This window comes from Aminobacter aminovorans (genome assembly GCF_900445235.1).
GTDB classification, from domain to species: Bacteria; Pseudomonadota; Alphaproteobacteria; order Rhizobiales; family Rhizobiaceae; genus Aminobacter; species Aminobacter aminovorans.
Genome location: NZ_UFSM01000001.1, coordinates 4,276,182 through 4,387,328, shown reverse-complemented (window position 1 = coordinate 4,387,328; position 111,147 = coordinate 4,276,182). Strand labels below are relative to the sequence as shown.

107 protein-coding genes and 1 tRNA gene (2 of these 108 running past the window's edge) are annotated in these 111,147 nt (G+C 63.3%); 64 read left to right on the top strand and 44 right to left on the bottom strand.

Features of this window, described 5'->3' with window-relative positions:
• A protein-coding gene (locus DY201_RS21695; RefSeq protein WP_115733010.1) for a L,D-transpeptidase crosses the window boundary here: on the bottom strand, positions 1-494 show its 5' portion. The gene continues 247 nt to the left of window position 1, outside the view; 494 of the gene's 741 nt are visible here — the first part of the coding sequence; it begins with the start codon at positions 492-494; its stop codon lies off the left edge, out of view.
• A 179-nt stretch (positions 495-673) separates the two neighbouring features.
• The gene (locus DY201_RS21690; RefSeq protein WP_115733009.1) at positions 674-1,336 is read right to left on the bottom strand and encodes a haloacid dehalogenase type II; all 663 of its coding nucleotides are present in this window, start codon (positions 1,334-1,336) and stop codon (positions 674-676) included.
• A gap of 141 nt (positions 1,337-1,477) precedes the next feature.
• Here DY201_RS21690 and DY201_RS21685 point away from each other — a divergent pair, with 141 nt between their 5' ends.
• The 4 genes from DY201_RS21685 (at position 1,478) to DY201_RS21670 (ending at position 4,641) form a co-directional block, all read left to right on the top strand.
• Positions 1,478-2,356 carry a branched-chain amino acid aminotransferase gene (locus DY201_RS21685; RefSeq protein ID WP_115733919.1) on the top strand — a complete coding sequence of 293 codons (879 nt, stop codon included), beginning with the start codon at positions 1,478-1,480 and terminating at the stop codon, positions 2,354-2,356.
• 107 nt (positions 2,357-2,463) lie between these two features.
• Complete coding sequence (locus tag DY201_RS21680; protein WP_067964376.1) at positions 2,464-3,060, top strand: superoxide dismutase; 597 nt, start codon at positions 2,464-2,466, stop codon at positions 3,058-3,060.
• 179 nt (positions 3,061-3,239) lie between these two features.
• Positions 3,240-3,677: a c-type cytochrome gene (locus DY201_RS21675; protein WP_115733008.1), complete on the top strand. Its 438-nt coding sequence runs from the start codon at positions 3,240-3,242 to the stop codon at positions 3,675-3,677.
• Between the two features lie 10 nt (positions 3,678-3,687).
• Entirely contained in the window at positions 3,688-4,641 is a 954-nt protein-coding gene (locus DY201_RS21670) for a cytochrome c (RefSeq protein ID WP_115733007.1), read from the top strand.
• 38 nt (positions 4,642-4,679) lie between these two features.
• On the opposite strand, the gene DY201_RS21665 is transcribed toward DY201_RS21670, so the two are convergent.
• Positions 4,680-6,779: a S9 family peptidase gene (locus DY201_RS21665; protein WP_115733006.1), complete on the bottom strand. Its 2,100-nt coding sequence runs from the start codon at positions 6,777-6,779 to the stop codon at positions 4,680-4,682.
• 117 nt (positions 6,780-6,896) lie between these two features.
• On the opposite strand from DY201_RS21665, the gene DY201_RS21660 reads away from it, so the two are divergent.
• The 9 genes from DY201_RS21660 to DY201_RS21620 all read left to right on the top strand — a co-directional run bounded on the left by DY201_RS21660 (position 6,897) and on the right by DY201_RS21620 (position 13,947).
• Positions 6,897-7,265, top strand: a complete 369-nt coding sequence (locus DY201_RS21660; protein WP_115733005.1) for an SH3 domain-containing protein — start codon at positions 6,897-6,899, stop codon at positions 7,263-7,265.
• Between the two features lie 156 nt (positions 7,266-7,421).
• Positions 7,422-9,740 carry a putative monovalent cation/H+ antiporter subunit A gene (locus DY201_RS21655; protein ID WP_280959944.1) on the top strand — a complete coding sequence of 773 codons (2,319 nt, stop codon included), beginning with the start codon at positions 7,422-7,424 and terminating at the stop codon, positions 9,738-9,740.
• Position 9,741: 1 nt separating this feature from the next.
• Entirely contained in the window at positions 9,742-10,161 is a 420-nt protein-coding gene (locus DY201_RS21650; protein ID WP_115733003.1) for a Na+/H+ antiporter subunit B, read from the top strand.
• Complete coding sequence (locus DY201_RS21645) at positions 10,161-10,538, top strand: Na+/H+ antiporter subunit C (protein WP_115733002.1); 378 nt, start codon at positions 10,161-10,163, stop codon at positions 10,536-10,538. The genes DY201_RS21650 and DY201_RS21645 overlap by 1 nt, the downstream gene beginning before the upstream one ends.
• 3 nt (positions 10,539-10,541) lie before the next feature.
• Positions 10,542-12,101, top strand: a complete 1,560-nt coding sequence (locus tag DY201_RS21640; RefSeq protein ID WP_115733001.1) for a Na+/H+ antiporter subunit D — start codon at positions 10,542-10,544, stop codon at positions 12,099-12,101.
• Positions 12,098-12,571, top strand: coding sequence for a Na+/H+ antiporter subunit E (locus DY201_RS21635; RefSeq protein ID WP_115733000.1), 474 nt, complete (start codon positions 12,098-12,100; stop codon positions 12,569-12,571). The genes DY201_RS21640 and DY201_RS21635 overlap by 4 nt, the downstream gene beginning before the upstream one ends.
• Entirely contained in the window at positions 12,568-12,885 is a 318-nt protein-coding gene (locus DY201_RS21630; RefSeq protein WP_115732999.1) for a cation:proton antiporter, read from the top strand. The genes DY201_RS21635 and DY201_RS21630 overlap by 4 nt, the downstream gene beginning before the upstream one ends.
• A complete protein-coding gene (mnhG, locus tag DY201_RS21625) occupies positions 12,882-13,256 on the top strand; it encodes a monovalent cation/H(+) antiporter subunit G (protein ID WP_115732998.1) in 375 nt (124 codons plus the stop codon). The genes DY201_RS21630 and mnhG overlap by 4 nt, the downstream gene beginning before the upstream one ends.
• A 265-nt stretch (positions 13,257-13,521) precedes the next feature.
• Positions 13,522-13,947, top strand: coding sequence for a Ros/MucR family transcriptional regulator (locus DY201_RS21620; protein ID WP_115732997.1), 426 nt, complete (start codon positions 13,522-13,524; stop codon positions 13,945-13,947).
• Between the two features lie 365 nt (positions 13,948-14,312).
• Here DY201_RS21620 and DY201_RS21615 read toward each other — a convergent pair whose 3' ends face one another.
• Both DY201_RS21615 and DY201_RS21610 read right to left on the bottom strand, forming a co-directional pair.
• On the bottom strand, positions 14,313-14,741 hold the full coding sequence (locus DY201_RS21615; RefSeq protein ID WP_115733918.1) for a SufE family protein: 429 nt from the start codon (positions 14,739-14,741) through the stop codon (positions 14,313-14,315).
• Positions 14,742-14,947: 206 nt separating this feature from the next.
• A complete protein-coding gene (locus DY201_RS21610; protein WP_115732996.1) occupies positions 14,948-15,322 on the bottom strand; it encodes a DUF5330 domain-containing protein in 375 nt (124 codons plus the stop codon).
• 452 nt (positions 15,323-15,774) lie between these two features.
• Between DY201_RS21610 and DY201_RS21605 the strand changes: the two genes are divergently transcribed.
• The 3 genes from DY201_RS21605 (at position 15,775) to DY201_RS21595 (ending at position 18,756) form a co-directional block, all read left to right on the top strand.
• Positions 15,775-17,550: a sensor histidine kinase gene (locus DY201_RS21605; RefSeq protein ID WP_245432064.1), complete on the top strand. Its 1,776-nt coding sequence runs from the start codon at positions 15,775-15,777 to the stop codon at positions 17,548-17,550.
• The gene (locus tag DY201_RS21600; RefSeq protein WP_115732994.1) at positions 17,525-18,325 is read left to right on the top strand and encodes a peptidoglycan-binding domain-containing protein; all 801 of its coding nucleotides are present in this window, start codon (positions 17,525-17,527) and stop codon (positions 18,323-18,325) included. Before DY201_RS21605 ends, DY201_RS21600 begins: the two co-directional genes overlap by 26 nt.
• An 83-nt stretch (positions 18,326-18,408) precedes the next feature.
• Complete coding sequence (locus DY201_RS21595) at positions 18,409-18,756, top strand: DUF1491 family protein (RefSeq protein ID WP_115732993.1); 348 nt, start codon at positions 18,409-18,411, stop codon at positions 18,754-18,756.
• On the opposite strand, the gene DY201_RS21590 is transcribed toward DY201_RS21595, so the two are convergent.
• From DY201_RS21590 to DY201_RS21565, 5 genes are all read right to left on the bottom strand, one after another.
• Positions 18,743-19,750: a DUF2336 domain-containing protein gene (locus DY201_RS21590; protein ID WP_115732992.1), complete on the bottom strand. Its 1,008-nt coding sequence runs from the start codon at positions 19,748-19,750 to the stop codon at positions 18,743-18,745. The two genes, DY201_RS21595 and DY201_RS21590, sit on opposite strands and share 14 nt — an antisense overlap.
• Before the next feature lie 642 nt (positions 19,751-20,392).
• Positions 20,393-20,935 (bottom strand): DUF1254 domain-containing protein, encoded by a 543-nt coding sequence (locus DY201_RS21580; protein ID WP_115732990.1) that lies wholly within the window; start codon positions 20,933-20,935, stop codon positions 20,393-20,395.
• The gene (locus DY201_RS21575) at positions 20,928-21,512 is read right to left on the bottom strand and encodes a DUF1214 domain-containing protein (RefSeq protein ID WP_115732989.1); all 585 of its coding nucleotides are present in this window, start codon (positions 21,510-21,512) and stop codon (positions 20,928-20,930) included. The genes DY201_RS21580 and DY201_RS21575 overlap by 8 nt, the downstream gene beginning before the upstream one ends.
• Positions 21,513-21,648: 136 nt before the next feature.
• Positions 21,649-23,802, bottom strand: coding sequence for a transglycosylase domain-containing protein (locus DY201_RS21570; RefSeq protein ID WP_115732988.1), 2,154 nt, complete (start codon positions 23,800-23,802; stop codon positions 21,649-21,651).
• 142 nt (positions 23,803-23,944) lie between these two features.
• Positions 23,945-24,235, bottom strand: a complete 291-nt coding sequence (locus DY201_RS21565) for a hypothetical protein (RefSeq protein WP_115732987.1) — start codon at positions 24,233-24,235, stop codon at positions 23,945-23,947.
• A gap of 35 nt (positions 24,236-24,270) precedes the next feature.
• Here DY201_RS21565 and DY201_RS21560 point away from each other — a divergent pair, with 35 nt between their 5' ends.
• From DY201_RS21560 to DY201_RS21495, 14 genes are all read left to right on the top strand, one after another.
• Positions 24,271-24,564 (top strand): hypothetical protein, encoded by a 294-nt coding sequence (locus DY201_RS21560; protein WP_115732986.1) that lies wholly within the window; start codon positions 24,271-24,273, stop codon positions 24,562-24,564.
• Positions 24,565-24,644: 80 nt separating this feature from the next.
• A complete protein-coding gene (locus tag DY201_RS21555) occupies positions 24,645-25,310 on the top strand; it encodes a response regulator transcription factor (RefSeq protein ID WP_067964332.1) in 666 nt (221 codons plus the stop codon).
• A gap of 22 nt (positions 25,311-25,332) precedes the next feature.
• Positions 25,333-26,733 carry an ATP-binding protein gene (locus DY201_RS21550; RefSeq protein WP_165915812.1) on the top strand — a complete coding sequence of 467 codons (1,401 nt, stop codon included), beginning with the start codon at positions 25,333-25,335 and terminating at the stop codon, positions 26,731-26,733.
• 116 nt (positions 26,734-26,849) lie between these two features.
• Complete coding sequence (locus DY201_RS21545; protein WP_342635203.1) at positions 26,850-27,293, top strand: hypothetical protein; 444 nt, start codon at positions 26,850-26,852, stop codon at positions 27,291-27,293.
• 99 nt (positions 27,294-27,392) lie between these two features.
• Complete coding sequence (ccmI, locus tag DY201_RS21540) at positions 27,393-28,556, top strand: c-type cytochrome biogenesis protein CcmI (RefSeq protein WP_115732984.1); 1,164 nt, start codon at positions 27,393-27,395, stop codon at positions 28,554-28,556.
• A gap of 3 nt (positions 28,557-28,559) precedes the next feature.
• A complete protein-coding gene (gene ccmE / locus DY201_RS21535; RefSeq protein WP_115732983.1) occupies positions 28,560-29,000 on the top strand; it encodes a cytochrome c maturation protein CcmE in 441 nt (146 codons plus the stop codon).
• 16 nt (positions 29,001-29,016) lie between these two features.
• On the top strand, positions 29,017-30,999 hold the full coding sequence (locus DY201_RS21530) for a heme lyase CcmF/NrfE family subunit (RefSeq protein ID WP_115732982.1): 1,983 nt from the start codon (positions 29,017-29,019) through the stop codon (positions 30,997-30,999).
• Entirely contained in the window at positions 30,996-31,463 is a 468-nt protein-coding gene (locus DY201_RS21525) for a cytochrome c-type biogenesis protein (RefSeq protein WP_115732981.1), read from the top strand. Before DY201_RS21530 ends, DY201_RS21525 begins: the two co-directional genes overlap by 4 nt.
• 118 nt (positions 31,464-31,581) lie before the next feature.
• Positions 31,582-33,123, top strand: coding sequence for a Do family serine endopeptidase (locus DY201_RS21520; RefSeq protein ID WP_115732980.1), 1,542 nt, complete (start codon positions 31,582-31,584; stop codon positions 33,121-33,123).
• Between the two features lie 188 nt (positions 33,124-33,311).
• The gene (locus DY201_RS21515) at positions 33,312-33,986 is read left to right on the top strand and encodes a response regulator transcription factor (protein ID WP_115732979.1); all 675 of its coding nucleotides are present in this window, start codon (positions 33,312-33,314) and stop codon (positions 33,984-33,986) included.
• Entirely contained in the window at positions 33,986-35,440 is a 1,455-nt protein-coding gene (locus DY201_RS21510; protein WP_115732978.1) for a sensor histidine kinase, read from the top strand. Before DY201_RS21515 ends, DY201_RS21510 begins: the two co-directional genes overlap by 1 nt.
• A complete protein-coding gene (locus tag DY201_RS21505) occupies positions 35,441-38,404 on the top strand; it encodes a bifunctional [glutamine synthetase] adenylyltransferase/[glutamine synthetase]-adenylyl-L-tyrosine phosphorylase (protein ID WP_115732977.1) in 2,964 nt (987 codons plus the stop codon). It abuts the gene before it with no gap.
• Positions 38,405-38,470: 66 nt separating this feature from the next.
• The gene (locus DY201_RS21500) at positions 38,471-38,923 is read left to right on the top strand and encodes an EF-hand domain-containing protein (protein WP_115732976.1); all 453 of its coding nucleotides are present in this window, start codon (positions 38,471-38,473) and stop codon (positions 38,921-38,923) included.
• 502 nt (positions 38,924-39,425) lie between these two features.
• A complete protein-coding gene (locus tag DY201_RS21495) occupies positions 39,426-40,418 on the top strand; it encodes a serine hydrolase domain-containing protein (RefSeq protein ID WP_165915788.1) in 993 nt (330 codons plus the stop codon).
• Between the two features lie 3 nt (positions 40,419-40,421).
• Here the strand turns inward: DY201_RS21495 and DY201_RS21490 are convergent, their stop codons facing one another.
• Positions 40,422-42,752 (bottom strand): PAS domain-containing sensor histidine kinase, encoded by a 2,331-nt coding sequence (locus DY201_RS21490; RefSeq protein ID WP_115732974.1) that lies wholly within the window; start codon positions 42,750-42,752, stop codon positions 40,422-40,424.
• 245 nt (positions 42,753-42,997) lie between these two features.
• Entirely contained in the window at positions 42,998-45,643 is a 2,646-nt protein-coding gene (pepN, locus tag DY201_RS21485; RefSeq protein ID WP_115732973.1) for an aminopeptidase N, read from the bottom strand.
• A 149-nt stretch (positions 45,644-45,792) separates the two neighbouring features.
• Here pepN and DY201_RS21480 point away from each other — a divergent pair, with 149 nt between their 5' ends.
• From DY201_RS21480 to DY201_RS21470, 3 genes are all read left to right on the top strand, one after another.
• Positions 45,793-48,102, top strand: a complete 2,310-nt coding sequence (locus DY201_RS21480) for a xanthine dehydrogenase family protein molybdopterin-binding subunit (protein ID WP_115732972.1) — start codon at positions 45,793-45,795, stop codon at positions 48,100-48,102.
• On the top strand, positions 48,099-49,046 hold the full coding sequence (locus DY201_RS21475) for a DMT family transporter (protein WP_115732971.1): 948 nt from the start codon (positions 48,099-48,101) through the stop codon (positions 49,044-49,046). Before DY201_RS21480 ends, DY201_RS21475 begins: the two co-directional genes overlap by 4 nt.
• 80 nt (positions 49,047-49,126) lie before the next feature.
• A complete protein-coding gene (locus tag DY201_RS21470; protein ID WP_115732970.1) occupies positions 49,127-50,134 on the top strand; it encodes a Stealth CR1 domain-containing protein in 1,008 nt (335 codons plus the stop codon).
• On the opposite strand, the gene DY201_RS21465 is transcribed toward DY201_RS21470, so the two are convergent.
• Positions 50,112-50,906: a helix-turn-helix domain-containing protein gene (locus DY201_RS21465; protein WP_115732969.1), complete on the bottom strand. Its 795-nt coding sequence runs from the start codon at positions 50,904-50,906 to the stop codon at positions 50,112-50,114. The genes DY201_RS21470 and DY201_RS21465 overlap by 23 nt on opposite strands.
• A gap of 135 nt (positions 50,907-51,041) precedes the next feature.
• Here DY201_RS21465 and DY201_RS21460 point away from each other — a divergent pair, with 135 nt between their 5' ends.
• The gene (locus DY201_RS21460) at positions 51,042-51,446 is read left to right on the top strand and encodes a hypothetical protein (RefSeq protein ID WP_115732968.1); all 405 of its coding nucleotides are present in this window, start codon (positions 51,042-51,044) and stop codon (positions 51,444-51,446) included.
• A 45-nt stretch (positions 51,447-51,491) separates the two neighbouring features.
• Here DY201_RS21460 and DY201_RS21455 read toward each other — a convergent pair whose 3' ends face one another.
• Entirely contained in the window at positions 51,492-52,358 is an 867-nt protein-coding gene (locus tag DY201_RS21455; RefSeq protein WP_115732967.1) for a uracil-DNA glycosylase, read from the bottom strand.
• A 36-nt stretch (positions 52,359-52,394) separates the two neighbouring features.
• The gene (locus DY201_RS21450) at positions 52,395-53,048 is read right to left on the bottom strand and encodes a hypothetical protein (protein WP_115732966.1); all 654 of its coding nucleotides are present in this window, start codon (positions 53,046-53,048) and stop codon (positions 52,395-52,397) included.
• Positions 53,049-53,301: 253 nt separating this feature from the next.
• Here DY201_RS21450 and DY201_RS21445 point away from each other — a divergent pair, with 253 nt between their 5' ends.
• Positions 53,302-54,984: an electron transfer flavoprotein-ubiquinone oxidoreductase gene (locus DY201_RS21445; protein WP_115732965.1), complete on the top strand. Its 1,683-nt coding sequence runs from the start codon at positions 53,302-53,304 to the stop codon at positions 54,982-54,984.
• Positions 54,985-55,054: 70 nt separating this feature from the next.
• Here the strand turns inward: DY201_RS21445 and DY201_RS21440 are convergent, their stop codons facing one another.
• On the bottom strand, positions 55,055-56,089 hold the full coding sequence (locus DY201_RS21440) for an endonuclease/exonuclease/phosphatase family protein (RefSeq protein ID WP_245432063.1): 1,035 nt from the start codon (positions 56,087-56,089) through the stop codon (positions 55,055-55,057).
• A gap of 218 nt (positions 56,090-56,307) precedes the next feature.
• On the opposite strand from DY201_RS21440, the gene DY201_RS21435 reads away from it, so the two are divergent.
• Both DY201_RS21435 and DY201_RS21430 read left to right on the top strand, forming a co-directional pair.
• Positions 56,308-56,910 (top strand): DUF922 domain-containing Zn-dependent protease, encoded by a 603-nt coding sequence (locus DY201_RS21435; RefSeq protein WP_115732964.1) that lies wholly within the window; start codon positions 56,308-56,310, stop codon positions 56,908-56,910.
• Between the two features lie 129 nt (positions 56,911-57,039).
• Positions 57,040-58,200 (top strand): hypothetical protein, encoded by a 1,161-nt coding sequence (locus DY201_RS21430; RefSeq protein ID WP_115732963.1) that lies wholly within the window; start codon positions 57,040-57,042, stop codon positions 58,198-58,200.
• Positions 58,201-58,223: 23 nt separating this feature from the next.
• Here DY201_RS21430 and DY201_RS21425 read toward each other — a convergent pair whose 3' ends face one another.
• Both DY201_RS21425 and DY201_RS21420 read right to left on the bottom strand, forming a co-directional pair.
• Positions 58,224-59,726, bottom strand: coding sequence for an AMP nucleosidase (locus DY201_RS21425; RefSeq protein ID WP_115732962.1), 1,503 nt, complete (start codon positions 59,724-59,726; stop codon positions 58,224-58,226).
• Positions 59,727-59,790: 64 nt separating this feature from the next.
• Positions 59,791-59,985 (bottom strand): hypothetical protein, encoded by a 195-nt coding sequence (locus DY201_RS21420; RefSeq protein ID WP_115732961.1) that lies wholly within the window; start codon positions 59,983-59,985, stop codon positions 59,791-59,793.
• Between the two features lie 370 nt (positions 59,986-60,355).
• Between DY201_RS21420 and DY201_RS21415 the strand changes: the two genes are divergently transcribed.
• The gene (locus DY201_RS21415; protein ID WP_115732960.1) at positions 60,356-61,078 is read left to right on the top strand and encodes a glutathione S-transferase family protein; all 723 of its coding nucleotides are present in this window, start codon (positions 60,356-60,358) and stop codon (positions 61,076-61,078) included.
• Positions 61,079-61,169: 91 nt separating this feature from the next.
• Here DY201_RS21415 and DY201_RS21410 read toward each other — a convergent pair whose 3' ends face one another.
• On the bottom strand, positions 61,170-61,511 hold the full coding sequence (locus DY201_RS21410) for a DUF2147 domain-containing protein (RefSeq protein ID WP_067964273.1): 342 nt from the start codon (positions 61,509-61,511) through the stop codon (positions 61,170-61,172).
• 438 nt (positions 61,512-61,949) lie between these two features.
• Between DY201_RS21410 and DY201_RS21405 the strand changes: the two genes are divergently transcribed.
• From DY201_RS21405 to DY201_RS21390, 4 genes are all read left to right on the top strand, one after another.
• Positions 61,950-62,216: an SEL1-like repeat protein gene (locus DY201_RS21405; RefSeq protein WP_067964272.1), complete on the top strand. Its 267-nt coding sequence runs from the start codon at positions 61,950-61,952 to the stop codon at positions 62,214-62,216.
• Between the two features lie 401 nt (positions 62,217-62,617).
• Positions 62,618-63,700: a DUF1353 domain-containing protein gene (locus DY201_RS21400; RefSeq protein ID WP_172582942.1), complete on the top strand. Its 1,083-nt coding sequence runs from the start codon at positions 62,618-62,620 to the stop codon at positions 63,698-63,700.
• A gap of 178 nt (positions 63,701-63,878) precedes the next feature.
• Positions 63,879-65,000, top strand: a complete 1,122-nt coding sequence (locus DY201_RS21395; protein ID WP_115732958.1) for an ABC transporter substrate-binding protein — start codon at positions 63,879-63,881, stop codon at positions 64,998-65,000.
• A 202-nt stretch (positions 65,001-65,202) separates the two neighbouring features.
• Positions 65,203-65,865, top strand: a complete 663-nt coding sequence (locus DY201_RS21390; RefSeq protein ID WP_115732957.1) for a peroxiredoxin — start codon at positions 65,203-65,205, stop codon at positions 65,863-65,865.
• A 56-nt stretch (positions 65,866-65,921) separates the two neighbouring features.
• Here DY201_RS21390 and DY201_RS21385 read toward each other — a convergent pair whose 3' ends face one another.
• From DY201_RS21385 to DY201_RS21375, 3 genes are all read right to left on the bottom strand, one after another.
• Positions 65,922-66,542, bottom strand: coding sequence for a YitT family protein (locus DY201_RS21385; protein WP_115732956.1), 621 nt, complete (start codon positions 66,540-66,542; stop codon positions 65,922-65,924).
• Positions 66,543-66,748: 206 nt separating this feature from the next.
• Positions 66,749-68,704, bottom strand: coding sequence for an acetyl-CoA carboxylase biotin carboxylase subunit (locus tag DY201_RS21380; RefSeq protein ID WP_115732955.1), 1,956 nt, complete (start codon positions 68,702-68,704; stop codon positions 66,749-66,751).
• Positions 68,705-68,718: 14 nt separating this feature from the next.
• Positions 68,719-70,326: a carboxyl transferase domain-containing protein gene (locus tag DY201_RS21375; protein WP_115732954.1), complete on the bottom strand. Its 1,608-nt coding sequence runs from the start codon at positions 70,324-70,326 to the stop codon at positions 68,719-68,721.
• A 446-nt stretch (positions 70,327-70,772) separates the two neighbouring features.
• Between DY201_RS21375 and DY201_RS21365 the strand changes: the two genes are divergently transcribed.
• Entirely contained in the window at positions 70,773-71,921 is a 1,149-nt protein-coding gene (locus DY201_RS21365; protein ID WP_115732952.1) for a PcfJ domain-containing protein, read from the top strand.
• 32 nt (positions 71,922-71,953) lie between these two features.
• On the opposite strand, the gene DY201_RS21360 is transcribed toward DY201_RS21365, so the two are convergent.
• From DY201_RS21360 to DY201_RS21315, 9 genes are all read right to left on the bottom strand, one after another.
• Positions 71,954-73,111 (bottom strand): isovaleryl-CoA dehydrogenase, encoded by a 1,158-nt coding sequence (locus DY201_RS21360; RefSeq protein ID WP_115732951.1) that lies wholly within the window; start codon positions 73,109-73,111, stop codon positions 71,954-71,956.
• Positions 73,077-73,721 (bottom strand): TetR/AcrR family transcriptional regulator, encoded by a 645-nt coding sequence (locus DY201_RS21355; RefSeq protein ID WP_115732950.1) that lies wholly within the window; start codon positions 73,719-73,721, stop codon positions 73,077-73,079. Before DY201_RS21355 ends, DY201_RS21360 begins: the two co-directional genes overlap by 35 nt.
• 89 nt (positions 73,722-73,810) lie before the next feature.
• The gene (locus DY201_RS21350; protein WP_115732949.1) at positions 73,811-75,238 is read right to left on the bottom strand and encodes an HlyD family type I secretion periplasmic adaptor subunit; all 1,428 of its coding nucleotides are present in this window, start codon (positions 75,236-75,238) and stop codon (positions 73,811-73,813) included.
• Positions 75,239-75,240: 2 nt separating this feature from the next.
• Complete coding sequence (locus tag DY201_RS21345) at positions 75,241-76,983, bottom strand: type I secretion system permease/ATPase (protein WP_115733915.1); 1,743 nt, start codon at positions 76,981-76,983, stop codon at positions 75,241-75,243.
• Positions 76,984-77,065: 82 nt separating this feature from the next.
• Positions 77,066-78,328 (bottom strand): CAP domain-containing protein, encoded by a 1,263-nt coding sequence (locus DY201_RS21340; protein WP_115732948.1) that lies wholly within the window; start codon positions 78,326-78,328, stop codon positions 77,066-77,068.
• 194 nt (positions 78,329-78,522) lie between these two features.
• Entirely contained in the window at positions 78,523-79,635 is a 1,113-nt protein-coding gene (locus DY201_RS21335) for a pyridoxal phosphate-dependent aminotransferase (protein WP_115732947.1), read from the bottom strand.
• A gap of 310 nt (positions 79,636-79,945) precedes the next feature.
• On the bottom strand, positions 79,946-80,821 hold the full coding sequence (locus DY201_RS21325; protein WP_245432143.1) for a tyrosine-type recombinase/integrase: 876 nt from the start codon (positions 80,819-80,821) through the stop codon (positions 79,946-79,948).
• Positions 80,822-81,123: 302 nt separating this feature from the next.
• Positions 81,124-82,179, bottom strand: a complete 1,056-nt coding sequence (locus DY201_RS21320; protein ID WP_115732944.1) for a porin — start codon at positions 82,177-82,179, stop codon at positions 81,124-81,126.
• 147 nt (positions 82,180-82,326) lie between these two features.
• Positions 82,327-82,417, bottom strand: a tRNA-Ser gene (locus DY201_RS21315).
• A gap of 451 nt (positions 82,418-82,868) precedes the next feature.
• On the opposite strand from DY201_RS21315, the gene DY201_RS21310 reads away from it, so the two are divergent.
• Complete coding sequence (locus DY201_RS21310; RefSeq protein WP_115732943.1) at positions 82,869-83,840, top strand: porin; 972 nt, start codon at positions 82,869-82,871, stop codon at positions 83,838-83,840.
• A 229-nt stretch (positions 83,841-84,069) separates the two neighbouring features.
• Here the strand turns inward: DY201_RS21310 and DY201_RS21305 are convergent, their stop codons facing one another.
• Positions 84,070-84,981 carry an alpha/beta fold hydrolase gene (locus DY201_RS21305; protein ID WP_115732942.1) on the bottom strand — a complete coding sequence of 304 codons (912 nt, stop codon included), beginning with the start codon at positions 84,979-84,981 and terminating at the stop codon, positions 84,070-84,072.
• A 93-nt stretch (positions 84,982-85,074) separates the two neighbouring features.
• Complete coding sequence (locus DY201_RS21300) at positions 85,075-87,117, bottom strand: lytic transglycosylase domain-containing protein (RefSeq protein ID WP_115732941.1); 2,043 nt, start codon at positions 87,115-87,117, stop codon at positions 85,075-85,077.
• A gap of 231 nt (positions 87,118-87,348) precedes the next feature.
• On the opposite strand from DY201_RS21300, the gene dapA reads away from it, so the two are divergent.
• The 5 genes from dapA to DY201_RS21275 all read left to right on the top strand — a co-directional run bounded on the left by dapA (position 87,349) and on the right by DY201_RS21275 (position 90,567).
• A complete protein-coding gene (gene dapA / locus DY201_RS21295) occupies positions 87,349-88,230 on the top strand; it encodes a 4-hydroxy-tetrahydrodipicolinate synthase (protein ID WP_115733914.1) in 882 nt (293 codons plus the stop codon).
• 228 nt (positions 88,231-88,458) lie between these two features.
• Positions 88,459-88,938, top strand: coding sequence for an SsrA-binding protein SmpB (smpB, locus tag DY201_RS21290; protein WP_115732940.1), 480 nt, complete (start codon positions 88,459-88,461; stop codon positions 88,936-88,938).
• A gap of 87 nt (positions 88,939-89,025) precedes the next feature.
• The gene (locus DY201_RS21285; RefSeq protein WP_115732939.1) at positions 89,026-89,379 is read left to right on the top strand and encodes a hypothetical protein; all 354 of its coding nucleotides are present in this window, start codon (positions 89,026-89,028) and stop codon (positions 89,377-89,379) included.
• Positions 89,380-89,710: 331 nt separating this feature from the next.
• Positions 89,711-89,926, top strand: a complete 216-nt coding sequence (locus DY201_RS21280) for a hypothetical protein (protein ID WP_115732938.1) — start codon at positions 89,711-89,713, stop codon at positions 89,924-89,926.
• Positions 89,927-90,345: 419 nt separating this feature from the next.
• Positions 90,346-90,567 carry a hypothetical protein gene (locus DY201_RS21275; protein ID WP_115732937.1) on the top strand — a complete coding sequence of 74 codons (222 nt, stop codon included), beginning with the start codon at positions 90,346-90,348 and terminating at the stop codon, positions 90,565-90,567.
• A gap of 234 nt (positions 90,568-90,801) precedes the next feature.
• Here DY201_RS21275 and DY201_RS21270 read toward each other — a convergent pair whose 3' ends face one another.
• Together DY201_RS21270 and DY201_RS21265 are read right to left on the bottom strand one after the other, a co-directional pair.
• Entirely contained in the window at positions 90,802-91,467 is a 666-nt protein-coding gene (locus tag DY201_RS21270) for a uracil-DNA glycosylase (RefSeq protein ID WP_115732936.1), read from the bottom strand.
• Positions 91,467-92,048: a LabA-like NYN domain-containing protein gene (locus DY201_RS21265; RefSeq protein WP_115732935.1), complete on the bottom strand. Its 582-nt coding sequence runs from the start codon at positions 92,046-92,048 to the stop codon at positions 91,467-91,469. The genes DY201_RS21270 and DY201_RS21265 overlap by 1 nt, the downstream gene beginning before the upstream one ends.
• Before the next feature lie 276 nt (positions 92,049-92,324).
• Between DY201_RS21265 and rpoZ the strand changes: the two genes are divergently transcribed.
• The 7 genes from rpoZ to era all read left to right on the top strand — a co-directional run bounded on the left by rpoZ (position 92,325) and on the right by era (position 98,948).
• Positions 92,325-92,720 carry a DNA-directed RNA polymerase subunit omega gene (rpoZ, locus tag DY201_RS21260; RefSeq protein WP_115732934.1) on the top strand — a complete coding sequence of 132 codons (396 nt, stop codon included), beginning with the start codon at positions 92,325-92,327 and terminating at the stop codon, positions 92,718-92,720.
• Between the two features lie 286 nt (positions 92,721-93,006).
• The gene (locus DY201_RS21255) at positions 93,007-95,241 is read left to right on the top strand and encodes a RelA/SpoT family protein (RefSeq protein WP_115732933.1); all 2,235 of its coding nucleotides are present in this window, start codon (positions 93,007-93,009) and stop codon (positions 95,239-95,241) included.
• Positions 95,242-95,373: 132 nt separating this feature from the next.
• Positions 95,374-95,952 (top strand): orotate phosphoribosyltransferase, encoded by a 579-nt coding sequence (gene pyrE / locus DY201_RS21250; RefSeq protein WP_115732932.1) that lies wholly within the window; start codon positions 95,374-95,376, stop codon positions 95,950-95,952.
• Between the two features lie 104 nt (positions 95,953-96,056).
• Positions 96,057-96,473: a holo-ACP synthase gene (gene acpS, locus DY201_RS21245; RefSeq protein WP_115732931.1), complete on the top strand. Its 417-nt coding sequence runs from the start codon at positions 96,057-96,059 to the stop codon at positions 96,471-96,473.
• A gap of 77 nt (positions 96,474-96,550) precedes the next feature.
• On the top strand, positions 96,551-97,297 hold the full coding sequence (lepB, locus tag DY201_RS21240; RefSeq protein ID WP_115732930.1) for a signal peptidase I: 747 nt from the start codon (positions 96,551-96,553) through the stop codon (positions 97,295-97,297).
• A 2-nt stretch (positions 97,298-97,299) separates the two neighbouring features.
• Positions 97,300-98,022: a ribonuclease III gene (gene rnc, locus DY201_RS21235; RefSeq protein ID WP_115732929.1), complete on the top strand. Its 723-nt coding sequence runs from the start codon at positions 97,300-97,302 to the stop codon at positions 98,020-98,022.
• 20 nt (positions 98,023-98,042) lie between these two features.
• Entirely contained in the window at positions 98,043-98,948 is a 906-nt protein-coding gene (gene era, locus DY201_RS21230) for a GTPase Era (RefSeq protein ID WP_115732928.1), read from the top strand.
• Positions 98,949-99,000: 52 nt separating this feature from the next.
• Here era and DY201_RS21225 read toward each other — a convergent pair whose 3' ends face one another.
• Together DY201_RS21225 and DY201_RS21220 are read right to left on the bottom strand one after the other, a co-directional pair.
• The gene (locus DY201_RS21225) at positions 99,001-99,306 is read right to left on the bottom strand and encodes a hypothetical protein (RefSeq protein WP_115732927.1); all 306 of its coding nucleotides are present in this window, start codon (positions 99,304-99,306) and stop codon (positions 99,001-99,003) included.
• A gap of 300 nt (positions 99,307-99,606) precedes the next feature.
• On the bottom strand, positions 99,607-100,509 hold the full coding sequence (locus tag DY201_RS21220; protein ID WP_115732926.1) for an AraC family transcriptional regulator: 903 nt from the start codon (positions 100,507-100,509) through the stop codon (positions 99,607-99,609).
• A gap of 97 nt (positions 100,510-100,606) precedes the next feature.
• Between DY201_RS21220 and DY201_RS21215 the strand changes: the two genes are divergently transcribed.
• On the top strand, positions 100,607-101,350 hold the full coding sequence (locus DY201_RS21215; RefSeq protein WP_115733913.1) for an SDR family oxidoreductase: 744 nt from the start codon (positions 100,607-100,609) through the stop codon (positions 101,348-101,350).
• 100 nt (positions 101,351-101,450) lie between these two features.
• On the opposite strand, the gene DY201_RS21210 is transcribed toward DY201_RS21215, so the two are convergent.
• The gene (locus tag DY201_RS21210) at positions 101,451-101,981 is read right to left on the bottom strand and encodes a GNAT family N-acetyltransferase (protein ID WP_115732925.1); all 531 of its coding nucleotides are present in this window, start codon (positions 101,979-101,981) and stop codon (positions 101,451-101,453) included.
• Positions 101,982-102,557: 576 nt separating this feature from the next.
• On the opposite strand from DY201_RS21210, the gene DY201_RS29575 reads away from it, so the two are divergent.
• From DY201_RS29575 to DY201_RS21195, 3 genes are read left to right on the top strand one after another with little or no spacing between them, the layout of a single operon-like run.
• Positions 102,558-102,698, top strand: a complete 141-nt coding sequence (locus tag DY201_RS29575) for a hypothetical protein (protein WP_245432062.1) — start codon at positions 102,558-102,560, stop codon at positions 102,696-102,698.
• Positions 102,699-102,705: 7 nt separating this feature from the next.
• Complete coding sequence (locus DY201_RS21200) at positions 102,706-103,281, top strand: sensor histidine kinase (RefSeq protein ID WP_245432061.1); 576 nt, start codon at positions 102,706-102,708, stop codon at positions 103,279-103,281.
• 11 nt (positions 103,282-103,292) lie between these two features.
• Positions 103,293-103,607, top strand: coding sequence for a response regulator (locus DY201_RS21195; RefSeq protein WP_115732923.1), 315 nt, complete (start codon positions 103,293-103,295; stop codon positions 103,605-103,607).
• A 112-nt stretch (positions 103,608-103,719) separates the two neighbouring features.
• On the opposite strand, the gene DY201_RS21190 is transcribed toward DY201_RS21195, so the two are convergent.
• On the bottom strand, positions 103,720-104,169 hold the full coding sequence (locus tag DY201_RS21190; RefSeq protein ID WP_115732922.1) for a helix-turn-helix domain-containing protein: 450 nt from the start codon (positions 104,167-104,169) through the stop codon (positions 103,720-103,722).
• A 69-nt stretch (positions 104,170-104,238) separates the two neighbouring features.
• Here DY201_RS21190 and DY201_RS21185 point away from each other — a divergent pair, with 69 nt between their 5' ends.
• Positions 104,239-105,459 (top strand): MFS transporter, encoded by a 1,221-nt coding sequence (locus DY201_RS21185; protein WP_115732921.1) that lies wholly within the window; start codon positions 104,239-104,241, stop codon positions 105,457-105,459.
• Between the two features lie 55 nt (positions 105,460-105,514).
• Here DY201_RS21185 and DY201_RS21180 read toward each other — a convergent pair whose 3' ends face one another.
• Positions 105,515-106,108 (bottom strand): TetR/AcrR family transcriptional regulator, encoded by a 594-nt coding sequence (locus DY201_RS21180; protein ID WP_425358741.1) that lies wholly within the window; start codon positions 106,106-106,108, stop codon positions 105,515-105,517.
• Positions 106,109-106,214: 106 nt separating this feature from the next.
• Here DY201_RS21180 and DY201_RS21175 point away from each other — a divergent pair, with 106 nt between their 5' ends.
• Positions 106,215-106,826: an NAD(P)H-dependent oxidoreductase gene (locus DY201_RS21175; RefSeq protein ID WP_115732919.1), complete on the top strand. Its 612-nt coding sequence runs from the start codon at positions 106,215-106,217 to the stop codon at positions 106,824-106,826.
• A gap of 10 nt (positions 106,827-106,836) precedes the next feature.
• Here DY201_RS21175 and DY201_RS21170 read toward each other — a convergent pair whose 3' ends face one another.
• Complete coding sequence (locus DY201_RS21170; protein ID WP_115732918.1) at positions 106,837-107,496, bottom strand: pentapeptide repeat-containing protein; 660 nt, start codon at positions 107,494-107,496, stop codon at positions 106,837-106,839.
• Positions 107,497-107,543: 47 nt separating this feature from the next.
• The gene (locus DY201_RS21165) at positions 107,544-108,176 is read right to left on the bottom strand and encodes a LysE family translocator (RefSeq protein WP_115732917.1); all 633 of its coding nucleotides are present in this window, start codon (positions 108,174-108,176) and stop codon (positions 107,544-107,546) included.
• Between the two features lie 242 nt (positions 108,177-108,418).
• Here DY201_RS21165 and DY201_RS21160 point away from each other — a divergent pair, with 242 nt between their 5' ends.
• Positions 108,419-109,147, top strand: coding sequence for a GNAT family N-acetyltransferase (locus tag DY201_RS21160; protein ID WP_115732916.1), 729 nt, complete (start codon positions 108,419-108,421; stop codon positions 109,145-109,147).
• Between the two features lie 94 nt (positions 109,148-109,241).
• On the opposite strand, the gene DY201_RS21155 is transcribed toward DY201_RS21160, so the two are convergent.
• Both DY201_RS21155 and DY201_RS21150 read right to left on the bottom strand, forming a co-directional pair.
• Positions 109,242-110,264, bottom strand: a complete 1,023-nt coding sequence (locus DY201_RS21155) for a serine hydrolase domain-containing protein (protein WP_207904321.1) — start codon at positions 110,262-110,264, stop codon at positions 109,242-109,244.
• A gap of 45 nt (positions 110,265-110,309) precedes the next feature.
• On the bottom strand, positions 110,310-110,861 hold the full coding sequence (locus tag DY201_RS21150) for a MarR family transcriptional regulator (RefSeq protein WP_115732915.1): 552 nt from the start codon (positions 110,859-110,861) through the stop codon (positions 110,310-110,312).
• Between the two features lie 50 nt (positions 110,862-110,911).
• Between DY201_RS21150 and DY201_RS21145 the strand changes: the two genes are divergently transcribed.
• Positions 110,912-111,147, top strand: the 5' end (the start) of a protein-coding gene (locus tag DY201_RS21145) for a DMT family transporter (RefSeq protein ID WP_115732914.1). Its footprint extends 679 nt past the window's final position; 236 of the gene's 915 nt are visible here — the first part of the coding sequence; it begins with the start codon at positions 110,912-110,914; its stop codon lies beyond the right edge, outside the window.

Below are 111,147 nucleotides of genomic sequence, written 5' to 3'. Positions count from 1 at the left end.
TTCTCGAGCTTCGGGTCGCGGCCGATCATGTCGTCCGGCGGCGTCCACTTCGGCCACTTGCGCTTCCACTGGATGACGGCACGTCCCGACCAGGCAAAACCGGCTCGGCCCAGGCCGACGCCATAGCGGATCGCTTCGCCATTCTCGCGGACCAGATAGAGGAAGTGCGTCGAGGTGTCGACGACGAGCGTGCCGGGACGTTCGCCGGTCGGATCGGCGACGACCTGGCGAAGGAATTGTGGCTTCACCTTCTTGATCGGAATGCCGGGAACCTCGTAGCCTTCGTCGCTGACAGGGCCATACATGTTGACGTAGTCGCCAAAGGCCGGGTCGATTGTTGGCGTCGGGGGGACGATTTGCGGCGCTTCTACGAACTGGCCGCCTCCGCTGACGGTCGAGCAGGCCGAAAGCGCTGCCGTGGCCGCACCTGCGGCCGCCAGGTTGAGAAAGCCGCGCCTCGAGAGGGGGCGGGATGAATCATGTGATATGGGCATGGCTGCGATCTAGGAGTCCAGTTCGAAAGAAATGGTGAATTCAAGGGAAACGGTCGGCGTCCCCTAACGCTCACGGAGATAGGCGGTTCAAAATCCGACCTTAGGGTGGACAAAGCATGGCAACGATGTGACGCGCCAATCACTGTTGCGTTATGGCAACATGCCTGACCTATGGTTAGCTAACCAATTGTAACTAAACCTTCCAGCGACGGCAGGATCAGGGATGGCGGGAAGTCCCGGTACTCGTCCGGCTGGTCGGCGCGGTTGATCCAGACGGTGCGGCAGCCGAACTTGGCGGCCCCCGCTATGTCCCACCGATTGGACGATTGGAACGATATCGCTTCGGGATAGAGACGCCAGCTGCTGGCCACCAGGTCATACACCGACTGGTCCGTCTTGAAGCGGCGGACGCTGTCTACGGAGAACACCTCGTCCAGGATGAGGTCGAGGCCGGCCGAACGCACGGCAGCTTCCAGCATCGCTGGCGAACCATTGGACAGGATGGCCAGCCGCGCGCCATTGTCTTTCAGGTTGCGCAGGACGGCAGGAACCTCCGGATAGCAGTCGAGCTTCCAATAGGCGTCGAGCAACCTGCTGCGAAGTGCCGGATCGACGGAGGGCACCTTGCGGAAGGCGAAGTCGAGCGCCTGTTCGGTGAGCTGCCAGAAGTCGAGATAGGCGCCCATCAGGGTGCGGACCCAGGAATATTCGAGCTGCTTGGCCCGCCAGATCTCCGAAAGCAGCTGGCCATCCGGGCCGATGTCGGCGGCGTGGCGGCGAACGGCCGCATGCACGTCGAACAGTGTGCCATAGGCGTCGAATATGTAGGCGGCGTGGCGCATGCCTGTGGTTTTCCAACGGCTTGGCGGCGAGCGCAAGCACAACTATCCGCTGGCTCCAACATTTAGGCCTGCTGCCGGTTGACGAGGCCTGCCAAAGCCTTTTCGATGCCCGCCACCAACAAGATGCGACGGGAAAAGACCATGACGCTCGCTGCGGCTGCACAATCCACGACCTGGACCTATGTCGATGGCGATTGGCATGAGGGCAATGTCGCCCTCATCGGTCCGCGCAGCCACGCCATGTGGCTTGGGTCCAGCGTGTTCGACGGTGGCCGCTGGTTCGAGGGCGTGGCGCCCGATCTTGAAGCCCATTCGCGGCGGGTCAACTCCTCGGCGATTGCGCTCGGCCTGAAGCCGTCGATGAGCCCCGAGCAGATCGTCGGGCTTACCTGGGACGGGCTCAAGAAGTTCGACGGCAAGACGGCGGTCTATATCAGGCCGATGTACTGGGCCGAGCATGGCGGCTATATGGGCGTTCCGGCCGACCCGGCCTCGACACGGTTCTGCCTCTGCCTCTACGAATCACCGATGCTGCCACCGACCGGATTTTCGATCGGCCTGTCACCGTTCCGCCGGCCGAGCATGGAAACAATGCCGACCAACGCCAAGGCCGGCTGTCTCTACCCCAACAACGGCCGCGCGATCCTCGACGCCAAGATGCGTGGTTTCGACAATGCGCTGGTGCTCGACATGCTGGGCAATGTCGCCGAGACCGGATCGTCCAACATCTTCCTGGTCAAGAACGGCCAGGTTCTCACGCCGGCGCCAAATGGAACTTTCCTTTCCGGAATTACCCGTAGCCGGACAATGTCGTTGCTTGCCGAGCACGGCTACACCGTCGTCGAGAAGACGCTTTCGGTGCGCGAATTCCTCGAAGCCGACGAGATTTTCTCGACAGGAAACCACTCCAAGGTCGTTCCGGTGACGCGCATCGAAGATCGAAATCTCCAACCGGGACCGGTAGCAAAAAAGTCTCGCGAGCTATATTGGGAGTGGGCTCACTCTACCGGCAAGGCCTGAGTGCAGCGAAGAAAAAACAGTGCCTCTCATCTGTTTCCAAGATGATGACGACCTATCTGTAGACGGCATAGTCATGCCGCGAAATTGCCAGCAAGGGAGTATGATCCATGGCTTTTGAATTGCCCGAATTGCCCTACGACTACGAGGCGCTGCAGCCCTTCATGTCGAAGGAGACGCTCGAGTACCATCACGACAAGCATCACAAGGCCTATGTCGACAACGGCAACAAGCTGGCTGCCGAAGCGGGCATGGACAAGCTGTCGCTGGAAGAGGTGGTGAAGCAGTCGTTCGGCAAGAATGCCGGCCTGTTCAACAACGCAGCCCAGCACTACAACCACGTCCACTTCTGGAAGTGGATGAAGAAAGGCGGCGGCGGCAACAAGCTGCCAGGCGCACTGCAGAAGGCCGTCGATGCCGACCTCGGTGGCTACGACAAGTTCAAGGCTGACTTCATCGCTGCCGGCACCACGCAGTTCGGTTCGGGCTGGGCCTGGCTGTCGGTCAAGGATGGCAAGCTCGCCATCTCCAAGACCCCGAACGGCGAGAACCCGCTGGTTCACGGCGCGACCCCGATCCTCGGCGTCGACGTCTGGGAGCACTCCTACTACATCGACTATCGCAATGCCCGTCCGAAGTACCTCGAGGCATTTGTCGACAGCCTGATCAACTGGGACTACGTGCTCGAGCTCTACGAAAAGGCCTGAGCTCAAGCCCGGTTCATAGATGCGATACGAAAAACCCCGGCAGGTCCGGGGTTTTTTGCATTTGGGTGGCAATGTTTGAAAAACACTAACAGTCACGCAAGCGTGATGAGAATTCCCGGACGAATTCCGCCAGTTTCGCCGTTGGCCCTAGGCAGCAGTTGCAACCGAGAGAGGACCTTATGAAAAAGATTGTGTTTGCCGTCGCAGCGCTCGCGCTCGCTACCACCGCAGCATTCGCCGATGTGATTGCTGATCGTCAGGCGGTGATGAAGGAGAATGCGAAGCAAGTCGGCACACTTGCGAAGATGGTGAAGGGCGAAGCGCCGTTCGATGCGGCAGCTGTCGTCGCGGCCCTGACCGCGCTCAACGACAGCGTCCAGAAGATCGATGTGGCGGCGTCGTTCCCTGCGGGGAGCGACCAGGGCGACACGACCGCTTCGCCCAAGATCTGGGAGGACCTGGCTGGATTCCAGGCTCAAGTCGACAAGTTCAAGGCCGTGACCGCTGCTGCAGTCGCAAGCCCGGCTGCCGATGTCGATGCATTGAAGGCGCAGGTCGGCACGATTGGCCAGACCTGCGGCACCTGCCATGAGGCCTTCCGTGTGAAGAAGGGCTGACCCCCTCGGGATGGCTGTCTTCAGGAAACTCGCAGTCGCGGCTCTGGCGCTTGGTGGCGCCGGGGCCGCAATCTTCTGGTGGCTGACGGTGCCGGACAAGCTGGCGCCTGACACACTGGCGGCCTTGGGAAACGGTGACGCCAGCCGTGGCCAGCGGATATTTGACGCTGGCGGTTGTGCCTCATGCCACGCAAGGCCGAAATCCGACGGCGACGCGCGGCTGCAGCTTGCAGGCGGCGTCGAGCTCAAGACCCAGTTCGGCACCTTTGTTGCGCCGAACATTTCTTCCGACCCCACTGATGGCATCGGTGCATGGTCGCTCGAAGACTTCGCCAATGCGATGCTGAAGGGGCTCTCGCGCGACGGGCAGCACCTGTACCCGGCCTTTCCCTATGCGTCCTATGCCCGCATGAAGCCGTCTGATGTCGCCGATCTCTACGCCTTCATGAAGACGCTTCCGGCCGTGGAGGGCAGGGCGCCCGACCATGACCTTGGCTTCCCCTTCAACATTCGGCGCGGGCTGGGTCTTTGGAAGCAGCTCTATCTCAGCAATGAACCCGTGGTCGCCTTTGCCGAGGGCACGCCCGAGAAGGTGTTGCACGGGCGGGACCTTGTCGAAGGTGCCGGCCATTGCGGCGAATGCCACACACCGCGCAGCCTTGCCGGCGGCACCGAGAAGGGCCAGTGGCTGGCCGGCGCCAGGGCCGCGGAAGGCGATGGCGTCGTGCCCAACATCACGCCCGAAGGCAAAGACATCAGCGGCTGGTCCGAAGGAGATATCGCCGGCTATCTCGAAACCGGTTTCACGCCGGAGTTCGATTCGGTGGGCGGCACCATGGTCGAGGTTCAGAAGAACATGGCGAGGCTGACTGCCGCGGACCGGGAGGCGATCGCCGCTTACCTCAAGGCGATCCCGCCACATCCCAACGGTTATCCGGCGCAACAGCCAAAGCCGGCGGGCTGAGCACACCGGCGGCCATGGGCCGCCGGCCGCTCCCGGTGCTAGGCGCGCCCGGCCACTTTCAACGCGAAAGCATAGTTGAAGGCGACTTCCTCGAGCCGCGAGAAGCGGCCGGAGGCGCCGGCATGGCCCGAATCCATGTTGATCTTGAACAGCACCGGGCTGTTGCCCGACTTGCGCTCGCGCAACCGGGCCGCCCATTTGGCCGGCTCCCAATAGGTGACGCGTGGATCGGTCAGGCCGGCCACCGCCAGGATCGGCGGATAGTCGACATCAGCCACATTGTCATAGGGAGAGTAGGCGGCGATGGTCTTGTAGTCCGCTTCCGAGGCGATCGGATTGCCCCATTCGGGCCATTCCGGCGGCGTCAGCGGCAAGGTGTCGTCGAGCATGGTGGTCAGCACGTCGACGAAGGGCACCTCGGCGATGATGCCGGCAAAGGCCTCGGGCGCCATGTTGGCGACCGCTCCCATCAGCATGCCGCCGGCCGAGCCGCCTTGCGCGACGATGCGGTCATGTGAGGTGTAGCGCTCGGCGACGAGGTGGTGGGCGCAGGCGATAAAGTCGGTGAAGGTGTTGACCTTGGTCGCGCGCTTGCCGTCGTCATACCAGGCATAGCCCTTGTCCTTGCCGCCGCGGATATGGGCGATGGCGTAGACGAAGCCGCGGTCGACCAGCGACAGGCAGTTGGTGTTGAACGAGGCCGGAATGGTCATGCCATAGGAGCCGTAGCCATAGAGCAGGCAGGGTGCCGTTCCGTCGAGCGGGGTGTCGCGGTGATAAATCAGCGAGATCGGCACCAGTTCGCCGTCAGGTGCCGGAGCCATCAGGCGGCGCGTGACATAGTCCTCGATATTGTGGCCTGATGGCACTTCCTGCGTCTTGAGCAGGGTCCGTTCGCGCGTCCGCATGTTGTAATCGAACAGCTGCGACGGGGTGGTCATCGACGAATAGGAAAAGCGCATGGTGTCGGTGTCGTATTCGTAGGAACCCGACAGCCCGAGCGAGAACGCTTCTTCGGGGAAGGAGATGAGGTGCTCGGCACCGGTCGCGCGCTCATGGACGACGATGCGGGGCAAGCCTTCCTTGCGCTCGAGGCGGACCATGAAGTCCTTGAAGCCGATCACCGAGAGGATCAGGCGGCCGGGTTCGTGGGCGACCAGTTCCTTCCAGTTGGCGCGTACCGGATCGCTGACGGGGGCCGTCATGATCTTGAAGTCCTTGGCGCCATCGGCGTTGGTCAGCACGAAGAAGATGTCGCCGCCTTCTTCAAGGTCGTATTGCAGGCCAATCTCGCGCGCTGCCACGAGTTTTGGCGCGGCGAGCGGATCGGTTGCCGGGAACAGGCGGTATTCCGACGTCTCATGATCGCTGATCGAGATCATGATCCATTCGTTGGAGCGCGTGCCTCCGACATTCATGAAGAAGCCGGGGTAGGTTTCCTCATAGACCAGCCGGTCCGCTACGGCGTCTGTGCCGAGCCCATGGTAGAACACCTTTGACGGCCGGTGGTTTGGGTCGAGGCGGGTGTAGAAGAAGCCGGTATTGGCTGCGTCCCATGTGCCCGAACCGCCGGTGTCGCCGACGACGTCGCCGAGTTCCTCGCCGCTGGCGATGTCGCGAACGCGCAGCGTGTAGAACTCCGATCCCTTGTCGTCGAAGCCCCAGATCAGGCGCTTGTGATCCGACGAGTGGTCGATGCCGCCGAGGCGGAAATAGGCGTGGCCGTCGGCCTCCTTGTCGCCGTCGAGAATGATCTCCTCTGCACCACCTTCACTGGGGATGCGGAAGTAGCGCGGCTGCTCGCCGCCCTTCTTGAATGACGAGCCATAGGCGAAGGGGCCGTCTTTCATCGGCACCGAGGAATCGTCTTCCTTGATGCGGCCTTTCATTTCCGCAAACAGCGCCTTCCTGAGCGCGGCGGTGTCGGTCATCAACTCGGCCTGATAGGCGTTTTCGGCTTCGAGATGACTGCGGATATCAGGATCGAGCACGCTTGGATCGCGGAATACCTCCTGCCAATTGTCGGCGCGCAGCCAGGCGTATTCGTCGACGCGCGTAATGCCGTGACGCGTGTCGGAGACGGGGCGGCGCTCTGTCGAAGGCGCGGCAATGTCGGCGAAAATGGCAGGTCGGGTCATCAGGTCTCGCATGGGATGAATCTTGAATGGCGAATGAACACGCCGATCAGGGCGGGTTCAAGGGCTGAGTTGCATTGTTTCGTCCAACCTTCCAATTGACCGGACCGACCGGAGGAGATGAACATGCTATCGAAAATGACCGCGGCCCTTGTCGTCGCTTCGACTGTCGGGCTGCTGGCCGGCCAAGCGCATGCGGCGGCTTTTGCCGCCTGGCAAGTGACTGACGTTCCGTTCGGCGACACGCTGAACATCCGCAAATATCCTTCCAACGGCTCGCAGAAGCAGGCGGCCTATCCCAATGGCATGGTGCTGCAGATGACCGGCACGTGCACCGGCGGCGTCGATCTGTTGAACATTTCGCATCTGCCTGAATGGAAACAGGAACAACGGGTTCGCTACCGCTGGTGCCAGGTCTGGCATGACCCTGCCCAGAACGGACATTTCGTGACGGGCTGGGTCTACGGCAAGTACATCACGCCATATTGACCGCCTGTTGAGCCCCGCCTTGGCCGTTGCGAGATGGCGCGGCGGCACTATTCGTTGACAAGGTCGGTTCAGGCTTGCCCACATCTGGCCGGCAGTCTATGCCCCTTACGACAAACATCGTGAGACGCAGAGAGGGCCGTAGCGCTGACCTTCCTTATCCTCATGCTGCCATTTGTCGGAGCGTTGCTCGCTCCGCTTCTGACCCGCGTGATGAAACACAATGCCGGCTGGCTGCTTGCTGCGGTTCCATTGCTTGTGCTCATGCATTTCGCCGGAATGATCGAGACGGTGAGCTCCGGTGTTGCTGTTTCAGGCGGATTTGACTGGGCGCCGAGTCTGGGGCTGCGTTTTTCCTGGTATCTCGACGGCCTGTCCCTGACCTTCGCGCTGCTGATCTCGGGCATCGGCACGCTGATCGTCATCTATTCCGGCGGCTATCTCAAAGGGCATCCCCATCAGGGACGGTTTTTCTCCTTCATCCTGCTTTTCATGGGCGCGATGCTGGGACTGGTGGTCTCGGATTCGTTCCTGATGCTGTTCGTCTACTGGGAGCTGACGTCGATCACGTCGTTCCTGCTGATCGGCTTCGACCATGGCCGCGCAGCCGCGCGCCGCGCGGCGCTGCAGGCGCTGCTGGTGACCGGCATTGGCGGGCTCTCGCTGCTGGCGGGCCTGCTGGTGATCGGACAGGCGACGGGCGTGAGCGAGCTGTCGCTGCTGCTTGGCTCCGGCGATGCCTTGCGCAGCAGCCCGCTTTACCTCGCGGCCCTCGTTCTTGTCCTGGGTGGCGCCTTCACCAAATCGGCGCAGTTTCCGTTTCATTTCTGGCTGCCCAACGCCATGGAAGCGCCGACGCCTGTGTCGGCCTACCTGCATTCGGCGACCATGGTGAAGGCGGGCGTCTATCTCGTGATGCGCCTCAACCCGGTCATGGGCGGCACGTCGGCCTGGGAAACGATCCTGCCCTTGTTCGGTGGCGTAACCCTTGCGGTAGGCACGCTGCTCGCTGTCAGGCAGACCGACCTCAAGCTGATGCTCGCCTACACCACCGTCGCCTCGCTCGGGCTGCTGGTGATGCTGACCGGCCTTGGCTCCGACAAGGCGATCGAGGCGGCGGCGCTCTATCTGATCGCGCATTCGATGTTCAAGGGCGCGCTGTTCATGGTCGCCGGCCTGATCGATCATGAAGCCGGCACGCGCGACATCACCGGCTTGCGCGGCCTGCGCAAAGCCATGCCGATCACTTTCGTTGCCGCGATGCTTGCAGCATTGTCGATGGGCGGGCTGCCGCTATTCTTCGGCTTCCTGGCCAAGGAAGAGATCTACCTGGCGCTTGGCTCGCCCGAGGGTTGGCAAGCCGTACTGCTGGTGGTCGCCGTCTGCGGCAACGCACTGATGTTCGCCATCGGCTTTGCGGTAGCACTTCGACCTTTCATCGGCGCTGCCGCCAAGACGCCAAAGGCGGCGCATGAAGGGCCGCTGTCCCTGTGGCTGGGGCCGGTCGTTCTCGGGGCTGCGGGACTTGCCGCGGCACTTGTCTCGCCGATCACGCACCGGTTCTTCTCCTCGCCGACGGCCAGCGCCGTCGCCGGCAACCCGGTCGATGTCACCATCTCGACAATTCCGCACCTTGGCGTGCCGCTCTTGCTTTCCGCTCTGACGGTTGCGTTGGGGATCGCTGCCTATCTCTGCCTGGACAGGCTGCGCGGCGCGATGGCCGGGATCCTCAAGGCAATCGGCTGGGGCCCGGACCAGGGCTTCGACCAGCTGCTGCGTGGCCTGCTTCGGTTCGCCGCCGGCCTGACGCGAATTGTCCATAATGGCCGCCTCGACATCTACATGACGGTGACCTTCATGGCCGTGGCCGCAGCGCTACTGCTGCCGATGGTGCTGTTCGATGAGCTGCCGTCGAAGCCTGATGTGCCGGCCCTGCGCTTCTACGAATGGGGCGTAGTGGCCATTGCCGTGATCGGCATCGCTGCCGTGGTGCAGGCGCGCAGCCGCCTGACGGCCATCGTTTCGCTTGGCATTCAGGGCTTTGCCGTCGCCTTGCTCTATATGCTGTTTGGCGCGCCGGACCTGTCCTTCACCCAGTTCATGGTCGAAACGCTGTCGGTCGTGATCCTGGCTCTTGTCATGACACGGCTCAGGCTGGTGCCGACCGACCGCCGTCCGCTTGCACAGAAGCTGGTGGACATGACGATTGCGGGCGCCTGCGGCGCGGCTTTCGCGCTGCTTCTGCTCAAGGTGACGCAACTGCCTTTCGACGACCGGCTGTCGCAGTTCTTCAACGCCTATGCCAAGACGATCGCCCATGGCCGCAATGTGGTGAACGTCATCATCGTCGACTTCCGTGGTCTCGATACACTCGGCGAGATTGCCGTGGTTATGGTGACCGGTCTCGCCATCCTGGCCCTGGTGCGCATCCGCTCGAAGAAGGCGGACGTGCCCGATGTTGTGGCGGAGGAGGTGTAGCATGCAGACGCTGATCTTCCGCACCGCCGCACCTTACCTTACCGGCCTGATGCTGATGTTCTCGGTGTTCGTCTTGTTGCGCGGCCATAACGAGCCGGGTGGAGGTTTCACCGGCGGGTTGATCGCAGCATCCGCCTTCGCCATCCACGGCATCGCCTTTGGCGTTCCTGCCGTGCGCCGGGCGCTCTACTTCCATCCCATGGCGATAGCCGGCTCCGGGCTGTTTTCAGCCGCCGTTGCCGGCTTGCCGTCGCTGTGGTTCGGCGTTCCGTTCCTGACCGGCCTGTGGACCTCGCCGGAGGTCTTCGGGATCGTCGTCGACCTGTCGACGGTCATCATCTTCGACATCGGCGTCTATCTCGTCGTGGTCGGCTCGTTCACCTCGATCGCGCTGGCGCTCGAGGACAGGGAACACGATTGATGGAAGCCGTGTTCGCAATCCTTGTTGGCCTGTTCTTTGCCGCCGGCATCTATCTGATGCTGTCGCGGCACATTATCCGCATCCTGCTCGGCGTGGTGCTGTTCGGCAATGCGGTCAATCTTCTGATCTTCACCAATGGCCGCATCATCCGAGAGGTGCCGCCGATCATCGCTGAAGGTCTCGACGTGCCGGCAGGGACTGTGGCCAATCCATTGCCGCAGGCGCTGATCCTGACGGCAATCGTCATCTCGTTCTGCTTTTTCTGCTTCCTGCTGGTGCTGGCCTATCGCGCCTACCAGGAGATCGGCACCGACGACACCGACAGCATGCGTGTCGCCGAGCCGGTCGACGACGGCTTGCCGCCGATGGGGTACTGAACCATGGCCGTGCAAGGTGAGATCGTCGACAAGGCCGCAGCGATGGTTGCCGGGCCGATTGCCGCCGCCGACTGGCTGGTCATTGCTCCGGTCGTGCTGCCGATCATTGCGGGCGCCGTGCTTTTGATGATCCGGCACAGCATTCGCTGGCATGCGGCGCTGGCACTGGCGGTGCTGCTCGCCATGGTCGGCGCCAGCGGCCTGTTGCTGCAGCGCGTGCTGGCCACAGGGCCGGTGTCGATGACGATGGGAAGCTGGCTGCCGCCATTCGGCATCTCGTTTACCGCTGACGTGCTGGGCGCCGCCTTTGCGCTGGCGGCTTCGGTCGTAGCACTGGTCTGCTGCGCTTACTCACTTCGCGACATCGACGCCAAAGGCAGGCGCTACGGCTTCTATCCGTTCCTGATGCTGATGATGGCCGGTGTCAGCGGCGCCTTCCTGACCGGCGACATGTTCAACCTCTATGTCTGGTTCGAGGTCTTCCTGATCTCGTCCTTCGGGCTGCTGATCCTCGGATCAGACAAGGCGCAGATCGATGGCGCCACCAAATATGCGATCCTCAATCTCGTCGGCACGACGCTGTTCCTGATCGCCACGGGCTATCTCTATGGCACGTTCGGCACGCTGAACATGGCGGACCTTGCCAGACGTGCCGGGCAGGTCGGCGCGGCCGCGCCGCTGATGACGCTGGCCACGCTCTATCTGCTCGCCTTCGGCATGAAGGCGGCGGCGTTTCCGCTCAATTTCTGGCTGCCGGCCTCGTATCACACGCCGCCCGTCATCACCGGCGCGCTGTTTGGCGGATTGCTGACCAAGGTCGGCATCTATGCATTGCTGCGCACGCTGGTGATGATCTTCGCCGCCGAACGGCTGGTGCTGGCTGGTCTCATCGGCTGGGTGGCGGTGGCGACCATGCTGATCGGTGCGCTCGGCGCGCTGGCGCAATCCGACATCCGCAGGATCGCCGGCTTCCTCGTCATTTCAGGCGTCGGCATCATGCTCGCCGGCATCGCCCTCGGCAGCAAGGGCGGGCTGACGGGAGCCATTTTCTATGCGCTGCATTCGATGCTGGCCCTGTCGGCGCTCTATCTGCTCGGCGGACTGATGCGTCAGCGCGGCGGCAGCTTTTCGCTGCACAGTCTGTCAGGGCTCTATGGTGCAAGTCCCTTGCTTGCCGCGCTCGCCTTCATCGTCTCGCTGGCCGTCGCCGGCCTGCCGCCAGGTTCAGGGTTGTGGCCGAAGGTGACGCTGGTGCGGGCAGCACTCGACATCGGCGCCTGGCAGGTGGCGGCTGCCATCCTGCTGAGTGGCTTCCTGGCGACGATCGCGCTCGGCCGCGTCTTCATCCTCGCTTTCTGGCGCGTCGAGGCAACTGATCAGACCGCAACCGCCGGCGCGATGTCGGTGTCGGGTTGCTGTGCTCTTGCGGCTCTTGTGCTGGCGATGCTTGCGATGGGGATCTTGCCAGAACCCTTCATTCGAATCTCGACGGCAGCGGCCAGCGGATTGCTCGACACGTCGGCCTATGTAAATGCAGTCTTTCCGGCGGGGAGTGGATCATGATCCCGTTCCGCAACGAACTGATACTGGCTCTCGTCTGGGTTGCTGTCTCGGGCAGCTATTCGATCCCCAATCTGGTCTTTGGATTTGCAGTCGGCTGGGTCGTCCTGTTTCTGGTGCGCGATCAGCTCCAGACCACCAAGGCTGTCATCCGCCCGGTTGCTTTGCTGTTGCTCATAGCTCTGTTCATCAAGGAGCTTTTCCTGTCGGCCTTCAGGGTTGCAAGGCTCGTTCTGTCGCCACGCATGGACATCAAGCCTGGTATCTTTGCCTATCCTTTGAAGGTCGACCGGGATTTCGAGATCACCTTGCTCGCTAATCTCATTACGCTGACCCCTGGCACCCTGTCGGTCGACGTCTCCGATGACCGACGTACTTTGTTCGTGCATGGCATGGACTGTTCGGACCCCGATCAGGCGCGGCGCGACATCAGCCAGGGGTTCGAGCGCAGAATACTGGAGGCATTCAGATGATGTCTGGAACTGCTTTCCTGAATGCAGCTGCGATCTTTGCGCTCGGCGTTCTCACCATCTCGTTTCTGCTTGTCGTGGTCCGCGTGGTGAAGGGGCCGTCCTTGCCGGACCGGATCCTGGCGCTCGACATGCTTGTTGCCGTTGCTATCGGTTTTATTGCCGTGCTCGGAGTACGTTCTGGCTTCACATTGTATGTCGATATCGCCATTGCGCTTGGTCTAGTCGGCTTCCTGGCGACAGTTGCCTTCGCACGCTTCGTGATCAGCGGCGGCATTGATGCCAAGAACGAAGAAGCCGAAGAGGATAGGCGATGATCGACGGGGCAGCCGATTATCTGGCCGGAGTTCTCATCATTGTAGGCGCGTTGTTTGCGCTGGTCGCATCTGTCGGGTTGTTGCGACTTCCCGATGTCTATACGCGCATGCATGCAGCATCGAAGGCCGGCACGGTAGGATCTTGCATGATGCTGATTGCGCTTGCTGTGCATATCGGTGAACCCGCAACGGCACTGCGGGCGCTGGCTGGTGTGGTGTTCTTCCTGTTGACTGCGCCTATCTCGGCCCATCTGCTTGCCAAGGCGGCTTATTCGGCCGGTTATCGCATGTGGCAGGGCGCAGTGACCGACGATTTGGCTGAAACGGCTGCCGTGGCAAAGAAGAACCGATCGATTGGCACTGAAGGTTGATAATGAGCTTGTGGGACAACTTTCAGCGTTGTCAAAAATGATCTCACTTCAAGGCGTCAGCGTATCAAAAAGGTTCATTTGTTAGAGGAGTGATGAAATCATTGTTGTTGTAGTTCACAAAGAATAGTGAATTGACTTGTTCTGGCGACGGGCTCATTAAAGTGATGGAGTGCGAGTCGCAGAGGCAATTTGCGATACAAGAACGCACCGCATCCCGACGGAATATCGGGCAAAAAAACATCCAGTCACATTGGGGCCTAAGCATATGGATACTTCCGAAACGCCTGCAACCAACAATGACACGCTGATTGAGTTGACCGCCGATGTGGTGGCTGCCTATGTCAGCAACAATCCAGTTCCGGTGGGAGAACTTCCGGGCCTGATCGCAGATGTCCACGCAGCTCTCGGCCGCGTTGGCAATGTCACCGAGACGCCGCCAGCCGACAAGCAGAAGCCGGCCGTCAATCCTAAGCGCTCGGTACATGACGACTACATCATCTGCCTTGAAGACGGTAAGAAGTTCAAATCGTTGAAGCGTCACTTGATGACGCACTACAACATGACCCCCGACCAGTATCGCGAGAAGTGGGGCCTTGACGCCAGCTATCCGATGGTGGCGCCCAACTACGCAGCTGCGCGCTCGCAGCTCGCCAAGAAGATGGGCCTCGGCCGCAAGCGCAAGGCCAAGTAACGCCCTTCGAAAGAGTTTCAGCTTGCGGCGCCTAAGGGCGCCGCATTGCGTTTTGACCTGATACTGCGCCGCCCGCAGCGACCGCCTTGCGGCTGCCCGGAGAGACACACTACAGCCGGTCGTGCACCTCCTTGCGTGCGATGTGGCGATCGAGGCCATGGCTCCAGCGGCGATCGCCGCCGCTCGCATGCCATTGCCCGCTCGAGCCGCTTGAGCAGGGCCAATGCCGATTCCAGCTCTGCCCAAATACGCGCGAAAGCGCGATCCCGGATCGCGTGCCGGCACGCCATTACAATCCAGGCGGTGGCTGGCCGCAATGAGCTTGCATCGGGGGCTGTCCCCCAAGATTGAGCTGACTGGAAGGCTCAGGCGACCTGGTGGAGTGCTGCCTCGGCATCACGCTTGATGCGCTTGACCATCGAACGCAGGCCATTGGCGCGCTGGGGCGACAGATGCTCGTTGAGGCCGAGCTCCTTCAGCGTCGCCTCGGCGTCGATGGTCTTGATCTCGCTGGCGCGATGTCCCGAAAACAGCGCAAGCATGATGGCAACCAGACCGCGCACGATATGTGCGTCGGAATAGCCCTCGAAGCGGATGACCGGATCGCTGCCTTCGCCGAGATGGGTCACCAGCCATACCTGGCTGACGCAGCCTTGCACCTTGTTGGTGTCGGTCTGGGCGCTTTCCGGAAAGGATGGAAGCGCTTCGCCCAGCTCGATGACATAGCGATAGCGGTCCTCCCATTCCTCGAGGAACGAGAAGTCGTCGCGGATGGTGTCGATCGAGGCCGTCATGATGAGTGGATATAGTCGCAGCACAGCTGCCCGTCACGAAAAAAGCCCGTCACGAACAAAGAAAGGCACCGCAGGCGCCAGAGGCGGGCGACCTGCGGTGGGGCCTGGCGCATCGGGTCCGTCGTGCGGCTGGCCCGATGCGCTGAACCAAAAGGGATTGGTGTCCGCGACGCCTGGAGGCAGTTGCGAGACGTCTGGATTGGAAATCAGTTGGCCGGAGCCACAGGCTTTGGAGTCGGCACAACGGCAGCCTCAGGCTTCGCGGTCGGCACGACAGCAGCCTCGGGCACGCTGCCGGTCTGCGTTGCCGTATCGGGCTGACCAAACTGCTGGTCGAGCGCTTGGTAGGCGATGCGGGCGCTTTCGCGGGCCCTGACACCGATGGTCTGCATCGCGGCCTTGCCCGTTTCGCAAACATCCGGCTTGCGCTCGCAGATGCCGGCAAGGTCGCCGACGGCTTCGCGCGCGGCGAAGATCGCCTGCAACGGGCTCACGCTGTTCTCGCCATTTGGCCCGGTGCCGAGCGGCAAAAGCAGAAGGACGAGCGAGAACCAGAATGCGGTCCTGATGAGAAAGCCCATGGGGTGCCTCTTGTGGTCTGGCGGGCCTGTTTTGTTTTTGTCGGCCCACATCTTGTTGAGCCGACAATGACATGAAGGAACAAAGGAGCGATTGCTGCAAACGGTGGCATTTTGCGCAGGCTTTTCACCAAAGTTTAACGGACTGGCTCGGCTTGCGGACGTGGTCGTGCAAACAATGTCTCACAGGTTTCGTAAGCAATTGATTTAAATTGCAAAATCCCAAAAGGGCTGGCGTGCTGCAGATTCGCCAGCGCCAAGTCGGCAAATAACCCCCTGTTTACCATGGCGATAACTGTTCTCGAATGTCGGCGCTGTGATCCCGATATTTGCCGCGTAGGCGGGTTTCGGTCGGCCAGCTTTATTCCTTCATTAAAGGCTCGGTGCGAGTTTGGGACAACTACAGAAGAGCCGCAAAGCGGGCCACGGAAGAGTGCGTAGCGTTGAGTTTTGTCATGACCAGATACGGTGAGTTTTCCGGCGCGATGGCCGGCGGCTGTGACCGGCTGGTCCATCCGTCGGCCGATGGCACCGAGCGTGGGCGGCAAAGGCGCCTTGTCGGCCTGCTGCTGGCCGCGCCCTTTCTGGTCGCCGGTGCGGGTGTGTTCCTGGTTTCGGCCAATCTCGGCGCGGCCTCGACCTTTGCCGTCATTTTCGCGGCCTTCAGCCTGAGCTGGCTCGCTGCCTTGCTGATTGCCGCCACGGGCAAGACCGGACAGATCGGCGGGACGTCGCTTGTCGTGGCAACGGTTGCCATTGCCGCGATCGTTGCCGCCGCGGGCGGACTGACGTCGCCGGCGACTTTGCTGGTCGCAGCACTTCCATTGGAGGCGCTGTGGGTCTGGCGCACGCGCAAAGCGGCCAAGTTCGGGGCAATCGCTGCTGTCATCGCTTTGCTGTCGCAAGGTTTTCTCGGCTCGATGCCTTTCGCCGAGGGTGCCGCGGTGTCCGCCTGGCATTGGCTTCTGCCAGCCGCCTGGCTTGCCACTTTCGCTGCTCGCGCCAGTGCCTTCCTCGATCGCCGCGTCGAACGGCAAGACGCACCCGCCGACATGCTGGAAAAGCTGCTCAAGGCAGTCGTGCTGCGCGTTGCCCACAATGGCGACGTGACCGACGTCTCCGAGCAGGCACGAACCATGCTCAGGCTGCAGCCGGAACTTTTGCTGGGAACGGCGCTTTTCGATCGCATCCACGTTGCGGATCGTGTCGGCTATCTCTGCGCGCTGGCAGACATGCGCGACGGCGCGCAGCTGCGTGAGGTCGAACTGCGCCTGCGCCTGCCCAAGCAGAACGAAAATGACGCCGGCGACAATTTCCAGCCTTTCGTGCTCGAACTGATGAAGGCCGAAGGCCAGTCGTTCGTCGCGGTCGTTCGCAACAACGACACGGTTTCCGATCTGCGTGACCAGCTGGCGACGGCTGCCGATGCGGTCAAGAGCGCCGAACTTGCCAAGAGCAACTTCCTGGCTGCCGTGAGCCATGAACTGCGGACGCCGCTGAATGCGATCATCGGTTTTTCCGACATGCTGCTGCACGAGATGTTCGGTGGCTTCAAGGAGCCGCGCCAGCAGGAATATGTCGGCATCGTCCGTGATTCCGGCCAGCACCTGCTCGACGTGGTGAATTCGATCCTCGACGTCACCAAGATCGAATCTGGCTGCTATGCGATCACCCCGGAGCCGTTCAGGTTCCGCGATGCGGTCGACATGTGCGCCTCGATGCTGGCGCTGCAGGCGCAGGCCAAGTCTCTTGACCTTGTGGTCGAGGTGGCCGCCGGCACCGGCGAGGTCAAGGCCGACCGGCGCGCCGTGCAGCAGATGCTGATCAACCTGGTCTCCAATGCGGTCAAGTTCACGCCCGATGGCGGCAGGGTCGAGATCGGCGCCAAGCGTCTCGGTTCGCGCCTGCATTTCTGGGTGTCCGATACGGGCATCGGCATTGCCCGGGACGACCTGTCGCGGCTGGGCACGCCCTTCACGCAGATCCAGAACGACTATACCCGCCGCTTCGAAGGCACCGGCCTCGGGCTGTCGCTGGTCAAGGGTCTGGTTGCCCTGCACGATGGCACGATGTCGATCGAGAGCGCACCGGGCGAAGGAACGACTGTCACCATCAGCCTGCCCATCGAGGGCCCTGCCTACCGGCCCGAGCCTGCGCGGGGCGAGTTGATGAAGCTTCCTGCTGGCAGGAACAAGGAGATGCGCAGTGGCCCGCTCCGCAAAGCAAGCTAAACGGCAGGTCATTGAGGAACGTAGCCCGCTGCAGGACGGCGTTCTGGCGCTCGGCGGGCTGATTGCCCGCAACCCGGTGCTGGTCGGCGGATCGACGGCGTTCATGGTGGCGCTGTTTTATGTCTCGGCGAATGCGCTGTGGTATCAGCCCTATGCCCACAAGGGCGCATTCTTCTCGACCCGCGATGCCGTCGAGTTTCCAGACATGAACCAAAACGCGCCCGAGACGACGATCAAGATCGAACGTCCTGAGGAGGCTGCGGAGGTCGTGCGCCCGCTGGGCGATCCGCGCATCGAACGGGTGCAAGGCATATTGAAGGACCTTGCGTTCTATGACGGCACTGTCGACGGGCTTAACGGGCCGGCAACGCGCGGCGCCATCCAGGCCTACCAGAAGAAGGTCGGCATGGCGGCGACTGGCGAAATCGACGCGCAGTTGCTCGAGCAACTGGGTGCTGCCGACACCACTGCCGGCATAGCGCCACGGCCGACGCCACGCCAACAGGCGGTGCCTGCAGCGGCGCCGAGGGCGACACCAGCCCCGACGCCCGCACGTGCCGAACCTGCATCCGACGCCAACATCAGCGCGCGCATCATGAAGATCCAGGCCGGGCTGAAAGCCTTCGGCAATGATGGCATCGAGGTCGACGGCGTTCCTGGTGCCAGGACTAAGTCGGCAATTCGCGAGTTCCAGGCTCTGTTCGGCCTGCCGGAAACCGGCGAACCCGACCCTGCCGTCTATGTCAAGATGCGCGAGATCGGCCTGACCAACTGATACCGGGCGCCTTCGGTCCGCATTGTGCCCATGCACCGCAAACCGCTATAGAGGCCTCGTCGAAACTGTGATCGGGCCGTCCTATGCGTCTAACCACTGATTTTTGGGTGTCGGCCCTGCTGCGTCGCGTCTTCGGCGAGGGTGGTTTTGGCGCGATCCTCAATCGTGGGGCGCTGGAAGCAGGTGCCGTCTTCATCCTCACCCGCGATCGTTTCGGCCGGTCGAACCTTTACGGGCCGGCACCGCAGACCAGCTATGACATGGCACGGCCGGGCGAACGCCAGTTCAGCCTGCTTGAAAGCGATGATGACGGCGCGGCGATCGAGAAGCGGCTCGAGCGCGAGCGGCGTTTCGATCCCGACATCTGGGTGGTCGAGATCGAGCCTGGCAAGACCGAGATCGTCGACCTCGTTTCGCTTACGACGCCTTGAGCTGTCCGCCTTTCGGCGTCGAGGAGCTGTTCCTCGGCTGCAGGCGCTCGGCATTGCTGCGGATGCGGGCACCGACCGACGCAGCCTTCCAGTCGCGAACGCGATCAAGCGCTACGTCGCGGTGCAGGGCGCGGTAGCGCTGCAGGAACAGCCTGACAGATTCCGCATGGGCGAATTGACCGGGCAGGATGGAGGCGGCGAGCAAGAAGGCCTGCTCTTCCGCCAGGTCGAGGGCCTTGAGCGCGTCGATGAGCGAGGAGTAGCCTGACTTCTCGGTGATCGAGCGGGCGGCAAGAAGATCGATTTCCAACGCGTCGGCGAGTGCGGTCTGGAAGAAGGTGTCGTTGCCTGTCAGCGCCGTTGCCTTGAGCTTGTCGTAGGCCGGTACGCGCTCCTCGTCCGTCACTGCCTGGTGCTGTGCGGCAGGCGTCATCATCGCGCGCAGCTTGCGGCGGACATTTTCGGCGAGCTCGCCGGGGTGTGGGGCATTGGACATGTCGGTTGCAGCGATCGCTCCGGTCGCTGGCGCTGCTTTGGCGGCCGGCTCCTGCTGCTTGGCGCCTTCCGGATAAACCAGGCGCGGGCGCTCGAGCACCCGGATCAGATCGGCGATCGTCTGGTGGAGGTTCGGACGACGGGCAATCGCACGCGCATGCGGCAGGCCGTGGCGGCCGATCAACGAGATAAGGGTGACATCGGAAAGGATCGGCGAGCGGACAAGCAGCGGTGCTGCGATGTCGACAGGTTCGTCGCAGAGTTTGCGGACCAGACCGAACGGCGCGTATTCGCTTTCCGAAAGTGCCGCAGCGACGTACCGGCGTGCCTCGACCGAGACCTTGTCGAACAGCGGGAGCGTCAGGTCTTCGAGCTGGGCGATTTCGCGGCGCGACGGCCGGGGCAGGGCACAGAAGGCTGAGACCGCTGCCCGGAACAGCCGTTCTGGCTTACCGGTTTCGCGTCCGATGGCAATTTGCCTGAAGTCCGATGCTGACACGAACGGGTACGCCTGACAAAAACTCTACACTGCCCTGGATCGTCCGACGCCGACGCGTCGTGGCTTCCTAAGGTGAACATAAACTTAGCGAGGATTTGTTAGCGCACTGTTAACTCTCGCGTTAAGGAATCCATTTGTTACCAATCAGTTACGAGGATTTTTTATCAGATCTAGGCAGATCTGGCTCGTCGTGGGTCGCGGCATTGGCAATGCTGCTGCTTTCACGCGCCTCTAACGGCGGTCGGATATCAGGAGGGTGCCAAAGACGCAGTTGGGAAGCCAAGAGTTGAATCAAATCTTCGGCAGTAACGGACTGTTAACCTCTCTGCTGGCCTTATCGAGGCGGAGGCGTTGCGTGCTTACTCCGGTCGAACCGAGAGGGAAATCGCGAACCATGGGCAGCGTTGTGTCTTTCATGCCGCGTCGTGCGGCCATCCGCCGGTCCCCCCGGACAGCGGAAACTTCGGCATCCATCATCATCTTTCCTGGCGTGCGCTACGAGCGAACCAAGGGCCCGGCTTCGAGTGCCGGCGAGTTGCGCAACGATGCACCCCGCCGCAACGATCCGCTGCCGCGTCACTGATAGCGACGGATCGAATTGATTGCCGGGCTGGGCATGCACGGCCGACTTGATGCGGGCTCTTACTGGATGTCGCAGTTGATGCCGTCGAGGAAGCGCGAGACCGTCGGCTTCCAGCTGTCGTCGGGCACAAAGACGCGGACCACGACGATGCCTTCGTCGATGGGCGTTTCGACGAAAATCGATTTCTCGAATTCGGTCGGCAGTTCCTTGCGCAGGTCGATCATCTGCGCCGGCGTGAGCACGACGAAATCGAGATTGCCGTCGGTCGCGGTGCGGTCGTTGAAGCTGTAGATGTTCTGCCCGCTGCGGTCATAGACCGAGGCCGACCAGTAGGGGACCTTGCCGGCATTGTCGATGCGGACGACGCCTTCCGTCAGGTCGAAGCGGCAGGCGGCTTCAAAGAAGGATGGATCGAGCGCCTTCACCACCGGCGTGCCGCCAATCTCCTTGTCGAGACGGACGACCTTGTTGGGGCCGGCGACCATGGCCAGACGTGACCATGCATCGCGCTCGGAGAAACTCGGCACCAGAAGCAGGATGACGATGTGGGCGATGCCGGCACCGATAAGACCGATCGCCAGGGCATGAAAAAGCCTACGCATTGCACTGAACCCTGACGATGCGCGGCATTTCGATGCCGGACAGGCCGGTGCTGCTGGCGATGGGCGTGTCGTAGAAGGTCAGCACCAGGTTCATGGCGCCGACGCCTGCAACGGCGAGCCAGTTGCCCGGCCCCGGCCGCGTCCCGACCGACACGCTGATGGAGTTGTCAGGCTGCCGCAGCACTTCGAGCGAATGCAGTGATGCGTCGCGGCGGATGCCTGACTTGAGCGCTATATGCGCCGTGTCGGTCGCATAAAGCGTCCAGAACCTCGCGACCGGCAGCGAACCCTCGATACGGTAGCTGCATTCGCTCTTCAAGCTGACGCCGGTGGAGTCGCGATCGGCGACAAAGCTGAGGCCCTCGGCGCGGCCAAGTGCCAGCACGCCGTCGCGCGCGACACGCGCCTTGGAATAGGGATCGGCTTCAGGCGTGCCGATATCGGGAAAGGCGGTCCATGGTCCGACCGACACGGCGCCGATGCCCTCCTGCGAGTTCAGCACCATGCCGACGCTGGCAGCACCGCCGCCGACGGCGACAGCGAGGGCGAGAACGATCAGGAGCGATTGTTTCAGCATGAGCCGCCGCAGGATGGAGTTGGCGGAGGAATATCCTGCCCTTTGACTGGAAGGCAAGCCGGCAGAGGCCGCAACCGGTGGGTGAACCTTTGCTGGCCTGAACTTTGCCCCGAACTTTGCCCCAAACTGTGCGATGTCACAGCGCCGACAGCGTCTCGGGTTCGGGCGGTGCTGCGATTGCCGGCGCCTTGTGGAAAACGTCGGCGATATCGCGCAGGGCGCGCGTCGTGGTGCTGGAAAGGACCGGGGGACGATCGGAGGTGTCCACGGCCTGCTGCGGCCCGTTCTTGGCAGCTTCCTCGGCCTTGGCGATGGCGGCAGGATCGACATAGGGATCCTTGATGCCGGGGATCGGCTTGAGGTCGATGTTCTGGTGGGCGTAGGCCATGAAGCGCTGCCAGACCATGGCCGGCAGCGAGCCGCCGGTCATGTTGTTGGTGGTCGAGAAGTCGTCGTTGCCGAGCCAGACGGCGGCCGTGTAGTTGCCGGTGTAGCCGATATACCAGGCGTCGCGGTAGGACTGGGTGGTGCCCGTCTTGCCGGCGGAGCGGATGTTGGGCAGCGCTGCCTTGCGCGCCGTGCCGACTTCGGGGATCTGCACCATGATCGAGTTCATCGAGGCGACCGCCTGCTCGGACAGCACGCGGTGTGGCGGCGGCGCATCCTTGCTGTAGTCGTAGACGAGCTGGCCGGAATGGGTGACGAGCTGGGTGATGCCATGGCGGGTGCCGACGATACCGTCCTGCGCCAGCACGCTGTAGCCCGTCGCCTGGTCCATCACCGTCAGGCCCGACGTGCCGAGCACCATCGTCTTGTGCGAGCTGACAGGAGATTCGACGCCCATCGCCTCGGCCATCGCCTTGATCGGCGGGATCGACAAATGGTCCTTGGCAAGGCGCACGGGCACGGTGTTGATCGACTTGATCAGCGCCGTCGAAAGCGTCATCCGTCCGGAATAGCCGCGGGTATAGTTCTTGGGTGACCAGGCCCCCCAACTGATCGGCCCGTCCGAGATGACCGATTCCGGCTTGAAGCCGTTTTCCATGGCGGTGGCATAGACATAGGGCTTGAACGACGAGCCGGTCTGGCGCTGCGCCCTGGTGGCGCGGTTGAACTGGCTGGCACCATAGTCACGTCCGCCGACGATGGCGCGGACCGCGCCATTGGACTCGATGACGACGACCGCACCTTCGGTGACGTGGTATTCCTTGCCGAACTGGCGCAGATGGAACTCGACCGACTCTTCGGCCGCCTTCTGGATGTTCATGTCGATGGTGGTGCGGGCAACCAGCGAGTGGATGCCCGACTTCGCCGCGATCTTCTTGACCTCGTCGAAAGCCCAGTCGAGGAAGTAGTCAGGGCTCTTGCGGTCACCGCGGTCGACGATGTCGGCGGGATGCAGCCGCGCCGACAGCACCTGGCCCTCGGTCATGAAACCCGCCTGCACGAGATTGCTGAGCACGACGTTGGCGCGGGCGCGGGCAGCGGGAAGGTTGATGTGGGGGGCGTATTTGGTCGGCGCCTTGAACAGGCCTGCCAGCATCGCCGCTTCGGCGAGGTTGAGGTCCTTGACCTGCTTGCCGAAGTAGAAGTCGGCCGCCGCCGCAATGCCGAACGTGCCGCCGCCCATATAGGCGCGGTCGAGATAGAGCTGCAGGATCTCTTTTTTCGACAGGTTCGATTCGAGCCAGATCGACAGGAAGGCTTCCTTGACCTTGCGCTCGACGGTGCGCTCGTTGGTGAGGAACAGGTTCTTGGCCAGCTGCTGCGTCAGGCTCGAGCCGCCCTGGACGACGGAGTTGGCCCGGACGTTTTCCGACATGGCGCGGATAAGGCCGAGGAAATCGATGCCGTAATGTTCGAAGAAGCGCCGGTCTTCTGTCGCCAGCACCGCCTTGATGACGTGGTCCGGCATCTCGTCGACCGGCACCGAGTCGCGCTGGATGATGCCGCGCTGGCCGATCTCGTTGCCGTAGCGATCGAGGAAGGTGACGGCGAAGTCGTCCTGGTTGCGCCAATTGCCGGTGGTTTCCTGGAATGCCGGCATGGCCAGCGCCAGCATCACCACAGAGCCGCCGGCGGCCATGGTGAAGGATTCGCTCAGCACCTCGATGACGCCGCGACGCCAGCCTTTGACGCGGAAGCGGCGGAAGAAGATCGTCGCATTTTCCCAGAACTGCTGCGCCCGGAAGCGGAGTTCATACAGCGAAGAGTCGAGCCAGGCATCGAGTGCCAGCAGACCGGCCGAGATGCGGCCTCTTTTCTTGCGCGGTGGGATGGGATTTTCCATTCGAGACGAGCCCGGCACGTGACTGCAGCTTACACCAAAACGCTTTTGCTGGCGAATTCAGGGCACGCGTCCCTCGGCCCTGGTTCGACTTGTCCCCGATTTTTGTTGCCGCGACAAGAGCAAGTTGAACACACTCCAGCGATTAGCAGGCAAGCTGTTTTACCCCGGAGATCATGAACATATTGAACCCGAAACACCTGATACACGCGCGCACGATCAGGATCCCGGTCGCAACCATGCCGATTGGGGGCGGGCTTGCCGGCATGCCCATCGACGGCTTCGACAATTCGGCGTTGACCGATACCTTGCTGCAGGCGATCACCGGGCTTGCGCGGCTGGTCGCGATCTTCGTTCGAGCGTCGGCAAAAAGAAGCGGATCGGCAAGAATTAGCAGACTTGCAAATGCGGGTGTTTGCATGAATTCATTGTTCATTCCACGTTCAGCACTGGCGTATTAGAAATCCTGTCATGAAAACGCTTCGCTCCATGTTCCGGCCTGCCATGACTGCGGTCTGCGCGCTTGGCCTGTTTGCCACTTCGGTGGCAGCGGCGCCTGTGCGCTCAGCGGAAGGCGAGATCCTTGTGGCCGCTGCGGATTGCTACTCGGTTGGCCAGCAGGTGGCAGACCAGCACGGTGGCACCCTGGCGCGGGCGTCCGAATCCAATCAGGGCGGGCAGTCGGTCTGCGTGATCGTGGTTTTGGTGCCGGCCAAGGACGGCCAGCGGCCGCGTCGCGTCGAGGTCGTCGTGCCGGCCAACTAGCCTGGACTTCCAGCCCCGGATTTCCCGCAGGTCCGGAATCGCCTATATCTCCGTCATCTTTTCACTGGTCGCAAAACCGCATGCGCATACTCGTCGTCGAAGATGACAAGGACCTGAACCGCCAGATATCGGAGGCGCTGACCGACGCCGGCTACGTCGTCGACAAGGCCTTTGATGGTGAGGAAGGGCATTTCCTCGGCGATACCGAGCCTTACGACGCCATCGTGCTCGATATCGGCCTGCCGCAGATGGACGGTATCAGCGTCGTCGAGCGCTGGCGCCGCGAAGGCCGCAAGATGCCGGTGCTGATGCTGACGGCGCGCGACCGCTGGAGCGACAAGGTTGCCGGCATCGATGCCGGCGCCGACGACTACGTCACCAAGCCGTTTCATATCGAGGAAGTGCTGGCGCGGGTGAGGGCGCTGATCCGCCGCGCCGCCGGCCATGCTTCGTCCGAACTGTCCTGTGGACCGCTCAGGCTCGACACCAAGGCCTCCAAGGCCGACGTCAACGGCGTGCCGCTCAAGCTGACCTCGCACGAGTTCCGTCTGCTCGCCTATCTGATGCATCACATGGGCGAGGTCGTGTCGCGCACCGAACTTGTCGAGCATCTTTACGACCAGGATTTCGACAGGGATTCCAATACCATCGAGGTGTTCGTCGGGCGTCTTCGCAAGAAGATGGGCATCGACATGATCGAAACCGTCCGCGGTATGGGGTACCGCATGCGCGAGCCGGAGGCGTAAGGCGGAAAAGCTGGCCAAACGACTGGGGCGCTGGAAGCGTTACGCGCTTGGGCTCGGACCGCGTTCCCTCGCGTTTCGCGTCATCGCGTTTTCGACCGTCTGGGCGATCCTCGCCTTCGCCCTGATCTTCACGGTCATCAGTTCGCTCTATCGCCAGACCAGCGAACGCGGCTTCGACAGCCTGTTGTCGGCGCATCTGTTCAATCTCATCGGCTCGGTCGGTCTCTCGGACAGCGGCACGCTGACCGGCGGCCCCGATCTCGGCGATCTTCGATTCTCCGAGCCTGAGTCTGGCTGGTACTGGTCTGTCGAGCCGGTGTCCAAGGGGCTTGTCGGGCAACTCAGGTCGTCGTCGATGACCGAGCCGGTGGCGTCGCCCAGCGTCGAAGACGTGCCGTTCAACGCCGAGTTTCAGCGCCATTATCGCGTCGCCGGCATCGTCGGCGAGGAACTCGAGGTCTTCGAGACCGAGTTCGTGCTCGATTCGCAGAACCGCATCGCGCGGTTTCGCGTCATGGGCAACCGCTCAGAACTCGAAGCCGAGATCCGCGGCTTCGAATGGCGCCTGTTCACCTATCTCTCCTTGTTCGGCCTCGGCATGATCGCGATCAACGCCATCGCCATCCTGCTCGGCCTGCAGCCGCTGGCACGCGTGCGCAATGCGCTTGCCATGGTGCGCGAAGGCACGGCGCAGCGCCTGACCGGACGCTTCCCCGCCGAAATCCAGCCGCTCGCCAACGAAACCAATGCGCTGATCGAAAACAACCGCCGCATCGTAGAGCGGTCACGGACCCAGGTCGGCAACCTGGCGCATTCGCTGAAGACGCCGCTGGCCGTGATGCTGAATGAGGGCCGGGCGCTGGGCGGCCCCAAGGGGCAGCTTTTCGCCGACCATGCCACCGCCATGCAGAAGCAGATCGACCACTATCTCCAGCGTGCCCGGGTCGCGGCGCAGCGCGAAAGCGTGGTCTACCGTACGCCGGTGGGCCCGTTGCTTCAGCGTATGGTGCGGGTGATGGAGAAGCTCTCGCGTGGCACGTCTTTCTCGCTCGATCTGCCTGCGGCAGATGTGGTTTTTGCCGGTGAGCGCGAGGATCTCGAGGAAGTTGTCGGCAATCTGCTCGAAAACGCGATGAAATGGGCGCACAGTGCCGTCCGCATATCAGTTGAAGTGGCGGAGCCGGTGAATGAGGAGCCGCCGCGGTTTTCGATCCTGATCGAGGATGACGGTCCAGGGATTCCGGAAGACAAGGCGCGCGAGGCATTGCAGCGGGGCAGGCGCCTCGACGAGACCAAGCCGGGTACGGGCCTCGGGCTGGCGATCGTCGCCGATCTGGTCAAGGAGTATGGCGGCACGCTTCGGCTTGAGCGCTCGACGATGGGGGGATTGAAGGCCGTCGTGGAACTGCGCGGCGTGCAATAGAAATGGGCGGAGAAATGGTTGGAGAAATGGCTGGCCGAATCGGCCCCATTTCGGCCAAAGATGCAATCTAACGCGGCGCCAAGCCCTTGTAAGCGGACGCAAATTCGGGACCGGTGATGAGCATGAGATTTCGGGTGGCACTGGTTGCAGCATTGCTTGCCGGCTCAGGCTGCACGACGACGAGCCTGAGCAGTGGCGGCGGCGTGGTTCCAGCGCTTGGCGGCGGCGACGATGGCTCGAGCGGCAAGGTTGCCACACGTATCATCAATGCGATGGATGGCGGCCTCATCGGCGGCACGATCGGCAATGGCTTGAACAGTGACGATCGGCGCAAGGCCCTGGAGGCCGAGTACCGCGCGCTGGAATACGGCCAGGGCGGACAAGCGGTCGCCTGGAAGGGCGACGGACGTTCGGGCGAGGTCGTGGCCGCCCAGCCCTATCGCGTCGGCTCGCAGGACTGCCGCCAGTATTCGCAGACCGTCTTCACCACGGGAACACCGCTGGTCGCGCGCGGCACGGCCTGCCGGAATGCCGATGGCAGCTGGACGCCGCTGACCTAAGTCTTCACGTGTTGTTGCTTTGGCAGGGGCGTTAGAACCGTCAATAAGCCGCAGCACGGAGATGTTGGCAGCTTGGAGGCTGCTGGCTATTTAGGTGACATGCTGTTCTGGATCATAGCCGCTGTTCTGACGCTTGGTGCGAGCCTTGCGGTCTTGTTGCCGCTGACGCGACAGACCAGGGCCAAGGACGATGCGAGCCATGACCTCGAAGTCTATCGCGATCAACTCGGCGAAGTCGACAGGGATGCGGCGCGTGGGCTGATCGCGCCTTCCGATGCCGAGCAGGCGCGCGCCGAGATCGCCCGCCGGATCATTAGGCTCGATGCCGAAAATGCGCGCGAGCCGAAGAAGGCATCGCAGCTTGGGCCTCGTCTCGTCGGCATGATCGCCGTGCTTGCCGTCCCGCTGTTGAGCTGGGGCGTCTATACCGCGATCGGCTCGCCCACCGTTCCCTCGCAGCCATTGAGCGCGCGCCTGTCGCAGAAGCCGGCGGACAGCTCGGTCGACGAACTGATCGCCCGCGCCGAGGCACATCTGGTGGCAAATCCGTCCGACGGCCGCGGCTGGGACGTGCTTGCGCCTGTCTATCTCAGGATCGGGCGCGCCAACGACGCCGTCACCGCCTATCGCAACGCCATCCGCATCCTGGGCTCGACGACTGCACGTCAGGCCGGCCTCGGCGAGGCCATCGCCGGATCGGCGGGCGGCATCGTCACCTCCGACGCCCGCCTGGCTTTCGAGGCAGCACTGAAGCTTGAGCCCGCCGATGCCAAGGCCCGCTACTTCCTGGCACTGGCGCTGGCGCAGGAAGGCAACATTGCCGATGCCGCTGCTGCCTGGCGGCTGTTGGCCGCAAGCCTGCCTGCCGACTCGCCGTGGCGTGCGGCGACCGACCAGGCGATTGCCCAGGCCGAGCTGCGAACGGCACAAACTCAGCCCGAGCTGCGTACCGCGCCGGCCAAGCCGGCCGCCGGCGCGCCTGGACCGAACCAGGAGGACATCGCCGCCGCCGCTTCCATGTCGTCGGGCGACCGTACGGCGATGATCGAGGGCATGGTGGCGACGCTGGATGAAAAGCTGCGCCAGAACCCGCGCGATCCGGAAGGCTGGCTCAGGCTGGTGCGTTCATATCAGGTGCTCGGCAAGACCGACCTGGCGCAGGATGCGCTTGGCCGCGCTTACACGGCACTGGGCCGTGACAGCGAGGACGGTCGCAAGCTTACGGAACTCGCGGGTTCGCTCGGCCTTGATGTCACGGAGTAGACGATGACGCGCAAGCAAAAACGGCTTTCGGTGATCGCAGGCGCGCTGGCCTTCCTGGGGGCGGCAACCGCGCTGACCTTCTACGCGCTCGGCCAGAAGGCGTCCTATTTCTACATGCCCGCGGATCTGCAGGCTGCGACCCTGCAGCCCGGCCAGCGCATTCGCCTCGGCGGTCTTGTCGAGAACGGCAGCATCCTGCGCGGGCAGGGCACCCAGGTCGAGTTCGGCGTAACCGATTCCGAAAAGACGGTGAAAGTGCGCTATACCGGTATCCTGCCCGATCTGTTCCGGGAGGGGCAGGGTGTGATCACCGAAGGCAGTTTCGGGCCGGATGGCGAGTTCATCGCCGACAGCGTGCTGGCCAAGCACGACGAGAACTACATGCCGAAGGAAGTCGCCGACAGCCTGAAGGCGAAGGGCGTATGGCAGGAGACCACGCAATGAATGGCGGGCAGCGCTGATGGTCGAGACGGGTCACTTCGCGCTTATCCTGGCGTTCGCCCTGTCGCTGGTGCAGTCGCTCGTTCCGCTCTACGGAGCCTACAAGGGCGACACCAGGCTGATGGCGGTCGGCGGTCCTGTCACCGTCACCGGCTTTGCCCTGATCGCCTTGTCTTTCGCCGCCTTGACGATGGCCTATGTCCAGTCCGACTTCTCGGTCACCAATGTCTGGGAGAATTCTCACTCGCTGCAGCCGCTGATCTACAAGTTCACCGGCACCTGGGGTAACCACGAAGGCTCGATGCTGCTGTGGGTGCTGATCCTCAGCTTCTTCGGCGCCCTGGTCGCGGCCTTCGGCAGCAATCTTCCGGCCACGCTGCGCGCCAATGTGCTCGCCGTCCAGGGCTGGATCGGCACGGCCTTCCTGCTCTTCATCCTGATCACGTCCAACCCGTTCGCCCGGCTTGTGCCGGCGCCGATCGAGGGCAAGGATCTCAACCCGATCCTCCAGGACGTCGGCCTCGCGGTTCATCCGCCGCTGCTTTATCTCGGTTATGTCGGCTTCTCCATCTGCTTCTCCTTTGCGGTGGCAGCCCTGATCGAGGGCCGCATCGACGCCGCCTGGGCACGCTGGGTGCGGCCGTGGACGCTCGCTGCCTGGGTGTTCCTGACCGGCGGCATCGCCATGGGCTCCTACTGGGCCTATTACGAACTCGGCTGGGGCGGCTTCTGGTTCTGGGATCCGGTCGAGAACGCATCCTTCATGCCGTGGCTGGCCGGCACGGCGCTGCTGCACTCGGCCATCGTCATGGAAAAGCGCTCGGCGCTGAAGATCTGGACGCTGCTGCTCGCCATCCTGACCTTCTCGCTGTCCTTGCTCGGTACATTCCTGGTGCGTTCGGGCGTGTTGACCTCGGTTCACTCCTTTGCCAGCGACCCGAGCCGCGGCGTGTTCATCCTTTGCATACTGACGCTGTTCATCGGCGGTTCGCTGGCGCTGTTTGCCTTTCGGGCGTCGTCGCTGACGGCCGGCGGCATCTTCCATCCGATCTCGCGCGAAGGCTCGCTGGTGCTGAACAATCTGTTCCTGACCACCGCGACCGCGACCGTGCTGATCGGCACGCTCTATCCGCTGGTCGTCGAAGCTTTGTTCGGCGACAAGATTTCCGTCGGCGAGCCGTTCTTCAACCTCACCTTCGGCCCGCTGATGATCCCGCTTCTGGTCGTCGTGCCGTTCGGCCCGCTGCTGGCCTGGAAGCGCGGCGATGTCTTTGCGGTGGCGCAGCGGCTGATGTTTGCCTTTGGCGCGGCCCTGCTGGCAGTCCTTGTGACATATCTGTTCATCGATGGCGCCTCGGTGTTCGCGGCTCTCGGTGCTGGTCTTTCGGCCTGGCTGGTGCTCGGCGCGCTCACCGATCTCGCCTTGAAGGCCGGCATCGGCAATGTCGCGCCGAGGATGGCGCTGCGCCGTTTCGTCGGCCTGCCGCGCTCGGTGTTCGGCACGGCGATCGCCCATCTCGGTCTTGGCTTGACGCTGCTCGGCATCGTCGGCGTGCTGTCCTTCGAGAAGGAAGCGATCCTGGTCATGAAGCCGGGGCAGGTGGTGGAAATCTCCGGCTACAGTCTGCGCTTCGACGGGCTGACGCCGGTCCGTGGGCCGAACTTCACCGAGGATCGGGGCCATTTCTCTCTGCTCGGCGCCAATGGGCAGCCGAGCGATGTCATCATGTCGTCCAAGCGTTTCTATCCGGTGCGCCAGATGCCGACGACGGAAGCGGGCATCAAGACGATGTGGCTCAGCCAGCTTTATGTCTCGCTCGGCGATGAATCGGGCGACGGCTCCGTGGTCGTGCGTGTCTGGTGGAAGCCGCTGGTCACGCTGATCTGGGGCGGATCGCTGGTGATGATGCTGGGCGGCTTCGTCTCGCTGCTCGACCGCCGCCTGCGGGTGGGCGCGCCGGCGCGGCGCAAATCCGCCAAGCCGGTTGCGGTGCCATCATGAACGGCCGGCTGCCGGCGATCGCGGGATTTGTCGCAGCGCTGCTGTTTGCAGGAACGGCGCTTGCGGTGAAGCCCAGCGAAATGCTTGCCGATCCGAAGCTCGAGGCACGTGCGCGGCTGCTTTCGGAAGAGCTGCGCTGCATGGTCTGCCAGAACCAGTCGATCGACGAATCCGATGCCGAACTGGCCGGCGATCTCCGGGTGCTGTTGCGCGAGCGGCTGCTGGCCGGCGACAGCGACGAGCAGGTGATGGCCTACATCGTCTCGCGTTATGGCGAATTCGTGCTGCTCAAGCCGCAGTTCAACCTGCGCAACGCCTTGCTGTGGGGCACGCCGGTGCTGCTCCTGCTCGGCGGTGGCGCCTTCGTCTTGCTGTCGGCCCGATCGCGCCGCAGGCAGGAGCCTGCAGGGCTGACCAAGGACGAGCAGGCAGCGCTCGAAGCGATCCTGAACAAGGACGTGTGAGCCAAGCCAACATTACGAAAGTTTCATGCTTCGGAAATGGTGGCGTAATGTGAGCTTCTCTATCTCTTGAACCAACGGATGCGACTCCACTGCATCCTGTTCAAGAGGATCAGAGACAATGAGCACCACCCCCCTTTCGCGTTCTCGCAAGCGTCTCATGGCTGCCGCTGCATCCGTCGCCCTGGCGGGCGCGATCGGCTTCGGCGCCGTCACCGGCGGAACGGCCCCCGTCTACGCCGAGGCTGTGCGCGTCGAAGCGCCCCAGGCACCCGGCTTTGCCGACGTCGTCCAGCAGGTCTCGCCGGCTGTCGTCAGCGTGCAGGTCAAGGCCCGGATCGACCCGGCTGCCGACACCGGTTCGTCGCCTTTCTCCGACCAGCAGGGTTTCGACAATCTGCCCGACAATCACCCGCTGAAGCGCTTCTTCCGCCAGTTCGGCCAGGACGGCAACGGCAACGGCAACGGCAACCAGGATCGTCCGCGCTTCAACCGTCGTGACGGCAGCCAGAAGCCGCGTCCAGTGGCGCAGGGTTCGGGCTTCTTCATCTCCGAGGACGGCTATCTCGTCACCAACAACCACGTCGTTTCGGATGGCACCGCCTATACGGTGGTCACCGATGACGGCAAGGAATACGACGCCAAGCTGATCGGCACCGATCCGCGCACCGATCTGGCCGTGCTCAAGGTCGATGCCAGCACCAAGTTCACCTATGTCGGCTTTGCCGATGACGCCAAGGTTCGCGTCGGCGACTGGGTCGTTGCCGTCGGCAATCCGTTCGGCCTCGGCGGCACTGTCACTGCCGGCATCGTCTCGGCCCGTGGCCGCGATATCGGCGCCGGTCCTTATGACGACTTCCTGCAGATCGACGCAGCGGTCAACCGCGGCAATTCGGGCGGCCCCGCCTTCAACCTGAATGGCGAAGTCGTCGGCATCAACACCGCCATCTTCTCGCCCTCGGGCGGCAATGTCGGCATCGCCTTCGCCATCCCGGCCTCGACCGCCAAGCAGGTGGTCCAGGACCTGATGAAGAGTGGCAGCGTGCAGCGTGGCTGGCTCGGCGTGGAAATTCAGCCTGTGACCGCTGATGTCGCGGAATCGCTCGGCCTGAAGACCGAGAAGGGTGCGCTCGTGGCGAGCGCCCAGGACGCCGGCCCGGCCAAGCAGGCGGGTATCGTCGCCGGCGACATCATCACCGGTGTCAATGGCCAGGACGTCGGCTCGCCGAAGGAACTGTCGCGCCTCATCGCCGGCATCACGCCAGGAAAGTCGGTCGACGTCACCGTCTGGCGCAACGGCAAGGCCGAAACCCTGAAGGTCAACCTCGGCGAGATCCCGGGCGGCGACAAGAAGGCCTCGGCCGACCAGCCGTCGTCGCCGGCCGAGCCGAGCACCTTGGCTGACCTCGGCCTGACCGTGACCCGTTCCGAGGACGGCAAGGGCCTCGTCATCACCGATGTCGACCCCTCCAGCGACGCCGCCGACCGTGGCATTCAGGCCGGCGACGTGATCACTGCGGTCAATGCCGTCGAGGTCCAGTCGGCGTCCGACGTCACCAAGGCGCTCGACCAGGCGGAGAAGGCGGGCCGCAAGGCCGTCCTGTTCCAGATCAGCCGCGAGGACTCCAACCGCTTCGTCGCCCTGCCGCTCAATCAGGGCTGACCGTTCGCTCCCGCCGGGTGGCTTCATCACCCCCAGCCGCACGGCGGGAGCTTACGGCGCCGGATAGTTTGTCAGTCTTCGATTCCGGCACCGGTGGCAGCGGGCTCCCATCGCCCGCTGCCACTACCACGTTGGGAGGAAACGACATGTCGCCTCTGACATCCCACAAAATCGCGTATAACGACGGCATGAAGATTCTTGTCATCGAAGATGACCGCGAGGCTGCCGACTACATGCAGAAGGCATTCGCGGAAGCCGGCCATACCGCCCATGTCGCCGGCGACGGCGATTCAGGTTTCGCGCTTGCCGATGCTGGCGAATACGACGTCCTCGTCGTCGATCGCATGTTGCCGCGGCGCGATGGTCTATCAGTGATTGCCGGCCTGCGCTCGCGCGGCAACACGACACCTGTGCTGATCTTGTCGGCGCTCGGCGAGGTCGACGACCGGGTGACCGGCCTGCGCGCCGGCGGCGACGACTATCTCACCAAGCCCTACGCGTTCTCGGAATTGCTGGCGCGTGTCGAAGTCCTCAACCGCCGTGCCCCGACGCGTGAATCCGAGACGCTGTACCGGGTTGGCGATCTCGAGATCGACCGGCTGTCGCATACGGTGCGTCGCGCCTCGCAGGAGATCGTGCTGCAGCCGCGCGAATACCGTCTGCTCGAATATCTGATGCGCCACGCCGGCCAGGTGGTGACGCGCACCATGCTGCTCGAAAATGTCTGGGATTACCATTTCGATCCGCAGACCAATGTCATCGATGTCCATATCTCGCGGCTGCGCGGCAAGATCGAGAAGGGCTTCGAGAAGCCTATCCTGCACACCATCCGCGGCGCCGGCTACATGCTCAAGGCGGGCTGATGGCATTCAGGCTGCCGGCCATCATGAAGACGACCGCAGCGCGCCTCTCGGCGCTCTACTTGCTGCTTTTTACGCTCTGCGCAGTACTCCTGGTCTTCTACATGACGTCGCTGTCGGCACGCATGCTGCTGGCACAGACCCAGGAAACCATCAACGAAGAGGTCCAGGGCCTTGCCCGCGGCTATCAGCGCGGCGGTATCCCGGTTCTGGTGCGCGTGGTTGAACAGCGCTCGCGCCAGCCCGGCGCCAACCTGTACCTGCTCGCCGACCCCAACGGCCAGATCCTGTCGGGCAATGTCGAGAGCATACAGCCCGGCGTGCTGCAGCGCGAAGGCTGGACGGAACTGCCGTTCTCCTACGAGCGCTATGGCGAGGCTTCCGGAAGGCGCGGTGCGCCGGCCGCCGGTGAGCAGACCGAGACGGAAGCGCGTACCGAGGTCGGGCACAACGCAATCGCGGTGGTGCTGCGCCTTCCCAACCAGATGATCCTTATGGTCGGTCGCGACCTCGGCGAGCCGGAGCGTTTCCGCAGCGTCATTCAAAGGTCGCTGATGCTGGCTCTCGCCATGATGGGCTTTGGCGGCCTGTTGATCTGGTATTTCGTCGGCCGTCGCGCCTTGAAGCACATCGACAGTGTGTCGGTGGCCAGCCGACGCATCATGGCCGGCGACCTCAGCGGTCGCCTGCCGGTGACAGGTGCAGGCGACGAATTCGACCGGCTTTCCGAAAACCTCAATACGATGCTCGCCCGCATAGCCCATCTCAACGATGGGCTGAAGCAGGTGTCCGACAACATCGCCCACGACCTCAAGACGCCGCTGACGCGCCTGCGCAACCGCGCCGAGGCGGCCTTGTCGGGCAAGAAGACCGGAGCCGACTATCGCGAGGCGCTCGAAGGCACGATCGCCGAGTCCGACCAGCTCATCCGCACCTTCAATGCGATCCTGATGATCTCGCGCCTCGAGGCCGGCTATTCCGCCGAGTCGACCGACAAGGTCGATCTCGCCGCTGTCGTTCACGACGTCGTCGAGCTTTACGAGCCGGTTGCAGAGGAACTGGGCGTTGGCTTCGAGGGATCTGTGGCCGGTCCCGTGGTCGTCAACGGCAATCGCGAACTGATTGCCCAGGCGCTGTCCAACATCATCGACAACGCTATCAAATATTCCGCCGGGTCGGTCGAAAAGCCCCATGTCGGCGTCACCTTGCAGCGCGACGGCGACGAGATCCGGCTGCAGGTATCCGACAACGGCCTGGGCATTCCAGACGAAGGCGACCGGGCGCGCGCCACCGAGCGCTTCGTCCGGCTCGAAAAGAGCCGTTCGCAGCCGGGTTCCGGCCTTGGGCTCAGCCTCGCCAAGGCGGTGATGATGTTTCACAATGGCCGGCTTGATCTTCTGCCCGGCAATCCCGGATTATCGGTCCTGATGGTTTTCCCCGGATCGAAGGACGCATAGATGAAAACTGTGGCCGCCAGGACGAATGCGACCGAGTGGCTTCTGGAGCCCACCACCAACGTCGCGCCGCTCGACCCGGAGCGCGCGCAGCGCGAGCTGGCGGAGTTTGCAGGCGTTGCCAAGGACGAAGGGCTCGATCGTCTCGCCGGCTTCCTGAAGAAGAAGGGCGTGGCCCAGTCCTTTCTTGCCGCCGTCTTCGATCTCTCCCAGTTCATGCGTGACAGTGCCCGGCGGCAGCCCGAGATTCTGGACAGGCTGTTCGACCAGACCATCGAGCAGCGGCTCGCCGACATCGGCATTGCGATTGCCGCAATCCCGTTCGAGGACGGCATCGCCGAAAGCGCCCTGATGATGCGCCTGCGCCGGCTGAAGGCCGAGGCGCATTTCCTGATCGCGCTTGCCGACCTCTCGAGCGAGGCAAATGCGGCGGATAGCGTGCAAAGGCTGAGCGATCTTGCCGACCTGTGCACAGGCGCTGCAGTCAATTTCCTGCTCAGGGATGCGCATGGACAGGGCAAGCTCAAGCTGCCCGATCCCGAAAACCCGACCGTCGGTTCAGGCTGGATATTGCTCGGCATGGGCAAGCTCGGTGCTCACGAGCTGAACTTCTCCTCCGACATCGACCTCGTGGTGTTCTTCGATCCCGAGGCACCGGCCATCGCCGACCCGTATGAAGCAACGGAGCTGTTCGCCCGGCTTACCCGGCGGCTTGTCCGGATCATGCAGGATCGGACCGAACATGGTTACGTCTTCCGCACCGACCTGCGGCTGCGCCCCGATCCAGGCTCGACGCCGCTGGCCATTCCGGTCCTTGCAGCGCTGCACTATTACGAAAGCCGTGGCCAGAACTGGGAACGCGCCGCGATGATCAAGGCGCGCCCGGTGGCGGGCGACATCGCAGCCGGCGAGGCCTTTCTCAAGGAGCTTCAGCCCTATGTCTGGCGCAAATACATGGATTATGCGGCGATCGCCGACGTCCATTCGATCAAGCGCCAGATCCACGCCCACAAGGGCCATGGCGAGGTCGCGGTCAAGGGCCACAACGTCAAGCTCGGCCGCGGCGGCATCCGCGAAATCGAGTTCTTCGTCCAGACCCAGCAGCTGATTGCCGGTGGCCGCTTCCCCGAATTGCGCGGCCGGGCAACGGTGCCGATGCTGACGCAGCTTGCCTTGCGCGGCTGGATCACGTCGGAGGCCCGCGATGCGCTCGAACGGCAATACTGGTTCCTGCGCAGCGTCGAGCACGCCATCCAGATGGTCGCGGACGAGCAGACGCACATGCTGCCGGAGGACGACGAGGGCCTCCAGCGCATCGCCCATATGCTCGGCTTTGCCGACGCGGATGCCTTCTCCAAGGCGTTCCGCGCTTCGCTGCAGGAGGTCGAGCGTCATTATGCGGCGCTGTTCGAGGCTGCGCCCGAACTGTCCTCCGGCGTCGGCAATCTGGTCTTCACCGGCGACGTCGACGACCCCGACACGCTGCACACGCTGCGCCAACTCGGTTTCCAGCGCCCCTCCGACATCTGCCGCGTCATCCGCAGCTGGCATTTCGGCCGCTACCGAGCGACCCAGTCGGCCGAGGCGCGCGAGCGGCTGACCGAGCTCACGCCGGCACTGCTCGAAGCCTTCGGCAAGACCCGCCGCGCAGACGAGGCGCTGATGCGCTTCGACGAGTTTCTCGCCGGCCTGCCGGCGGGCATCCAGCTGTTTTCGCTGCTCCAGTCCAATCCCGCACTGCTCAAGCTGCTCGCCACCATCATGGGCGCAGCACCCCGGCTGGCCGGCATCATCACGCGCCGGCCGCATGTCTTCGACGGTTTGCTCGACCCGGCATTGCTGTCCGAACTGCCGGATCGCGCCTATCTTGCGGCGCGGCTGGCGGCCTTCCTCGAAAGCACCAGGCTCTACGAAGAAGTGCTCGACCGCCTGCGCATCTTTGCCGCCGAGCAGAAATTCCTGATCGGCGTCCGCCTGCTCGCCGGTGCGATCGACGCCGCCCGTGCCGGCAAGGCTTTTTCCGATCTCGCCGACCTGACGGTCGGGGCAGCACTCGAGGCCGTCGAGGCCGAATTCGCCCGGCGCCATGGCAGGATTGCCGGCGGCCGGGTGGCGATCCTCGGCATGGGCAAGCTCGGCAGCCGCGAACTGACAGCAGGCTCCGACGTCGACCTGATCCTGCTCTACGACCACAGCGAGAATGCCGAGGAGTCCGACGGCGACAAGCCGATGGCGCCGTCGCATTATTTCTCGCGCATGACCCAGCGCCTTATCGCTGCGGTATCGGCCCCGACGGCCGAAGGCGTGCTTTATGAGCTCGACCTCAGGCTGCGCCCATCGGGTAACAAGGGGCCTGTGGCCACCCATATCGACTCGTTCCGCAAATATCAGCGCGGCGATGCCTGGACCTGGGAGCACATGGCGCTGACGCGCGCGCGGCCGATCGCCGGCGATGCCTCGCTCTGCACCGAGGTGGAAGTCGAGGTCGCCGCCATCATCGCCTTGCCGCGCGATGCCGCCAAGGTAACGACCGAGGCGCGCGAGATGCGCCAGATGATCGAGGACGAAAAGCCGCCGCACGATCTCTGGGACATCAAGCTGGTCCCCGGAGGGCTGATCGATCTGGAGTTCATCGCCCAGGTCGCGGTCCTGACCGGCCGGATCGAAGGCCACGGGCACATCACCGGAACGGCCGAGACGCTGCATCGTCTTGCGCCGGGCTTTGCCGATGCGCAGGTGCGGCAGGATCTCGTCGATGCCTACGCGCTCTATCAGGCGATCACACAAATGACGAGGCTGTGCCTCACCGGTGCGTTCGAACGGAACGATGTTCCGCCGGGATTGTCGGACCTGTTGCTTGCCGCAACCGACCTTCCCGATTTCAGCGTGCTGGAGGCGCATCTCAAGGAGACGTCGCAAAAGGTCAGGGACCACTTTGACCTTCTGCTCCGTGCGAAGCGCAAATGAGGCGATGGGACGCCGCATCAGCGCTTCGGTCAGCATCGGGGGTGTCGATGCAACAGGAGAAACCCCATGAACACGTCAACAAGGATCGCGATCGCCTTTGTCGCCCTCGCCGGTACTGCCGGAACCTCCGCCTTTGCCGCCAACGGGCAGGGGCAGCGCGGCCAGAACATGAAGCCGCAGATGCGCTTCGAACGGGCTGATGCCGACAAGAGCGGTGACGTCACCTTCGAGGAGTTCACTGCCGCTATGAACACCCGGCTGCTGGATGCCGATGAAAACACCGACGGCAAGATCACCGTTGCCGAGGTGGCGGACCAGATACAGCGCATGCGTGCCGAGCGCATGGCTGAACGCCTGATCAAGCGCTTCGACGCCAATGGCGACGGCGAGCTGACCAAGGCGGAGATCGAAACGCGGCAGAAGAAGATGTTTGCTCTGCTCGACCGCAACGACGACGGCAAGATCGTCAAGGACGAGATGCCTGCCCGCAACTGGCGCGGCGGCAACGGCAAGCGCTGACACGGACGCCCAAGCTGAGAAACCTCCCGGAGATTGCCTCTCCGGGAGGTTTTGTTTGTCCGGACACGACGTCGCGCAACCTTGCCGCAATCAAGCCGGCCTTTGCTCGCCTCCAACAAAGGAGTGCCGCCATGGGCTGGATCGCTGCCATTCTTTCGCTGTTCATTTCCACTGCCGCTATGGCCCAGGCGGCATTGCCGCCGACGCCATCGGGCAGGGTGCTTGCAGAACTGCTGGACGCCTTCAACAGCGGCGACCCTGACATGGCCGAAGCCTTCGACCGCACCTACCAGCCCAGGGATCCGCGCAGACCGGCGGCTTCGAGCTGGTCAAGGTCGAGACAAGCGATGCCACCACGCTCACGGCCTTTCTCAGGGAGAAGGACGGTGACCGCTTCGCAAGATTGCAACTGTCGCTGAGTGCCGGCGGGGAACCGAAACTGACAGGCTTTCGGCTTGAGCCGGTTGCGCCACCGCCTGGTCTGGGCCCCAAGCGCCTGCTTTTGACCGAGGCGCTCGCCGCCCTGGTCAAACGCCAGGACGAGGCGGCGGTTGCAGACAGCTTCTCCGGCGCATTGCTGGTCGCCAAGGACGGCAAGGTCGTGCTGGAGAAGGCATGGGGCCTGGCGAATCGCGAGCGCAAGCTACCAGTGACAGCCGACACCAGCTTCCGCATCGGCTCGATGAACAAGATGTTCACGGCGGTGGCAATCCTGCGACTGGTCGAGGCCGGCAAGCTTGGCCTCGACGACCCGATAGGCCAACATCTGGCCGCCTATCCCAACAAGGAAATGGCCGGGAAGGTGACCGTTCGCCAATTGCTGACCCACACCGGCGGCACCGGCGATATCTTCGGGCCCGAATTCGATCGCAACCGGCTCAAGCTCAAGACCATCGCCGACTACATCGCGCTCTATGGTGCGCGCGCCCCGCTATTTGCGCCCGGCACCACGCAGCTCTATTCGAACTACGGCTTCATCCTGCTCGGCGCCCTGGTCGAGAAGGTCGGCGGCATGAGTTATGACGACTATGTCGAGAAGAACGTTTTCGAGCCGTCCGGCATGACATCGACGGGCTCTTTACCGGAAAGCGAGACTGTCCCCGGTCTCGCGATCGGCTATCTCAATGAAGGCGGCAGGCTCGTGCCCAACACGGCCACGCTGCCCTGGCGCGGAACCTCCGCCGGTGGCGGCTACTCGACCGTCGGCGACCTCTGGCGTTTCGTTGACGCGCTACAGGCCGGCAGGCTCATCTCGAAAAAGATGCTCGATCAGGCGACCAGCACGCAGGTCCAGACGTTCGGCCTTGGCTTCGCGGTTGTCGGCGAGGGCAACTGGAAAGGCTTTGGCCATAATGGCGGTGCGCCTGGCATGAGCGGCGACCTGCATGTCTTCCCAAAGCTGGGTTATGTGCTGGTGTCGTTGTCCAACCTCGATCCGCCTGCCAGCACGCGGCCGCTGGAGTTCATCGAGGCGCGGTTGCCGGAAACGCCGTGATGCTCAGGCGGCCTTGGCCAGGCGCTCGATCTTCTTCACCGGGATGCGCACCGAGACGATGGTGCCGACGCCTTCGGTCGAGCGGATCTTCAGCGCGCCGCCATGCAGTTCGGCCAGCGAGCGCGAGATGGCGAGGCCGAGACCCGAGCCGGCATGGTTCTTGGAGAACTGGTTCTGCACCTGCTCGAACGGCCGGCCGAGCTTGCCCAGCGCATCCTTGGGGATGCCGCAGCCATTGTCCTCGATCGACAGCGTCAGCGCGCCCGAAGCATTGCGCGCCCGCACAGAAATGCGCCCGCCTTGGCCGGTAAACTTCACCGCGTTCGACAAGAGGTTGATGACGATCTGCTTGACCGCGCGCCGGTCGGCGAACAGCGTCATGGAGTCGGCGATCTGCGTTTCCACGGTGATCGATTTCTGCGCTGCCTGCAGCGACACCACCCTGACCGTCTCGCGGATCAGCGGGCAAAGGTCGATCTCCTCGCGGTCCATCGAGAACTGGCCGGCCTCGATCTTCGACATGTCCAGGATGTCGTTGATGACGCCCAGAAGGTATTTGCCGCTGGAGTTGATGTCGCGGGCATATTCTTCGTAGCGCGGCGAACCCATCGGGCCGAACAGGCGGCCTTCCATCAGCTCCGAGAAGCCGATCACCGCATTGAGCGGTGTGCGCAGCTCGTGCGACATGTTGGCGAGGAATTCAGACTTGGCCCGGTTGGCCGCCTCGGCGCGCTCGGTTTCCTTCATATATTTGCGGTTGAGCTCGACCAATTCGTGCGAGCGCTCTTCCTCGGAGCGTCGCGCCAGGCTGAGGTCGTGGATCGTCGCCATCAGCCGGCGCTCGCTCTCCATCAGCTTGTCCTGGTGCTGCTTGATCTGGGTGATGTCGGAACCGACAGACACCATGCCGCCATCGCGTGTGGTCAGCTCGTTGACCTGCAGCCAGCGGCCGTCGGCCAACTGGCGTTCGTAGGTCGCTCCGCCGCGCGGACCGTTGGCATTGGCCAGCCGCCGCTCGGAGGCGAAGGCGACCATGCGCTCTTCGATCTCCTCGCGCGCCGTGCCTGGCAGCACGTCACGGTCGGCCAGCCCATTGTCGTGCTGGTACTTCGAATTGCACATCACCAGGCGTCCATTGGCATCCCACAGCACGAAGGATTCGGTGATGTTTTCGATCGCCGCCCGGAGCCGCTGGTCGGCCGCTTCCGAGCGCAAGGCGAGGTGGCGCTGCTCGGTGATGTCGACGGCAATGCCGGTCATCTGGATTTCGGGCGCTTCCGGGTCCACCACCTGGGCGCGGGCGCGCATCCACACCCAGCGGCCGTCGGCGTGGCGCATGCGGAACACCCGGTCGATATGGTCGACCTCGCGCATGATCACCTGGTTGGCCAGGTCGAACAGGTCGCCGTCTTCAGGGTGGATGATGCGGGCGACCTCGCCAAACGACAACATCGCCTCGCACGCCTCGTAGCCGAGCAGTTCGTACATCGAGCGCGACCAGTACATCTTGCCGCGCACCATGTCCCAGTCCCACAGCCCGCACTTGCCGCGCACCAGCGCCAGGTCGATACGCTCATGCGCCTCCAGATAGATGCCGTCGGCGGCCTGGGCACGCGCTGCCTGGCTGAAATAGGCGAAGAGGATGACGATCAGCATGCCGGCGGTCATTACGAACAGCGCGACGTTGAGCGACACGGTCTTGCGCCATTCCGCGAATACCGCGTCCTGCGGCACCATGGCCGCGGCTGCGGCGCGCTTGTCGTCGGCGATGCTGATGGCCGCCAACCAGTCCTGGCCGCCGATGCGCACTTCCATCACGCCGGCGCGGTCGCCGAACATGAACAGCGGCTGCCCGCCCGAGACAAGGCCGTCGAGTGCCTGGCCCTGCCAGCCGGTGGATTGCGGGCTGACGGCGACGATGCGGAAATTCTGGTCGGTCAGTGCAACGACGTGGCTGCGGCTGAGCGTGCCTTGCTGGCTCGTGCGTTCGAGCAGGTCCTGGCTTGCCGCCGCAAGCGGCCTCTCGGTGGTGGCGCCGACCATCAGTGCGTTGACCAGTTCTCCGGCCGAGAGCGCGAGGATCGCCTTGGCATTGCGCTCGACATCGTCGCGCTGTGCCATCAAGGACAGGAAGCGGGTGCCGGCGACCACGATCAGGAAGACGACGATCAGTGTCGGGATCGAGCGGCGCAGCAGCGGCTCGGCGGCCAGCAGGCGGCGATATGCGGGTTCGGCGATGAGGCGTGCATTGCCCGACAGGCCAGCGCTGCGCGCCTGCTTGCGACGGCCAAAAGCAGTCTCATCGGGCGCGCCCCACGCGTCCGCCTTTGCCATAAATGGCTCCCCAAATCCCGTTTCCTGGTAGGTCGATCCGGCATACGCCGAACATCCGAATCGTCACTAAAGAATCAAAGCTGATTCGCCTTGTCCAGTGGTCGGCGCGAAAAAGATTAAAGTTCGACTAAAAGTCAGCCCGATCCGCTGCGGCCTATCGCGCGTCAAAGGAAGGCGGCAGCGCCTGAATCTCAGGGGCTGCCGCCTTCCGGAAGACATATCGTTGCCCGAGCGGCCCGACCTGATCAGGCCAGGGTGCGTTCGATGATGTCGCGCAGGTCGGCTGACAGGCCTTCCTTGGCCTGCATCGCAAGCAACGCATCGCGCGCCTTGGCCTGGCGCTTCGGCTCGAGCGAACGCCACGAGCGGAGTGCCGTTGCCAGGCGCGCCGCGACCTGCGGGTTGCGCTTTTCGACGGTCAGCACCGTCTCGGTGAAGAAGGTGTAGCCGGCGCCGTCGGCGCGATGGAAGCCGGTCTGGTTGGCGCTGGCAAAGCCGCCGATCAGCGAGCGCACCCGGTTGGGATTGGCGATCGAGAAGGCCGGATGTTCGGTCAGCGCCCGCACCGCCTCGACCGCGCCTGCGCCCGGCGCTGTCGCCTGGATCATGAACCACTTGTCCATCACAAGCGGATCGCCGCGATATCGCTTGTCGAATTCGGCAAGTGCTGCCTTTGTTTGCTCGCTGCCGGCATGGCGATGCGCCAGCACGGCAAGGGCCGCGGCGCGGTCGGTCATGTTGCTGGCCGAAGCGAAATGCGCTGCTGCGCGCTGCGCGCCGTCAGGCAGGATCGCGAGATAGTCGAGCAGCGTGTTGCGCAGTGCCCGCCGTCCGGCGCTCGCCGCATCCGGCGAGAACGGACCGGACATCAGCAGATCGTCGTAAAGCTGCGAAAAGACTCCTGCATTGGCCTGCGCGATGCTGCGCGCCAGCGCCTCGCGTCCGGCGAAGATGGCATCGGGGTCGATGTTCTTGCCGACCTCGCGGGCGATGTCGGCTTCGCCGGGAAGGGCGAGCGCCAAAGCGCGGAACGCATGCTCGAGCGAGCCGTCGACAGCGATGCGTCCGGCCAGTCCCGTCAGCTCGGTGGCGAACTTCGGTTGCTTGCCGCCGAGGATGTTCCTGAACGCAGCGACGATCGCGTCGGTCAGGAGCGTGTTGAACGCCTGCCAGCGCGAGAATGCGTCGCTGTCATGCGAGGCAAGGAAGATCTGGTCTTCCGGGCGCTGCTCGATGCTCAGCGTGATCGGCGCCGAGAAGCCGCGATTGAGCGACAGCACCGGCCGCTCGGTGACGCCAGAGAAGGTCACGACATGCTTGCGCTTGCGGACATGAATGACGCCGTCCTCGACGGTCGCGCCCTCGACAGCGCCGAAGGCCATGTCCTTGCCGTCGCTGCCGACCAGGCCGAAAGCAAGCGGGATGTGCATCAGCCGCTTGCGGCTTTCCGACGGCGTCGGCGGCACCGATTGCTCGACCTCGATGATGAACTCGGCGGTGGCAGGGCTGTGCTTGGTCGTCACGCTCAGATTGGGCGTGCCGGCCTGGTGGTACCAGAGCGCGAATTGCGACAGGTCGCGGCCCGACACGTCCTCGAACACCTTGACGAAATCCTCGATGGTGGCGGCATCGCCGTCATGACGCTCGAGATAGAGGTCCATGCCACGGCGGAAGGTCTCGGCGCCCAGGATGGTGCGGATCATGCGCACCACTTCCGAGCCCTTTTCGTAGACGGTCGGCGTGTAGAAGTTGTTGATCTCGCGATAGCGCCTGGGGCGGACCGGGTGGGCGAGCGGACCCTGGTCCTCGGGGAACTGGTGCGCGCGCAGCGTGCGCACTTCGGCGATGCGCTTGACCGGCCGCGAACGCTGGTCGGCGGAGAACTCGTGGTCGCGGAAAACCGTCAGGCCTTCCTTGAGGCAGAGCTGGAACCAGTCCCGGCAAGTGATTCTGTTGCCTGTCCAATTGTGGAAATATTCATGCGCGATGATCGCCTCGATATTGGCGAAATCGGTGTCCGTCGCGGTCTCCTCGTCGGCAAGCACATACTTGTCGTTGAAGATGTTGAGGCCCTTGTTTTCCATCGCGCCCATGTTGAAATCGGACACGGCGACGATGTTGAACACGTCGAGGTCGTATTCGCAGCCGAACACCTCCTCGTCCCATTTCATCGAGCGGCGCAGCGAATCCATGGCGTAGCCGGCCTGGTTCTCCTTGCCGTGCTCGACATAGATGCCGAGTTCCACTTCCTTGCCGGAACCGGTGACGAAGCGGTCCTTGATACAGCCGAGATCGCCGGCGACCAGCGCAAACAGATAGGACGGCTTGGGGAAGGGATCGTGCCACACGGCATAGTGCCAGCCGTCGGCGAGGTCGCCATGCTCGACCGGATTGCCATTGGAGAGCAGCAGCGGCGCCTCGGAACGCTGTGCCTCCATCCGCACCGTGTAGACCGAAAGGACGTCGGGTCGGTCGAGAAAATAGGTGATGCGGCGGAAGCCCTCGGCCTCGCACTGGGTGCAGTAGACATTGCTCGAGCGGTAGAGGCCCATCAGCGCCTCGTTGCGCGAGGGCGCCAGCTCGGTCTCGATCAGCAGCGTGAAGCGGCCGGATGCCGGCGGCGTGTGGATGACCAGCCGGTCGGGCGTCGCGTCGAAGTCGGCGGCGTCGACCGCCTGGCCATCGATCTCGATGCGGCGCATGGTCAGGCCGTCGCCATCGAGCTCGAGCTGCACCGGCTTGTCTATGCCGGCGCGCCGCTCGATCGTCAGCCGTGCCACCACCCTGGTGCTGTCTTCGCCGAGCCGGAAGTCGAGTTCGGTTCTCGGGATCAGGTAATCGCTGGGCCGGTAGTCTTCGAGACGAAACACCTGTCCAGTGTCAGTGCGCATGTGATGGCCTTCCTGTCGACTTCCGGATGCTGGCCGCATGCTGGCAGAATAAATATGCGGCCGCTGCTCTTTACACGAAACGCCCCCTCGGCAAAACTGTTGAGGACCGCACATTCGCTGCGCTCCCCACCAATCCTCACGAGGCAGATATGACAGTCGTCACGCCGAAATTCGGAATGGGCGCGTCCGTATTGCGTGTAGAAGACGGCGCCTTCATCACCGGCAAGGGCCGCTACACCGACGACATCGCCGCCGCTTCCCAGCTGCACGGCTATGTCTTGCGCTCGCCCGTCGCCAAGGCCAGCTTCAAGATCGGCTCACTCGACGACGCCCGCGCCGCTCCTGGCGTGCGGCTGGTTCTGTCAGGTGCCGATGTCGCCCATCTCGGCGATCTTAAGTCGACCGTCATGCAGAAGCAGCCTGACGGCACGCGCGCGCCGACGCGCGACATTCCGATCCTGTGCCGTGACCGGGTCCACTATGTCGGCGATGCGGTTGCCTTCATCGTCGCCGACAGCCGTGCCCTCGCCCAGGACGCCGCCGAACTGATCGAAGTCGACTATGACGGCGAGGACGCCGCCGCCAACACCGCGACCGCGCTTGACGACGAGGCGCCGCTGGTGTGGCCGGAACTCGGCACCAACCGCGCCTTCACCTATCATCTCGGCGACAAGGCGAAGACCGACAGCGCCTTTGCCAGGGCCGATCACGTCACCAGCGTCGAATTCATCAACAACCGCCTGATCTGCAACTACATGGAGCCGCGCTCGGCGATCGGCGAATGGCGTGACGACGAAGACCGCTTCGTGCTGACCACCGGTTCGCAAGGCGTGCATTCGATGCGCACGGTGCTGACCGGCCAGGTCTTCGGCATCAGTGCCGACAAGCTGCGCGTCGTCACCCCCGATGTCGGCGGCGGCTTCGGTACCAAGGCCTTCGTCTACCGCGAACATGCGCTGGTGCTGGAAGCGGCCAGGCGGCTTGGCCGGCCGGTCAAATGGGCGAGCGACCGAACCGAGCACTTCCTCACCGATGCGCAAGGGCGCGACAATGTCGTCAAGGCCGAGATGGCCATGGACAAGAACGGGCGTTTTCTCGGCCTGCGCGTCGAACTGCTCTCCAATCTCGGCGCCTATGTCTCGCAATATGGCCCTGTCATCGCCCATATCGGCGCCAGCATGTCGACCGGCGTCTACGACATCCAGGCGCTCGACGTGACGATCCTGGGTGTCTACACCAACACCTGTCCTGTCGATGCCTATCGTGGCGCAGGGCGCCCGGAAGCAGCGCTCTTGGTCGAGAAGCTGACTGACGCCTGCGCCCGCGATCTCGGCCTGTCGGTCGACGAGATCCGCCGCCGCAACTTCATCCGCCCCGAGCAGTTCCCGTACCGGACGCAAACCGGCCGGCTCTACGACGTCGGCGAGTTCCAGGCCCATATGGACCTGTCGATGCAGCGCGCCGGCTGGGCAAACTTCCCCGACCGCGTCGCCGAAGCTCAGTCCCGTGGAAAAATCCGCGGTATAGGCATGGCGACCTACATCGAAGCCTGCGCCTTTGCCGGCTCCGAGCCGGCGCGGGTCGAGCTGAACGCCGACGGCACCGTTTCGGTCTTCATCGGCACCCAGTCCAACGGCCAGGGCCATGCCACCGCCTATGCCCAGTTCGTCTCGGAAAAGCTCAATCTCGACGTCGCCAGCATCAGCGTTCACCAGGGCGATACCGACCAGCTTGCCAAGGGCGGCGGCACCGGCGGTTCGCGCTCGATCCCGCTCGGCGGCGTTTCTGCATCCCGCGCCGGTGCAGCCCTTGCCGAGAAGCTGAAGAGGATCGCCGCCGACGAACTCGAGGCCGCTGCCGCCGACATCGAGCTCGGCAATGGCGAGGCGCGCATCGTCGGCACCGACCGCGCCATGGCTTTCGCCGAACTGCACGCCGCGGCCAAAAACCCCGACGATCTCAAGGCGATGGGCGAATTTGTTCAGGACGAGGCGACCTATCCGAACGGCACCCACATCTGCGAAGTCGAGATTGATCCGGAAACCGGCACGACAGAGGTCATCGCCTACACCATCGTCGACGACTTCGGCGCTACGGTGAACCCGATCCTGCTTGCCGGCCAGGTCCATGGCGGCGTCGTTCAGGGCATCGGCCAGGCGTTGCAGGAAGAGGCGGTCTACGGCGAGGACGGCCAGTTGCTGACGGCCAGCTTCATGGACTACACCATGCCGCGCGCCGACAGCGTGCCGTCGTTTCATTTCGAGACGCGCAACGTGCCCTCGACCACCAATGCCATGGGCATGAAGGGCGCGGGCGAGGCGGGGACCATCGGCGCGACGCCGGCGGCACTCAACGCGGTGACCGACGCGCTCTACCGCGCCTACGGCATCACCCACATTGAAATGCCTGCGACGCCGTTGCGCATCTGGGCGGCGATAGAGGCGGCACGGCAGCAGTGAAGCAAAACGTGGTTCAGGCGGCGTCGTCGCCGCTTACAGGTATCGCGCTCAAGGTCATTTCAGTGGCGATCTTCGTCGGCATGTCGACGGCCATCAAGCTGGCCGGCCAGGTGCCTGCCGGCCAGATCGTGTTCTACCGCTCCTTCTTCGCCATCTTTCCGATCCTGGTCTTCCTCGCCTGCCGTGGCGAACTGCGCACGGCGGTCGTCACCAAGCGCCCGGTCGGCCACATCATGCGCGGGCTCGCCGGCGTCACCGCCATGGGCTTCGGCTTCTTCGCACTGACGCAGTTGCCGCTGCCCGAGGCGATCACGCTGAACTATGCCCAGCCGCTGCTCGTCGTCGTCTTCAGCGCGCTCATCCTTGGCGAAAATGTTCGCGCCTATCGCTGGACCGCGGTCGCGGTCGGTCTCGTCGGTGTGTTGATCGTGTCATGGCCCAACCTGACGCTGTTCACGTCGCCCGGCGGCGTCAGCGACAAGGCAGCGATGGGGGCGCTGGCCGCCATCATCGGCGCGGGCCTGTCGGCCATCGCCATGCTGCTGGTGCGCAACCTCGTCCACACCGAACGCACGGCAACCATCGTGCTGTGGTTTTCGCTGACAGCCAGCGTCATGGCCCTGTTCAGCATCCCGTTCGGCTGGCAGTCGCTGACCTGGCAGCAGACTGCGCTGCTGGTGACCGGTGGCTTCTGCGGCGGCATTGCCCAGCTGTTCATGACCGAGGCCTACCGCCATGCCGAGGCGTCGACCGTCGCGCCCTTTGAATACACATCCCTGCTGCTCGGCATTGCCGTCGGCTATCTCGTCTTCGGCGACCTGCCGACCATCCACACGCTTGTCGGCGGCATCATCGTCATCGCCGCCGGTATCTTCATCATCTGGCGCGAACAGCGCCTTGGCCTGGAACGCCAGGCGGTCAAGAAAGCGTCGTCGCCCCAGTAAGGGGCGATGACCATGCATCTGGAGCCTGCCCGCTCCTCGGAATGATCTGAGGCGACCGATTTCCGGTCAAAGGGCGAGCTATGGCTTTGAACGAATTTTCCGACCCCATCGACGTCGTCATGCCGTGGGTCGACGGCAGCGACCCTGCCCATCGCGACAGTCTCCTGCGCCACTGGCCGAAGCGGCCCTGGCTCAGGCCGGCCCCCTATCGCTACCGCGAGAATGGCGAGCTGCGTTATGCGCTAAGGTCGATCCATTTCCACCTGCCATGGGTCCGGACAATTCACCTCGTCACCAACGGCCAGGTACCGTCATGGCTCGACCTCGATCATCCCGGCATCAATCTGATCACGCATGGCGACTTCTTTGCCGAACCGTCCAGCCTGCCGGTGTTCAGTTCCAGTGCCATCGAGGCCAATCTCCATGGCATCGGCAGGGCAGGCGTCGCCGACCGCTTCCTGCTTTTCAACGACGACTTCTTCGTCGGCCAAAGCGTGCCGCGCGAAGAATTCATCACCCCCGATGGCAGGTCCCGGCTTCACGTCATGTCGGCGAGGCTGCCACGGTTTCGCCTGTGGGCGGACCGCTACAGGCATACGCTGGCGTTCAACAACCTGCTGCTGTGCCTGGCCTTCCGCCGCAGGCGCTGGTCCTACCCGCCGCATGTCCCGCTGCTGATGGAACGCGACAGACTGGCCTGGCTGAATGCCAAATTCGGCTTCTGGCTGCGCCGCACCGCGCGGCATCGTTTTCGCCAGCGAACGGATGGGTTGGCGCGGGTGCTCTACATCAATGCCGTTCCCGAGCGTGATCGCGGCCGACCAGATGGCGCGCTGCAGGTGAAACTCACCTGCGAGCATGTCATTGCCGTCAGGGACGACGATGCGTTCAGCCGGTCGCTGGCACAACTGCTCAGGCAGCCGCCAGCCTTCTTCTGCCTCAATGACGAGATCGACGACGATGCACGCGCTGCGGTGAGGGCTTTGGAGATGCAGGCGGCCCTGGGGGCGATCTTTCCAGAGCCGGCGCCGTTCGAAAAGGCTCGTCGCGAGATCGGGCTTGAACTTACTGAACGGTCAGGCACCTGAGCCGTGCTGCCGTCTCTTCGTCGGCCGGGAAAAACGACTCGATGGCGATTTCCGACAAGGTCACGTCGAGCGGCGTGCCGAACACGGTGATCGTGCTGATGAAGGACAGCACATCGTCACCCACGCGCAGCCGCAGCGGATGGGCGATCGCCAGCGGGTCGGCCTGCATCGGGCGCCCGGTTCGCGGCCCGTCGGGATAGGTCAGCAACTCCTGCTCCAGTGCCTTCAGCACCGGATCGCCTGCCGTGTCGTTCTGGTGTTTGAGCCGCTCGAGCAGATGCGAGCGCCATTCATGAAGGTTGACGATGCGTGGCGCCACGCCCTTGGGGTGCAGGCTGAGCCTGAGCACATTGACCGGCGGCTCGAGCAGCGCGGCATCGACGCCTGCGAGCATCGGGCCGAGCGCTGCATTGCCTTCGATCAGGTTCCAGTGCCGGTCGACTGCGATGGCGGGGTAGGGCTCATGCCCCTTCAGCACCATCCGCACCGCCTCCATGGCCGGCGCCAGCGAAGGGTGATCGAGCGGCTTTTCGCTGAAGCTCGGCGCATAACCGGCGGCGAGCAGCATCTGGTTGCGCTGGCGCAGTGGGATCTCGAGCTGTTCGGCAAGATGAAGCACCATGTCGCGCGAGGGCGCCGAGCGCCCGCTTTCCATGAAGCTCAGATGCCGCTGCGAGATTTCGGCTTCCATGGCGAGGTCAAGCTGGCTCATGCGCCGTCTGGTGCGCCATTCGCGGATGAGGTCGCCTATGGAGTTCTTTGTCGTTGTCATGCCGTCAATCTAAGCAAACGAATTCTGATTGCTATTACCTCTAGCGTAATCGCCTTGGATCGGGGGCGGTGGGATGTTCGGTTTCAGGAAGGCGGTCGCAGACAGCCTCCACAAGCTGAAACAGGAGCTTTCGCCATGTCGATCACCGTCACTCCCTTCTTTCGCAGCGTCCTCCATGCTGATGCGCTGATCAGCGGCGCGGCCGGTCTGCTCATGATGCTCGGTGCGCCTCTGCTGTCGCCGCTGCTCGAACTTCCGGCCGAACTGCTGTTCTGGGCAGGCCTTATCCTTTTGCCTTTCGTTGCCATGCTGGTGGTCATCGCCCGCCGCGCCACGGTGTCGAAGCTTGTCATGATCGACATCATCGCCATCAACGCTCTCTGGGTCGTCGGCAGCTTCGGCCTGCTGCTCAGCGGCGTGGTTGCGCCGAATGCACTCGGCATCGCCTTCGTGGTGGGCCAGGCGCTGGCGGTCGCGGTCTTCGCTGAACTGCAGTTCATCGGAATCCGCCGCGCCGCTGCGGTTGCGGCCACTGCCTGAGATCGCATCGGGGAAAGCTGCGGAGCGGCTCTCCGCGACAGAAAACTAGAGGCTGCCCAGCTCCCGCAGCTTCGCCTTGGCTTCCAGGAAATCCCGCCACGCAAGTTTCTTGTGGGCGGGATTTCTCAACAGATAGGCCGGGTGCAGCGTCGGCATGACCGGGATGACAGTGCCATCAGCCGTCACATGGCTTTTCCAGCTGCCGCGCAGCCTCAGAATTCCGTCCTGTGAACCGACCAGCAGCTTGGCCGACGGGCCGCCCAGGGTTACCAGCACCTTGGGCCTGGCAAGCGCTATCTGGCGTTCGACGAACGGCCGGCAGATTTCGGTTTCATGCGGTGTCGGCGTGCGGTTGCCGGGCGGGCGCCACGGGATCACATTGGCAATGTAGGCCGATTTCCGGTCGAGCCCGATCGCCGCAAGGATGCGGTCGAGCAACTGGCCGGACCGGCCGACAAACGGCAGGCCCTCGAGGTCCTCGTCGCGGCCGGGCGCTTCGCCCACCAGCATCAAATCGGCTTCAGGGTTGCCGTCGGCAAAGACCATGCTCTTGGCGGTGGCCTTGAGATTGCAGCCGTCGAACCCTGCCATGATCTGCTTGAGTTCATCGAGCGTTGCTGCCTTGGAGGCAAGCTCGCGTGCCGCAGCGGCCTGCACCTCGTCGGGAACAGTGGCAATCGCGGGCCGCTGTGGCGGCGGCGGTGCCGATCTGTCTGCGCCGGGGCGCGATGCGCTGCCCTCTCCAGCCTGTACCGTCTGTGCCGCCTGTCTTGCCGGGGCCGCCTGCCGCTGGGCGTTTTCCGCAAACCTGTCGATGGGGTCGTCGACAAGCGCATCGTCGACGCCCGCTGCCGCATAGAAGGCGAGCAGATCGCGCAGATCCGGAGGTTCGTTTCCCGAAATTGAGGCCATGCCGCAGTTTCGGCGTTACGCCGCCGATTTGCAAGTTCACGAGGAAGGAATGCGCGGGTCCTGCACCAGATAAAAGCGCCAGCGTGGGGTGTAGTCGGTGACCAGGAAGTTGAAACCGGAGATAGCGAGCGGGTCGACCTTGCCTTCTATGTAGCGCAGCCGGTCATAGGGCTCGAAGTCGCGGCTGTACTGGGCGAAGCTGTCGGAGGAGATGTCGACGTTATCGGTGCGGCGCTGGTCGAAGGACAGCCCGTCGCCAAACACGCTGGCCTGGCCCTGCTGTTCCTGCAGTTCGAACTCGAACTCCACCCAGGCCTGGCCGCTGTTGTTCAGCGCCTCGATGCGCATGAACATGATGCCATTGGCATAAAGGCCCGAACTGTCGAAGGGGCGGATGGGCCGGATCGTGCGGATTGTCAGCGTCACCGGCGTCGCCGATTCCAGTTCTTCCCTTATGACGAACGGATCTTCCCTGGTGCCCGTTCCAGAAACGCCGGTGATCTTGAAGCCGCCGAGCTCGTCGGAAAACGAGTAGGGGCCGGCATTCCAGACCTTTTGATCGGCCTCGGTCTCCTGCGAGCGACCTTCGCTGACAAGACATGTCGCAATAAGAAGGGCAGCCCCAGCCAGGATGTGGCGTTTGGGGTGAAGGCGCTCCAGTCCGGTCCTGCAGGGCACGTGTTGGCGCATGTAGAATCAATGGACGAAAAGGCTGTTGAACAACACCTGTTTTGTGACAGTACGGGCCATAACGCACAGCCGAAAGGTGAAATCTTTTGACCTTTACGTCAACGTAAGATATTTCATCGTCCGGAGCAGCATCAATAGACCAAACAGCCGATGTGCGGATTGGTCCGTTTGACGTTTGCCAACGATGCGCTATGCAGCGCCTAGCTAGCTACAGATTGCCCTTGGGACAGGGCCAGCCAACGCGGAGGGATTGATGAGCGATATCGAACGCGAGAGCATGGAATTCGACGTTGTGATCGTCGGCGCCGGCCCGGCAGGTCTGGCAGCGGCGATCCGGCTCAAGCAGGTCAATCCCGAACTCTCCGTCGTCGTGCTCGAAAAGGGCGGCGAAGTCGGTGCCCACATCCTTTCGGGTGCGGTCGTCGATCCGATCGGTATCGACCGCCTGCTGCCCGACTGGCGCGAGGACAGCGACCATCCGTTCAAGACGCCCGTCACCGACGACCACTTCCTCGTCCTCGGCCCAGCCGGTTCGGTCAAGCTGCCGAACATGTTCATGCCGCCGCTGATGAGCAATCACGGCAACTACATCGTCTCGCTCGGCAATGTCTGCCGCTGGCTGGCGACCAAGGCCGAGGCGCTCGGCGTCGAGATCTATCCCGGCTTCGCCGCCGCTGGCCTCCTCTACAACGACGAAGGTGCCGTCACCGGCGTCTACACCGGCGATATGGGCGTCGAGCGCGACGGCTCGCACGGCCCGTCCTTTGCGCCCGGCATGGCGCTGATGGGCAAATACGTCTTGATCGGCGAGGGCGCCCGCGGCTCGCTCGCCAAGCAGCTGATCGCCAGATACGACCTCGGCGCCGGCAAGGAGCCGCAGAAATTCGGCATCGGCCTCAAGGAACTGTGGCAGGTCGCCCCCGAGCATCACAAGCCGGGCCTCGTCCAGCATTCCTTCGGCTGGCCGCTCGACTTCAAGACCGGCGGCGGTTCGTTCCTCTATCATCTCGAAGACAACATGGTTGCGGTCGGCTTCGTCGTCCACCTCAACTACAAGAACCCGTATCTCTCGCCCTTCGACGAATTCCAGCGCTTCAAGACGCATCCGGCGATCCGCCACACCTTCGACGGCGCCAAGCGCCTGTCCTATGGCGCCCGTGCCATCACTGAGGGCGGCTACCAGTCGGTGCCGAAGCTGTCGTTCCCCGGTGGTGTTTTGATGGGCTGCTCGGCCGGCCTGGTCAACGTCCCGCGCATCAAGGGTTCGCACAACGCCGTGCTGTCGGGCATGCTCGCTGCCGAGCATGTCGCCGAGGCCATCGGCGCCGGCCGCGCCAATGACGAGCTCGCCACCTACGAAGCCGCCTGGCGTTCGACCGACATCGGCAAGGATCTGAAGAAGGTCCGCAACGTCAAGCCGCTGTGGTCGCGCTTCGGCACCATCCTCGGCGTCAGCCTCGGCGGCCTCGACATGTGGCTCAACACGCTGTTCGGCGTCTCGCCCTTCGGCACGCTGAAGCACGGCAAGACGGACGCCCAGGCGCTCGAGCCGGCCTCCAAGCACAAGAAGATCGACTACCCCAAGCCGGACGGCGTGCTGACCTTCGATCGCCTGTCGTCGGTGTTCCTGTCCAACACCAACCACGAGGAAGACCAGCCGGTCCACCTCCAGGTCAAGGACATGGAACTGCAGAAGCGCTCGGAATACGGCGTCTTCGCCGGCCCTTCGAGCCGCTACTGCCCGGCCGGCGTCTATGAGTGGGTCGACAAGGACGGCAATTCGATCGCCGGCGATCCCGGCCATGCCGACGCCAAGTTCGTCATCAACGCGCAGAACTGCGTCCACTGCAAGACCTGCGACATCAAGGACCCCAACCAGAACATCAACTGGGTGCCGCCGCAGGGCGGCGAGGGGCCGGTCTATCCCAATATGTGATCGGGGCCGCCTGGCCTCCAGCTGACAAATGAAACGGCCCGGAAGTCTCCTGACTTCCGGGCCGTTGCGTTCAGCTGTGGGGTGCCGCTGCGCTTTGGGTCGCCACCGTCTCGGTTTCGCTGTCTTCCGGATGGGTCGCCGTGTCACGGAACGAGAACTCGACAAGCAGCGGGCGATGGTCCGAGCCGGCATCCTCGCCCATCGTCACTGCGTGGACGAGCACGTCGCCCTTGGCCATGACATGGTCGATGGTCAGCCCGGCGAAGCGCATGAAGTCGGGCAGCATGAAGGTCAGCCAGGTGCGGCCGGCGGCCGGCATCAAAGTCAGCCCGCCGAGCCGGGCGACACGGGCGACCGCGGCACTCCATGGCGTGGCGTTGAAGTCGCCGCCGAGAATGGCATTCTGGCCGAGGGCGGCGAGATTGCCGCCCAATTCATCGATTTTCCTGGACTGCTCGAACGGCCACGGCCAGCCGAGATGGATGGACACGACATCGCTTGCCCGGCCGCCGAAATCGACGCTTGCAACGGCGAGCGCGCCTTCGCCGAAACATTGCGGCGCGCTGCCTTCGGCAAATGGCCGCCGCGACAGGATGGCCACGCCGAAGATGCCGTTCGGATAGGGGCACATCATCCGGTAGGGGTAGCGTGCGAACAGCGGCTTCAGCTTGCCTTCCCACATCGCCGACACTTCCTGGAAGGTGATGACGTCGGGCTGCCAGCGACCGACAAGCGACAGCACCTTCTCAGGCTCGGTGTTCTTGAAGCGCAGGTTCATCTGCAGCATCTTGTAGATTGGCCTGCCTTCGGCGCGCGGCTGAAACGCGGCATGCACCGGCCCGAGCCCAGGCAAAGGCAGCGAACTGGAGGTGGTCGAAAGGGCTGCGGCACCAAATGCCAGGGCGGCAACGCCCTGCCAGCGCAGCGAGGTCAAGAGCAGCGGCAGTGCTGCCAGCATCATCGCCACCGCCAGATGCACCCTGAAATGCGCAAACGAGTCGAGCGCCGGATGCCAGGCGCCGAAGAAGCCGGCGACCAGCGGCACCGACAAGATCATCATCGCCAGGAAGCAGGCGATCCTGCCCAATCTGTAAAACGTCGTCATCCTGATTTCATGTAGCAACAAATACGGCCCCTTGATGATCGATCACGGGATGATCGATTATGGGCCGCTTACGCTTTGCGGGAAAGCTCCCTCGGCATGGCCGTGCCGGCTGGCCAGGCCCGTCACCTCGGTTGAAATACCGGGCGACTCGTGAGACCGATGGCACCCGAAACCGGCATCGATGCGCATGTGGTGCCATTGGCCTTGCGGAGTATTGAATGAAATCGACCGACCATCGCTGGCTGCGTGCATGTGCGGCGCTGATCGTCATGACCCCGTTTGCCGCGCAGGCCGACGGACAGGTCGTCGAGCAGGTCAAGACCTATGCAATCTCGGGAACCACGGCCCCCGAGCTCTACGCCTCGATCGGCGAGCGCGGCCCGAAGGCCGGCATCGGCCGCGCCATCGCGCACACCAATTTCAAGCTCACCTGGCAACGCAGCTACGTGCCGCAAGGCGACGCCTGCACGCTGGTCTCGGCCAAGCCCAGGCTGATCATCACCTACACCTTGCCCAAGCCGGCCGGACGCTTGCCGGACGGGCTGAAGCAGCGCTGGGATGTCTTTTACGAAGGCGTCCGCCGCCACGAACTGGTGCACGGCCAGATGATCAAGGACATGGTGGCGACCATCGAGCGAGCCACGATCGGCCTCTCGGTGCCCGGCGACCCCGGCTGCAGGAAGATCAGGCAGGAGATCATCAAGCCTCTTTCGGAGGCGTCTCTGGCGCAGCGCCAGCAGAGCAGCGACTTCGACCGCGTCGAGCTCAACGATGGCGGCAACGTCCATCGCCTTATCCTGTCCTTCGTCAACGGGCAGTAGTGCTGCCGGCCATCGTACTCGGGGTCTGCCTGACGCAAGGGGATTCTTAACCACAGCTTGTGGTTGCGCTGGAAGTTAACCTTGCTTTTGCGGCCAAATGGCACCGTTGCCTTGACGCGAGGTGCAACCATGACCGGCAGGTACACCAACAATATCCAGGCAGCGATCCTCTATGAGGGCGGCGACGCAATTTATCCGTCGCTGCATCTCAACGCCTTTCGTGCGGCGACGCTCAACAACCAGCTGCCGCTGAAGGTCGTCCAGGAGGACCGTCATTTCGTCCTGATGATGGGGCCGGGCGAGTTCCGGATCCTGGTCACCTATTTTCCGCGGCCCGCCGATGCGGCGGTCTTTGCCCCGACGCTCGGCTCTGCGGTCACGACCCTTCTGATGCCGGATGCCAGGGAGCGCGTGCGCCGGCACACCGCGCATGTCCTTGTCGAGGTCCACCATGGCGTCATGGGCGGCGTCACCGACAACGCTGAAGTTGCGGGCTTCTTCAGCCAGATCGGCATGCAGCGCCCCGGTGCGACGCTGCGCGAGTTCAACATGCGCGTCGAAATCCTCGGCGAAGTCTGCCGCCACCTTCTCAAGGTCCAGCCTGCCAGCGCCATCCACTGGACCCAGAACAACATGCTCATCGCCGGAGAGCAGTTCACGGCGTTTCTGGACCAGCCGCAGCCCAGCATGCTGACCGTTCATCCCAAGCTTTTCGCCGGCGAGCCCGTGCCGGGCTTCAACGAGACGCCAGCCGGTCTGCTGACCCTGGGCGGTGCCGATTATATCGGCCGCGAAGTCTATGTCGCGCCGGCGCCCATTCCTTGGATCGATCTCTATGATGCCGCACTGGCTTTCATGCGCGTTGCCATTTTGCCCAATGGCTACATCGTCCCCGACGACGAGACCTTCGGTCCGGAAAACGGCGACTATTCCTATCGTGTCAGGCATCTGTCTGCCGAGCAGCACCCGATCGGCATGCGTGAGCCCAGCTACGCGCTGACCCTGCGCTTCTCCCGGCAGCACAGTTACACCACGATGGAACACGAGACGCGCACGCTGATATCAGGCGGCATGCGCAGCGTCGCCGCCGCTCTCGAACCGGACAGGGCCAAGCGGCGCGAACTGATCGCCGATTGGGAGCAGAAGGAGCGTACGGCCAAATCAGTGGGCAACAGCCTGCAGCTTTACCGCAAGGGCGAGGGCGGCTCGGACGAGCCGTCGCCCGCATCGCCGCCGCGCTTCGGCGGCGGCTTTGTCAGGCGCACCGCCGTTTTCGGCCGCAAGCATTAGCCTGCGGCCGACCGGTCCCGGACCTACTGGAATGCCGTCTCGGCGAAACTGCGCAGCTTGCGCGAATGCAGCCGCTCATTGGGCATTTCGGCCAGCTTCTCCATCGCGCGTATGCCGATGGTCAGATGTTGCGCCACCTGCCGCTTATAGAACTCCGTCGCCATTCCCGGCAGCTTGAGCTCGCCATGCAGCGGCTTGTCGGAAACACACAGCAAGGTGCCGTAAGGCACGCGGAAACGGAAGCCGTTGGCGGCGATCGTTGCCGATTCCATGTCGAGGGCAATGGCGCGCGATTGCGACAGCCGCTGCACCGGCCCGCGCTGGTCGCGCAGTTCCCAGTTGCGGTTGTCGATGGTGGCGACGGTTCCCGTCCGCATGATACGCTTGAGATCGTAGCCGGACAGGCCGGTTACTTCCGCGACCGCCTCCTGCAGCGCCACCTGCACCTCGGCCAGCGGCGGGATCGGGATCCACACCGGCAGGTCGTCGTCGAGCACATGGTCCTCGCGGACATAGGCATGCGCCAGCACATAGTCGCCCAGCGCCTGGGTGTTGCGCAGGCCGGCGCAGTGGCCGAGCATCAGCCAGGCATGGGGCCTGAGCACGGCGATGTGGTCGGTGATGGTCTTGGCGTTGGAGGGACCGACGCCGATATTGACCATGGTGATGCCGGCATGGCCAGCCTTCTTCAGGTGGTAGGCCGGCATCTGCGGCAGCCGCGCGGCGGGGGTGCCTTCCGACGGTGCAGACTCGCCTGCTTTGGTCACCACGCCACCCGGCTCGACGAATTCCGTATAGCCGCCGCCGCCCTTGGCCATCAGGTCCCGGGCCAAAACGACGAACTCGTCGATGTAGAACTGGTAGTTGGTAAACAGCACGAAGTTCTGGAAATGATGCGGCGTCGTCGCCGTGTAATGCGCCAGCCGGTGCAGCGAATAGTCGATGCGCTGGGCAGTGAACACGGCCAGCGGCCTCGATTCGCCGGGCATGATCTCGAACGTGCCGTTGGCGATATGATCGTCGGTGCCGTCGAGATCAGGTACGTCGAACAGGTCGCGGATCGGCCGCTGGATGCGGTCGGCGGCGGCACCGTCGACATGGGTGCCCTCAAGGAAGGCAAAATGCAACGGGATCGGTGTCGTCGATTCCGAAACCGTCACCGGGCCGCCATGGTTGCGCATGATCAGCTTGAGCTGTTCGGTGAGGTAGCTCTTGAACAGGTCCGGCCGGGTGATCGTCGTCGAGAAATGTCCCGGCGTCGGCATGTGGCCATAGGCCTGGCGCGAGTCGACCTGCGAATAGGATGTCGTGGTGACACCGACTTCGGGATAGCAGGCGCGGAACCTTACATTGGTGTCGGCGCCGGCTGCGAGCGAGGCGAAGGCATCGCGCAGGAAGGCGGTGTTGCGCTCGTAAAGCGCCAGCAAGGCAGCGACCGCCTCGTCAGCATCAGTAAAGCTCTGCCGTGGAAACGGCAGCGGTGAAGAGATCGATTCGATAAGTTGAGGATAGATTCGCTTTTCCATGACCTATTATAGAGATCAATTATGACGGCTGCGAGAGGTGTCGCGGCACGCCCTTTCAAATCTCTCAGGTGCGCTGCAGGCTGACCAGGAGGACGAAGCCGACGCCGCTCTTGCGGGCGGCAGGTGCTTCGATGGTGCTGCCATTGTCGGCGCGAAGCTGCGGAACGGCCAGCACCGGAGCGGCAAGGACCATCAGGATCATGGCGGCGCGCGGCAGGAGCCGGAGCGTCTTGATGATCTGGGTTGCGGTGCGGGTCATTGGCGTTGCTTCTTTCTGGATTTGCGTTTGGTGGTTACTTCGGTGTGCAGGTCATTCCGTTTTCGATGGCACAAGGCACGAGGCTGTCGATTTCCCAGGATCGCGCCGGACGGCTGGTCTCTGCCACCAGCGTTGCGAACATGATCCCGAACAAGGCACTCAGCAGACAGACGATGGTGAACCGGCGAGCGAGCATTGGTGTCTTTCCCCTTCGATGGATCGGACTATGCCAAGCTGCGACTGAACGGGTTCTGAGACCTCCGTTCATCTTCGGTTCAAATTTATTGACGGGCCTTAATGTGTCTGCAGGGTTGTGTTTCGCCCCGCTGCGCATATCTCCAGAGCATTGCTCACCAACGGAGACTGCGGAATGACCAGTCAGACATTGCCGATCGAACTCTATTACTGGCCCACGCCCAATGGCTGGAAGATTTCGATCATGCTGGAGGAACTCGGCGTTCCCTACACGGTCAAATACATCAACATCGGCAAGGGTGAGCAGTTCGAGCCGTCATTTCTCAAGATCGCGCCCAACAACCGCATGCCGGCGATCATCGATCCGGAAGGGCCGACATCAGACGGCAAGTGGGGCGGCGCCCCGATCTCGATCTTCGAATCCGGTGCGATCCTGCAGTATCTCGGCCGCAAGTTCGGCAAGCTTTATCCGGCCGACGAGCGCGGCCGCGCCGAGGTCGATCAATGGCTGTTCTGGCAGGTTGGCGGGCTGGGGCCGATGGCCGGCCAGGCGCATCACTTCCGGCAATACGCGCCGGAGAAGATCACCTATGGCATCGACCGCTACACCAATGAGGTCAACCGGCTCTATGGCGTGATGAACAAACGCCTCGCCGATCGCGAGTTCCTGGCGGGCGACTATTCGATCGCCGACATCGCCTCGCTTGGCTGGGTCAAGCCCTACAAGAACCAGGGCCAGGATCTCGAGGACTTCCCGCATCTCAAGCGCTGGTTCGACACGCTGCTGGCCCGCCCGGCCGTCGCCCGTGGCCTGGCTGTCGGCGAGGACCACCGCCGTAACCTCGCCGACGACAAGGAAGCGCAGAAGGTGCTGTTCGGCCAGCGCGCCAGGGCCTGACCGAGCAAACAGCGCACAAACGAATAGGGGAGGCAGCGCCTGCCGGCACTGCCTCCCCTTGATCTCACTATTGGCTATTCGCTTTCCGTCCTTACAGCTTCTTCCAGTTCTGCGTCTTGCAGATCAGGCCGCCGAGTACGCAGCCGCTCATCTTGAGCGTCGAGCCGGCGACCGAAGCCTTGCCGGTATAGGTCTTGTCATTGGCCGGATCGGTGATCTTGCCGGCATAGGTGCCGCCATTGGCATTGAACGTGCCGATCTTCTTGCCGGCGTGCTTGCCGTCCTTCAGCGTGATGCAGAAACCGCCGCCGCAAGGCGTGATCGCGGCAGTCGATCCGGCTTCCGTCTTCCAGTTGCCTTCGATCGGGTCGGCATAGGCAGCACCCGCCATCATCAGGGTGGCCGCGATGGCCAGGCTCATCTTGCGAAGCATTGAAGTCCTCCCGGTTGAAATGTTGCCGACAGGCACTCTCCCTGCCTGACGTTTACGCAAACGTAAGCGTAATGCAGCCGTCGGCAAAACGAAAGTGGTGCCGCAGGGGAAGTTCTGAGCCTTTTTAAGACCCCCAGATCGCGTCGCTTGGACGACAAAGTTCATCATTGGCTGCGGATCAATGTGTCGCGTGGTTATCAAAGACTTATCCCGCAACTGCAGAATTTTCATCGCATTTTCTTGAAATTCCAGCCGGCGCAAGGACTCCTATCCTTAACGAATCCCGAGCTTTACCCTTTGTTTTCAGTTTGTTTTCTTCGAGTTAAGCACGCCATTTAACGGCGGATTCAAGGCTCCCCGGCATTCTCGGAAGCATCGAAAGGGCAGCTCCGGAACACCAGCGGGCCGGCTCTCAGGAGACAGGCAGGGGATAAGAAAATGGCACGTTTCGAAATCTTTGACGCTGGCTTCGGCGCGATGGGAACCACCGCTCAGGCCGACATTCTTCTCGAACTCGGCATGATGTATGCGACCGGCCGCGACTGCGAGGTCGACGTGGTTGCCGCCCACAAATGGTTCAACATCGCCGCAATCAAGGGCTCGGCCCGCGCCGCGGCCCTGCGCTCGGAGCTCTCCGGCACGATGTCCAAGCTCGACATCGTCAAGGCGCTCCGCGAAGCCCGCGAATGGATGACGATGCACTGAGTGCATGACCCCCGAAAATCGGCTTGGATTTTCGGAAAGCATCATGCGCCACCCCAAGAACTGCTTCCGGGGGGAAGACCGAGGTCGCCTGAATGGCGGTTTCCAATAACAACAACGCGACGGTTTGAAGGACAGGCCAGGCGCGACGGGGACATGACCTCCAGCATGTCCGGGACAAGCTAGACCGAGTTAGACAGGGCAGGCGGATGTCCGACGGGCCGAAGATGCTCGCGGCACTCTCCACGACAAAAGCCGCGACCGATCACCATAAGATCGGCGCGGCTTTTTCGTTGTTGTTGAAGCATGCTATCGTTGCCTGGCAAAATCAGAAAATTGGGGGTGGCATGCGCAGGTCTTTGCTTGGCAGTTCAACTACGCTCATTCTCTTGCTTGCAGCCGACATGTCCCGGGCGCAGGACTACTATGGCAAGTTCGTCGATCTTCCCATCGCATTGGAAAATCGGACCGATGCGTCGCCCAAGCCGTTCAGGATCACCAAGGCGCTCAATTTCAACGATCCGAATGGCCTTCTGTGGAGCGTGCCGGCAGGAAGCTACACCGATGGCGCGACCATTCCCTGGCTGTTCGAGCTGATCGTCGGCGACAACTATGACGGCCCGTATTTCCCGGCATCGATTGTCCATGACTATTTCTGCTGTGTGCAGACGCGCACCGCGCACGACACGCACCGCAATTTCTACTACGCGATGCTGGCCAATGGCACGCCCTCCTGGCAGGCGTGGCTCATGTACTCGGCCGTCAGGCTCGGTGGTCCCGACTGGACGCTGACCCAGCAGTCCCTGGCAAATGACGGCACCAATTGCTTCGACGAGATCGGTTCCCTGTTGACGCCGCCGCGCGGGGCGGGCGCAAGTACCGCCGCCGCGCCGAGCGCGGAAACGTCATCCCCGTCTCGCAAGTTCGACATCTTCATCAAGTCCGCCGCGCTGGCGCAGGATCAGCGCGACACATTCCTCGTCAGCAAGCTGATGGCGGTTGCCAAGACGCTGCAGGATACGGATGGCAAGGTCATCGACCTGACGGCGACCGGTGAAATCCCGGCGACCTTCGAAGGCGTCGAGCAGCTCAAGGCCATGGTGGACGGGGCAACGACATTTGCCGGCTACAGCCCGACCGAAGCACGCGCCAATTTCACCGACTTCGGACTGTTGGTGCCGATTGAAGGCAGTTCCGAGCAGGTCGTGGCCAGCGTCAAGGCGGAGGGTGGCCTGGTCAGGACGGGAGGTGGCTGGAGCGCCGTCGAGCTCAGCAATATAGGCATTGCCCAGGCGACGCTGCCGAAGATGCTGCCGGACAGCTATCTGGTCGAGGCCGCCCGGACCAACGGTCTCAAGGGCACCGGGATCGAGTGGACGGCGACAAAATCGGTGGCCGAGCGCGCCCAATGGAACAAGATCATCGAAGCCGACCGGAGCTATCAGAACTGGCTGACGTCACCGAACGTGCTGCCGCAGGGCGGCTGACGCCCGACATCGGCATTGTCGGCGCCTGCTGATTGTGCCTGTACATCTGCCTGCCAACACAGGCACAATCACTCGCCGTCAATGCGCCAAGACAAGTCCCGGTTGCGATGACAGCTTTCGGCCATTGCAGGCGTGACGCGATCCGGGAAATGCCGGAGCGTCCCAGGGAGGGGTAACAATGCATCTGAAACGTAGATTTGGCGCAGCTCTTGTCGGCCTGTCGCTCAGCGCCGGCGCTGCTTATGCGCAGGACATCGGCATTGCCGTGGCTGGCCCGATGACCGGCCAGCTCGCCAATATCGGCGACCAGTTCAAGCAGGGCGCCGAAGCTGCCGTCAAGGCGATCAATGAAAAGGGTGGCGTTTTGGGCCGCCAGCTCAAGCTCTCGATCGAAGACGACGTCTGCGATCCCAAGCAGGCCGTTTCGGTCGCCAACCGCATCGTTGCCAACGGCATCAAGTTCATCGACGGCCATGCCTGCTCGGGCTCGAGCATCCCGGCATCCGCGGTCTATGCGGAAGCCGGCGCGCTGATGATGTCGCCGGCATCCTCCAATCCGGTGCTGACCGACGATGCTGCCAAGAAGGGCTGGCCGACGATCATGCGTCTTTACACGCGAGACGACGCCCAGGGTGCCTTCATCGGCCCGTGGATCGCCGAGACGTACAAGGGCAAGAACGTCGTCGTGCTGCACGACAAGAGCGCCTATGGCCAGGGCGTGGCCGACGCCGTCAAGGCGACGATGAATGCCGGCGGCCTGAACGAAGTTCTCTACGAAGGCATCAATGCCGGCGAGAAGGACTATTCGGCGCTGGTCACCAAGCTGAAGGAGCTCAAGGCTGACGTCGTCTATTTCGGCGGCTACCACCCGGAAGCCGGCCTCATCCTGCGCCAGTCGGCCGAGCAGAACTTCAAGTATCAGCTGATCATGCCGGACTCGATCGCTTCGCCCGAGTTCTGGCAGATTGCCGGCCCGGCCGGTGAAGGCACGCTGTTCGTGTTCCCGTCGGACCCGCAGGCCAAGCCCGAGGCCAAGGAAGCTGTCGAGAAGATCAAGGCCGGCGGTTTCGTGCCGGAAGGCTTCACGCTGTTCTCCTACGCCACCATCCAGGCTTTCGCGCAGGGCATCGAGCGTGCCGGTACGGATGACCCGATGAAGGTCGCCGAGGCGCTCAAGGACGGCAAGCCGATCAGCACCGTCGTCGGCGATGTCGTCTTCGACGAGAAGGGCGATCTCAAGAACGCCAGCTACGACATCAACCAGTGGCACGACGGCAAATACGCGCCGATCAAGCAGTAAGCCTCACAGATGCATTCAATGGCCGGGCACGTCCCGGCCATTGTGGCAGTAAGCCACAGAGATGCATTCAATGGCCGGGCACGTCCCGGCCATTGTCGTTTTCACGAGCTTGGCGCAAAATGAGATTTTCGCACGTGGACGCTGAAATCAGGCCGTTCTGGCCGGCGCAAGCCGTGTGCGTCGCATTCAGGAGGAACCGACCATGAGCCTTCGCATCAATGACACTGCCCCCGATTTCCAGGCCGACACGACGGAAGGCGCGATCAGCTTCCACGACTGGATCGGTGACGGCTATGCGGTACTGTTTTCGCACCCCAAGGATTTCACCCCCGTCTGCACTACCGAACTCGGCTACATGGCCGGGCTCAAGGCCGACTTCGCCAAGCGCAATGCCAAGATAATTGGCATTTCGGTCGATCCGGTCGAGAACCATCACAAATGGAAGGCCGACATCGAAACGCTCTCCGGTAACAAGGTCGACTATCCGATGATCGGCGACCCGACGCTGGCCATCGCCAAGCTTTTCGACATGCTGCCGGCCACCGCCGGCGACAGCTCGGAAGGCCGCACCCCGGCAGACAATGCCACCGTGCGTTCGGTGTTCGTCATCGGCCCCGACAAGAAGGTCAAGCTGACGCTGACCTATCCGATGTCGACCGGCCGCAACTTCGACGAGATCCTGCGCGCGCTGGATTCGATCCAGCTGACCGCCAAGTACCAGGTGGCAACACCTGTGCAGTGGAAGCAGGGCGACGACGTCATTGTCACCGCCGCCGTCTCCGACGAGGACGCGATCAAGCGCTTCGGCTCGTTCGAGCGCGTTCTGCCCTATCTCAGGAAGACCAAGCAGCCGACCGCCGGCTGACCCGGCATGGCTGTCGCACGCAAAAGGGCCGCGCCGTCTGGCGCGGCTTTTTCGTTTCAGCTCATGCCGACATAACGGCCGGGGCGATGGTTGATGGCGATGATCAGGTTGAGCACCGCAGCCCCCAGGACCGAAAGTGCGACCTTGTCGAGCTCGAGATAAAACAGCGACACCACGAGAATGACCAGGTCGACCGCCAACTGGAAATAGCCGGCGCGGATGCCGTGATTGTCCTGCAGGTACAAGGCCAGGATGTTGAAGCCGCCGAGGCCGGCGCGATGGCGGAACAGCACCAGAAGGCCCATGCCCATCAGGCCGCCGCCCGCTATCGCCGCATAGAGCGGGTTAAGGTGGCCGATGCCGATCCAGTCGGGCATCAGGCGCGACAGCAGCGAAATCAGCGCCACGGCAGCAAAGGTGCGCAGCGCGAACGGCCAGCCCATGCGCTTCACGGCGAGATAATAGAACGGCAGGTTGATGACGAAGAAGATGGCGCCGAAGCCGTAGCCGGTGGCGTATTGCACAAGCAGCGCCAGTCCGGCCGAACTGCCTGTGATCAGCCCGGCATTGGTGTAGAGAACCAGCCCGAGCGCCACCATCATGGTACCGGTGAGCAGTGCCAGCACGTCCTCGTACTGGCGATGCGGTAGGGCATCACTGTTGCTGATATTGGTCACTGCGCGTGCCTGTCCATGTTTGCTGCATCGCAGCAATATGGCACCAGCCCGAAATCCGATACAGATTTTCGGGCTGGTCTGTCATGCGCAAACAGCAAGGCTCGCGTAAGAGCAATTCCAGGAAAACTGTGCGGCAGCTTTCCCAGGAATTTCGCAAAAACAAGAAGATAGAGCGCTTCCGTAATTCGAAGAAAAGCCGAGACGCTCTACTCCTCGAAGCGTACGAGCACCGTTCCGTCGGTCACCTGCGAGCCCTCGACGGCGATCTCGCTAATCACCCCGTCATGGGTGGCGGTGATGGTGTGCTCCATCTTCATCGCCTCGAGCACCAAAAGCGGCTGGCCCTTGGCCACCTTGTCGGCCTTGGCGGCGCGAACGAGCTTGACCAGGCCCGGCATCGGCGCGCGCATGCTCGACGTGCCTTCGCCGATCTCGGCCGCCCGGGCGAAAGGATCGCTGATGGCAAAGTCGACAGAGCGGCCGTTTTCGAACACCGTGACATGGCCGGGCCACGCCGCGACCGTCGCACCCGCATCGCTCGCGCCCGCAGCCAGCACGAAGGCCTCGCCGCCCTCCGGCCTGACCTGGAAACGCCCGTCCGGTCGCGCCGTGATGTGGGCGACGATGTCGGCGCCGCCGGATGACAGCGCTGCCCGCCGTGCCAGCGGGTTGAAGTGGGCATAGCCGGTCAGGCCAGACCACGGATCATCAGAGGCAGCAGATGCCGCAGCGCCCGTGGCAGCCAGTGCGGCAAGCGCCACGGCCCGGCTGCTTGGCGGCGCGGTGGCCGTCAGCTCGTCCTGCTTGCGCCCGATGAGACCGGTGTCGACATCGCCAGAGGCGAAGTCGGGGTCACGGGCAAGGGCGGCCAGGAACGCCGCATTGGTCGTCGACCCCGCCACTTCGGTGCGGGTGACTGCGTCGGCCAGTGCCTCGAGGGCTGTGGCGCGATCAGGCCCATGCGTCACCACCTTGGCGATCATCGGGTCGTAGAACGGCGAGATCGCATCGCCCTGGCGCACGCCGGTTTCAACGCGGATTTCGGTGCCCGGTAAAGCTTCACTGGGGAAGCTGAGATGATGCAGCGTGCCGATCGCCGGCAGGAAGCCCTTGGCGGGATCCTCGGCATAGAGCCGTGCCTCGAAGGCATGGCCGGACAGCGTGATCTCATCCTGCGCCAGCGGTATGTGCTCGCCGGAAGCGACCCGAAGCTGCCATTCGACGAGGTCGACGCCCGATATCATCTCGGTCACCGGATGCTCGACCTGCAGCCGCGTGTTCATTTCCATGAACCAGAAGCGATCCGGCTTCAGCCCGTCCGAGGCATCGACGATGAACTCGATCGTGCCGGCGCCGGAATATTTGATCGCCTTGGCGGCCTTCACCGCGGCGTCGGTCATCGCCGCGCGCAGTTCGGCCGTCATGCCGGGGGCAGGGGCTTCTTCGATCACCTTCTGGTGGCGGCGCTGCGCCGAGCAGTCGCGCTCGAACAGGTGCACGGCATTGCCAAAATTGTCGCCGAACACCTGCACTTCGATATGGCGCGGCTTGTCGACATATTTTTCGACCAGCACGCGGTCGTCACCGAAGGCGGCCTTGGCCTCGCGCCGCGCGCCGGACAGCGCATCGGCGAAATCGTCAGAATGGTCGACGCGGCGCATGCCCTTGCCGCCGCCGCCGGCCCGCGCCTTGATCAGCACGGGATAGCCGATCTCGCGCGCCTTGCTGGCGAGGATGACGATCTCCTGCGCCTCGCCGTGATAGCCTGGAACGACCGGCACGCCTGCCTTTTCCATCAGCCTCTTGGCCGCGTCCTTGAGCCCCATGGCGCGGATCGAATCTGCCGAAGGCCCGATGAAGACGAGGCCTGCCCGCGTCACCTGATCGACGAAGCCGGGGTTTTCGGACAGAAAGCCGTAGCCGGGATGGATCGCCTCGGCGCCCGTCGCCTTGGCGGCGGCAATGATGACGTCGCCGCGCAGATAGCTTTCGGCGACAGGCGAGCCACCGATATGCACGGCTTCGTCGGCCATCGCGACATGCAGCGCGCGCGCATCGGCGTCCGAATAGACGGCGACCGTCTTCACGCCCATCTTGCGGGCGGTGCGGATGACGCGGCAGGCGATCTCGCCGCGATTGGCGATGAGGATTTTTGAGAACATTCTTTGATCTCCCATCACATCCTGAACACGCCGAACTTGGTGTCAGATATCGGCGCATTGAGCGCTGCCGACAGGCTGAGCGCCAACACCTCGCGGGTCCTGGCGGGATCGATGATGCCGTCGTCCCACAGCCTGGCCGACGAGTAGAGCGGGTGCCCCTCGCGCTCGTATTTCTCAAGGATCGGCGCGCGGAACTCGGCCTCTTCTTCCTTGCTCCAGTTGCCGCCCTTGCGCTCGATGCCTTCGCGCTTGACCATGGCAAGCACTGTTGCCGCCTGCTCGCCGCCCATGACGGAAATGCGCGCATTCGGCCACATCCACAGGAAGCGTGGCGAGTAGGCGCGGCCGCACATGCCGTAATTGCCGGCGCCGAACGAGCCGCCGATGATGATGGTGACCTTTGGCACCTGTGCGGTCGCCACCGCCGTCACCAGCTTGGCGCCGTCCTTGGCGATGCCGCCGGCTTCGTATTTCGCCCCCACCATGAAACCGGTGATGTTCTGCAGGAACACCAGCGGGATCTTGCGCTGGCAGCACAGCTCGATGAAATGCGCGCCCTTCAGCGCGCTCTCCGAAAACAGCACGCCATTATTGGCGATGATGCCGACCGGCATGCCGTGGACATGGGCAAAGCCCGTCACCAGCGTCGTGCCGTAGTTCTGCTTGAACTCGTCGAATTCGGAGCCGTCGACGACGCGCGCGATCACCTCGCGCACATCGTAAGGCTGGCGCAGGTCGGCCGGGATGACGCCATAAACCTCTTCCGGCGCATGAACAGGCGGAATCGATTTCTTCAGGACGATCCCGATGTCCTTCTTCCGATTCAGGTTTTTGACGATGCGCCGGACGATCGCCAAAGCGTGTTCGTCGTCGACGGCATAGTGGTCGGCGACACCCGAGACCCGCGTATGCAGGTCGGCGCCGCCCAACTCCTCGGCGCTCACATCCTCGCCTGTCGCCGCCTTTACCAGCGGCGGGCCGGCGAGAAAGATGGTCGCCTGGTTGCGCACCATGACGGTCTCGTCGGACATCGCCGGCACATAGGCACCGCCCGCCGTGCATGAACCCATGACGCAGGCGATCTGCGGAATGCCCGCCGCCGACATGTTGGCCTGGTTGAAGAAGATACGGCCGAAATGATCGCGGTCGGGAAAGACCTCGTCCTGGTTGGGCAGGTTGGCGCCGCCGGAATCGACGAGATAGATGCAGGGCAGATTGTTCTGCAGCGCGATCTCCTGCGCCCTGAGATGCTTCTTCACCGTCAGCGGATAATAGGTGCCGCCCTTCACCGTGGCGTCATTGACCACGACCATCACCTCGGTGCCCTCGACGCGGCCGATGCCGGCGATCACGCCGGCGGAGGCGATGTCGCCGCCATAGAGGCCGAAGGCGGCGAACTGGCCGACCTCGAGGAAGGGCGAGCCGGCGTCGAGCAGTTGCGCCAGCCTTTCACGCGGCAACAGCTTGCCGCGCGACATATGCCGCTTGCGCGCATCCTCCGAACCGCCGCGCTCCACCGTCGCAGCCTTCTCGCTGATGTCGGCCACCAGCGTTCGCAGACGCGCGGCATTTGCCTTGAAGCTTTCGGAGGAGGGGGAGAGCTGGGAATGAAGCGTCGGCATTTTTCCTCTTGGAGTGATACCCATGCGCTGCCGCGCCCAAAGGCGCGAAGCAGTCATGGTGGGTGGCGAATCTAACGCACTAGCCTCGTAATTTCGGCGAAGTCCAGCATCGTCTGGCTCTAACGTATGACCTCAATCCTGCAGCCGACGTCCAGGTCGGCCCAATTCCTGTCGGCACGCAGCCTGCCGACCGACCTCGCATGTTCATGGTCGAACGGCATCACGTCGAGATTGAGTCCGTGGCCCCTGATGCAACCTTGCCACACGTCACCATCCCCGACATTCCCAAACGTCAACATCGCTTGCATCCTGCAATTCTCGCGACTATGTAGCCCGCCCATTCAACCCAAGGAGGTCTGTCATGTCAGCGCGATCGAAATCGACACATTCCGTGCCGGTTGTCGCTTCGCGCCCGGCTGACAGGTTCTCGATGAGGTTGAACGGCTATGGCACGTTCCAGAATAAGGCGCCGGCACGAGGCCGAGCGCGAACGCATTGCTGCTTATGAAGCGACGCTGAGGCAGGTCGTCCGACCGCTTCGCCAACCGCCTGATTTCAAGAGGGCGCTGGACGAGGTGCTCTCCGGCTTTGGCGACGCCATCCGCCACCGCGACGCCTGGCGTCCCCAGCTCAAGACGCGTGACCCGGGACGGTTGCGTCTGGCTGCCGCGCGCCATCTCTTTGCGGTCTACCCGGTGGCCGCGCATCTCGAGCAAATCTGGCTCGATGGCAGCGGGCTCGATGCCGATGAGATCAGGCTGTGCAAACGCTGGTATGTCGCAGCAGCCGGCGGCCAGTCGCTGTACAAACTGGGCGCCGCCGAATGGCTGACCCGAAAGGAGGTCCATTGCTTCCTCAACCCGCCGGCGGTGCTCGACTTCTGCGAGACCTTCTGGCTGGCGATCGCACGCACCTATGCCGACGATCTCGGAGTCGCCCAGCGCATCGCCCGGTCGAAGATCTCGCGCACGCCGAGAGGCGAGCTTGCCTTCTGGCGGGAGGCGGCGCGCTTCTTTGCTGTCCACCCGCTGCCGATCGAAGAGATCGACGACCTCTGCGATTATCTGGCGGCGCGTCTTGAGCGCGACCGGCAATACAGCCTGCGCGGGCGCACGCTGGCGTCGCTGGAACGTCAGATGCGAGACTGGCACCGCGACATCGCCATGGTGGCCCGTATCAGGGCTGCCCAACGGCAGGCCGAGATCCGGCGAGGCGGCGGCAAGGACGAGGGCGGCTGGGCCGGCTCGCCGCTCGCCAACTGGTCCTGGCGTCCAAGCGACAGCAAGGCCAGCACGCGTGGCGAGGAGTTCGCGGTGCTGCAGATCACCAAGGCGGACGAGCTGGTTGCCGAAAGCCGCGCCATGCATCACTGCGTCTGGACCTACGCGGCAAAGTGCATCGCCGGCCAGGCTTCGATCTGGTCGTTGCGGCGGACGGGCGGCGGCAGGGCGGATCGCATGCTGACGATCGAGCTCGATCCGCGAAACCGCGCGGTCCAGATCCGCGGCTTCGGCAACCGGACGGCAAGGCAGGACGAGTTGCAGGTCCTCGGCCGCTGGGCCAAGGCGAGGGGGGTGAGCCTGGTCGAGCATTGAAGACCGGCCCTGCGCGTGATTGGCGCGCAGGGTCATTCTGCCATGATCTCGCGGCCGATCAGCCAGCGCCTGATCTCGCTGGTGCCGGCGCCGATCTCGTAGAGTTTGGCGTCGCGGAGCAGCCGACCGGTGGGATAGTCGTTGATGTAGCCATTGCCGCCGAGCAGTTGCAGCGCATCGAGCGCCATCAGCGTCGCCTTCTCCGCAGCAAACAGCACGCAGCCGGCGGCGTCCTTGCGGGTCGTCTGGCCGCGATCGCAGGCGGCGGCCACGGCATAGACATAGGCGCGTGCGGCATTCATCGTCGAATACATGTCGGCAAGCTTGCCTTGCACCAGCTGGAATTCGCCGATCGGCTGGCCGAACTGCTTGCGGTCGTGCACGTAAGGCACGGCGACGTCCATGCACGCCGCCATGATGCCGATCGGTCCGCCGGCCAGCACCACGCGCTCATAGTCGAGGCCGGACATCAGCACTTCGACGCCGCGGCCTTCCTCGTGCAGTACGTTCTCGAACGGCACCTCGACATTCTCGAACACCAGCTCGCCGGTGTTCGAGCCGCGCATGCCGAGCTTGTCGAGCTTCTGCGCCACCGAAAAGCCCTTCATCGTCTTCTCGATGATGAAGGCGGTGATGCCGCGCGATTTGCGGTCGGGATCGGTCTTGGCATAGACCACCAGCGTGTCGGCGTCGGGCCCGTTGGTGATCCACATCTTGGAGCCGTTGAGCACATAGACGTCGTTGCGCTTCTCGGCCCTGAGGCGCAGCGACACGACGTCCGAGCCGGAGCCGCTTTCTGACATGGCGAGCGCGCCGACATGTTCGCCCGAGCACAGCTTGGGCAGGTATCTTGCCTTCTGCTCCGGCGTTCCCCAACGCTTGATCTGGTTGACGCACAGGTTCGAATGCGCGCCATAGGACAGGCCGACCGAGGCCGAGGCGCGCGAGATTTCCTCAACCGCCACGACATGGGCGACATAGCCCATTTCCGAGCCGCCATATTCGCCCTCGGCAGTGATGCCGAGCAGGCCGAGCGCGCCGAGCTCCTGCCAGAGATGGGCTGGAAACTCGTTGCTGCGGTCGATGTCGGCGGCGATCGGCGCGATGCGCTCCTGGGCGAAGCGCCTGACCATCTCGCGCAGGCTGTCTATGTCCTCACCGAGCCCGAAGTTCAGCGTCTTGTCGTACATGGCGGTCCTCCGCATTGGTCCTGGCGCCGGTCAGGCGCATCGTCATGGCAAGGTAGGTCGCGGTCACTTCGTCGACCGACAGTCTCTCATCGGGACGAAACCAGACGATGACGCCCGTGATCATCTGGATGATCGCCATCGCGGTCAGGCCGGTGTCGTCGATATCAAGCAGGCCCGCATCCGCGCCGTCGCGCAGGATGGTCCTGAGCTCCTTCTCGTAGGCCGTGCGGAGCTTGAGGATGCTGGTCAGATTATCGCGCGAAAGGCTGCGCAACTCCATGTTGGAGACATGGGTGGCGTGCCGGCGCTCGACATGGAAACGGATGTGGTTGACGACAAAGCTGGTCAGCCGCGCCAACGGATCGTCATTGGCAGGGCGTGCCTGCTCCCAAGCGCCAAGCAGCGCCTCCATGTGTTCGCGCATCAGCGTATGGAGCAGGTCTTCCTTGGTCGGAAAATAGCGATAGAGCGCAGCAGCCTGCACGCCGACTTCGGCCGCCAGCTGGCGCATCGTCACCGCCTCGAAGCCGTGGCGCGCGATCAGCTGTACAGCTGCCTCGCGGATCGCCGCTTCCGTCCTGCCGCCGTCCGAACCCGCAGTTCGCGCCATCCAGCCATTCCTCCCGAATAGCGAATTAATAAAACGAACGTTTAATTAATTCAAGTGGCGCGAAATGCGATCTGTGGATGACGGCCGCGTCAGTCGCTGCGGAAGGCGCGGCTGGCCTGGTCGGTCAAGGGCTTGAACAGATAGGAAAGCACCGTGCGGTCGGTGGTCTTGAGGAACACCTCGGCCGGCATGCCCGGCTTGAGTTCCGGCGAGCCGGCCTGTTCGAGGCTCTTGGCAGACAGGGTTATGCGCACCCCATAATAGGACAGCCCGGCCTTCTGGTCCTCGATCATGTCGGGTGAAACCCGGTCGACCGTGCCTTCCACCTCCGGCGTCGTCTGCTGGTTGAAGGCGGAAAGCCTCAGCGTGGCCGGCTGGCCGATCCGCACCTGGTCGATGTCCTGCGGCGCGACGCGCGCCTCGACCACCAGCGCATCCGCCGTCGGCACGATCTGCATGATCGCTTCGCCCGGCGTGACCACGCCGCCGACGGTATGGATCGCCAGCTGGTGGACGCGGCCGGCCTGCGGCGCGCGGATGTCGATCTGCTTCAGCGACTGCTCGGCGGCGACCTGCCGCTCCCTGAGCTCGCCGGCCTTGGCGTCGATCTCGCGCAGTTCGCCCGCCACCTGGCTGCGCATGTCCTGGTCGATCTGGATGATGGCAAGCTCGGTCTCGCTGATGCGGCCGCGCGTCTGCGCTGCGGACGCCGTCAGCTGGCCGTCCTCGCCGTCGAGCTGTGCCTGCGCCCGCTGGCGATCCGCCAGCCGGGAGATCGGCACCAGCTTCTTTTTCCACAGCTCTTCCATGCCCGCGAGCTCGACCTTGATCAGCGCGATCTCCTGCTTCTTGCTGTTCTGCTGGGCTTCGATGCCGGAAATTTCCTGGCGGAACTGGGCAATGCGCTCGCGCAATTGCGACACCTGCCCATCGCGTGCCTGCCGCCGGAGCGCAAAGAGCTTGTTCTCTCCCTCGATCAGTTGCGCGATCTCGGGATTGGACGCGCGCGCCGTCAGTTCCTCGGGATAGGCGATCGCATCGACACCATCGCGCTCGGCCATCAGCCGTGCGCGCCGCGCCAACAGTTCGTCCAGGCCATTGTCGACGATGGCGAGATTGGCCTTGGCGACGGTGTCGTCCAGCCGCACCAGCACCTCGCCGGCCGAAACCACGCTGCCATTGTGCACGTTCAGCGCGCCGACAACGCCGCCCTGCGGATGCTGGACCGCCTTGACGTTCGAATCGACAACGAGGTGACCGGCCGCGACCACCGCACCCGACAGGCTGCTTGTCGCCGCCCAAAGGCCGAGGCCGCCGACCAGCGCCAGCGCGGCGATGCCGCCCAGCCTGACATTGCGCCTGATGGCCTTGCGCAACCGCTGCTGTTGTGGGGAGGCGCCTGCGTCCAGCATGGCGCCCTTGTCGAGCAGCGCGAGCACGTGCGACCTCGCGGAGGTCGCAAGTTCTCTGGCAGCCTTGAGCCGGTCTGTGGAAAAATGGTTCGTCACCAGCGTCATGGTCAGCCCGCCGTTCCCACCGCATGCAGCGGCACCGGCACCGGTTGCAGTGCCTGCCGTGCGATATCGCTCTTCAGGCCGAAGGCCTGCTGCTTGCCGCCGCCGAGCACCAGCAGGTGATCGAGTGCAGCGAGCGCGCTCGGCCGGTGCGCCACCACGATCACGATGCCGCCGCGCGCCTTGATGCGCTCGATGGCCTGCGTCAACGCCAGGTCGCCAGATGCGTCGAGATTGGAATTGGGCTCGTCGAGCACCACCAGGAACGGGTCGCGGTAGAGCGCACGCGCCAGCGCCACGCGCTGGCGTTGGCCGGCGGAGAGGGCAGCGCCGCTTTCGCCGATCTCGGTCTGGTAGCCCTCGGGCAGGCGCAGGATCATGTCGTGCACGCCCGCCGCCTTCGCCGCCGCGATGATCGTCTCGGAGGCCGCCTTGTCTTCAAAGCGCGAAATGTTCTGGCCGACGGTCCCGGCAAACAGTTCCACGTCCTGCGGCAGGTAGCCGACATGGCGGCCGAGCGCCTGCGCCGGCCACTGCTCGAGCGCCGCACCATCGAGCCGCACCTTGCCGCGCATCAGCGGCCAGACGCCGACGAGCGCGCGCGCCAGCGAGGATTTTCCGGAGCCGCTGGGGCCGATGACGCCCATGCCGGATCCCGCCCGGAGCGAGAATTCGACGTCCTGCAGCACAAATCGCCGGTCGCCCGGCGCCACCACGCTGATGCTCTCGACGGCGAGCTCGTCGACCGGAGCCGGCAGCTCCATGCCGCTTTCGGACGCCGGCATCGCCGCGAACAATGTGTCGAGCCTGTGCCAGCTCTGGCGCGCATTGAGAAAGCCTTTCCAGTGCGCGATGGCGAGTTCGATCGGCGCCAGCGCGCGCGACGTCAGGATCGAGCTGGCGATGATGATGCCGGGCGTCGCCTGCTGGTAGATGACGAGATAGGCGCCGAGCGCCAGCACCATCGATTGCAGCATCATGCGCAGGATGCGCGATACCGCGCCGAAGCCGCTGGTCAGGTCGCTGGCGCGTTCCTGCGCCTCGCGGAAATCGCCATTCGCCTGGGCCCAGCGCTGCGCCAACCGGTCGCCCATGCCCATCGCGGCCAGCACCTCGGCATTGCGGGCGCCTGTTTGTGCGATGGCGCTGCGCCTCGTGCTGAAGCCGGACATCGCCTTGGTCGGCCCGCGCACCAGGCGGTCGGTCAGGACGGTGAGCGCGACAAGAAGCAGCGCGCCGGCGAGTGCCGCAACGCCGATCCAGGGATGGAAGAGAAAACAGATGCCGACATAGAGCGGCATCCATGGCAGGTCGAACAGCGCGGCCGGTCCGGCGCCTGATAGAAAGCCGCTGACCTGGTCGAGGTCACGCATTGCCTGCAGGCCTTCGCCGCGGTCGCGCGTGCGCAACGGCAGCCTGACGATGCAGTTGAACACGCGGCCGCTGATGATTTCGTCGATGCCGGCGCCGATCCGCGTCAGCACGCGTGCCCTGATGGCTTCGAGCACGCCCTGGAAGGCATAGAGCACGGCGACCAGGATGATCAGCGCCACGAGCGTCGGCACGCTGCGGCTTGGCAGCACGCGGTCATAGACCTGCAGCATGAACAGCGAGCCCGACAGCATCAGGATGTTGATCAGGCCGCTGAAGCCGGCAACGGCGATGAAAGCGCCCCGGAACGAGCCCAGCGCATCGCGCAGCTCCGAGCGGTTGGTACGGCCTGGATCATTTGCAAGCGGATAAGTCAGGACTTTCCCCCAATGGCAGCCATTTGGCTGCGTTGTGGCGGGCCTCGCCAAACGAGGCCCGCCTCTTGGATCGCAAGTAGGATCAGGCGACGAGGTCGCCGTTGTGGTGGCCCGAATGGGCGGCCATCTGCGCGAGGATCTTGGCGACCGCTGCCTGGGCCGCATCACCGGCATCGGCAACGACGTGACCATCCGCCGGAAGATGCGCCTGCAAGGCAGCGATCACATGGTCGACAGCCTGCTGCACGTGGGCGCCGTCGACGATGTCGTTGACATGGTCGGCGTTGACATGTGCTGCCACCTTCGAGCTGAAGTTGAAGTGGTCGCCATCGAGCGCCACCGTCTTCCTGGCCCCGGCATCTGCCGAGCCGGCCACTTCACGTGCGCCACGCGTGCCCGGGTCGCCACGCGTACCCGGGTCGCCACGCGCACCCTGGTCCTGGCCGAAATGGTCCATCTTCTTGAAGAAGTCGGCGAGCCAGTTGTTCGCAGGGTTTGCGCCCGCATTATCGCCGCCGCTCGAGCCGCCGCCGGTATCGGTGTTGTCGGCGACATCGACCACCTTGGTCGGCGTCGTCGGTGCGGCAGTGCCGGCATCATCGGCCGAAGCGGTGGCCGCCAGCGTGCCCGATTTCATCACCGGATCGATCAGGTCCTTCTTGACGTTCTTGGTGCCGATCGTGACCGTCTGCGTCGATGTCGCGATGTTGGTGCCCGTGAAAGTGACCGTATAGGTGCCGGGCTTCAGCACCAGGTCGTAGCCGCCCGCGGCCGACGTCGTGGTCTTGAAGGTCTGGCCGAGGGAGTTCTTGGCCGTCACCGTGATGGCACCGAGGCCTTCGCCCGGATCGTAGAAGCGGTCGCCATCCTTGTCGTCGAAGCTGACGCCGGTCAGGAACAGGTCGGTACCCGTCTTGGCGAAGTCTTCGGTCACGAAGGCGGAGGAACGGCCCTTGTAGTCGCCGACCTCGAAGCCGAGGCCGACCTCGCGGAAGTTCGGGTTGAGGATGTTCGCCCGGTGTCCGGAAGAATTCATCAGGTTGGTGTGGAGCAGCTTTACTTCGTCGACATAGCCGGTCGGCGCGCGGGTGGTCGCCCAGGCGATGTTCTCGCCGGTCGCCCAGGAGCCGCTAAGCGTGTAGCCGGCCGCCTTCATGCGTGTCGTCGGCGACGAGCCGCCGGAACCCGTATGTGAAAAGACATCCGCCGAGAGCATCCATTTGTCGTGGTTTTCGGCGGCTTCGCTTAGGTCGTTGTCGAATGCCAGAGGCTGGGCGCCGACTTTGGCGCGCTCCGCGTTGATGAGCTCGAGCAGATACTGCTCGTTGGCGCTGTGCTGAGGCATAGGGTCTCCCCGGTTTGGTTCTTGATTGCTGTTGAACCCCCTGTGTCCCCGTCCGCCCAGATCCGGCCTAGGCACGAACTGTGTTGATGATGCGGCGTCCAAATGAATAAATTAGGATATCCGCATATAGCTTCGCGCAGCAATATGCTGCGCAGGTTTCGCCGCCTACCAATGGTTGAAAATGCCTGTTGCCGTCAGGTGCTGCGGGCAGCAGTGATCGCCCTGGGCAATTCTTCGGCGAAGATGTCGAGCTCGTGGTCGAGACCAACGCTGACGCGAATGCAACGGTCGAGCACCGGCGCCATCGGCTTGCGGATGAACACGTCGCGCTCGAGCATGTTGCGCATCACGGCAAGGGCAAAGGCAGCATCGCCGCCGCAGTCGATGGTGACGAAATTGGTCGCCGAGGGCAGCGGCTTCAAGCCGTTGTCTCCAGCGATCCGGGTGATTCGCTTGCGCCCGGCATCGACCTTGGCGACCACTTCGGCAAGATAGGCCTGGTCGGCGAGGGCTTCCTCACCTGCGATCTGCGCCATCCGGCTGACGCCATAGTGATTGCGCACCTTTTCGAAACTGGCGATCACATCGGCGTCGCCAAAGGCATAGCCGCAGCGGATGCCGGCGAGGCCATAGGCCTTGGAGAAGGTACGCATGCGCACGACATTGGGGCGCGAAATGTCGACCGGCGGCAGCGCCGTAACAGGTGCCGTCTCGCCATAGGCCTCATCAAGGACCAGCATCGTCGTTTCGGGCAACGCATCGATGAAGCGCAGGATTTCGTTCGCTTCCCACCAGCTGCCCATCGGATTGTCCGGGTTGGACAGATAGACAACAGGCGCATTCTCGCGCTTCACCGCGTCGAGCAGGCCCTGCAAATCTTCCTTGTCGTCGCGGAACGGCACCGGCACCAGCCTGGCGCCGACGCTGGCGACGTGGAAATTGAAGGTCGGATAGGCGCCGAGCGAGGTCACGACTGGTGTGCCCTCATTGGCGTACATGCGCACGACGAGGTTCAGCAGGCCGTCAATGCCTTCGCCGACAACGACATTCTCGACGCCAATGCCGAGATGGCGTGCCAGCGCGACTTTCAGCTCGTAATTGTCGGGGTCGCAATATTTCCACATCTCACCCGCAGCCTCCTGCATCCGCGCGATCACCCGCGGCGAAGGTCCGAAACCGCTCTCATTGGCGCCGATGCGAGCCCGAAACGGTGCGCCGCGACCGCGCTCCTGCGCCTCCGGCCCGACAAACGGGACGGTAACAGGCAGGGCGTTGACAACGGGGGTGAGGGCAGGGCGGTTGGTCATGGCAGCATACTCGATGGCGTCATCCGCCCCGAACCGGGTGCGGAAATCTCTGGTGCATGACCGCGAAAATCGGAATCGATTTTCGGAACGGATCATGCCCCGTTTCAAAGTGCTACAGCGTCCTTTGCGCGTCCAATCGGACAAGCGGCGCTCTAGAACTTCGCCTATACGACAAAACCGGCTGCGCGTGCATATGGTTTGTCGTAGTCCTGGCGCGATCGGGACCAACAATTTTTCGATGCGCCGAGCCGAACCGCCGGCAGCGGGCATGAGCCCGGCCTGAATGCGGGCGGTGTTCGCCTGCCTGTCGTCAGTGCCGTTCCAGAACCACCACGCAGCGGTCGAGATCGTTGGTGGCGAGATGCGCATAACGCATCGTCATCGACAGCGTCTGGTGACCGAGCCACATCTGCACGCGGCGGATGTCGATGCCGCCCTGGACGAGGCGCGAAGCGCAGGTGTGGCGCAGGATATGCGGCACCACCTGGTCGTCGGCGCCGAGACCAACCTCGGCCTTGGCCTCGTTCCAGATGGCGCGAAACTGTGGCTGCGTCAGCATGGCAAACGGCCCTTTCGGACGCGGCCCACGTTCAGAAGGCCATTTGGCCGTCTCTCTGGCGCGCGCGGTCAGGGGAATCGTCCTGCTGCGTCCGGATTTGGTGATCCAGAAGCTGACGCGGGTGTCCTGGATGTCGTTCCAGATCAGTCCGATCGCCTCGCCGAGGCGGCAGCCGGTGTCGACCAGGAAAACGGAAAGCCGGTAGGCGTCTTCGCTCTTGGCCTTGATGGCAGCAAACAGCCTGTCCTCTTCCTCGAGCTCGAGAAAGCGGATTCGTCCCGCCCGCTCTTTCTGGCGGCGGAACTCGGGCAGGCTGTGGACGTCTCCCATCTTATAGGCCTTGCGCAGTAGTTTGCTCAAAGCGGCCATCTTTCGATTGATGGTCGCGTTGCTGTTACCGCGTTGGCGCAGGGAGCCTACAAGGCCGTCGAGTGTTTCCTGGGAAAATGCGCTGAAGCGCTCGCCCAACAGAATCTCGTCGATCTCACCAATAAAGGAGCTGACGTTGTATTTGTGCTTCCCGTCATCCCACAATATGTCTTTATATGAATAAAATAGGTCTATGACCCTGAATGACTTTACTTCTTTAATAGTGTTGAAACTGTAAGTTACCTTGCAGTCAGTCATCAGGGCGGCTGAGTGGTGGCCGCTCAAAATATCGTCCTTTGAAGTTGCTTTCTTCATAACCACCTCAGCAACCCCCGGCGCGGAAGATACAGCCATGGTTTGCGGAGGCAAGGGATAACGTAAACAATGGAGCAAGATCACGCCGTGGTGCAGACGGCAATATCGTCCTAGGCCCGAACTCGCATCGTTTTACAGCGCCTACTCTCCCTTTCTTGGTTTGGTTCCCGGCGTTCTGCCGGTAGCAAAACGGCCCGGGTCTCCTAGGAAACCCGGGCCGCCTTATGCCTTACGACGTCAGCCTATTAGAAGGAGGCGTCGAGACGGAGGAAGCCGTTGAACGAGCCGTCCGTGAAGCTGTCGCCGTCGTCGTAGTTGACTGCCAGCTTGGCGTTGAGGTTCTCAACGATCGTGTAGTCGATGACCGCGCCGATCGACCAGTCGTCGTTGCCGACTTCGGTCGTGGTGTTGGTGAGGAAGTTGCCGAAGTGGCTGTCAGCGAAGTACTGACCGCCGAAGCCGACGGCCAGCTTCTCGTTGACCTGGTACTTCAGGTAACCACCGACCGACCATTCGTAGCCTGCGTAGAAGTCCGACAGACCGAACCAGGTGGCGCCCGACTCGTAAGCTGCGAGCAGTTCGAGGGTCAGAGCGTCGGTTGCCTTGATCTTGGCGGTACCCTTCAGAGCGAACTCCGAGAAGCGGTCGTCATAAGCGGCGAACAGGTCGACCGAACCCCAGCCCTGAGCGACAGAGACCTTGCCGACGACGAGCGGGACGTAGTCGAAGTTGTTGTCCTCTTCTTCGAGCGCGACCGACACTGCGATGCCGTTGCCAGCGTCGAAGGTGTAACGGATCGAGTTGATGAAGTCGCCGCCGCCGGCGTCGAATTCACCCGACAGGGCGCCGTCGAACAGGGTGTCGTTACGACCGATCATCAGGCCGCCGAGTTCGAAGAAGGCATAACGAATCCAGGAGCCCTGGGTGTCGGACCACTCGGACGAGCCATCGGTCGTGTCAACGACGTATTCCTGGCCGTTGTGCTGGAAGTGCAGCTCGATGAAGCGGCGGAACGTGCCGTATTCGGTTTCCGAACGAGCATCCAGGTTCACGCGCGCAGCAGCAGTCTTGCGCCAACCTTCATCCTGGTCGTCCCAGTCGATCTGGTAACGAACGAGGCCGCCGATCTTGAGGCAGGTCTCGGTGCCGGGGATGTAGTAGAAGCCCGCGCCGTAAACGTCGCAGATGCGAACGTATTCCATGGGTTCCGGCTCAGCGACGACGACAGCGTCGGCCGCACGAGCGCCGGAGACTGCGAGCAGAGCCGCAGCGGAGCCGAGAAGAAGGCTCTTAATGTTCATTTTCTGACCTCCAGTCAGAATCGCGGCTGGAGATCGTGAATTGAAGGCGGAACGCCACGAAAAACGGGCTAAGTCGCGCGCAGTGCTCTTGCAAGCGGTTGAAATAGCTGGAATTTCTGAGATCTGAGAGGGAAGGTTGCCTGAGGCTGGCGGAGAGGATGGGATTCGAACCCACGAGAAGCTTTTGACCTCTACTCCCTTAGCAGGGGAGCGCCTTCGACCACTCGGCCACCTCTCCGTTGCGCCGCTGGATAAAGAAAAGGCGCGGCACAATCAATAAGTCATTCTACATATCGGCATGAAAAAGCATCGCCTGGCGATCTCGATGTACGAATCGTCCGCTCAGCCGGCCTCCCAGGGAATCGGAACACCCGCGATTCTGTGGAAAGAGAACTCGGTCAGGAACTGCACCAAGCGCAAAAGCTGCGCCCGAACGGCTTCATTTCTTAATGACTTCTTTATAGGGGGTATCAAATCGTGTCATTTGTGCAACATGGCTCGGCGATCCTGCGTCCTGACGCCCCCGCTGGCCGTGTTGGTTGTTGAACCGCGGCGGCTCATGGGTAATGTCGGGGTCGAAGAGGGAGCGCGGTGCGCATCTTTTTCAAACGGGGATGGGGCAGGGAACGCTGTCCTTCAGCAAAAAATACCCAGACCCTCTTTTGAAACTTTTGACTGGAGGTCAGAAAATGAACATTAAGAGCCTTCTTCTCGGCTCCGCTGCGGCTCTGCTCGCAGTCTCCGGCGCTCGTGCGGCCGACGCTGTCGTCGTCGCTGAGCCGGAACCCATGGAATACGTCCGCATCTGCGACGTTTACGGCGCGGGCTTCTACTACATCCCCGGTACCGAGACCTGCCTCAAGGTCGGCGGCCTCGTTCGCTACCAGATCGACTGGGACGACAACGATGACGGCTGGAAGAAGACCGCCGCTGCTCGTCTGAACCTCGACGCTCGTTCGGAAACCGAATACGGCACCTTCCGCCGATTCATCGAGCTGCACTTCCAGAACCAGTCGGCATACGACGATACGGCCGTGTGGATTCGCTACGCCTACTTCGAGCTCGGCGGCCTGATGATCGGTCGTAACGACACCCTGTGGGATGGCGCTCTGTCGGGCGAGTTCGACAGCGGCGGCGGCGACTTCATCAACTCGATCCGCTACACCTTCGACGCCGGCAACGGCATCGCAGCGTCGGTGGCTCTTGAAGAGGCCGACTACGACTACGACTACACCCCGAACGTCGCCGGCAAGCTGTCGATCGCCCAGGGTTGGGGTTCGGTCGACCTGTTCGCCGTCTACGATGCGACTGCGGAAGAGTATGGCCTGAAGGCCGTTGCCAAGTTCAAGGCAACCGACGCTCTGACCCTGGAAGCTCTGGCAACCTACAACTCCGGCCCGAGCTTCTACAGCTTCGGCTACGAGTGGTCGGTCGGCGGCTACGCCAAGTACACCGTCAATGACCGTCTGAGCATTGGTGCTGGTGGTCAGTTCTTCGGCGATGACTTCGTCAACAGCCAGGACGACTGGGCTATCGGCGCTGTGGTCGACTACAAGGTCGTCGAGAACCTGAACGCCAAGCTCGCCGTCAACTATGACGATGGCGACAACTATGCAGACGGCTCGTTCTCGGGCTTCCTCCGCCTCGACGCTTCGTTCTAATCAGCTCACAAGCTGATCTAGGGAAAACCCGGCGGGCAACCGCCGGGTTTTTTCGTTTGAGTGATGCTGTGGATTTCGGGCGTCGGGTGACGCGGGGCGCATCGTAGCGCGCAGGGCGAACCGTTGGCAGTTTGCCCAAGTTTACCTGTTTGCTGTGTGCCCCACAGCCCGTCGCCAGTTTGGCAGCGAAGCCAGCCAGATTTTTGGTCGGCCCCGCCGTCGACCAGGCTTACACAGCCTTGGTCCCAGCTTCACGCAGAAAGCCAGCGATCGTCGCCGGCAGGTTTCCCGTCTCCAGAAGCGGCGCATGGCCTTGGCCTTCGACGGTGACCGCTGCGAAGCGCGGGTGGCGCCGCTGCATTTCGTCGACAGTCTCCCCCGACAGCAGTCGCGAGTTGGCGCCGCGGATCGTGAGCACTGGCACTGACGCAAGCGCTTCGAACTGCGGCCAGAGATCGGGCAGTGGCTGGGTGAGATCCATCGCCAGCACGGTGTTGAGCAAGGCCGGGTCATAATCGGCGACGGGCAGACCCGACTCGTCGCGATAGATGGCGTGCACGAAGCGGTGCCAGTCGGCATCCGACAGCGCCGGAAAGGCCTCGCCATGGACGGCTTTTTGAATCCGGACAGCCTCAGTGAAGTCTGCCGGGCGAGGGGCATTCCCCAGATATGAGCTGATATGGGCAAGACCTGCCGTCTCGATCACCGGGCCGATGTCGTTGAGCACGACCGCCCTGATCAGGGCGGGGCGCATCATGGTCAGTACATGGATGATCAGCCCACCGCGCGATGTGCCGATGAAGGCTGCATCGTTGACGCCGAGGGCGTCGAGACCGGCGATGACGTCGGCGGCTTCCATGCCGACATTATAGTTCTGCCAGTTCGGGTCATAGGCCGACTGCCCCCGGCCGCGATAGTCGAAGCATATGATTCGACGAGGGTTTTCGACGTCGTTGGCAAGCTGCAGCGCCAACTCGTGAAAGTCCCTGGCATTGCGGGTCAGTCCAGGCAGGCAGACGACCGGCCAGTTGCCGGCATTCGCCACAGCCCCATGGTTCGCTTCGGCACCATAGAGTCGCGCATGCAGTCTGAGGCCGTCCTGCGATGTATAAAAGAAGTCCGAAAAGCCGTCCTTGACCATCGCGCCGCTCTCCCGCGCCGACGCAGCTGGCGCGCCGGCCCGAACTAGCTAGCGGGGCGGTCGGAGCAGGTCAATTGCCGGGGTGAGGCAACCTCAGCGGCCGTTCACCAGGTCGCCATTGATGTCGTAGCTGCCTGACAGCCGCATCTTGTAGACCTGATAGTTTTCCATCACGCGCTGGACGTAGCTGCGCGTCTCGGCATAGGGGATGCGCTCGATCCAGTCGACGACGGTGTCGACATCCTTGCCGCGCGGATCGCCGTAACGCGCGATCCATTGGTCGGCGCGGCGCGGGCCGGCATTATAGCCGGCGAAGGTCAGCACATAGGAGCCGTTGAAGCGGCCAAGCTGCTCGCCAAGGAAGCTCGCGCCCAATGTGGCGTTGTAGCCGGCATCCGACGTCAGGCGTTCCTGCGAAAAGGCCATGCCGACCTTCTTCGCCAGATCCCTTGCGGTCCCCGGCATCAGCTGCAGCAGTCCACGCGCGCCGGCGCTGGAGACGGCCGACACCTTGAACTCGCTTTCCTGGCGGGCGATGGCGTAGGCCAGAGCCTTGCCTGAACCCGAGATATTGGCCGAGCCGGGGATCACTCCGATCGGATGCGACAGCGCGCCGACGTCGAGGCCACGCTGGGCGGCGATCTTGCCGACGCGCAGCGCCAGATAATGGTTGTTCTGCTTCTCGGCCATGACGGCAAGGAGCGCGAGTTCGCCTGGGCTGTTCAGCTGCGAGGCGAGGTCGCGGTAAAGCATCTCGGCGTAAGCCGCATAGCCCGCGCCCTCGAGCCGGGTGATCGCGCTGACCGCCTCGCGTTGCGCAAAAGCCTGGCGGTCGGCTGCGGTCGGTGCCGGATAGCCGACATTGAGCGCCTTGCGGCCGATGCGTTCGGCGGCAAGCTGGCCATAGAAGCTGGTGCCATAGGTGGCGGCGCGGGCGAAATAGTCCTTTGCATTGCCGGGCCCGCCTGCTTCGGCGCTGCGGCCGAGCCAGTAATAGGCGCGGGACAGCGAGATCGGGCTGCCGGCGATCTTGGCGATGCGTTCGAAATGGCCTGATGCCAGCTTGGCGTCGTTGAGGGCGCGCAGCGCATACCAGCCGGCGTGGAATTCGGCGTCGGCGGCATTCGTCGCGTTTTCGGCCGAATGGGCCGCAGCAATCCGGTAGGCGGTCTTGACGTCGCCCTCGTCGAGCAGCTCGCGCGAAAGCACGCGGCGTTCCACCCACCAGGTGTCGGGGTCGATCAGGCTGGCGCGATCCCTAGGCGCCTTCAGCATGACGGCTGCGGCTTCGGTGAATTTCTCCTGCTTGCGCAGAAAACGCGCCTTGGCAAAGACATAGCCGGCCGACCGCTGGCTTGCGGGAACCGCGTCGAGCAGTGCTTGTGCCTTCTTGTCGCCCTTGATGACGGCAGCCCAGGCGTCGGCAAGCGGCTTTGCCCCGGCGAGCTCGGCGACGCGGGCGGCGGAATTGACCCGGTCGGCATAGAGCATCCGTTCCATGCGGATGCGATGGTCGGCGGCGGGGATAAGGCTGCCGAAATCGTTGAGGATTGCGACCTCGTATTTGGCGTCCAGCTTCTCGTTGCGCCAATAGGGCAACAGCACGGCAAGCGCTGCCTTGGCGTTGCCGAGTTCCTTCTGGGCGCGGGCGAGCAGCAATGCGCCTTCGATGGTCTGCGGCTCGCTGCCGGCAAAGGCCGAAACCACCATGTGCGAACCCGGCGTTTCGCGCGCCATGGCGCGCTCGCTGTTGCGGCGCAGCGTGGCAAGGCCCGGCCAGCCGGGCAGGGCTTGTGCTGCGGCGGCGATATCGGCGCTTGGCACCTTGTCGCCGCCATTGATGGCAATTGCCCACATCAATATGTGGCGGTCGAGTGCGGTCGCGGGCAGGGCGTCGCGCACCGCGCGCGCCTGCGCCAGATCGCCGCTCGACAGCGCGTCGAGCCCGCTCTTGAGCTGGTCGATGGTGCCAAAGGCCGCGCGTGCGGCGTCACCCTTGCCGATGCTGGCGAAGGGGATGGCCGAGGTTGCCTGCGGGTCGAGCGCAGAACTCCCGGCGGGGACGGGCGCCAGGGCAATGAAGGCGCTCAAAAGCGCAATATGATGCGGCCTGGCAGCCGGAATGATCTTGGTCATTCCCTATCCTTGCAGGTTACGATCAGCAGCGGGACTTTCGAGCCTAGGTTCATCTGGTGAAGAGCGGGTTAATGAAAGGTTAGCGCGGTCGTTCGATTCGGTCCGATATAGGGTGCAGTCGCACTTGCCGCAAATTGGTGTCGAGACTATGGTGCGCGGCCCTGCTTTCGGCTAGAAAGCCGGCGACATCAAAAAGACCGCGAAACCGTAGGGTTCCTGGAGTTGGACGACATGCTGAGAGGCTCACTTACCGCGCTCGTGACACCATTCGAAAAGAATGGCCGTCTCGACGAGAAAGCCTTTCGCGAACTCGTCGAATGGCAGATTGCCGAAGGCACCACCGGCCTGGTGCCGGTCGGCACGACAGGCGAGTCGCCGACGCTCTCCCATGACGAGCATCGCCATGTCGTGAAGACGTGCGTCGAGGTGGCGCGTGGCCGCGTGCCCGTGATCGCAGGTGCCGGTTCCAACAACACCGAAGAGGCCGTCGGCCTGGTCAAGTATGCCGAGAGCGTCGGCGCGGATGCCGTGCTCGTCGTCACGCCCTATTACAACAAGCCGACCCAGCGCGGGCTCTATGCGCATTTCGCCGCCGTTGCCCAGGCAACGACACTGCCTGTTATCATCTACAACATCCCGCCGCGCTCGATCATCGACATGACGCCGGAGACGATGGGCCGGCTGGCGCATGACTTCAAGAACATCGCCGGCGTCAAGGACGCGACCGGCAAGGTCGAGCGCGTCTCCGAGCAGCGAATAACCTGCGGCACCGATTTCATCCAGCTGTCGGGCGAGGACGCCTCGGCGCTCGGCTTCAACGCCCATGGCGGCGTCGGCGCCATTTCGGTGACCTCGAACGTGGCGCCGCGTCTCTGCGCCGAGTTCCAGAACGCCAGCCTGGCCGGCGACAACGCCAAGGCGCTCGAGCTGCAGGACCGCCTGATGCCGCTGCACAAGGCGATCTTCATCGAGCCGGGCGCTTCGGGCGCGAAATATGCGCTATCGCGTCTCGGCCGCATCGAGAACGTGCTGCGTTCGCCGCTGGTGACGATCGAGCAGTCGACCGCCGAGAAGATCGACGCGGCGCTGAAGTTTGCCGGCCTCATCAACTGAGTGCCCAAGGGTTGCGGAATTGCCACTTCGCAGCCATGTAAGCGCTCTAGGAATTGTGCCTCCCTCGAGGCTCGCCCACCGGGCTCGCACCTTGCGATTCGGGACATCAGCGACCGCAGCTGAAATCGGACGCGCTTTTGGCGCAGGGTTTCGGATGTGCGGTGCTTCCCGTTGAGGTGCAGCCTTGTGAGCGAGTTGTAGGGGACGCACCAAACACGTAGCGACGTCATGAGCCAGGGCAAGAAATCCGACCCAAACAACAAGATCGCCGCGGAAAACCGCAAGGCGCGCTTCAACTATGAGGTTCTCGACACGCTCGAGACCGGCATCGTGCTGAGCGGCACCGAGGTCAAGGCGCTGCGCCTGGGCCAGGCCAACATCCAGGACTCCTATGCCTCGTTCGAGGGCGGGGAACTGTGGCTGATCAATTCCTACGTGCCGGAATATCTGCAGGCCAACCGCTTCAACCACGAGACGCGCCGCCGCCGCAAGCTGCTGGTCAACAAGCGCGAAATGGCCAAGCTCGCCCAGAGCATCGAGCGCGAAGGCATGACGCTGATCCCGCTCAAGATCTATTTCAACGATCGCGGCATGGCCAAGATGCTGCTCGCCGTCAGCCGCGGCAAGAAGCTGCACGACAAGCGCGAAACCGAAAAGCAGCGTGACTGGAACCGCGAAAAGGGCCGCTTGCTCAAGGAACGCGGGTAGGGAGCGCTTATCCTTCTCCCCAGGTGGGAGAAGATTGACGGCAGGTGCGATTCCAGTTCTCTGCCGCACGGGGATTGGAGAACCGGAATGCGGGCGACTTTTGCATTTTTCTTTCTGCTGTTCAGTGCTGTTGCCGGCGTTGCTGAAGAATCGAAGGCGGACTACATAAAACGTGTTCGAGAGCACGTTGACGCGGTTCGTTACGACAGGATTGTCGTCCAGGCAGCGGCCCGGTTGCCGAGCGATCCGAAGATCGCCGATGTCACGTTTCGCATCAATTCCGACGGCTCGATCACCAACGTGAAGGTCGTCAAGGGCAACGTCTCGGCTGAGCTGGCCAGGTACATCGCTCAGGCTTTCGCCAACTTGCCGCGGGTGAAGAATGTCCCTAAGTCGATTGGGGCATCCCAATTTCAAGTGCAGCTGGCAATAGGTGTCTAAGCCCGGCAGTGATCGAGGTTGGGGCGTGTGTCCGGTGGCGTCTTACGTCGCCAACCCTTTGTATACCGATCTTGCGCCCCCCTCTGGCAAAAGAGTTGGTACTCCTCCCGGAAAGAGCAATCCTGGGCGATCACCATCGCGAGAAAAATCCGGTTAACCAACACTGCGATCCCTCGCCAACCCGCCGTCGAAATACGTCATTTGCCGTATGCCAAAATCAGCGTTTTGCAGTCATTTCTCGACGCAGACCACGATTTGGCGCCGCGTGGTTCGGCACCAAGGGCGGTGCCTGAGCGCCTTGGGCCGGACCTCCGGTGAAAGGAACACATCGATGAAGACGATCATGATGGCAACGGCGGTGTCGCTGATGCTGACGCCCATGGCATTCGCCGCAGTGCCGGTTGCGGCAGGCGCTGCCTCAAAGGCGGTTGCTACCAGCCAAGGGGAAAAGGACGGCGTGGTTCTGGCTGCCGGCCCTGGCCGTACCGGGACCATATCCATTCCAGGCGGCAAGGGCTTCATGCCGGGCAAGGGCTTTGCCGGTTGAAGCTGTCGCTGAGGGGATCATCCAATCCTCGTGGGTGGCTGGCTCGTGCTTTGGCCACGCCGTGCCGCAGCTTGAGCCGGACGACGGCCTGACCACAACCTTGCGGCTGGCGCCGTAGCCAGCCGTTCCATTTGCTAAGTGCCCCTTGCCTGGTTGTCGCCCCACGGCGCAACCGGGCTTTTTCACTGGCGGCAAGCCGGGGCAAGGCAAGTTTTCCGTAAACCATCGGCTAACCAAGTCGCCGCAATCCAGGCCTGGCCGGCGTCGAAATACGGCATCTGCCGTATGCCAAAGTCCCGAGTTTGCTTCCATTTCTCCGTGCAGACCGCGTTTTTGGCGCAGGCGTGGTCCGGCACCAAGCGGGGACGGTGCCATTTGCGTCACGCGACGGCCGGATGGCCAATGAAGGAGGTGAACCAATGAAGACGATCATGATAGCAGCAATGGCAGGGCTGATGCTGTCGCCGGCGGCATTCGCCGCAGCACCGATGTCGCCAAAGACCGTGTCCAAGCCTGCACTGAGCAGCCAGACGACACAGGGCGGGGCGATCCTGCAGGTCAAGGGAAACAACAAGCCCACCAGCGGTGGTGCTGCTCCAAGTAGCAAAACGGGAAAGCGTTCGTTTTTCGACGCCGGCTGAGATTTGGGTGGGGTTCCAATCCTGGGTTGAGCATGATCCTTGCCGAAGGCCGCTTTCGATCGGCATCAGGCAGAATTGCGGCTCGAGATGGTGCTCAGGGACCTCGCGGCTGATGCTTCGGCGCGATAAGCCAGCCGTTCCATGTGCTGGTGCCCCTTGCCTGGTTGTCGCCCCACAGCGCAACCGGGCCTTTTTATGGGAACCGTAACGGCGAAGAGCCGGGCTGCGCGGAAACTATTTCTGCAGGAATTCGGCTACGTCACGGAAGACGTTGACGAACATCTCTTCCGTCAGCACGCCCGTATTGGTGTTGTAGCGCGAGCAGTGGTAGCTCGAAAACACCGCGATGTTGCCGACATCGCAACGCGCGCCATGCTTGAAGGGCACCGCAGCTACACGTGCGCCCAGCGCCCGCACCGTCGACTGGTGGCCGATCGAGCCCAGCGTCAGGATGGCTTTGAGATTGGGAAAGCGTGCGATCGTGGGCACCAGGAAGGTGCGGCAGGTGTTGATCTCGGCGCCCACCGGCTTGTTGTCTGGCGGCACGCAGCGCACGGCATTGGTGATCGCCGTGCCGATCAGTTCCAGGCTGTCGTCGGGCCGTGCCTCGAACTCGCCGCGGGCCATGCCGAAGCGCTTGAGCGTCGAATAGAGCAGCTCGCCGGCATAGTCGCCGGTGAAGGGGCGGCCGGTGCGGTTGGCCCCGCGCACGCCCGGCGCCAGCCCGACGATCAGGAAACGCACGGCGTCTTCGCCTTCGGGAGGCAGGAAGGAGCGGACGGGCGCATTGTACCAGCCCGGCTCGCGGGCGCGCCAGCTGGCGATGAAATCGTGCAGGCGCGGGCAGAGCGGGCAGTCGCGGTCGGGGTCGACCGTCTGGGCGGGCTGGAGACTGAGCATCAAATGTCTTGGGCTGGAGGTTCGACCGGGTCGAGTTTGCGCGCCGGACGCTCGGACGGTTCGCGACCTATTTCGGCCTTCAGCGTCATCAGGTCGATGAAATGGTCGGCCTGGCGGCGCAAATCGTCCGAGATCATCGGCGGCTGCGAGGCCATCGTCGAGATGACAGAGACCTTGCGGCCGCGGCGCTGCAGTGCCTCGACCAGCGTGCGGAAATCGCCGTCGCCGGAGAAGATGACGTAATGGTCGACGACATCGGCGAGCTCGAGCGCATCGACGGTCAACTCGATGTCCATGTTGCCCTTGATCTTGCGTCGGCCGGTGGCGTCGGTGAACTCCTTGGCCGGCTTGGTGACGACCTTGAAGCCGTTATAGTCGAGCCAGTCGATCAGCGGGCGGATCGAGGAGTATTCCTGGTCCTCGACAAGTGCGGTGTAATAATAGGCGCGCAGCAGATAGCCGCGCTTCTGGAAGGTGGAAAGCAGTTTGCGATAGTCGATGTCGAAGCCGAGGGAGCGGGAGGTGGCGTAGAGATTAGCTCCGTCGATAAAAAGTGCGATTTTCTCGCGAGGATCAAACATAGGAAAATTTCCTTGTTGAAATAGGCTGACGCCAAATACGCTGAACCGAGCGCCCGTTCCCCCAGATCAATGACTTACCCCAATGCGGCAAATATCGCTCGCGGTGGTTCATTCCAAGGGGGGACAGGGGCGGAGCAGTAAAATAATCGTTTGTGGATGTCTGTCCGGAATCCGACGCTTCGGTGGCAAAGCAGGCTTGATGCTTGAATTGCGTGGCCGTTCAGGTTATGGCACGCGTCAGCTTTCCGTCAAATCCATGCATGAAAGGGGCACTTCATGGCCCGCGTAACCGTTGAAGACTGCATTGACAAGGTCGACAACCGCTTTGAGCTGGTGCTGCTCGCTGGCCACCGCGCCCGCCAGATCTCGCAGGGCGCGCAGATCACGCTGCCGCGCGACAACGACAAGAACCCTGTCGTGGCACTGCGCGAAATCGCCGACGAGATGCTGTCGCCCGACGATCTCAAGGAAGACCTGATCCACTCGCTGCAGAAGCACGTCGAAGTCGACGAGCCGGAGCCCGAGGCTCCCGAGCCGGCCGACCAGACCACAGCTTCCGCCATCGACGCCGAGGAAGCCGAAGAGAACATCAACTTCGACCGCATGTCGGAAGAAGACCTGCTCGCCGGCATCGAGAGCCTGGTCGCTCCCGAAAAGAGCGACGACTACTAAGAGTTTGACGCTAACTCTACCCTGCCGGGCATCTGCCTCGGTTTTCTGCGCTTCCGGTGCTCACGGACCCTAAAGTCCGCTCCGCTCCGGTTCTCGAAAACCAAGCCATCTCCCTCGGCAGGGCGAGTTATCGAACAAACTCTGCGCCGCCAGAGCGCCAAAAAGCTCGCAAGCGGCGCCAAACCGGCTTATCGGCACTTCCGCGCCGTCACATCTGTGTTTATCTATGACATGCGTCGCAAGCCCTTGCGGCGCATGATTCATTTCGAGTTCCGGGAAGCCGCCCATGATGCGTCAGTATGAGCTTGTCGAGCGCGTCCAGCGCTACAAGCCTGACGTCAACGAAGCGCTGCTCAACAAGGCCTATGTCTACGCCATGCAGAAGCATGGCCATCAGCGCCGCGCCTCGGGCGATCCCTACTTCTCGCATCCGCTCGAAGTGGCGGCGATCCTCACCGACATGCATCTCGACGAGGCGACGATCGCTGTCGCCCTGCTGCATGACACCATCGAGGACACAAGTGCGACGCGCGCCGAGATCGACGAACTGTTCGGCCCCGACATCGGCAAGCTTGTCGAGGGACTGACCAAGCTCAAGAAGCTCGACCTCGTCTCCAAAAAGGCCGAGCAGGCGGAGAATTTGCGCAAGCTTCTGCTGGCGATCTCCGAGGACGTGCGCGTGCTCCTGGTCAAGCTCGCCGACCGGCTGCACAACATGCGCACGCTGCATCACGTGCCCGAAAGCAAGCGGCTGCGCATCGCCGAGGAGACGATGGACATCTATGCGCCGCTGGCCGGGCGCATGGGCATGCAGGGCATGCGCGAGGAGCTCGAAGAACTCGCCTTCCGCTACATCAATCCCGAGGCCTACCGCACCGTCACCGAGCGGCTGTCGGAAATGTCCGAGCGCTCGATAGGCGTGCTCGGCGACATCGAGAAGGCGCTGTCGGCGCAGTTCGAGAAATACGCCATCAAGGCCGATGTGAAGAGCAGACAGAAGAAGCCGTGGTCGGTGTTCCGCAAGATGGAGACCAAGGCGCTGTCCTTCGAGCAGCTGTCCGATATCTTCGGCTTCCGCGTCGTCGTCGATTCCGTCGAGGACTGCTATCGCGCGCTCGGCTCGATCCACACGACATGGTCGATGGTGCCGGGGCGGTTCAAGGACTACATCTCGACGCCGAAGCAGAACGACTACCGATCGATCCACACCACCATCGTCGGTCCGTCGCGCCAGCGCATCGAGCTGCAGATCCGCACCCGCGAGATGAACAAGATCGCCGAATACGGCGTCGCCGCGCATTCGATCTACAAGGACAATGCCGGCAAGCCGAGCAACGGCGCCGGCCACACCATCTCCAAGGAAACCAACGCCTATGGTTGGCTGCGGCGGACCATCGAGCAGCTCGCCGACGGCGACAATCCCGAGGATTTCCTCGAAAACACCAAGCTCGAACTGTTCCAGGACCAGGTCTTCTGCTTCACGCCCAAGGGCATGCTGATCGCGCTGCCGCGTGGTGCTACCCCGATCGACTTCGCTTATGCCGTGCACACCGACGTCGGCGACACCTGCGTCGGTGCCAAGGTCAACGGCCGGGTGATGCCGCTGATGACCGAGCTCAAGAACGGCGACGAGGTCGAGATCATCCGCTCCAAGGCGCAGGTGCCGCCGGCGGCGTGGGAATCGATCGTCGTCACCGGCAAGGCGCGCTCGGCGATCCGGCGGGCGACCAAGAACGCCATCCGCAAGCAATATTCCGGGCTCGGCGCCCGCATCCTCGAACGCGCTTTCGAGCGCGCCGGCAAGAAGTTCTCCAAGGACAACCTGAAGCCGGTGCTGCACCGGCTGGCGCGCAAGGACATCGAGGACGTGCTGGCTTCGGTCGGCCGCGGCGAGCTGTCGTCCAACGACGTCGTCCGCGCCGTCTTCCCCGACTACAAGGAAGAGCGCGCCACCCATCCGGCCAAGCCGCGCGAGGAAGGCTGGTCGAAGATCCGCAACGCCGCCGGCATGCTGTTCCAGATCCCCGGCCGTTCGACCGCGCCGACGCGCAAGGAACAGAAGGCACAAGGCAGTGCCGTGCCGATCCGCGGCGTCAGCGGCGACCTGCCGGTGCGCTTCGCCCCAGAGGGGGCGGTGCCTGGCGACCGCATCGTCGGCATCATGCAGCCGGGCTCGGGCATCACCATCTACCCGATCCAGTCGCCGTCGCTGATGGCCTTCGACGACCAGCCGGAGCGCTGGATCGACGTGCGCTGGGACCTCGACGAGGGCTCGAAGGAGCGTTTTCCGGCCCGGCTTTCGGTGACCGCGATCAATGCGCCGGGCTCGCTCGCCGACATCGCCCAGGTGGTCGCCGCCAACGACGCCAACATCCACACGCTGTCGATGATCCGCACCGCACCCGACTTCACCGAAATGCTGCTTGATCTCGAAGTCTGGGATCTGAAGCACCTGAACCGGCTGATCTCCCAGCTCAAGGACAATTCCAGCGTCAGCGATGCCCGCCGCGTCAACGGGTGAGGGCCTATGCCATTCCGATGAATCGGAATGGGGCCCTATCTTTTTGTTGTAGCATGATCTTTTCCGAAAACCGGCCACCACTTCTAGGGATCATGCTATAGCGCGCTGGACTGACGACGAGGAAAGACGACGATGCAGACAAAAGACGTTCTCGACATTTTCCGCTCGGCGGGCGCCGTGCTCGAAGGCCATTTCATCCTGACGTCGGGCCTGCGCAGCCCGGTGTTCCTGCAGAAGGCACGCGTCTTCATGCATGCCGACAAGACCGAAGCATTGTGCAAGGCGCTGGCCGACAAGATCCGCGCCGAAGTTACGGGCGACATCGACTATGTCGTCGGACCGGCGATTGGCGGGCTGATCCCTGCCTATGAGACGTCAAGGCATCTCAAGGTGCCGGCGATCTGGGTCGAGCGCGAGCAGGGCACGTTCCGGCTGCGCCGCTTCGAGATCGAAAAGGGCGCACGCGTCGTCATCGTCGAGGACATCGTCACCACCGGCCTGTCGATCCGCGAGACCATCGCGTGCCTGAGCGAGCTTGGCGCAGAGGTCGTGGCGGCAGCCTGCATCATCGACCGCTCGGCCGGCAAGACCGATGTCGGCGTGCCGCTGGTAGCCCTTGCCGAATATGAAGTGCCGGCCTATCCGGCCGACCAGCTGCCGCCGGAACTGGCGGCGATCCCGGCGATCAAGCCGGGCAGCCGGAATATCTGAGGATTGACGGGATTGAGCCCGGTAACCCCCCTCTGGCCTGCCGGCCATCTCCCCCGCAAGCGTGGAGATCGGCAGCTTGGGCCGCGTACTCCGAGGGTGAAAAAGTGATCCTCGGCATCGGCAGCGACCTCGTCGACATCAGGCGGATCGAAAAGTCGATCGTCCGCCATGGCGAGCGCTTCATCCAGCGCATCTTCACCGATGTAGAGCAGGCGCGTGCCGAGGGGCGACGTGGGCGGATCGCGTCCTATGCCAAGCGCTTCGCCGCCAAGGAAGCCTGCTCCAAGGCGCTCGGCTGCGGCATATCTGAAGGCGTGTTCTGGCGAGACATGGGCGTGGTCAACCTGCCGGGTGGGCGTCCGACGATGGAGCTGTCGGGAGGCGCGGCAAAAAGGCTGGCAACGATGCTGCCCGATGGCCATCGCGCTGTGCTGCACCTGACGATCACGGATGATTTTCCGCTTGCGCAAGCCTTTGTGATCATAGAGGCGCTGCCGGTCGAACAACCGCCACTATCTTAGGGTTTTGGCGGCGGCTGAGACATTGCCCCGGCGACGGCGAGCCCTTATACCCATCGCGACCTACAATCGAGGACGACATGAGCGTGGCTGAAAAACAGAAGAAGTCTGGCGGGCTCGGCGAGACCGTGAGCGTCATCGTCCAGGCGCTGCTGCTTGCTTTGGTGATCCGGACGCTGCTGTTCCAGCCGTTCTCGATTCCGTCGGGCTCGATGCGGCCGACGCTGCTCGAGGGCGACTATCTGTTCGTCACCAAGTGGGCTTATGGCTATTCGCGCTATTCGCTGCCGCTGTCGCCCAACCTGTTTTCGGGCCGCATTTTCGGCTCCGATCCGGAGCGTGGCGATGTCGTCGTCTTCAAGTTCCCGCCAAATCCGTCGCTCGACTACATCAAGCGTGTCGTCGGCCTGCCCGGCGACCGCATCCAGATGCAGAATGGCCAGCTCTACATCAACGGCACCGCCGTGCCGCGCGAGAAGGTCGGCCAGATCGACAATCCTGATATCACCGAGGTCAACCGCCCGGTCGACGTCTATCGCGAGACGCTGCCGAACGGCGTTTCCTACGACACGCTCGACCTGACGCCCGACTCGATCGGCGACAACACGCGCGAATTCGTCGTGCCAGAAGGCCACTTCTTCATGATGGGCGACAACCGCGACAATTCGACCGACAGCCGCTTCAATGTCGGCTTCGTGCCGGGTGAGAACCTCGTCGGCCGCGCCAACATCATCTTCTTCTCGATCGCCAACGGCGCAAGCCCGCTCGAGATCTGGAAGTGGCCGACCGAGATGCGCGCCTCGCGCCTGTTCAACTTCGTCCGATAGGCATGGCAGGCAAACGGCTCACCGCCACGGAACTCGCCGACGCGCTGCAACTCCGCACCGGCCATAACTTCCGCGACCATCAGCGCCTGCAACGGGCGCTGACGCATGGCAGCGCGCGCAGCGCCAACGCCGGCGTCGATTACGAGCGTTTCGAATTCCTGGGCGACCGGGTGCTTGGCCTTGCCGTTGCCGACATGCTGCTGTCGGATTTTCCTAACGCGCCCGAGGGCGAGCTTTCGGTTCGTCTCAATGCGCTGGTCAACGCCGAGGCGCTGGCCCAGATCGCCGACGAGATCGGCCTTGCGGAGCTGATCCGCGCCGGCTCGGAAGTGCGCAATCTGGCCGAACGCAAGCGCGTCAATTTGCGTGCCGATGCGCTGGAATCGCTGATCGCCGTCATCTATCTCGACGGCGGACTGGATGCGGCCAAGCGCTTCATCCACAAATTCTGGAAGCCGCGCGCCGAGGCCGCAGGTGCTGCCCGCCGCGACCCCAAGACAGAACTGCAGGAATGGGCGCATCAGGCCTCGACTTCAGTGCCTGCCTACCAGATCGAAAGCCGCACCGGCCCTGACCACGACCCCGTCTTTTCGGTGATCGTGCGGGTCGGACAATTTTTGCCCGCCACCGGCACCGGCCGCTCCAAGCGCGAGGCCGAGCAGAACGCCGCCGCTGCCTTGCTGGTGCGCGAAGGCGTTTGGAAGCATGAGGAGACCGCATCGTGACCGATGCCCCTGAAACAACAATGCCTGCGACGGGCGGTACCCGTTCGGGCTTCGTCGCGCTGATCGGCGCGCCGAATGCCGGCAAGTCGACGCTGGTCAACCAACTCGTCGGCGCCAAGGTGTCGATCGTCACCCACAAGGTGCAGACGACGCGCGCCATCGTGCGCGGCATCGCCACCCACGACAACGCCCAGATCGTGTTCATCGACACACCAGGCATCTTCAAGCCGCGGCGGCGCCTCGACACGGCGATGGTGACCACCGCCTGGGGCGGCGCCAGGGATGCCGACCTGATCCTGGTGCTGATCGATGCCGAACGCGGCATCAAGGGCGACGCCGCAGCCATCCTCGAACGGCTCAAGGACGTGCGTCAGCCCAAGGTGCTGATCCTCAACAAGGTCGACCGGGTCGATCCCGAAAAGCTGCTGAAGCTGACGGCGATGGCCAATGAAAGCGTCGATTTCGAGCGCACCTTCATGGTTTCGGCGCTGACCGGTTCTGGCTGCAAGGATCTGCTCGATTATCTCGCCAAGCGCCTGCCCGAGGGGCCGTGGTATTATCCCGAGGACCAGATCTCCGACCTGCCGATGCGCCAGCTGGCGGCCGAGATCACCCGCGAAAAGCTCTATCTGCGCCTGCATCAGGAACTGCCTTACTCCTCGCATGTCGAGACCGAGAAGTGGGAAGAAAAGCCCGACGGCTCGGTGCGCATCGAGCAGGTCATCTATGTCGAGCGCGACAGCCAGAAGAAGATCGTGCTCGGCCACAAGGGCGAGACCATCCGTGCCATCGGCCAGGCCTCGCGCATGGAAATCGGCGGCATCCTCGAGCAGAAGGTGCACCTGTTTTTGTTCGTCAAGGTGCGCGAGAACTGGGGCGACGATCCCGAGCGCTACCGCGAGATGGGACTGGATTTCCCGCGCTAGCGCATTTCCGTCCGGAATTGCGCTCCAGGGGGCAGAGGCTCCCGGCACCCGATCAGTTCAGCCCTGCAATTCTGTGGGCTGCAAAGCCCGCCAGGGCGCTGATCGGAATGGCCGCCGCAGATGGGGCGGCCATGAGCAGCATGGCGATGGCGAACAGAGGATGTTCGCCTGCGATCAGCAGGCCCAACGCCATGAGGGCGGCGACCACGAGCGCTGCGCCCGTCCATATCGCCGCCGAAACCGCTGCAATGATTGAGCCACGGGTTCCAAGGCGCTGGATTGTCCGCCATTTCACAAGTGAATAGGCGCAAAAAATGATCGGCGCGAGCAGCAGCGGCCAAGCCATGATGCCCCACATGCCAAGCCTGTCGCCCGCCCGTAGGGCCAAGTAAAACCCTATCGTCAGCAGAGTATATGTTGCGCAGGATACCAGGGCTCGCCTCACCGACGGAGCCTGCTCTGTTGTTCGCATGGACAGGCTCATTTTGGCCAAACCTCGCAGGCTTTTCCACGCAAGACAGTCTAAGGAACAAGTTCGTGTCGGAGCGACAAGTTCAGCTTGGGCTGGTTACCGATCTGGAACTATGTTCCGTCGGTCTCGCAATGCTTTTTCTGAATCGGGGCGAGGTGGTGCGACATGCGCATGACCGCCCTTTCATCACTCCCGGTCGCTACGCGCGTAGCGGCCCGGCGGCTGCCCGACATGGCGGCTGAAGGCGGTGCTGAAGGTGCTGGCCGAGCCGTAGCCGACCTGGCGGGCGACCTCGTCGAGCGCGATGTCCTTTTTACCGAGCAGCTTCCTGGCGAGCGCCATGCGCCAGGCGAGCAGATATTCCATCGGCCTGAGCCCGACGGTTCGGGTGAAGCGGTCGAAGAAGGCCGAGCGCGACAGGCCGGCCTCGCCGGCGAGTTCGGCCACCGTCCACGGCCGCCGCGGATCACCATGCATCTGCCTTATCGCCGCTGAAATCCTGGCATCCGAAAGTCCGCTGAGGAAGCCGGGTGGCGAGCCCTTGGTGCGGTTCGCCCTCAGCGCCTCGATCAGCAGGATTTCGACGAGACGGCCGAGCACGAGATCGCGGCCGGCATCTTGCCGGCTCGCTTCCTCGCCGACGAGCCGCACCAGCGTCGCAAGCCGTTCGACACCGCTGATATGGACCATGGCGGGCAGCAGCGACACCAAAAGTGCCGCATCGGGAGAGCCGAAGACGAAATAGCCGCCGAGCAGGCGGACATCTGCCGGGCCGTCTTGCCGGCCGTGTCGAACCTCCTCCGTCGGCGCCGGCGCAGTCTTCGGATCGATGCGCCTTGGCGTCACCGGTTCGAAGCCGGACATGGTAAAGGCAGGGGTAGCGGGCAACAGCACGAAGTCGCCCTCTTCGAGCACAACCGCTGCCTCGCCGTCGACGGCGAGGCGGCAGCTGCCTTCGAGTACGGCGCAGAAGCCGGGCTGGCCAAATTCGGCGTAGCGGACGCCCCAGGCTCCCGCGCCGCTGATCCCCTTCGAGAACACCGTGCGCGGCTGGAGCAGTTCGATGACCTGGGCGAGGGGATCTGTCATTTATGGACTTTTGCCAATGAATTTCGGACTTGATATTGATGATAGTCCGGATTCTGAACGGTATTCTCACGGCGTCAACATGAAACAGGAAAACGCCATGAAAACCGTACTGATCACCGGCTGCTCGTCAGGCTATGGCCTGGAGACCGCCCGCCACTTCCATTCCAGGGGTTGGAACGTCGTTGCCACCATGCGCACGCCGCGCGAGGACATCCTGCCGCGCTCGGAGCGGATGCGGGTGATTGCGCTCGACGTGACCGATGATGCGAGCATAGCGGCTGCGCTCGACGCCAGCGGTCCGCTCGACGTGCTCGTCAACAATGCCGGCATCGGCCTCGTCGGTGCTTTCGAGGCGATGCCGATGGTGCATGTGCGCAAGCTGTTCGAGACCAACACCTTTGGCGTGATGGCGATGACCCAGGCGGTCATCCCGCAGTTTCGCGCGCGCCGGTCGGGCGTCGTCGTCAACGTGACGTCGAGTGTGACGCTGGCGCCGATGCCGCTGGCCGCCGCCTACACTGCAAGCAAGATGGCGATCCAGGGGTTCACCGGCTCGCTGGCGCATGAGCTTGGCGCCTTCGATGTCAGGGTCAAGCTGGTCGAGCCGGGCTATGCGCCAAGCACGCGTTTTGCCCACAACACCGAGCTGCGGGTCGAGGATCTCATTCCCGAAGCCTATGCCGGCTTTGCCGGGCCGATCTTCGCCGGGTTTGCGACACCTGAAATGGTGACGAAGGAAACCGACGTCGCCGAAGCCGTGTGGTTGGCTGCGAACGATGTGTCGGGGCAGCTGCGCTTTCCGGCGGGACCCGACGCGGTGGCCCTGGCGCAGGCGGGCTGAGTCAGAGCATGATCCCGAAAAGTGGGTGCCGGTTTTCGGAAAAGATCATGCTGCGACAAGAGCATGATCCCGAAAAGTGGGTGCCGGTTTTCGGAAAAGATCATGCTCCAACAAGAGCCAGATCGTAGCGCAACACGTGGTTGGGGTAGGACTGCCGGTCGATCTGGAACCGGGTTTCGCCGGCCTTGGCAAAACCCTTCCTCAGGTAGAACTCCATGGCGCGCTGGTTTTCGGCATTGACCGCAAGCCAGACGTCGGGCCGGCCTGTGCCGGCGCAGACGCGCAGTGCCGCCTGAAGCAGCCTGCCGCCGGCGCCCGAGCCCTGGTGGCGGGGCTGGACATAGAGCTTGGCGATTTCGAGATCGGAACAGCCGGGCACAGGGGAGGGGGCGCCCGATGTGATCTGGATGAAGCCGTCGATCCCGACGGTGTTCTGCGAGACCAGGATTGTCTGGTCTGTCCGCGCCAAGATCTCCTCGAAACCGGCGGCGGTGAAATGCTCGAGCGCATAGTCGGCGAAGAAGGCACTGACACCGTTGCGGATGTAGGTGTTCAGCCAGACTTCCAGCCCGAGTGCGGCGAGGCTGGAGGCATCCGTCAAGTTGGCCGGCCTGATCACGTCTCGATCCATTCTGTCCGCTAAGAGCAAGCAGCGAATAAAGGATGCTTTGATGTTTTGGAAGGTGTGATCCTTAAAACTCAATGTTGCCGGTTGAACGATAAAAATCTTCGCGCGAATAGAGCGCCAGAGTCGCTTTTTCGTTGGAACAAGAAAGCATGTGAAACGTTGTTTAGTGTTGGAGTGCGATGAGCGGGCAATGCACCGCTCCGTGAGGTGCACGAGCACTCCCAGGAGACTGACATGGATACCACCACTCTTCTCATCATCCTTATCGTACTTGTTCTGCTGGGCGGCGGCTGGTTTGGCCGCGGTCGCTGGTATTAATCAACGCTTTCAAGAGCGGGCGTGGCGGTAATTTTGCGCTTCTTGTTCGGCAAGACGTCAGCGACGCAGGTCATAGCCTCGTGCTCGCACTCGCATCAACAACTCCGCACGGCTCCAAACGTTGCCCGTTAGCTGCTGCCTGCCGCCAATCGAATGAAGTTGAGGCATGGCTGAACCAGTAATCAAATCCGAAGGCCAAAAGGTCGCCGGAGCTGAAGTCGAGAGCTTTCGGAGGCTCTGACCGGATATTCGCGTGACGAGTTGCTCGGCCAAAGCTTCAACTTCCTGATCGCGGGCGGCACCGACCTCGATTCTCTGGCGCGCATCGAAGCCACTTTCGCGGGCGACGCCAATGGCGGCTCGGAAATCTGCTACCGCCGAAAGAACGGCAGCGAGTTCTAGTCATCGGGTGAAGAATACGCTTGCCACTGTGCAGTCGATTGTCTGGCAGGCGCTGCGAAACACTTCCAATCCCGACGTGATCAGGGACTCCATCGAGTCGCGCCTCTTTGCGCTCTCACGGTCGCATGACCTGTTGACCCGCGAGAACTGGGAAGGTGCGGGGTTGCTCGATCTGATCAAGGCAGCCCTGGAGCCGTTCGGGATCGCAAATGGCAGGTCGCAGCACGTTGTCATCACCGGCAGCAACATCCGCGTCTCACCCAAGGTTACCCTGGCACTGGGCATCGCCTTCCATGAACTTGCGACCAATGCGGTAAAATACGGCGCGTTTTCCAACAATGTTGGGTCCGTCCTGATTTCATGGACGATCAAGCCCTCGCCTGAGGGCGGTCGGCTTGTCGTGCGCTGGCAGGAGAAGGACGGTCCGCCGGTCATGCCACCGTCCAGAAAGGGTTTTGGCTCGCGGGTCCTGGAGCGCGGCCTGGCACACGAACTGGATGGCGCGGTCGATCTCGACTACCGGGTGGAAGGCCTTGTCTGCACGATGGACTTTCCTGCCGCCTGTGGTGTTCGCGATGAATAGGCTGCTTTGTGATGCTCGTCCTCCTCATGATCGAAGACATGCTGGCCGACCTCGGCTGCGTGTCGGTGATCGCTGCCGCCACGGTCGAGCAGGCGCTTGCCCTCATCACGGCGCATGATTTCGATGCCGCCATGGTGGACATGAACCTGAATGGCGACAACACCTATGTCGTGGCCGACGCGCTCGCCGCGCGCGGCGTACCTTTCGTCTTTTCGACGGGCTATAGCGGCCACATGAAGGACGGCTACCGCGATCGGCCGGTCCTGAAGAAGCCGTTCATGGACAAGGAACTGGCCGAGATGTTTGCCCACCTGCTGTCAGGCTGACCGGCAAAATCAGGAAACGCCGCGCCCACTGCTGCTCTGAAAAAGAGCTGGCGTCCTGTTGGGTCCCTGGACGGCCAGCATGCGCAGCCGCTGCCCACGCCACATCAGCAGGCTAGCGTTGGCGTGCGGACCTGGCCCGTGCCGGCGGTGGTTTCGGCGAACGGCTGACAGGTGCAGTCGTCGTCGACTTCAGCAGTTTGCGAAAGCTCGGGCACTCCATATGCGACGGCGCCGGGCAGTCGGCGACGTGGCGGATGACGTCGCGCAGCATCCTGAGCTCGATGATCTGGCGTTCCAGCTCCTTGGCCTTGGCGTGCAGTTGGTCGCGCGGAATGTCGGGGCGGTCATCGCTGCCGAACATGGCCGATATCTCGGGCAGCGTGAAGCCGGCTGCCTTGCCCATGCCGATGAGCGACAGTTTCATCAGCACGTCATGGTCGAACTGTCGCCGCAGGCCATGCCGCGCCACCGAACGGATCAGGCCGATCTCTTCGTAATAGCGCAGCGTCGACGGCGGCACGCCAGTGCGTTCGACGACCTCGCCAATATCCAGAAAATGCATGCTTGACCTCAAGTTGGCTTGAATTCGTAGGCTCTGCCTATCGATCGAATTCAGCAAGAGGGAAAAATCATGCAAGTCATTCAACAAACACTGGAAAGACCGGTCTGGCTGGATGGGCGGGCGGTGGCACTGCTGCTCGCCGCATCGCTTACCACCATGGCCAATGCGACGATCAGCCCGGCGCTGCCGGGGCTCGAGCGGCTGTTTGCAGCCGATCCGAACGCGGCGATGCTGACCCGGCTGCTGGTGCCGGCGCCGTCGCTCAGCGTCGCCTTGTTCGCGCCTTTCGCCGGCTTGGCGGTGGACCGGTTCGGCCGCCGTCTGCTGCTGCTTTGGGGTGTGATCCTGTTTGCGGTTGCCGGATGCGCCGGATTGGTCCTGCCCGACCTGCCCAGCATCTTCATCAGTCGCCTCGTTCTCGGGGTGGCGGTGGCACTGATCATGACGGCGCAGACCGCCCTTGTCGGCGACTATTTCAGCGGCGACAGGCGCAGCGCCATGACCGGGCTGCAGATCTCGGCGCGCAATTTCGGCGGCCTGGTCTTCATCTCGCTTGCTGGATGGGTGGCGGCGATGTCGCCGCGCTGGCCCTTCGCCATCTATGGCCTCGCCCTGGTCTTCCTGCCCCTGATGTGGATGGTCATTGTCGATCCGCCCCGGCGTTTGCAGGCAACGGATGCCAAGGCAACAAGTGACGCCGCCGGGCATCCGTCATGGGTGGTGCTGCTGTCGCTGCTGGTGCTGCTGCAGGCGCTCACCAACATGATCTTCTTCGTCATGCCGACGCAGATGTCGTTCTTCCTCGACGCGAAGGGATATGACGCCGCGATGATGACCGGCGCGATCCTCGGCACGGTGATGCTGTCCGGCGGCAGCTTCGCACTCATATATCCCAGGGTGCAGCGCGTCACGGGTTATGCCGGCATCTTCCTCATCGGCTATGCCGCGATGGCGCTCGGCTTTCTGCTGCTGCTCCTGGCTGAAACGACGCCGACGCTGTTTGCGGCGGCGGCTTCGATCGGGGCTGGTTATGCGCTGGTTTCGCCGAGCTTCGTTGCGCTGACCTTGAACCTTGCGCCGCTGCGGCGCAGGGGCCTGAGCGGCGGCGTGCTGACGGCGTCGATCTTCATCGGCCAGTTCATTTCGCCACTGCTGGTCACACCGCTGATTGCAAGGCATGGCTATGGCGCGCTGTTCGGCGCAACGGCACTGCTTCTCGCGGCGATGGCGATCGCGGCTGGTGCCGCCGGCGCTGCGGCGCGGGCCCGCAGGCGCCCCAGTGAAGGCTGAGATTATCCTCGGTCATGCCGGTGAAGCGGCGGGCGGCGGTGCCGCCGCCGCGGCATCATCGGGCGTTTCTGGCGACCATGGCGAGGATGGACTGGAACAGCTCGTCCTTGGCGTCAGTGGCCGTGATGTCTCCGCTTGCCGCGGCGAAGGACAGCGCTTCGGCCGCGCCCAGCATCGCCAGAAGGCCCGATGAGGCGATAGTGCCGGCCGGCGCGAACGGGGCAAGCAGGGTCCGACACTTCTCCATGAAGATCGCCTCGTAGTCGCGCTTGACCTTGGCCAGCTCCGGCGAGCCCGCAAGGGCCGAGATCACCCCGGGGATCTCGCGGCCCTGTTCGAGCACGCAGTCGACATAAGACGCGGCGATGACCATCGCCCGGCTCGGCAGGGTCGGCTCGCTCGCCTGGAAGGCCGCGTCCATCAGAGCGGTCTGGTGCCTGTCGAACTCCTGATACAGTGCTGCGAGCAAGGCGGGCCGTGTGGCGAAATGATCGTAGACGACGGGTTTTGCCACACTCGCCTGCTCGGCAAGCCGGGGCAGGGTGAGCGCTTCGGTGCCGTCCGCGCGGATGACCTGCCAGGCGACCTCGATGAGTTGCCGTCGCCGGTCCTCCCGCGACAGGCGCCGACGTGGCTGCGGTTCAGGCATTTCAACGCTTGACGTCATAATGTACCAAAAGTATATACTAGAAGTAGGTTACAAAAAGTATATAAGCTCTGACCCTTGCCCGCAACCACGAAACAGGAATCTCGACATGCACGCGCTTATCGTCGTCGCCCATCCCGATCCGAAGTCGCTCAGCCACGGCATCGCAGCGCAAATCGCCGAAGGGGTAAGGCTGGCCGGACACACATCGGAGATTGCCGACATTGCCGGGGAAGGCTTCGATCCGCGCTACACCGCAACCGATCTTGCCGTTCACCGCAGGGAAGTGGCGCCGGCGGCCGACGTCGCGGCCGAGCAGGCGCGGATCGACGGCGCCGACACGCTGGTGCTGGTCTATCCCGTCTACTGGTGGTCGATGCCGGCTTTGCTCAAGGGCTGGATCGACCGCGTCTTCGCCAATGGCTGGGCTTATGACGAAGGTGCCGGCATCAAGCCGGTCAAGCGGTTGCGCCACCTCGACGTGCATCTCGTCGCCATCGGCGGCGCGACCACGCGGACCTATGCCCGGCACGGCTATTTCGGCGCGATGAAGATGCAGATCGACCACGGCATCTTCGACTATGTCGGTGCCGCGGTCGCCACATCGGAGCTTATGCTCGACAGCGAAACGCAGGGACCGGCCGAGCATCTGGACGTGGCGCGTGCCATCGGCCGCACGCTGTTCGAAGCAGCAAGACAAAGCCGGACCGAGGCGGCGTGAAAGCGGAGCGCTACAGCACCAGCAGGCCGAGGGCGCGCAACAGCTCGGTGGCCTGGCTTTTCGAGATCGCAGCACCCTTGAGGATCGCCGCCTCGTTGAGCTTCAGCGGGCCAAGGTCGCAGCCGCGCAGGTCGGCACCTTCGAAGCGGCAGGAGCGCATGCTGGCGCCGCGCAGGCTGCAATTGTCGAAGATCGCCTCGCGAAAATCGCAGCCCGTCAGCTCGGCGTCGCTGAAATCGAGATGTCTGAGGGTTTTGCGCCTGAATGAGATCGTGGGCAGCAAGGCGCTGACCAGCCGACATTCCTGAAAGTCGGCGCCGATGAATGTGCAGGCGGCGAAGTTCGCGCCCGTCAGCTTGCTCTGGCTGAATTTCGAGCCGTTGAGCCGCGCGCGCGTCCAGTCGGTGTTGGAGAGGTCGCAATTGTGCAGCCTCACATCGACGCCGTCGATCGACGCAAGTTTGGCGCCCGCCATGCGACAGCTGACCCAACTCGTGTCGGTGAGCGTCGCCGCCGACAGGTCGGCACCCGTCAAATTGCAGTCGGCGAATTCGCAGCCGCTGAGGTCGAGCCGCGACAGATCGCTTCCGGCCAGTTGCAGGCCGGTGAAGGAGCGCTGCCCCTGAGCGAATTGCTCGGCGAGGGCGGTTGCGGGCTGGTCGGCTAGCATGGTTTTCGAAACTGCCTTGTCGCGGGTCGGCTGAGATGTCGGGCCGGTCAGCTTCTCTGCAGGGCGACGTGGACGCCAAGGCCGACGAGTACCGCGCCGCCGGCGCGCTGCATCAGCCGCTGGGCGCGGCGCGAACGCTTGAGCCTGCCGATCATTGCGCCCGCCAGCATGACGCCGACGACGTCGGCGGTGGTGAACATCGCGTTGACCACCGTGCCCAGGATGAAGAACTGCAGCCAGACCGGGAATGCAGCCGAAGCGTCGATGAATTGCGGCAGGAAGGCCATGAAGAAGATCGCCGTCTTCGGGTTGAGCACCTCGACGGCGATGCTTTCGACGAAGGCGCGTCGGGCGGATTTCGGCTCGATGGCGGGCAGGTCGCCGTCGCCTTGCGCCTTGGCGCGGAACAGCGAGATGCCAAGCCAGACGAGATAGCCGGCACCGGCAAGCTTGACGATCGTGTAGGCCAGCGGCACGGCATGGAACAGCACCGACAGGCCGGCGGCGGCGGCAATGACATGGACATAGCCGCCAAGATGGATGCCGAGTGCTGCCATCAGTCCCGACCAGCGCCCGCGCGCCAGCGTCTGGGCAGCGGCGTAGAGCATGGCCGGGCCCGGCATGAAGGCGAAGATCGCGGTGGTGGCGGCAAAGGCGATCAACAGTTCGGCTGATGGCATGGCAGGCTCCCGTCGCATCAAAATGGCGCGACCCTTGCCGGCAAATTCGCACAGGGCGCGGCCGTTCGGTAGGCGAAACCCGTCGGCCAGCCCGGCCTATATTTGGTCCAGCGATCGCGAAGCGCTGTTATGCCGCATATTTGCCGGTTTTTGCTGGCTACGGCTTGCTTCACGAAGTCGTGAGAATCGCGAGGCTGCACTTTCCGCGCTCACGCTCGTCCAGACGAGAACGAGTATTCATCATGTCATATTTTTCGCAGACGATCGTAGATTTTTGGCGGGCGCAGTTTCTCAACGGCGACATTCTCTACAGCGACGACAATTTTACTGTCGCCGCCGACCCTGATCTCGATAAGGACTGCAGGGTCATGGTGATGGAGACTATAGATGGACGGGCCATGGCGGTGCTGACGCCAGAGCTTGCGCTCAAGGCTGGCCTGCGCAAGCGGCAGGGCCTGTCCATCGCCGGCTTTCGCCACGCCCTTGATGAGGCGGGTGTGGTGCTGCATGGCGCCGACCGCATCTATCATTTCACCGAAGCGGAGAAGAAGCGGCTGGCACTGGATGAGCCGGTCGCCGGGCCGAGGCGTCTGGGCGCCGAGGACGCGGCGCTGTTCTCAGGCTTCCGGGCGCAGGCGTCGGAGCAGGACCTCGATGGTGCCTCGGTCGAACTTGACCACTGGCTGGTGTTCGGTTCCTTCGAGCAGGATCGCCTTGTCTGCGCCGGCAGCATGTATCCCTGGATGGACGGTCGCGTCGCCGATCTCGGCGTGCTGACGCTCGAGGCCTACAGGGGCAAGGGCCACGCACGCAAGGTGGTGCGTTCGATCAGCCGGCACGCCTGGGACCTGGGATATGAGCCGCAGTACCGATGCCAGCTCGACAATGCGGCGTCGATCCTGCTTGCCGGCAAGGCGGGCCTCGAACTGTTCGGCACCTGGGAGGTGGTTTCGCCCGATTCAGCCGTCTGATCCCGGCGCCGATCCTCATACTGGCCGGCTAGCGAAAGCGGACCAGCCCGGCCCCCGTCGGCTCGAGTAAAATGGCTCACAGCCGGCGGCGGGGTCAGCCATGCCAGCCTTCGGCGGCAAGCAGCTGGCGGATGACCGACACCAGCGTGTCGCGCGCCTCGCGCCTGATGGCGAAGCCGGCGACAGCGATGCCTTGGGCAGGCGCGTAATAGGCCGCGGTGCCCCAGAAGCCGAGATGCGAATAGACCTCCGCGCCGCCGACGGTTTCGACTGCCATGCCGAGGCGATAGCCATGGGCGCCTTCATGCCTGCCTTGCATTTCGCGCAACGTGTCGGGGCTGTCGAAGACATGGCCTTCGAACAGCGCTGCAAAGAAGGTGGCGAGGTCGCGCACGGACATCACCAGCCCGCCGCCGCCATAGAGGTCCATCGAGGCGCTGATCCCCGTGGCATCGACATCGCCGAAGAACTGGCGCGCCCGCGGCTGGCTGTGCGGCGGCTGCGGCTCCGATATCTCCCACCACGACGAGGTCAGGCCGAGCCGGTCGAACTTCATCTCGCGCCGGACGGCTGCCGCAAGCGTCGTGCCCGAAATGCGCTCGACGATGTCGCCAAGCAGGATGTAGCCGGTGTCGGAATAGCTGAAGCGCGTGCCCGGTTCGCTGAGCGGCGCCGAGAATTTGGCGCCCAGGCGAACCTGCTCTTCGCGCGTCCACAAACGCTGCGGCTCGCGTATGACGGTGGCAAAGAATTCGGGGTCGTCGGTGTGGTCGACCAGCCCGCCGCTGTGGTTCAGCAGGTGGCGAACGGTGATCCTGTCGGTGCGGTAGCCGGCGGCAGCGAGCAACGCGTTGAACAGCGGGTCGATCTGCTGTGCGATCGGGCCGTCCAGATCGATGAGCCCGCGTTCCCAGAAGCGAAGGATGGTTGCGGCAACGAAGGTCTTGGTGTTGCTGGCGACCCTGAGCGGCGTGTCGACCGACATCGGCCGGCCGGCTTGTTCGTCGGCCATGCCTGATGCAGTGGCCCAGGGCCGCTCCACGCCCATGCCGGTGGCGTAGAGTGCCAGCGGGATCTGCTGCTGTTGGACAAGTTCGACAAGCTCTTTTCGGTTCATTCCATTCCTCACGCGGCAGTGCGCCCGCGGCACGATTCGCTGGCGTCACTCTGGTGCGGCGGTGCTGCCGAGGGATAGCGCCAGTTTGCGCAACAGTCTGGCCAGTTGCGCCTGCTCGTCCCAGGTCAGGCTTTCGAGCATCAGCGTCTCGACCGCCATGTCTGCCTCGAACGCCTCGCGGGCGCGAGCAAGGCCTTCTTCGGTCAGTTCGACCGGCAGGCTGCGGCCGTCGCCGTCGGAGGCGACCTGCCTGACGAGGCCCGCCTTGAGCAGCTTGGCGATGCGGTTGGTGACGCCGCCCGACGAGATCATCATCGACTTGTAGAGCTCGGTCGGGCGCAGCCGATAGGGGGTGCCCGAGCGCAGCAGCGTGAACAGCACGTCGGCCTCGCCGGTGTCGAGCCCGTAGGAGGCGAAGATCGCTTCGATCTTGGGGCGGGCAGCGAGCGTGATCCAGCGGGCGCGACCCAGGATCGCCATGCCGCGCGTGTCGAGATGGGGCAGTTCCTTGGCCCATTGCGCCCGGCGCGCGTCGATGCCGTCCTGCAGGCCGTCGCCGGCCAACTCCCCATTATTTTCGTCGAGATGTCTTGACACTAAGATAGTTCCGCTATTTATCTTAGCACTAAGATATCTCGGGGTTGACCATGACGCAACAGGAAGTTCTTCGTCTGCCGGTGTCCTACGCCGCGCGCTCGCCGCTGATCCTGCTGGCCTTGTGCGGCTTGGTCTTTGCCACCCGCATCATGATCTCCAAGGCGGCGCTGAATGCCGGCATGCAGCCATTCCAGCTGGCGCTGGTCGCCAATGCCGGCGCGGGCATGGTGCTGTTGCCGCTGCTCGCCGCCTCCGGGCAGGGCATTCCGCGCGAGCGCAGCCATCT

What these genes read in the sequence shown, in the direction of transcription:
- DY201_RS21435 (WP_115732964.1), top strand. Translation starts at nt 56,308, where the DNA reads ATGAAATCGACCGACCATCGCTGGCTGCGTGCATGTGCGGCGCTGATC.
- DY201_RS21620 (WP_115732997.1), top strand. Translation starts at nt 13,522, where the DNA reads ATGGATACTTCCGAAACGCCTGCAACCAACAATGACACGCTGATTGAG.
- DY201_RS21515 (WP_115732979.1), top strand. Translation starts at nt 33,312, where the DNA reads ATGAAGATTCTTGTCATCGAAGATGACCGCGAGGCTGCCGACTACATG.
- DY201_RS21415 (WP_115732960.1), top strand. Translation starts at nt 60,356, where the DNA reads ATGACCAGTCAGACATTGCCGATCGAACTCTATTACTGGCCCACGCCC.
- DY201_RS21280 (WP_115732938.1), top strand. Translation starts at nt 89,711, where the DNA reads ATGAAGACGATCATGATGGCAACGGCGGTGTCGCTGATGCTGACGCCC.
- DY201_RS21335 (WP_115732947.1), bottom strand. Translation starts at nt 79,635, where the DNA reads ATGACCAACCGCCCTGCCCTCACCCCCGTTGTCAACGCCCTGCCTGTT.
- DY201_RS21380 (WP_115732955.1), bottom strand. Translation starts at nt 68,704, where the DNA reads ATGTTCTCAAAAATCCTCATCGCCAATCGCGGCGAGATCGCCTGCCGC.
- DY201_RS21675 (WP_115733008.1), top strand. Translation starts at nt 3,240, where the DNA reads ATGAAAAAGATTGTGTTTGCCGTCGCAGCGCTCGCGCTCGCTACCACC.
- DY201_RS21595 (WP_115732993.1), top strand. Translation starts at nt 18,409, where the DNA reads ATGCGTCTAACCACTGATTTTTGGGTGTCGGCCCTGCTGCGTCGCGTC.
- DY201_RS21470 (WP_115732970.1), top strand. Translation starts at nt 49,127, where the DNA reads ATGGCTTTGAACGAATTTTCCGACCCCATCGACGTCGTCATGCCGTGG.
- DY201_RS21510 (WP_115732978.1), top strand. Translation starts at nt 33,986, where the DNA reads ATGGCATTCAGGCTGCCGGCCATCATGAAGACGACCGCAGCGCGCCTC.
- DY201_RS21630 (WP_115732999.1), top strand. Translation starts at nt 12,568, where the DNA reads ATGATGTCTGGAACTGCTTTCCTGAATGCAGCTGCGATCTTTGCGCTC.
- DY201_RS21685 (WP_115733919.1), top strand. Translation starts at nt 1,478, where the DNA reads ATGACGCTCGCTGCGGCTGCACAATCCACGACCTGGACCTATGTCGAT.
- DY201_RS21465 (WP_115732969.1), bottom strand. Translation starts at nt 50,906, where the DNA reads ATGACAACGACAAAGAACTCCATAGGCGACCTCATCCGCGAATGGCGC.
- ccmI (WP_115732984.1), top strand. Translation starts at nt 27,393, where the DNA reads ATGCTGTTCTGGATCATAGCCGCTGTTCTGACGCTTGGTGCGAGCCTT.
- DY201_RS21480 (WP_115732972.1), top strand. Translation starts at nt 45,793, where the DNA reads ATGACAGTCGTCACGCCGAAATTCGGAATGGGCGCGTCCGTATTGCGT.
- DY201_RS21165 (WP_115732917.1), bottom strand. Translation starts at nt 108,176, where the DNA reads ATGCCATCAGCCGAACTGTTGATCGCCTTTGCCGCCACCACCGCGATC.
- DY201_RS21185 (WP_115732921.1), top strand. Translation starts at nt 104,239, where the DNA reads ATGCAAGTCATTCAACAAACACTGGAAAGACCGGTCTGGCTGGATGGG.
- DY201_RS21575 (WP_115732989.1), bottom strand. Translation starts at nt 21,512, where the DNA reads ATGCTGAAACAATCGCTCCTGATCGTTCTCGCCCTCGCTGTCGCCGTC.
- DY201_RS21190 (WP_115732922.1), bottom strand. Translation starts at nt 104,169, where the DNA reads ATGCATTTTCTGGATATTGGCGAGGTCGTCGAACGCACTGGCGTGCCG.
- DY201_RS21155 (WP_207904321.1), bottom strand. Translation starts at nt 110,264, where the DNA reads ATGAACCGAAAAGAGCTTGTCGAACTTGTCCAACAGCAGCAGATCCCG.
- DY201_RS21560 (WP_115732986.1), top strand. Translation starts at nt 24,271, where the DNA reads ATGAAAACGCTTCGCTCCATGTTCCGGCCTGCCATGACTGCGGTCTGC.
- DY201_RS21660 (WP_115733005.1), top strand. Translation starts at nt 6,897, where the DNA reads ATGAACATGCTATCGAAAATGACCGCGGCCCTTGTCGTCGCTTCGACT.
- DY201_RS21255 (WP_115732933.1), top strand. Translation starts at nt 93,007, where the DNA reads ATGATGCGTCAGTATGAGCTTGTCGAGCGCGTCCAGCGCTACAAGCCT.
- DY201_RS21580 (WP_115732990.1), bottom strand. Translation starts at nt 20,935, where the DNA reads ATGCGTAGGCTTTTTCATGCCCTGGCGATCGGTCTTATCGGTGCCGGC.
- DY201_RS21490 (WP_115732974.1), bottom strand. Translation starts at nt 42,752, where the DNA reads ATGGCAAAGGCGGACGCGTGGGGCGCGCCCGATGAGACTGCTTTTGGC.
- DY201_RS21180 (WP_425358741.1), bottom strand. Translation starts at nt 106,108, where the DNA reads ATGCCTGAACCGCAGCCACGTCGGCGCCTGTCGCGGGAGGACCGGCGA.
- DY201_RS21360 (WP_115732951.1), bottom strand. Translation starts at nt 73,111, where the DNA reads ATGTACGACAAGACGCTGAACTTCGGGCTCGGTGAGGACATAGACAGC.
- DY201_RS21390 (WP_115732957.1), top strand. Translation starts at nt 65,203, where the DNA reads ATGAGCCTTCGCATCAATGACACTGCCCCCGATTTCCAGGCCGACACG.
- DY201_RS21640 (WP_115733001.1), top strand. Translation starts at nt 10,542, where the DNA reads ATGGCCGTGCAAGGTGAGATCGTCGACAAGGCCGCAGCGATGGTTGCC.
- DY201_RS21350 (WP_115732949.1), bottom strand. Translation starts at nt 75,238, where the DNA reads ATGACGCTGGTGACGAACCATTTTTCCACAGACCGGCTCAAGGCTGCC.
- pyrE (WP_115732932.1), top strand. Translation starts at nt 95,374, where the DNA reads ATGCAGACAAAAGACGTTCTCGACATTTTCCGCTCGGCGGGCGCCGTG.
- DY201_RS21460 (WP_115732968.1), top strand. Translation starts at nt 51,042, where the DNA reads ATGTCGATCACCGTCACTCCCTTCTTTCGCAGCGTCCTCCATGCTGAT.
- DY201_RS21605 (WP_245432064.1), top strand. Translation starts at nt 15,775, where the DNA reads ATGACCAGATACGGTGAGTTTTCCGGCGCGATGGCCGGCGGCTGTGAC.
- DY201_RS21635 (WP_115733000.1), top strand. Translation starts at nt 12,098, where the DNA reads ATGATCCCGTTCCGCAACGAACTGATACTGGCTCTCGTCTGGGTTGCT.
- DY201_RS21545 (WP_342635203.1), top strand. Translation starts at nt 26,850, where the DNA reads ATGAGCATGAGATTTCGGGTGGCACTGGTTGCAGCATTGCTTGCCGGC.
- DY201_RS21400 (WP_172582942.1), top strand. Translation starts at nt 62,618, where the DNA reads ATGTCCCGGGCGCAGGACTACTATGGCAAGTTCGTCGATCTTCCCATC.
- DY201_RS21665 (WP_115733006.1), bottom strand. Translation starts at nt 6,779, where the DNA reads ATGACCCGACCTGCCATTTTCGCCGACATTGCCGCGCCTTCGACAGAG.
- DY201_RS21325 (WP_245432143.1), bottom strand. Translation starts at nt 80,821, where the DNA reads ATGACTGACTGCAAGGTAACTTACAGTTTCAACACTATTAAAGAAGTA.
- DY201_RS21355 (WP_115732950.1), bottom strand. Translation starts at nt 73,721, where the DNA reads ATGGCGCGAACTGCGGGTTCGGACGGCGGCAGGACGGAAGCGGCGATC.
- DY201_RS21570 (WP_115732988.1), bottom strand. Translation starts at nt 23,802, where the DNA reads ATGGAAAATCCCATCCCACCGCGCAAGAAAAGAGGCCGCATCTCGGCC.
- DY201_RS21670 (WP_115733007.1), top strand. Translation starts at nt 3,688, where the DNA reads ATGGCTGTCTTCAGGAAACTCGCAGTCGCGGCTCTGGCGCTTGGTGGC.
- DY201_RS21525 (WP_115732981.1), top strand. Translation starts at nt 30,996, where the DNA reads ATGAACGGCCGGCTGCCGGCGATCGCGGGATTTGTCGCAGCGCTGCTG.
- DY201_RS21650 (WP_115733003.1), top strand. Translation starts at nt 9,742, where the DNA reads ATGCAGACGCTGATCTTCCGCACCGCCGCACCTTACCTTACCGGCCTG.
- DY201_RS21210 (WP_115732925.1), bottom strand. Translation starts at nt 101,981, where the DNA reads ATGGATCGAGACGTGATCAGGCCGGCCAACTTGACGGATGCCTCCAGC.
- DY201_RS21430 (WP_115732963.1), top strand. Translation starts at nt 57,040, where the DNA reads ATGACCGGCAGGTACACCAACAATATCCAGGCAGCGATCCTCTATGAG.
- DY201_RS21265 (WP_115732935.1), bottom strand. Translation starts at nt 92,048, where the DNA reads ATGTTTGATCCTCGCGAGAAAATCGCACTTTTTATCGACGGAGCTAAT.
- DY201_RS21220 (WP_115732926.1), bottom strand. Translation starts at nt 100,509, where the DNA reads ATGACAGATCCCCTCGCCCAGGTCATCGAACTGCTCCAGCCGCGCACG.
- rnc (WP_115732929.1), top strand. Translation starts at nt 97,300, where the DNA reads ATGGCAGGCAAACGGCTCACCGCCACGGAACTCGCCGACGCGCTGCAA.
- DY201_RS21365 (WP_115732952.1), top strand. Translation starts at nt 70,773, where the DNA reads ATGGCACGTTCCAGAATAAGGCGCCGGCACGAGGCCGAGCGCGAACGC.
- DY201_RS21555 (WP_067964332.1), top strand. Translation starts at nt 24,645, where the DNA reads ATGCGCATACTCGTCGTCGAAGATGACAAGGACCTGAACCGCCAGATA.
- DY201_RS21285 (WP_115732939.1), top strand. Translation starts at nt 89,026, where the DNA reads ATGCGGGCGACTTTTGCATTTTTCTTTCTGCTGTTCAGTGCTGTTGCC.
- DY201_RS21275 (WP_115732937.1), top strand. Translation starts at nt 90,346, where the DNA reads ATGAAGACGATCATGATAGCAGCAATGGCAGGGCTGATGCTGTCGCCG.
- DY201_RS21395 (WP_115732958.1), top strand. Translation starts at nt 63,879, where the DNA reads ATGCATCTGAAACGTAGATTTGGCGCAGCTCTTGTCGGCCTGTCGCTC.
- DY201_RS21445 (WP_115732965.1), top strand. Translation starts at nt 53,302, where the DNA reads ATGAGCGATATCGAACGCGAGAGCATGGAATTCGACGTTGTGATCGTC.
- DY201_RS21500 (WP_115732976.1), top strand. Translation starts at nt 38,471, where the DNA reads ATGAACACGTCAACAAGGATCGCGATCGCCTTTGTCGCCCTCGCCGGT.
- DY201_RS21455 (WP_115732967.1), bottom strand. Translation starts at nt 52,358, where the DNA reads ATGGCCTCAATTTCGGGAAACGAACCTCCGGATCTGCGCGATCTGCTC.
- DY201_RS21425 (WP_115732962.1), bottom strand. Translation starts at nt 59,726, where the DNA reads ATGGAAAAGCGAATCTATCCTCAACTTATCGAATCGATCTCTTCACCG.
- DY201_RS21305 (WP_115732942.1), bottom strand. Translation starts at nt 84,981, where the DNA reads ATGGTCAAGGACGGCTTTTCGGACTTCTTTTATACATCGCAGGACGGC.
- rpoZ (WP_115732934.1), top strand. Translation starts at nt 92,325, where the DNA reads ATGGCCCGCGTAACCGTTGAAGACTGCATTGACAAGGTCGACAACCGC.
- DY201_RS21195 (WP_115732923.1), top strand. Translation starts at nt 103,293, where the DNA reads ATGCTCGTCCTCCTCATGATCGAAGACATGCTGGCCGACCTCGGCTGC.
- pepN (WP_115732973.1), bottom strand. Translation starts at nt 45,643, where the DNA reads ATGCGCACTGACACTGGACAGGTGTTTCGTCTCGAAGACTACCGGCCC.
- DY201_RS21160 (WP_115732916.1), top strand. Translation starts at nt 108,419, where the DNA reads ATGTCATATTTTTCGCAGACGATCGTAGATTTTTGGCGGGCGCAGTTT.
- DY201_RS21320 (WP_115732944.1), bottom strand. Translation starts at nt 82,179, where the DNA reads ATGAACATTAAGAGCCTTCTTCTCGGCTCCGCTGCGGCTCTGCTCGCA.
- ccmE (WP_115732983.1), top strand. Translation starts at nt 28,560, where the DNA reads ATGACGCGCAAGCAAAAACGGCTTTCGGTGATCGCAGGCGCGCTGGCC.
- DY201_RS21310 (WP_115732943.1), top strand. Translation starts at nt 82,869, where the DNA reads ATGAACATTAAGAGCCTTCTTCTCGGCTCCGCTGCGGCTCTGCTCGCA.
- DY201_RS21420 (WP_115732961.1), bottom strand. Translation starts at nt 59,985, where the DNA reads ATGACCCGCACCGCAACCCAGATCATCAAGACGCTCCGGCTCCTGCCG.
- DY201_RS21405 (WP_067964272.1), top strand. Translation starts at nt 61,950, where the DNA reads ATGGCACGTTTCGAAATCTTTGACGCTGGCTTCGGCGCGATGGGAACC.
- DY201_RS21610 (WP_115732996.1), bottom strand. Translation starts at nt 15,322, where the DNA reads ATGGGCTTTCTCATCAGGACCGCATTCTGGTTCTCGCTCGTCCTTCTG.
- DY201_RS21615 (WP_115733918.1), bottom strand. Translation starts at nt 14,741, where the DNA reads ATGACGGCCTCGATCGACACCATCCGCGACGACTTCTCGTTCCTCGAG.
- DY201_RS21375 (WP_115732954.1), bottom strand. Translation starts at nt 70,326, where the DNA reads ATGCCGACGCTTCATTCCCAGCTCTCCCCCTCCTCCGAAAGCTTCAAG.
- DY201_RS21215 (WP_115733913.1), top strand. Translation starts at nt 100,607, where the DNA reads ATGAAAACCGTACTGATCACCGGCTGCTCGTCAGGCTATGGCCTGGAG.
- DY201_RS21170 (WP_115732918.1), bottom strand. Translation starts at nt 107,496, where the DNA reads ATGCTAGCCGACCAGCCCGCAACCGCCCTCGCCGAGCAATTCGCTCAG.
- dapA (WP_115733914.1), top strand. Translation starts at nt 87,349, where the DNA reads ATGCTGAGAGGCTCACTTACCGCGCTCGTGACACCATTCGAAAAGAAT.
- DY201_RS21565 (WP_115732987.1), bottom strand. Translation starts at nt 24,235, where the DNA reads ATGAACAATGAATTCATGCAAACACCCGCATTTGCAAGTCTGCTAATT.
- DY201_RS21410 (WP_067964273.1), bottom strand. Translation starts at nt 61,511, where the DNA reads ATGCTTCGCAAGATGAGCCTGGCCATCGCGGCCACCCTGATGATGGCG.
- era (WP_115732928.1), top strand. Translation starts at nt 98,043, where the DNA reads ATGCCTGCGACGGGCGGTACCCGTTCGGGCTTCGTCGCGCTGATCGGC.
- DY201_RS21520 (WP_115732980.1), top strand. Translation starts at nt 31,582, where the DNA reads ATGAGCACCACCCCCCTTTCGCGTTCTCGCAAGCGTCTCATGGCTGCC.
- DY201_RS21270 (WP_115732936.1), bottom strand. Translation starts at nt 91,467, where the DNA reads ATGCTCAGTCTCCAGCCCGCCCAGACGGTCGACCCCGACCGCGACTGC.
- DY201_RS21680 (WP_067964376.1), top strand. Translation starts at nt 2,464, where the DNA reads ATGGCTTTTGAATTGCCCGAATTGCCCTACGACTACGAGGCGCTGCAG.
- DY201_RS21225 (WP_115732927.1), bottom strand. Translation starts at nt 99,306, where the DNA reads ATGTGGGGCATCATGGCTTGGCCGCTGCTGCTCGCGCCGATCATTTTT.
- smpB (WP_115732940.1), top strand. Translation starts at nt 88,459, where the DNA reads ATGAGCCAGGGCAAGAAATCCGACCCAAACAACAAGATCGCCGCGGAA.
- DY201_RS21440 (WP_245432063.1), bottom strand. Translation starts at nt 56,089, where the DNA reads ATGACGACGTTTTACAGATTGGGCAGGATCGCCTGCTTCCTGGCGATG.
- DY201_RS21340 (WP_115732948.1), bottom strand. Translation starts at nt 78,328, where the DNA reads ATGCCTCAGCACAGCGCCAACGAGCAGTATCTGCTCGAGCTCATCAAC.
- mnhG (WP_115732998.1), top strand. Translation starts at nt 12,882, where the DNA reads ATGATCGACGGGGCAGCCGATTATCTGGCCGGAGTTCTCATCATTGTA.
- DY201_RS21690 (WP_115733009.1), bottom strand. Translation starts at nt 1,336, where the DNA reads ATGCGCCACGCCGCCTACATATTCGACGCCTATGGCACACTGTTCGAC.
- DY201_RS21175 (WP_115732919.1), top strand. Translation starts at nt 106,215, where the DNA reads ATGCACGCGCTTATCGTCGTCGCCCATCCCGATCCGAAGTCGCTCAGC.
- DY201_RS21645 (WP_115733002.1), top strand. Translation starts at nt 10,161, where the DNA reads ATGGAAGCCGTGTTCGCAATCCTTGTTGGCCTGTTCTTTGCCGCCGGC.
- DY201_RS21450 (WP_115732966.1), bottom strand. Translation starts at nt 53,048, where the DNA reads ATGCGCCAACACGTGCCCTGCAGGACCGGACTGGAGCGCCTTCACCCC.
- DY201_RS21300 (WP_115732941.1), bottom strand. Translation starts at nt 87,117, where the DNA reads ATGACCAAGATCATTCCGGCTGCCAGGCCGCATCATATTGCGCTTTTG.
- DY201_RS21530 (WP_115732982.1), top strand. Translation starts at nt 29,017, where the DNA reads ATGGTCGAGACGGGTCACTTCGCGCTTATCCTGGCGTTCGCCCTGTCG.
- DY201_RS21505 (WP_115732977.1), top strand. Translation starts at nt 35,441, where the DNA reads ATGAAAACTGTGGCCGCCAGGACGAATGCGACCGAGTGGCTTCTGGAG.
- lepB (WP_115732930.1), top strand. Translation starts at nt 96,551, where the DNA reads ATGAGCGTGGCTGAAAAACAGAAGAAGTCTGGCGGGCTCGGCGAGACC.